General features: G+C 38.7%; 123 protein-coding genes, 1 tRNA gene, 2 pseudogenes and 1 riboswitch (2 of these 127 running past the window's edge). Of the genes and pseudogenes, 88 read left to right on the plus strand and 38 right to left on the minus strand.

Annotated elements, in window-relative coordinates:
• Window positions 1-1,676, minus strand: the 5' portion of a protein-coding gene (locus tag NSQ11_RS05885) for an ATP-dependent helicase (protein ID WP_342501295.1). 634 nt of this gene lie to the left of the window's left edge; 1,676 of the gene's 2,310 nt are visible here — the first part of the coding sequence; the start codon lies at window positions 1,674-1,676; its stop codon lies off the left edge, out of view.
• A gap of 126 nt (window positions 1,677-1,802) precedes the next feature.
• Here NSQ11_RS05885 and NSQ11_RS05890 point away from each other — a divergent pair, with 126 nt between their 5' ends.
• Window positions 1,803-2,060, plus strand: a complete 258-nt coding sequence (locus NSQ11_RS05890) for a hypothetical protein (RefSeq protein WP_008348414.1) — start codon at window positions 1,803-1,805, stop codon at window positions 2,058-2,060.
• Window positions 2,061-2,143: 83 nt separating this feature from the next.
• Here NSQ11_RS05890 and NSQ11_RS05895 read toward each other — a convergent pair whose 3' ends face one another.
• From NSQ11_RS05895 to NSQ11_RS05905, 3 genes are read right to left on the minus strand one after another with little or no spacing between them, the layout of a single operon-like run.
• Window positions 2,144-2,578 (minus strand): GNAT family N-acetyltransferase, encoded by a 435-nt coding sequence (locus tag NSQ11_RS05895; RefSeq protein ID WP_008348412.1) that lies wholly within the window; start codon window positions 2,576-2,578, stop codon window positions 2,144-2,146.
• 6 nt (window positions 2,579-2,584) lie between these two features.
• Window positions 2,585-3,100: a YjcG family protein gene (locus NSQ11_RS05900; protein WP_024720139.1), complete on the minus strand. Its 516-nt coding sequence runs from the start codon at window positions 3,098-3,100 to the stop codon at window positions 2,585-2,587.
• Between the two features lie 52 nt (window positions 3,101-3,152).
• Window positions 3,153-3,893, minus strand: a complete 741-nt coding sequence (locus tag NSQ11_RS05905) for an esterase family protein (protein ID WP_008348407.1) — start codon at window positions 3,891-3,893, stop codon at window positions 3,153-3,155.
• 220 nt (window positions 3,894-4,113) lie between these two features.
• Window positions 4,114-4,235: riboswitch (SAM riboswitch) on the plus strand.
• 79 nt (window positions 4,236-4,314) lie between these two features.
• On the opposite strand from NSQ11_RS05905, the gene NSQ11_RS05910 reads away from it, so the two are divergent.
• The 3 genes from NSQ11_RS05910 to NSQ11_RS05920 all read left to right on the plus strand — a co-directional run bounded on the left by NSQ11_RS05910 (window position 4,315) and on the right by NSQ11_RS05920 (window position 6,809).
• A complete protein-coding gene (locus tag NSQ11_RS05910) occupies window positions 4,315-5,433 on the plus strand; it encodes a methionine biosynthesis PLP-dependent protein (RefSeq protein WP_008348404.1) in 1,119 nt (372 codons plus the stop codon).
• Window positions 5,430-6,608 carry a cystathionine beta-lyase gene (metC, locus tag NSQ11_RS05915; protein WP_008348402.1) on the plus strand — a complete coding sequence of 393 codons (1,179 nt, stop codon included), beginning with the start codon at window positions 5,430-5,432 and terminating at the stop codon, window positions 6,606-6,608. The genes NSQ11_RS05910 and metC overlap by 4 nt, the downstream gene beginning before the upstream one ends.
• 128 nt (window positions 6,609-6,736) lie before the next feature.
• Window positions 6,737-6,809, plus strand: a tRNA-Val gene (locus NSQ11_RS05920).
• A 68-nt stretch (window positions 6,810-6,877) separates the two neighbouring features.
• Here NSQ11_RS05920 and NSQ11_RS05925 read toward each other — a convergent pair.
• Together NSQ11_RS05925 and NSQ11_RS05930 are read right to left on the minus strand one after the other, a co-directional pair.
• Entirely contained in the window at window positions 6,878-8,008 is a 1,131-nt protein-coding gene (locus tag NSQ11_RS05925) for a site-specific integrase (RefSeq protein WP_342501296.1), read from the minus strand.
• The gene (locus NSQ11_RS05930; protein ID WP_342501297.1) at window positions 7,995-8,537 is read right to left on the minus strand and encodes a helix-turn-helix transcriptional regulator; all 543 of its coding nucleotides are present in this window, start codon (window positions 8,535-8,537) and stop codon (window positions 7,995-7,997) included. Before NSQ11_RS05930 ends, NSQ11_RS05925 begins: the two co-directional genes overlap by 14 nt.
• Before the next feature lie 161 nt (window positions 8,538-8,698).
• Between NSQ11_RS05930 and NSQ11_RS05935 the strand changes: the two genes are divergently transcribed.
• From NSQ11_RS05935 to NSQ11_RS06005, 15 genes are all read left to right on the plus strand, one after another.
• Window positions 8,699-8,905 carry a helix-turn-helix domain-containing protein gene (locus NSQ11_RS05935; protein ID WP_254117491.1) on the plus strand — a complete coding sequence of 69 codons (207 nt, stop codon included), beginning with the start codon at window positions 8,699-8,701 and terminating at the stop codon, window positions 8,903-8,905.
• A gap of 184 nt (window positions 8,906-9,089) precedes the next feature.
• Window positions 9,090-9,344 carry a hypothetical protein gene (locus NSQ11_RS05940; protein WP_342501298.1) on the plus strand — a complete coding sequence of 85 codons (255 nt, stop codon included), beginning with the start codon at window positions 9,090-9,092 and terminating at the stop codon, window positions 9,342-9,344.
• Window positions 9,341-10,501 (plus strand): AimR family lysis-lysogeny pheromone receptor, encoded by a 1,161-nt coding sequence (locus NSQ11_RS05945; protein WP_342501299.1) that lies wholly within the window; start codon window positions 9,341-9,343, stop codon window positions 10,499-10,501. The genes NSQ11_RS05940 and NSQ11_RS05945 overlap by 4 nt, the downstream gene beginning before the upstream one ends.
• Before the next feature lie 35 nt (window positions 10,502-10,536).
• Window positions 10,537-10,659 carry a hypothetical protein gene (locus NSQ11_RS05950; RefSeq protein WP_270107755.1) on the plus strand — a complete coding sequence of 41 codons (123 nt, stop codon included), beginning with the start codon at window positions 10,537-10,539 and terminating at the stop codon, window positions 10,657-10,659.
• Between the two features lie 18 nt (window positions 10,660-10,677).
• On the plus strand, window positions 10,678-10,905 hold the full coding sequence (locus tag NSQ11_RS05955; protein ID WP_342501300.1) for a hypothetical protein: 228 nt from the start codon (window positions 10,678-10,680) through the stop codon (window positions 10,903-10,905).
• Window positions 10,906-10,973: 68 nt separating this feature from the next.
• Entirely contained in the window at window positions 10,974-11,477 is a 504-nt protein-coding gene (locus tag NSQ11_RS05960) for a hypothetical protein (protein ID WP_342501301.1), read from the plus strand.
• On the plus strand, window positions 11,467-11,781 hold the full coding sequence (locus NSQ11_RS05965) for a hypothetical protein (RefSeq protein ID WP_342501302.1): 315 nt from the start codon (window positions 11,467-11,469) through the stop codon (window positions 11,779-11,781). The genes NSQ11_RS05960 and NSQ11_RS05965 overlap by 11 nt, the downstream gene beginning before the upstream one ends.
• On the plus strand, window positions 11,756-12,817 hold the full coding sequence (locus tag NSQ11_RS05970; RefSeq protein WP_270107751.1) for a hypothetical protein: 1,062 nt from the start codon (window positions 11,756-11,758) through the stop codon (window positions 12,815-12,817). The genes NSQ11_RS05965 and NSQ11_RS05970 overlap by 26 nt, the downstream gene beginning before the upstream one ends.
• Before the next feature lie 329 nt (window positions 12,818-13,146).
• Window positions 13,147-16,203, plus strand: a complete 3,057-nt coding sequence (locus tag NSQ11_RS05975) for a hypothetical protein (RefSeq protein WP_342501303.1) — start codon at window positions 13,147-13,149, stop codon at window positions 16,201-16,203.
• Window positions 16,204-16,386: 183 nt separating this feature from the next.
• Window positions 16,387-16,587, plus strand: coding sequence for a helix-turn-helix transcriptional regulator (locus NSQ11_RS05980; protein WP_333482243.1), 201 nt, complete (start codon window positions 16,387-16,389; stop codon window positions 16,585-16,587).
• A gap of 480 nt (window positions 16,588-17,067) precedes the next feature.
• On the plus strand, window positions 17,068-17,535 hold the full coding sequence (locus NSQ11_RS05985; RefSeq protein WP_106065025.1) for a hypothetical protein: 468 nt from the start codon (window positions 17,068-17,070) through the stop codon (window positions 17,533-17,535).
• Window positions 17,532-18,245, plus strand: a complete 714-nt coding sequence (locus tag NSQ11_RS05990) for a hypothetical protein (RefSeq protein WP_270107749.1) — start codon at window positions 17,532-17,534, stop codon at window positions 18,243-18,245. The genes NSQ11_RS05985 and NSQ11_RS05990 overlap by 4 nt, the downstream gene beginning before the upstream one ends.
• A gap of 43 nt (window positions 18,246-18,288) precedes the next feature.
• Window positions 18,289-19,089 (plus strand): hypothetical protein, encoded by an 801-nt coding sequence (locus tag NSQ11_RS05995; RefSeq protein ID WP_342501304.1) that lies wholly within the window; start codon window positions 18,289-18,291, stop codon window positions 19,087-19,089.
• A gap of 66 nt (window positions 19,090-19,155) precedes the next feature.
• Window positions 19,156-19,620, plus strand: a complete 465-nt coding sequence (locus NSQ11_RS06000; protein ID WP_342501305.1) for a hypothetical protein — start codon at window positions 19,156-19,158, stop codon at window positions 19,618-19,620.
• A 48-nt stretch (window positions 19,621-19,668) separates the two neighbouring features.
• Complete coding sequence (locus tag NSQ11_RS06005) at window positions 19,669-20,187, plus strand: hypothetical protein (protein WP_270107746.1); 519 nt, start codon at window positions 19,669-19,671, stop codon at window positions 20,185-20,187.
• Here the strand turns inward: NSQ11_RS06005 and NSQ11_RS06010 are convergent.
• Together NSQ11_RS06010 and NSQ11_RS06015 are read right to left on the minus strand one after the other, a co-directional pair.
• On the minus strand, window positions 20,184-20,798 hold the full coding sequence (locus tag NSQ11_RS06010) for a hypothetical protein (RefSeq protein ID WP_270107745.1): 615 nt from the start codon (window positions 20,796-20,798) through the stop codon (window positions 20,184-20,186). The two genes, NSQ11_RS06005 and NSQ11_RS06010, sit on opposite strands and share 4 nt — an antisense overlap.
• A gap of 85 nt (window positions 20,799-20,883) precedes the next feature.
• A complete protein-coding gene (locus NSQ11_RS06015) occupies window positions 20,884-21,555 on the minus strand; it encodes a hypothetical protein (protein ID WP_270107744.1) in 672 nt (223 codons plus the stop codon).
• A gap of 83 nt (window positions 21,556-21,638) precedes the next feature.
• Between NSQ11_RS06015 and NSQ11_RS06020 the strand changes: the two genes are divergently transcribed.
• Entirely contained in the window at window positions 21,639-22,046 is a 408-nt protein-coding gene (locus tag NSQ11_RS06020; RefSeq protein ID WP_151020140.1) for a phBC6A51 family helix-turn-helix protein, read from the plus strand.
• A 15-nt stretch (window positions 22,047-22,061) separates the two neighbouring features.
• Here the strand turns inward: NSQ11_RS06020 and NSQ11_RS06025 are convergent, their stop codons facing one another.
• Window positions 22,062-22,637: a recombinase family protein gene (locus tag NSQ11_RS06025; protein WP_106065033.1), complete on the minus strand. Its 576-nt coding sequence runs from the start codon at window positions 22,635-22,637 to the stop codon at window positions 22,062-22,064.
• A gap of 434 nt (window positions 22,638-23,071) precedes the next feature.
• Here NSQ11_RS06025 and NSQ11_RS06030 point away from each other — a divergent pair, with 434 nt between their 5' ends.
• The 11 genes and pseudogenes from NSQ11_RS06030 to NSQ11_RS06080 all read left to right on the plus strand — a co-directional run bounded on the left by NSQ11_RS06030 (window position 23,072) and on the right by NSQ11_RS06080 (window position 37,959).
• On the plus strand, window positions 23,072-24,733 hold the full coding sequence (locus NSQ11_RS06030) for a hypothetical protein (protein ID WP_342501306.1): 1,662 nt from the start codon (window positions 23,072-23,074) through the stop codon (window positions 24,731-24,733).
• Window positions 24,734-24,741: 8 nt separating this feature from the next.
• The gene (locus tag NSQ11_RS06035; RefSeq protein ID WP_342501307.1) at window positions 24,742-26,067 is read left to right on the plus strand and encodes a phage portal protein; all 1,326 of its coding nucleotides are present in this window, start codon (window positions 24,742-24,744) and stop codon (window positions 26,065-26,067) included.
• Between the two features lie 123 nt (window positions 26,068-26,190).
• Window positions 26,191-26,784 carry a DUF4355 domain-containing protein gene (locus tag NSQ11_RS06040; RefSeq protein ID WP_008359190.1) on the plus strand — a complete coding sequence of 198 codons (594 nt, stop codon included), beginning with the start codon at window positions 26,191-26,193 and terminating at the stop codon, window positions 26,782-26,784.
• Window positions 26,785-26,814: 30 nt separating this feature from the next.
• Complete coding sequence (locus NSQ11_RS06045; RefSeq protein WP_008359188.1) at window positions 26,815-27,645, plus strand: hypothetical protein; 831 nt, start codon at window positions 26,815-26,817, stop codon at window positions 27,643-27,645.
• A gap of 60 nt (window positions 27,646-27,705) precedes the next feature.
• Window positions 27,706-27,876, plus strand: a complete 171-nt coding sequence (locus NSQ11_RS06050; protein WP_155887868.1) for a hypothetical protein — start codon at window positions 27,706-27,708, stop codon at window positions 27,874-27,876.
• Window positions 27,863-28,168, plus strand: coding sequence for a head-tail connector protein (locus NSQ11_RS06055; RefSeq protein ID WP_342501308.1), 306 nt, complete (start codon window positions 27,863-27,865; stop codon window positions 28,166-28,168). Before NSQ11_RS06050 ends, NSQ11_RS06055 begins: the two co-directional genes overlap by 14 nt.
• An 11-nt stretch (window positions 28,169-28,179) precedes the next feature.
• Window positions 28,180-28,500: a hypothetical protein gene (locus NSQ11_RS06060; RefSeq protein ID WP_342501309.1), complete on the plus strand. Its 321-nt coding sequence runs from the start codon at window positions 28,180-28,182 to the stop codon at window positions 28,498-28,500.
• A 78-nt stretch (window positions 28,501-28,578) separates the two neighbouring features.
• Window positions 28,579-32,775 (plus strand): phage tail tape measure protein, encoded by a 4,197-nt coding sequence (locus tag NSQ11_RS06065; RefSeq protein ID WP_342501310.1) that lies wholly within the window; start codon window positions 28,579-28,581, stop codon window positions 32,773-32,775.
• Between the two features lie 12 nt (window positions 32,776-32,787).
• A pseudogene (locus tag NSQ11_RS06070) lies at window positions 32,788-33,066 on the plus strand (lytic transglycosylase domain-containing protein); the annotation flags it as partial.
• A gap of 96 nt (window positions 33,067-33,162) precedes the next feature.
• On the plus strand, window positions 33,163-35,283 hold the full coding sequence (locus NSQ11_RS06075; protein ID WP_342501358.1) for a peptidoglycan DD-metalloendopeptidase family protein: 2,121 nt from the start codon (window positions 33,163-33,165) through the stop codon (window positions 35,281-35,283).
• Window positions 35,284-35,340: 57 nt separating this feature from the next.
• Window positions 35,341-37,959, plus strand: a complete 2,619-nt coding sequence (locus tag NSQ11_RS06080; RefSeq protein WP_342501311.1) for a hypothetical protein — start codon at window positions 35,341-35,343, stop codon at window positions 37,957-37,959.
• Window positions 37,960-38,382: 423 nt separating this feature from the next.
• Here the strand turns inward: NSQ11_RS06080 and NSQ11_RS06085 are convergent, their stop codons facing one another.
• The 6 genes from NSQ11_RS06085 to NSQ11_RS06110 all read right to left on the minus strand — a co-directional run bounded on the left by NSQ11_RS06085 (window position 38,383) and on the right by NSQ11_RS06110 (window position 40,622).
• Window positions 38,383-38,664 carry a hypothetical protein gene (locus NSQ11_RS06085; RefSeq protein ID WP_342501312.1) on the minus strand — a complete coding sequence of 94 codons (282 nt, stop codon included), beginning with the start codon at window positions 38,662-38,664 and terminating at the stop codon, window positions 38,383-38,385.
• Window positions 38,642-38,863, minus strand: a complete 222-nt coding sequence (locus tag NSQ11_RS06090) for a hypothetical protein (protein ID WP_331832755.1) — start codon at window positions 38,861-38,863, stop codon at window positions 38,642-38,644. The genes NSQ11_RS06085 and NSQ11_RS06090 overlap by 23 nt, the downstream gene beginning before the upstream one ends.
• A gap of 104 nt (window positions 38,864-38,967) precedes the next feature.
• On the minus strand, window positions 38,968-39,285 hold the full coding sequence (locus tag NSQ11_RS06095; protein ID WP_331832757.1) for a hypothetical protein: 318 nt from the start codon (window positions 39,283-39,285) through the stop codon (window positions 38,968-38,970).
• Between the two features lie 19 nt (window positions 39,286-39,304).
• Window positions 39,305-39,847: a hypothetical protein gene (locus tag NSQ11_RS06100; protein ID WP_265153873.1), complete on the minus strand. Its 543-nt coding sequence runs from the start codon at window positions 39,845-39,847 to the stop codon at window positions 39,305-39,307.
• Between the two features lie 176 nt (window positions 39,848-40,023).
• Window positions 40,024-40,185, minus strand: a complete 162-nt coding sequence (locus NSQ11_RS06105; protein WP_330546940.1) for a hypothetical protein — start codon at window positions 40,183-40,185, stop codon at window positions 40,024-40,026.
• A 209-nt stretch (window positions 40,186-40,394) separates the two neighbouring features.
• Complete coding sequence (locus tag NSQ11_RS06110) at window positions 40,395-40,622, minus strand: helix-turn-helix transcriptional regulator (RefSeq protein WP_268412847.1); 228 nt, start codon at window positions 40,620-40,622, stop codon at window positions 40,395-40,397.
• A 148-nt stretch (window positions 40,623-40,770) separates the two neighbouring features.
• On the opposite strand from NSQ11_RS06110, the gene NSQ11_RS06115 reads away from it, so the two are divergent.
• The 5 genes from NSQ11_RS06115 to NSQ11_RS06135 all read left to right on the plus strand — a co-directional run bounded on the left by NSQ11_RS06115 (window position 40,771) and on the right by NSQ11_RS06135 (window position 43,489).
• Entirely contained in the window at window positions 40,771-41,127 is a 357-nt protein-coding gene (locus tag NSQ11_RS06115) for a hypothetical protein (protein ID WP_058838749.1), read from the plus strand.
• On the plus strand, window positions 41,124-41,309 hold the full coding sequence (locus NSQ11_RS06120; protein ID WP_342501313.1) for a hypothetical protein: 186 nt from the start codon (window positions 41,124-41,126) through the stop codon (window positions 41,307-41,309). Before NSQ11_RS06115 ends, NSQ11_RS06120 begins: the two co-directional genes overlap by 4 nt.
• A gap of 857 nt (window positions 41,310-42,166) precedes the next feature.
• Window positions 42,167-42,481 carry a hypothetical protein gene (locus NSQ11_RS06125; RefSeq protein ID WP_342501314.1) on the plus strand — a complete coding sequence of 105 codons (315 nt, stop codon included), beginning with the start codon at window positions 42,167-42,169 and terminating at the stop codon, window positions 42,479-42,481.
• A gap of 310 nt (window positions 42,482-42,791) precedes the next feature.
• Window positions 42,792-43,259: a hypothetical protein gene (locus NSQ11_RS06130; protein ID WP_342501315.1), complete on the plus strand. Its 468-nt coding sequence runs from the start codon at window positions 42,792-42,794 to the stop codon at window positions 43,257-43,259.
• Window positions 43,260-43,309: 50 nt separating this feature from the next.
• Window positions 43,310-43,489, plus strand: a complete 180-nt coding sequence (locus tag NSQ11_RS06135; RefSeq protein ID WP_342501316.1) for a hypothetical protein — start codon at window positions 43,310-43,312, stop codon at window positions 43,487-43,489.
• 385 nt (window positions 43,490-43,874) lie between these two features.
• Here the strand turns inward: NSQ11_RS06135 and NSQ11_RS06140 are convergent, their stop codons facing one another.
• Window positions 43,875-44,819, minus strand: coding sequence for an acetyl-CoA carboxylase carboxyltransferase subunit alpha (locus NSQ11_RS06140; protein WP_050827167.1), 945 nt, complete (start codon window positions 44,817-44,819; stop codon window positions 43,875-43,877).
• Window positions 44,820-44,851: 32 nt separating this feature from the next.
• Window positions 44,852-45,298: a MarR family transcriptional regulator gene (locus tag NSQ11_RS06145; protein ID WP_008348375.1), complete on the minus strand. Its 447-nt coding sequence runs from the start codon at window positions 45,296-45,298 to the stop codon at window positions 44,852-44,854.
• A 249-nt stretch (window positions 45,299-45,547) separates the two neighbouring features.
• On the opposite strand from NSQ11_RS06145, the gene NSQ11_RS06150 reads away from it, so the two are divergent.
• From NSQ11_RS06150 to catA, 7 genes and pseudogenes are all read left to right on the plus strand, one after another.
• Window positions 45,548-46,378, plus strand: coding sequence for a sialate O-acetylesterase (locus NSQ11_RS06150; protein ID WP_342501317.1), 831 nt, complete (start codon window positions 45,548-45,550; stop codon window positions 46,376-46,378).
• 127 nt (window positions 46,379-46,505) lie between these two features.
• Window positions 46,506-46,643, plus strand: a pseudogene (locus tag NSQ11_RS06155) (CatA-like O-acetyltransferase); the annotation flags it as partial.
• Between the two features lie 226 nt (window positions 46,644-46,869).
• Window positions 46,870-47,988, plus strand: coding sequence for a tetratricopeptide repeat protein (locus NSQ11_RS06160; protein ID WP_008348370.1), 1,119 nt, complete (start codon window positions 46,870-46,872; stop codon window positions 47,986-47,988).
• A complete protein-coding gene (locus tag NSQ11_RS06165) occupies window positions 47,978-48,178 on the plus strand; it encodes a hypothetical protein (RefSeq protein ID WP_048003227.1) in 201 nt (66 codons plus the stop codon). Before NSQ11_RS06160 ends, NSQ11_RS06165 begins: the two co-directional genes overlap by 11 nt.
• Before the next feature lie 479 nt (window positions 48,179-48,657).
• The gene (locus tag NSQ11_RS06170) at window positions 48,658-49,110 is read left to right on the plus strand and encodes a GNAT family N-acetyltransferase (protein WP_046343304.1); all 453 of its coding nucleotides are present in this window, start codon (window positions 48,658-48,660) and stop codon (window positions 49,108-49,110) included.
• Window positions 49,103-49,705 (plus strand): hypothetical protein, encoded by a 603-nt coding sequence (locus NSQ11_RS06175; RefSeq protein ID WP_007498941.1) that lies wholly within the window; start codon window positions 49,103-49,105, stop codon window positions 49,703-49,705. The genes NSQ11_RS06170 and NSQ11_RS06175 overlap by 8 nt, the downstream gene beginning before the upstream one ends.
• A 308-nt stretch (window positions 49,706-50,013) precedes the next feature.
• On the plus strand, window positions 50,014-50,673 hold the full coding sequence (gene catA, locus NSQ11_RS06180) for a type A chloramphenicol O-acetyltransferase (RefSeq protein WP_008348362.1): 660 nt from the start codon (window positions 50,014-50,016) through the stop codon (window positions 50,671-50,673).
• A 747-nt stretch (window positions 50,674-51,420) separates the two neighbouring features.
• Here catA and NSQ11_RS06185 read toward each other — a convergent pair.
• Window positions 51,421-52,077, minus strand: a complete 657-nt coding sequence (locus tag NSQ11_RS06185) for a TetR/AcrR family transcriptional regulator (protein WP_060832251.1) — start codon at window positions 52,075-52,077, stop codon at window positions 51,421-51,423.
• Window positions 52,078-52,149: 72 nt separating this feature from the next.
• The gene (locus tag NSQ11_RS06190; RefSeq protein ID WP_008348355.1) at window positions 52,150-52,968 is read right to left on the minus strand and encodes an oxidoreductase; all 819 of its coding nucleotides are present in this window, start codon (window positions 52,966-52,968) and stop codon (window positions 52,150-52,152) included.
• Between the two features lie 265 nt (window positions 52,969-53,233).
• Between NSQ11_RS06190 and NSQ11_RS06195 the strand changes: the two genes are divergently transcribed.
• On the plus strand, window positions 53,234-54,064 hold the full coding sequence (locus NSQ11_RS06195; RefSeq protein WP_342501359.1) for an SMI1/KNR4 family protein: 831 nt from the start codon (window positions 53,234-53,236) through the stop codon (window positions 54,062-54,064).
• A 41-nt stretch (window positions 54,065-54,105) separates the two neighbouring features.
• Here the strand turns inward: NSQ11_RS06195 and NSQ11_RS06200 are convergent, their stop codons facing one another.
• Window positions 54,106-54,354 (minus strand): DUF2651 family protein, encoded by a 249-nt coding sequence (locus NSQ11_RS06200; protein WP_035392368.1) that lies wholly within the window; start codon window positions 54,352-54,354, stop codon window positions 54,106-54,108.
• 593 nt (window positions 54,355-54,947) lie between these two features.
• Here NSQ11_RS06200 and NSQ11_RS06205 point away from each other — a divergent pair.
• Window positions 54,948-55,844, plus strand: a complete 897-nt coding sequence (locus NSQ11_RS06205) for a macrolide 2'-phosphotransferase (RefSeq protein ID WP_046343313.1) — start codon at window positions 54,948-54,950, stop codon at window positions 55,842-55,844.
• Window positions 55,845-55,888: 44 nt separating this feature from the next.
• On the opposite strand, the gene NSQ11_RS06210 is transcribed toward NSQ11_RS06205, so the two are convergent.
• Together NSQ11_RS06210 and NSQ11_RS06215 are read right to left on the minus strand one after the other, a co-directional pair.
• On the minus strand, window positions 55,889-56,764 hold the full coding sequence (locus tag NSQ11_RS06210) for a LysR family transcriptional regulator (RefSeq protein WP_046343315.1): 876 nt from the start codon (window positions 56,762-56,764) through the stop codon (window positions 55,889-55,891).
• 23 nt (window positions 56,765-56,787) lie between these two features.
• Complete coding sequence (locus NSQ11_RS06215; RefSeq protein ID WP_035392360.1) at window positions 56,788-57,486, minus strand: amino acid racemase; 699 nt, start codon at window positions 57,484-57,486, stop codon at window positions 56,788-56,790.
• A 192-nt stretch (window positions 57,487-57,678) separates the two neighbouring features.
• Between NSQ11_RS06215 and NSQ11_RS06220 the strand changes: the two genes are divergently transcribed.
• Window positions 57,679-58,203, plus strand: a complete 525-nt coding sequence (locus tag NSQ11_RS06220; RefSeq protein WP_050827176.1) for a DinB family protein — start codon at window positions 57,679-57,681, stop codon at window positions 58,201-58,203.
• A 4-nt stretch (window positions 58,204-58,207) separates the two neighbouring features.
• Here the strand turns inward: NSQ11_RS06220 and NSQ11_RS06225 are convergent, their stop codons facing one another.
• Together NSQ11_RS06225 and NSQ11_RS06230 are read right to left on the minus strand one after the other, a co-directional pair.
• Complete coding sequence (locus tag NSQ11_RS06225) at window positions 58,208-58,771, minus strand: GNAT family protein (RefSeq protein WP_007498922.1); 564 nt, start codon at window positions 58,769-58,771, stop codon at window positions 58,208-58,210.
• Between the two features lie 16 nt (window positions 58,772-58,787).
• Window positions 58,788-59,693, minus strand: coding sequence for a LysR family transcriptional regulator (locus NSQ11_RS06230; RefSeq protein WP_076821847.1), 906 nt, complete (start codon window positions 59,691-59,693; stop codon window positions 58,788-58,790).
• Between the two features lie 112 nt (window positions 59,694-59,805).
• Between NSQ11_RS06230 and NSQ11_RS06235 the strand changes: the two genes are divergently transcribed.
• Window positions 59,806-60,963 carry an MFS transporter gene (locus NSQ11_RS06235; protein WP_129548445.1) on the plus strand — a complete coding sequence of 386 codons (1,158 nt, stop codon included), beginning with the start codon at window positions 59,806-59,808 and terminating at the stop codon, window positions 60,961-60,963.
• A 117-nt stretch (window positions 60,964-61,080) separates the two neighbouring features.
• Here the strand turns inward: NSQ11_RS06235 and lpdA (NSQ11_RS06240) are convergent, their stop codons facing one another.
• Window positions 61,081-62,475: a dihydrolipoyl dehydrogenase gene (lpdA, locus tag NSQ11_RS06240; protein WP_342501318.1), complete on the minus strand. Its 1,395-nt coding sequence runs from the start codon at window positions 62,473-62,475 to the stop codon at window positions 61,081-61,083.
• A 184-nt stretch (window positions 62,476-62,659) separates the two neighbouring features.
• Between lpdA (NSQ11_RS06240) and NSQ11_RS06245 the strand changes: the two genes are divergently transcribed.
• Window positions 62,660-63,229: a TetR/AcrR family transcriptional regulator gene (locus tag NSQ11_RS06245; RefSeq protein WP_342501319.1), complete on the plus strand. Its 570-nt coding sequence runs from the start codon at window positions 62,660-62,662 to the stop codon at window positions 63,227-63,229.
• A gap of 20 nt (window positions 63,230-63,249) precedes the next feature.
• Window positions 63,250-63,669: a GNAT family N-acetyltransferase gene (locus tag NSQ11_RS06250; protein ID WP_129548240.1), complete on the plus strand. Its 420-nt coding sequence runs from the start codon at window positions 63,250-63,252 to the stop codon at window positions 63,667-63,669.
• Window positions 63,670-63,761: 92 nt separating this feature from the next.
• Here the strand turns inward: NSQ11_RS06250 and NSQ11_RS06255 are convergent, their stop codons facing one another.
• Complete coding sequence (locus NSQ11_RS06255) at window positions 63,762-64,133, minus strand: hypothetical protein (protein ID WP_008348328.1); 372 nt, start codon at window positions 64,131-64,133, stop codon at window positions 63,762-63,764.
• Between the two features lie 650 nt (window positions 64,134-64,783).
• Between NSQ11_RS06255 and alr the strand changes: the two genes are divergently transcribed.
• Window positions 64,784-65,965 carry an alanine racemase gene (gene alr / locus NSQ11_RS06260; RefSeq protein WP_046343326.1) on the plus strand — a complete coding sequence of 394 codons (1,182 nt, stop codon included), beginning with the start codon at window positions 64,784-64,786 and terminating at the stop codon, window positions 65,963-65,965.
• A 138-nt stretch (window positions 65,966-66,103) separates the two neighbouring features.
• Here the strand turns inward: alr and NSQ11_RS06265 are convergent, their stop codons facing one another.
• A complete protein-coding gene (locus NSQ11_RS06265; RefSeq protein ID WP_007498906.1) occupies window positions 66,104-67,216 on the minus strand; it encodes an NAD(P)-dependent alcohol dehydrogenase in 1,113 nt (370 codons plus the stop codon).
• A 215-nt stretch (window positions 67,217-67,431) separates the two neighbouring features.
• Here NSQ11_RS06265 and NSQ11_RS06270 point away from each other — a divergent pair, with 215 nt between their 5' ends.
• The 6 genes from NSQ11_RS06270 (at window position 67,432) to hag (NSQ11_RS06295) (ending at window position 74,197) form a co-directional block, all read left to right on the plus strand.
• On the plus strand, window positions 67,432-68,046 hold the full coding sequence (locus tag NSQ11_RS06270) for a TetR/AcrR family transcriptional regulator (RefSeq protein WP_046343327.1): 615 nt from the start codon (window positions 67,432-67,434) through the stop codon (window positions 68,044-68,046).
• A gap of 145 nt (window positions 68,047-68,191) precedes the next feature.
• The gene (locus NSQ11_RS06275; RefSeq protein WP_046343328.1) at window positions 68,192-69,673 is read left to right on the plus strand and encodes a kelch repeat-containing protein; all 1,482 of its coding nucleotides are present in this window, start codon (window positions 68,192-68,194) and stop codon (window positions 69,671-69,673) included.
• Between the two features lie 230 nt (window positions 69,674-69,903).
• Entirely contained in the window at window positions 69,904-70,806 is a 903-nt protein-coding gene (gene hag / locus NSQ11_RS06280) for a flagellin Hag (RefSeq protein ID WP_017367065.1), read from the plus strand.
• A 274-nt stretch (window positions 70,807-71,080) separates the two neighbouring features.
• Window positions 71,081-72,001, plus strand: a complete 921-nt coding sequence (gene hag / locus NSQ11_RS06285; protein WP_008346310.1) for a flagellin Hag — start codon at window positions 71,081-71,083, stop codon at window positions 71,999-72,001.
• A gap of 213 nt (window positions 72,002-72,214) precedes the next feature.
• Complete coding sequence (gene hag, locus NSQ11_RS06290; RefSeq protein ID WP_008346308.1) at window positions 72,215-73,087, plus strand: flagellin Hag; 873 nt, start codon at window positions 72,215-72,217, stop codon at window positions 73,085-73,087.
• A gap of 288 nt (window positions 73,088-73,375) precedes the next feature.
• Entirely contained in the window at window positions 73,376-74,197 is an 822-nt protein-coding gene (gene hag, locus NSQ11_RS06295) for a flagellin Hag (protein WP_008346306.1), read from the plus strand.
• 27 nt (window positions 74,198-74,224) lie between these two features.
• Here hag (NSQ11_RS06295) and NSQ11_RS06300 read toward each other — a convergent pair whose 3' ends face one another.
• Window positions 74,225-75,694, minus strand: a complete 1,470-nt coding sequence (locus tag NSQ11_RS06300; RefSeq protein ID WP_008346304.1) for an FAD-dependent monooxygenase — start codon at window positions 75,692-75,694, stop codon at window positions 74,225-74,227.
• Between the two features lie 221 nt (window positions 75,695-75,915).
• Here NSQ11_RS06300 and NSQ11_RS06305 point away from each other — a divergent pair, with 221 nt between their 5' ends.
• The gene (locus tag NSQ11_RS06305; RefSeq protein WP_046527519.1) at window positions 75,916-76,740 is read left to right on the plus strand and encodes a methyl-accepting chemotaxis protein; all 825 of its coding nucleotides are present in this window, start codon (window positions 75,916-75,918) and stop codon (window positions 76,738-76,740) included.
• A gap of 39 nt (window positions 76,741-76,779) precedes the next feature.
• Here the strand turns inward: NSQ11_RS06305 and NSQ11_RS06310 are convergent, their stop codons facing one another.
• Window positions 76,780-77,151, minus strand: a complete 372-nt coding sequence (locus NSQ11_RS06310) for a DUF5412 domain-containing protein (protein ID WP_046527518.1) — start codon at window positions 77,149-77,151, stop codon at window positions 76,780-76,782.
• A gap of 244 nt (window positions 77,152-77,395) precedes the next feature.
• Here NSQ11_RS06310 and NSQ11_RS06315 point away from each other — a divergent pair, with 244 nt between their 5' ends.
• Window positions 77,396-78,019, plus strand: a complete 624-nt coding sequence (locus tag NSQ11_RS06315; RefSeq protein WP_116306750.1) for a poly-gamma-glutamate hydrolase family protein — start codon at window positions 77,396-77,398, stop codon at window positions 78,017-78,019.
• On the opposite strand, the gene NSQ11_RS06320 is transcribed toward NSQ11_RS06315, so the two are convergent.
• On the minus strand, window positions 78,010-78,594 hold the full coding sequence (locus tag NSQ11_RS06320) for an ImmA/IrrE family metallo-endopeptidase (RefSeq protein WP_017359603.1): 585 nt from the start codon (window positions 78,592-78,594) through the stop codon (window positions 78,010-78,012). The genes NSQ11_RS06315 and NSQ11_RS06320 overlap by 10 nt on opposite strands.
• A gap of 303 nt (window positions 78,595-78,897) precedes the next feature.
• On the opposite strand from NSQ11_RS06320, the gene NSQ11_RS06325 reads away from it, so the two are divergent.
• Window positions 78,898-79,797, plus strand: a complete 900-nt coding sequence (locus NSQ11_RS06325) for an N-acetylmuramoyl-L-alanine amidase (RefSeq protein ID WP_035700416.1) — start codon at window positions 78,898-78,900, stop codon at window positions 79,795-79,797.
• On the opposite strand, the gene NSQ11_RS06330 is transcribed toward NSQ11_RS06325, so the two are convergent.
• The 6 genes from NSQ11_RS06330 to NSQ11_RS06355 all read right to left on the minus strand — a co-directional run bounded on the left by NSQ11_RS06330 (window position 79,786) and on the right by NSQ11_RS06355 (window position 83,375).
• Window positions 79,786-79,917, minus strand: coding sequence for a hypothetical protein (locus NSQ11_RS06330; protein ID WP_255201815.1), 132 nt, complete (start codon window positions 79,915-79,917; stop codon window positions 79,786-79,788). The genes NSQ11_RS06325 and NSQ11_RS06330 overlap by 12 nt on opposite strands.
• A 99-nt stretch (window positions 79,918-80,016) precedes the next feature.
• Entirely contained in the window at window positions 80,017-80,193 is a 177-nt protein-coding gene (locus NSQ11_RS06335) for a type II toxin-antitoxin system SpoIISB family antitoxin (protein WP_008346289.1), read from the minus strand.
• Entirely contained in the window at window positions 80,162-80,932 is a 771-nt protein-coding gene (locus NSQ11_RS06340; RefSeq protein ID WP_048001649.1) for a type II toxin-antitoxin system SpoIISA family toxin, read from the minus strand. The genes NSQ11_RS06335 and NSQ11_RS06340 overlap by 32 nt, the downstream gene beginning before the upstream one ends.
• A 146-nt stretch (window positions 80,933-81,078) precedes the next feature.
• On the minus strand, window positions 81,079-82,077 hold the full coding sequence (locus NSQ11_RS06345) for an inorganic phosphate transporter (RefSeq protein WP_017359158.1): 999 nt from the start codon (window positions 82,075-82,077) through the stop codon (window positions 81,079-81,081).
• A gap of 15 nt (window positions 82,078-82,092) precedes the next feature.
• The gene (locus tag NSQ11_RS06350; protein WP_017359157.1) at window positions 82,093-82,710 is read right to left on the minus strand and encodes a DUF47 domain-containing protein; all 618 of its coding nucleotides are present in this window, start codon (window positions 82,708-82,710) and stop codon (window positions 82,093-82,095) included.
• 206 nt (window positions 82,711-82,916) lie between these two features.
• Window positions 82,917-83,375 carry an ASCH domain-containing protein gene (locus tag NSQ11_RS06355; protein WP_048001648.1) on the minus strand — a complete coding sequence of 153 codons (459 nt, stop codon included), beginning with the start codon at window positions 83,373-83,375 and terminating at the stop codon, window positions 82,917-82,919.
• 227 nt (window positions 83,376-83,602) lie between these two features.
• Here NSQ11_RS06355 and ggt point away from each other — a divergent pair, with 227 nt between their 5' ends.
• The 18 genes from ggt to NSQ11_RS06445 all read left to right on the plus strand — a co-directional run bounded on the left by ggt (window position 83,603) and on the right by NSQ11_RS06445 (window position 100,936).
• A complete protein-coding gene (ggt, locus tag NSQ11_RS06360; protein ID WP_144610173.1) occupies window positions 83,603-85,357 on the plus strand; it encodes a gamma-glutamyltransferase in 1,755 nt (584 codons plus the stop codon).
• A 257-nt stretch (window positions 85,358-85,614) separates the two neighbouring features.
• Window positions 85,615-86,646, plus strand: coding sequence for a sulfate ABC transporter substrate-binding protein (locus tag NSQ11_RS06365; protein WP_144610172.1), 1,032 nt, complete (start codon window positions 85,615-85,617; stop codon window positions 86,644-86,646).
• Window positions 86,647-86,657: 11 nt separating this feature from the next.
• Window positions 86,658-87,503, plus strand: a complete 846-nt coding sequence (gene cysT, locus NSQ11_RS06370) for a sulfate ABC transporter permease subunit CysT (protein ID WP_019743464.1) — start codon at window positions 86,658-86,660, stop codon at window positions 87,501-87,503.
• Between the two features lie 5 nt (window positions 87,504-87,508).
• Window positions 87,509-88,378 (plus strand): sulfate ABC transporter permease subunit CysW, encoded by an 870-nt coding sequence (gene cysW / locus NSQ11_RS06375; protein WP_052320227.1) that lies wholly within the window; start codon window positions 87,509-87,511, stop codon window positions 88,376-88,378.
• Between the two features lie 15 nt (window positions 88,379-88,393).
• Window positions 88,394-89,125: a sulfate ABC transporter ATP-binding protein gene (gene cysA, locus NSQ11_RS06380; RefSeq protein WP_186365190.1), complete on the plus strand. Its 732-nt coding sequence runs from the start codon at window positions 88,394-88,396 to the stop codon at window positions 89,123-89,125.
• Window positions 89,126-89,365: 240 nt separating this feature from the next.
• Complete coding sequence (locus NSQ11_RS06385; RefSeq protein WP_017359150.1) at window positions 89,366-89,833, plus strand: PTS sugar transporter subunit IIA; 468 nt, start codon at window positions 89,366-89,368, stop codon at window positions 89,831-89,833.
• Window positions 89,834-89,883: 50 nt separating this feature from the next.
• Entirely contained in the window at window positions 89,884-91,257 is a 1,374-nt protein-coding gene (locus NSQ11_RS06390) for a PTS transporter subunit IIC (RefSeq protein ID WP_007498866.1), read from the plus strand.
• Between the two features lie 19 nt (window positions 91,258-91,276).
• Window positions 91,277-91,555, plus strand: a complete 279-nt coding sequence (locus tag NSQ11_RS06395) for a PTS sugar transporter subunit IIB (protein ID WP_008346262.1) — start codon at window positions 91,277-91,279, stop codon at window positions 91,553-91,555.
• 62 nt (window positions 91,556-91,617) lie between these two features.
• The gene (locus NSQ11_RS06400) at window positions 91,618-92,064 is read left to right on the plus strand and encodes a hypothetical protein (RefSeq protein ID WP_008346260.1); all 447 of its coding nucleotides are present in this window, start codon (window positions 91,618-91,620) and stop codon (window positions 92,062-92,064) included.
• Complete coding sequence (locus NSQ11_RS06405) at window positions 92,061-93,092, plus strand: alcohol dehydrogenase catalytic domain-containing protein (protein ID WP_017367078.1); 1,032 nt, start codon at window positions 92,061-92,063, stop codon at window positions 93,090-93,092. The genes NSQ11_RS06400 and NSQ11_RS06405 overlap by 4 nt, the downstream gene beginning before the upstream one ends.
• Before the next feature lie 180 nt (window positions 93,093-93,272).
• The gene (gene pdhA / locus NSQ11_RS06410) at window positions 93,273-94,256 is read left to right on the plus strand and encodes a pyruvate dehydrogenase (acetyl-transferring) E1 component subunit alpha (protein ID WP_041092295.1); all 984 of its coding nucleotides are present in this window, start codon (window positions 93,273-93,275) and stop codon (window positions 94,254-94,256) included.
• Between the two features lie 31 nt (window positions 94,257-94,287).
• Window positions 94,288-95,268 (plus strand): alpha-ketoacid dehydrogenase subunit beta, encoded by a 981-nt coding sequence (locus NSQ11_RS06415; RefSeq protein WP_026050078.1) that lies wholly within the window; start codon window positions 94,288-94,290, stop codon window positions 95,266-95,268.
• 18 nt (window positions 95,269-95,286) lie between these two features.
• A complete protein-coding gene (locus NSQ11_RS06420; RefSeq protein WP_041092297.1) occupies window positions 95,287-96,609 on the plus strand; it encodes a dihydrolipoamide acetyltransferase family protein in 1,323 nt (440 codons plus the stop codon).
• Between the two features lie 12 nt (window positions 96,610-96,621).
• Window positions 96,622-98,004, plus strand: a complete 1,383-nt coding sequence (lpdA, locus tag NSQ11_RS06425) for a dihydrolipoyl dehydrogenase (protein WP_060832266.1) — start codon at window positions 96,622-96,624, stop codon at window positions 98,002-98,004.
• Window positions 98,005-98,035: 31 nt separating this feature from the next.
• A complete protein-coding gene (locus NSQ11_RS06430) occupies window positions 98,036-98,731 on the plus strand; it encodes an SDR family NAD(P)-dependent oxidoreductase (RefSeq protein WP_024719603.1) in 696 nt (231 codons plus the stop codon).
• A complete protein-coding gene (locus NSQ11_RS06435; protein ID WP_024719604.1) occupies window positions 98,709-99,494 on the plus strand; it encodes an SDR family oxidoreductase in 786 nt (261 codons plus the stop codon). Before NSQ11_RS06430 ends, NSQ11_RS06435 begins: the two co-directional genes overlap by 23 nt.
• 92 nt (window positions 99,495-99,586) lie before the next feature.
• The gene (locus tag NSQ11_RS06440) at window positions 99,587-100,543 is read left to right on the plus strand and encodes a sugar-binding transcriptional regulator (RefSeq protein ID WP_017359143.1); all 957 of its coding nucleotides are present in this window, start codon (window positions 99,587-99,589) and stop codon (window positions 100,541-100,543) included.
• Between the two features lie 63 nt (window positions 100,544-100,606).
• Window positions 100,607-100,936: a hypothetical protein gene (locus NSQ11_RS06445; protein ID WP_008358910.1), complete on the plus strand. Its 330-nt coding sequence runs from the start codon at window positions 100,607-100,609 to the stop codon at window positions 100,934-100,936.
• A 13-nt stretch (window positions 100,937-100,949) separates the two neighbouring features.
• Here NSQ11_RS06445 and NSQ11_RS06450 read toward each other — a convergent pair whose 3' ends face one another.
• Window positions 100,950-102,275, minus strand: a complete 1,326-nt coding sequence (locus tag NSQ11_RS06450; RefSeq protein ID WP_035392321.1) for an amino acid permease — start codon at window positions 102,273-102,275, stop codon at window positions 100,950-100,952.
• A 329-nt stretch (window positions 102,276-102,604) separates the two neighbouring features.
• Here NSQ11_RS06450 and NSQ11_RS06455 point away from each other — a divergent pair, with 329 nt between their 5' ends.
• A complete protein-coding gene (locus NSQ11_RS06455) occupies window positions 102,605-103,555 on the plus strand; it encodes a ring-cleaving dioxygenase (protein WP_025207212.1) in 951 nt (316 codons plus the stop codon).
• Between the two features lie 42 nt (window positions 103,556-103,597).
• Here the strand turns inward: NSQ11_RS06455 and NSQ11_RS06460 are convergent, their stop codons facing one another.
• Window positions 103,598-104,917 (minus strand): trypsin-like peptidase domain-containing protein, encoded by a 1,320-nt coding sequence (locus NSQ11_RS06460; RefSeq protein WP_025207213.1) that lies wholly within the window; start codon window positions 104,915-104,917, stop codon window positions 103,598-103,600.
• A gap of 169 nt (window positions 104,918-105,086) precedes the next feature.
• Here NSQ11_RS06460 and proG point away from each other — a divergent pair, with 169 nt between their 5' ends.
• The 10 genes from proG to NSQ11_RS06510 all read left to right on the plus strand — a co-directional run.
• Window positions 105,087-105,911 (plus strand): pyrroline-5-carboxylate reductase ProG, encoded by an 825-nt coding sequence (gene proG, locus NSQ11_RS06465; RefSeq protein WP_025207214.1) that lies wholly within the window; start codon window positions 105,087-105,089, stop codon window positions 105,909-105,911.
• 189 nt (window positions 105,912-106,100) lie between these two features.
• Entirely contained in the window at window positions 106,101-106,925 is an 825-nt protein-coding gene (locus NSQ11_RS06470; protein ID WP_342501320.1) for a M55 family metallopeptidase, read from the plus strand.
• Between the two features lie 18 nt (window positions 106,926-106,943).
• The gene (locus NSQ11_RS06475; protein ID WP_008346233.1) at window positions 106,944-107,879 is read left to right on the plus strand and encodes an ABC transporter permease; all 936 of its coding nucleotides are present in this window, start codon (window positions 106,944-106,946) and stop codon (window positions 107,877-107,879) included.
• The gene (locus NSQ11_RS06480) at window positions 107,876-108,838 is read left to right on the plus strand and encodes an ABC transporter permease (protein ID WP_017359137.1); all 963 of its coding nucleotides are present in this window, start codon (window positions 107,876-107,878) and stop codon (window positions 108,836-108,838) included. The genes NSQ11_RS06475 and NSQ11_RS06480 overlap by 4 nt, the downstream gene beginning before the upstream one ends.
• A 7-nt stretch (window positions 108,839-108,845) precedes the next feature.
• The gene (locus tag NSQ11_RS06485) at window positions 108,846-109,859 is read left to right on the plus strand and encodes an ABC transporter ATP-binding protein (protein ID WP_007498841.1); all 1,014 of its coding nucleotides are present in this window, start codon (window positions 108,846-108,848) and stop codon (window positions 109,857-109,859) included.
• Window positions 109,856-111,475, plus strand: coding sequence for a peptide ABC transporter substrate-binding protein (locus tag NSQ11_RS06490; RefSeq protein WP_035700454.1), 1,620 nt, complete (start codon window positions 109,856-109,858; stop codon window positions 111,473-111,475). The genes NSQ11_RS06485 and NSQ11_RS06490 overlap by 4 nt, the downstream gene beginning before the upstream one ends.
• A 313-nt stretch (window positions 111,476-111,788) precedes the next feature.
• Window positions 111,789-112,730, plus strand: coding sequence for an LD-carboxypeptidase (locus NSQ11_RS06495; RefSeq protein ID WP_007498837.1), 942 nt, complete (start codon window positions 111,789-111,791; stop codon window positions 112,728-112,730).
• Window positions 112,727-113,806, plus strand: coding sequence for a dipeptide epimerase (locus NSQ11_RS06500; protein WP_050827191.1), 1,080 nt, complete (start codon window positions 112,727-112,729; stop codon window positions 113,804-113,806). The genes NSQ11_RS06495 and NSQ11_RS06500 overlap by 4 nt, the downstream gene beginning before the upstream one ends.
• Entirely contained in the window at window positions 113,806-114,723 is a 918-nt protein-coding gene (locus tag NSQ11_RS06505) for an NlpC/P60 family protein (RefSeq protein ID WP_342501321.1), read from the plus strand. Before NSQ11_RS06500 ends, NSQ11_RS06505 begins: the two co-directional genes overlap by 1 nt.
• A protein-coding gene (locus NSQ11_RS06510; protein WP_008346217.1) for an oligopeptide/dipeptide ABC transporter ATP-binding protein crosses the window boundary here: on the plus strand, window positions 114,713-115,343 show its 5' portion. The gene runs 338 nt beyond the window's last position; the window shows 631 of its 969 coding nt (coding positions 1-631); it begins with the start codon at window positions 114,713-114,715; its stop codon lies off the right edge, out of view. Before NSQ11_RS06505 ends, NSQ11_RS06510 begins: the two co-directional genes overlap by 11 nt.

A 115,343-nucleotide genomic window follows, 5' to 3' on the forward strand; every position in this document is an offset into this window, starting at 1 on the left:
AGCGCCTTCATGGTATTCAGTGTTTGCTGCTTTAAAAAGAAAACGGGCAGCAGCAGCTTCATTGCGGCGACATCATCTGCATCCTGACTGAGCGAAAGAAAAGCGAGCAGCACCCGAACAATTCTTCTGCTATAAAAGGCTTTTACGCCAGCATCGGTTTGATACGGAATCGCCGATTGATGAAGACGTTCATAAATCGCGCGGCCTCCTGTATTCGTTCTAAACAGCACGCAAAAGTCATTCGGTTTTGCACCGTTTTTAATTTTCTCCTGAATATCTGCTACGATCATGGTCGCTTCCTCTTCCTCGTCATATGGATAAAAAAGAGTCGGCGGAATTTTCTCCACGCGAACGGCTTTTAACGTTTTCTCGTAACGATGCTGGTTCTTCTTAATAATGGCGTCAGCACTTGCGACAATCGTATGATGAGAGCGGTAATTTGCATGTAAATGGACGATCTCGGCCGAAGGATAGTCCTGTTTGAAGTCAAGAATAAAAGCAGGATTGCTTCCTCTAAATGCATAGATGGCTTGATCATCATCGCCTACACAAAATAACTGCTCGGATTCTCCAGCTAAAAGCTGGATTAATTGATATTGTACGGGATTAATATCTTGAAATTCATCTACTAAAATATACTTGAATCGTTCTTGATATTGTTTGAGCAATTCAGGCTGCTTAGTCAGCATGTGTAAACAGGCAATCGCCATGTCATCAAAGTCAAATTGTTGATTTTCACGCTTTTGCTGTTCGTATGACTGATAGATTGTCCACATTTGCTTTTCCTTTTCATCTTTCAGCTCAGGAAGTTCGTTTGGTAAAAAAGCATTTTTCCAATAGCCGATTGATTGCAGCACTTGATCGGTTGGATAGTCTTTTTCATCAAGTCCTTCATGCATGATCGCTTTGCGAATATACTGCTCTTTTTGCCAGTCGAATTTAATCAAATGCTGTCCGTTCCATTTGCCCCGATCATCGTGAAGCAACATTTTATAAAATAGACTGTGGAATGTGCCTGTCACAACTTGGCTCGCCTGTGAAGGATGAAGCTGATACTGCATACGTAGTCTTTCTTTCATTTCACTGCTTGCTTTTGTGGTGAAGGTCACGAGCAGGATATGGTGAGCAGGGATTTGATGGTGCGACATCAGATAAGCAGCTCTTGCTGTCAGTACCCTTGTTTTCCCGCTGCCGGCGCCAGCCAGCACAAGCATCGGACCGTCTTTGTGTGTGACAGCTTGGAGTTGCGGTGCGCTAAAGGTGATGTGTGGAAAGAGGTCAATGGTATGCACTTCTTCATTCTTTTCTAAATGAAAGGTTTCGCCAAATTGAATGGATCGTGGTTCCTGCCAGTCATCCGATTCTTCTGTTTGTGAGATGATCTGTTTGCCGGTTGGAAAGCGAAAGCCGCCAAGTTCTTTGTAGGATGCCTCTTCCTCTCGTTCAGCCGGTTTCTTTTCCTCTTGTTGTTCTCTTTTTTCGCAAATCTCTTGCTGAGATATTTGCTTATGGATAAAGGCAGGTTCTTCATGTATATTTAATCTGAAAAAGACGGGTTGTCCGCAATATGGGCAAGATAAATGCCCTTTTTTGCCCTCATCATGGAGGAATTGATAGTGTTCTCTCGAATATGTATGTAATGAGATCGTTCGATCATGTCGTCGTGCGCATTTCAAAGCTAGTCCTCCAATAGTCAATCAATCTTAAAAAGAAACACATCTAATCATATCAAATGAGGCGTGTTTCAAACAGTCATAATTAGGGAATAGTAGAGTAGAAGAGAAGCAAAGGAGGCGTTCTTGATGGGATATATAGCCCCGATTCAGCCGGATCTGTATTTTCAATATATCAATCGTCCTGCTCCTCAGGATAAAGAAGACTATGCGAAAGTGACGAAGGTCACCCGCACCTTTCATGACAAGGTATACAGAGAGCTGGAGAAAAAAGAGGACTTAGTGACAGAAGCGGAAACGAAAGTACAGCAAAAAAAGCGGGAACGCTTTGTACGAGATATGTTTATGGAAGAAGGTAAGGGCGTTCATATCAATACTTACGTCTAAATGACTGCGCTTTCTTCCTGAGCGAACGAGATGGAATCAATAAAAAGCCAGAGCATCCATGATGCCCTGGCTTTTTATTGTCGTTAAACGGATAGTGTTTTTGTCATTTTGACATGTGTAATTCCTGCTTCTTCAAACGGTTCTGAAACGGCTTTGTAGCCTTTCTTTTCGTAGAAAGGAAGAGCTTGTACTTGTGCATGCATGACAGCTTCTTTCGCTCCGTTTGCCATCGCTTCAGACTCAAGTGCTTCTAAAAGCTGGTGGCCAAGACCGAAAGAGCGCGCCTCTTTTAATACACAAATTCGTTCAAGCTTTGCCTTATGACCTTCAATTATGCGCAGTCTAGCAGCAGCTTGTGGTTTGTTGTCATCATTATAAATGACAAAGTGAATGGCTTCGTCCTCAAGTTCATCAATTTCGATCTCTAACGGGACTTCTTGTTCTTTTACGAAAACTTCTTTTCGAACATAATAAGCATCTTCTCGTTGTGTTTGTTCTTTTACGATGACTGTATTCAAATGTCTTTAACCCTCTTCTCCTAAGATAAATGTTTCATAAACGGTCCAAGAACCGTTCTCTAATTGATATAAAAGATGGAAGCGGTCAACCGTTTCCTCGTGGTCAATTTTTCTCAGCTTCAATGTGCCTAGAACGTCTGAATGCTCATCGTCTGATAACTTTTGAGCCACTGTCACATGCGGAACAAATGCATATTCAGGTGTACCAGCAAGCGGATCAGTGTACAACTTCTCATTGAGAGTCATTAATTCTTCGTTCGGTTCTACTTTCATATAAATCACGTTGTTTACAGGAGCGAATGAACTGAATTTTTTAATACGTAACGTAATAGGAGAAGCATTTTTTGCGTACTCTCGCAAGGTGGAGACGACCTCAGCTGCTTCTAGATCCGTTAATTCAAAAGGTGTTCTTAATGTTAAATGAGGTGGTATGAGTGCATAGTTCGGATCATAACGTTTCCGATAAGAGTTCGCAATGTCTTGCAATTTTTTTGATGGAAATAAAACAACTCCGTATTTCATCATGTTCCCTCCTGATTAAGAAAGTATTTATTATTTTTTATTATAACAAAATTCAGTTGATTAACGAATATGGGAGCATTCTTTTTAACGAAGGCGAAATGAGCGGCTGCCAAAACGTCCATTTATGATCGCCTTCGAATGTCTCAAATAAATAATCCGCACCGGACTTCTCCAAAAGGACCTTTAATTCTTCGTTCGGCTGAATAAAGTCTAGCACTTGCCCATCTGTCGTTTTCACAGCTGTTTCTTCTAACCCGATTTGATGGATAATGGCATAATGAGCAAGGGATGATGACTGTTTGACTGCTTGCAGAACCGACTCATCCACGTAAGGAGACTGCAAAATCAGTCCGCCAAATAACGAAGGATAATCAACGGCTGTCATAAGTGAGATCGTAGCACCTAATGAATCACCAATAAATGTACGACCTGATCCAACTTGATACGTTGGATAGTGTTCATCAATATAGGGAACTAGTTCATTTGCCAAAAAGCGTTTATACGCCTCGAACTTTGGTCCGTCTGGATGATACGTATTTCGCCTTTCAGTCACATTTTCATATGGGACACCAATGATAATCGAGCGTTCCATTTCTTTGTTTTGCATTAATTCTTCCGCTTGTCTGCCTATTTTACCTAAGCGGAAATAATCATGACCATCTTGTGCAATGATGACATGATATGTATAAAGGGGGGAGTAATTGACTGGTAAATAAATTAAAATGGTCATATCTGCCCCAAGTTCTTTTGACTGTAAGGTTTCTTCTTGAATGATGCCTGTTTTCTTCACCATAATCCATTCCTCCAGCTAACCAAATTCATCATAAGTGAAACGTTTCCATTCATTGTAACACGAAAAACAGCGTTGTTCCTATATGCTAACATGCAATCAAATTGGCTGACATCCAATCTGCTGCAAAATACAGAAAATTTTAATTAATCGTTACATTTCCCCTTGAAAAATGAGGTTTAATGCGTTACAGTATTAAGAATTAGAACAGACAGACAACACATTCTTATCGTGAGAGGTGGAGGGACTGGCCCTTTGAAACCTCAGCAACCGGTATGCATCACTTCATGTGATGTACCAAGGTGCTAAATCCAGCAAGCAGCTTTTTTGCTTGGAAGATAAGAGGAAGCGATTAAACCCCTTCTTCTTATGAAGAAGGGGTTTTTCTGTTTTGAAATTAGATTTTTACTTAGGATGGTGTCAAATGACAGAACATGTGGAAACGAAGTTAGCGCAAATTGGAAACCGCAGCGAAGAGGTGACTGGTACTGTCAGTCCTCCCGTTTATCTTTCAACAGCTTACAGACATAGAGGCATTGGGGAATCAACAGGATTTGATTATATTCGGACGAAAAACCCAACAAGGCAGCTTGTAGAAGATGCGATTGCTTCACTCGAAGAAGGAACGGCCGGTTTTGCCTTCAGTTCGGGAATGGCTGCTATCCAAACGATCATGGCGCTGTTTGAGAGCGGGGATGAACTCATTGTTTCATCAGATTTATATGGTGGTACATACCGTCTATTTGAAAACGAATGGAAAAAGTACGGACTGCGCTTTGTTTATGATGATTTTTCAGATGAAGACTGTTTACGCTCTAAAATGACGCCAAATACAAAAGCCGTCTTTATTGAAACGCCAACAAACCCACTCATGCAGGAAGCGGATATTCAAAAGGTTGCGAAAATCGCTAAAGAGTATGGTGCATTGGTCATTGTGGATAACACCTTTTATACGCCCGTCTTGCAAAAACCGATTACACTCGGAGCGGACATTGTCATTCATAGTGCAACCAAATATTTAGGCGGACATAACGATGTTCTTGCCGGACTTGTCGTCACAAAAGGGGAGCAGCTATCGGAAGACATGTTCCAGCATCAAAACGCCATCGGAGCGGTTTTATCTCCATTTGACTCATGGCTTTTAATGAGAGGAATGAAAACATTGGCGCTGAGAATGCGCCAGCACGAAGCTAATGCGAAGGAATTAGCTGACTTTCTAAAGCAGCAGCCGGAAATTCAAGATGTGCTTTACCCAGGAAAGGGAGGCATGCTGTCATTCCGAGTAGCCAAAGAGGACTGGGTCAATCCATTTTTGAAGCAGCTGAAAACGATTTGTTTTGCTGAAAGCCTTGGCGGAGTCGAAAGCTTCATTACGTATCCTGCAACGCAAACCCATATGGACATCCCAGAAGAGATTCGTATTGCAAACGGTGTGTGTAACAAATTGCTCCGTTTCTCAGTCGGGATTGAGCATGTGGAGGACCTAAAAGCAGACCTGAAACAGGCACTATCAAATGTGAAAGAGGAGGTACACACGAAATGACCACACACGATTGGACACTAGAAACACAACTCGTTCATAATGCGTTTAAAACAGACCGTTCAACAGGTGCAGTCAGTGTACCGATTCAACATGCATCGACGTTTCACCAAAGCAGCTTCGATGACTTTGGTCAATATGACTACTCCAGATCAGGCACCCCTACACGTCAGGCATTGGAGGATACCATTGCAGCGCTAGAAGGAGGAACGAGAGGGCTTGCCTTTGCGTCAGGTATGGCAGCCATTTCAACCGCTTTTCTTCTATTATCAAAAGGAGATCATGTCCTTGTCACAAGAGATGTGTACGGAGGGACTTTCCGAATGATCACCCAAGTTCTTTCAAGATTTGGGATTGAGCATACCTTTGTGGACATGACCAATTTGAATGAAGTGAAACAAGGCATTCAATCAAATACAAAAGTCATTTACATGGAAACACCGTCAAACCCTACACTCGGTATTACGGATATTGAAGGTGTCGTACAGATTGCGAAAGAACATGACTGTCTGACTTTCTTAGATAATACGTTTTTAACGCCTGCGCTTCAGCGTCCGCTGGACCTTGGTGTAGACGTTGTGCTGCACAGTGCAACGAAATTTTTAAGCGGCCACAGTGATGTACTGTCAGGCTTAGCCGTGGTGAAAGATGAGAAGCTAGGAGACGAACTTTATTCGCTGCAAAACTCCTTCGGGGCGGTGCTTGGCGTACAGGATTGCTGGCTTGTGCTCAGAGGATTAAAGACCCTTCAAGTCAGATTAGAAAAAGCCAGTCAAACCGCATTAGAACTGGCTACATTTCTAAAAGAACATCCTGCGGTCAAAAAAATATATTACCCAGGATTAGATGATCACCCAGGGGCAGACATTCAGCGGAAGCAGGCGAGCGGTGCAGGTGCTGTTCTTTCATTTGAACTAGAAAACCAAGCGGCTGTCAAAGAATTGGTCGATGGCGTCACATTACCTGTATTCGCCGTAAGCCTCGGAGCAGTCGAATCCATTCTTTCCTATCCGGCCAAAATGTCCCATGCCGCTATGCCAAAAGAAGAAAGAGAAAAAAGAGGCATCACGGATGGTTTACTTCGATTAAGTGTGGGCGTAGAAAACGGAGAAGACCTCAAAAGGGACTTCAAACAAGCACTAGATCAACTAAAGCCAGTTCTTGTGAACCAATCATAAAAGTCAGTAAAAAGCCGGTATGGATACCGGCTTTGTGCCTTTTTTGAACAAAACCATTGACGACTGACGATGATGGTTATATAATAGAGACTGTCAGTAACAGAAATCCCAGAACTGATACATAACCCGATTCCGTAGCTCAGCTGGGAGAGCGCTACCTTGACAGGGTAGAGGTCGCTGGTTCGAGCCCAGTCGGAATCATCAAGGGTTTCAGCGTGTTGAACACATTCTTGTGTCACGTTGGAGTCACAAAAAAGAGGAGTCACATTTTATTGTGATTCCTCTTTTTGTTTGCCTTGTAACATGTCGCTGATAAACGTGGAAGCGTCCCTTTGCATGTTTGGCATTAAATGTGAGTAGGTGTTAAGTGTAATCTGTATATCTTTATGGCCTAGTCTTTCTTGAACAACTTTATGATGAAACTTAGTTAATAACAAAGAAGCATGTGAATGTCTGAGATTGTGGAAGGGGATATCAGGTAATTCTAATTGTTTTAAGTATGCTTTGAATTGTCTCAATAAATTCCTAGGATTAATCGGGTTTCCTGTTTCTGTGCATACAACTAAGTCTCTATTTGTATAAAGTTTTCCGCTTAATTTCTGTTCTTTTCGTACTCTTTCTTTTTGTTTTGTTAAGATGTGGATATCGTGGTCTGACAAATCAATCGACCTTATACTTGATGATGATTTCCCCCCATATTTCAATTGACCGCCTGAATGTTCTAACGTCTGAACAATCCTTAATACTCCATTATTAAAATCAATATCTTTAAATCTGAGTCCCAAAATTTCGCCTTGTCTTAAGCCGAATGAAATAGCAAGCCAAAACGCAATGTAATATCGACTATTTCTAGTGTGATCAAGAAACAAAGACATTTGTTCAGGTGTCCACACCTCTACTTCTTTTCGTTTTACAGACGGCTTGCGAACCTTTTCGACAGGATTTTTATTAATTAGTTCATCTTCAACAGCCGTCCTCATTATGTTGTTAATCATATGGTATATCTTTTTAACAGTTGCAGCTGATAAGCCTGATTTAACTAATCTATTGATGAAAAGCTGAACGGTCTGAGTGGTTACATCTGCCAACTTGATACTCCCGAGTGCAGGGAGTATGTGATTTTTTAAATTATAATGGTACACTTTCAAAGTTTGATTACTCACATCAGGAGTTTTTATATTTAACCATCGATTGACGACCTCAGAAAAAACGATATTTTTTGAATTGTTTAAATCACCAGCATGAAACATTTGAATATCATTTCTAAGTGCCTCTTCTGCGTCTTTCTTTAATTTAAAGCCACCACGTTTTCTTTGTTTTCTTTTTCCATTTTCATCTTTTCCCATGTCGAAAACATAATACCAATTACCGTTGCGTTTATCTTTTTTAACGCTCGCCATTATTTTTTTCCTCCTGATACTGTTTGTACAACTTTGCCCCTCTTTCCTGTAATTTTCGCATTATTATCTGTTTGATTTCTTCCTTGTGGTCATCTATAAAATTTAAATAAGTAGATATAATGATATCACTTTCAAAGTAATGGCTTTGTTTGCGTAATTCTACAGCATCCTCATCTTCTTTATTTAATCCTGTACTGTTTAAGAAGGTTTCTGCCGTTATTTTTAAAAAAGTGTTTTTTGTAACAGGTATATGAGTGTGTCCGCCAGCTTTATACGCAGTGCTTTCTTTGAAATTATCTCCATCCGCATTAATTCCTATATATTCTGCAACATCATCTGACACAGGCATTCCAACAGCAAGAATGACTTTTCTGATAGTCTCAAGACTATTTTTTCTTTTGCCGAATTTTCCGTTCTCAATATTTGAGATTGTCCCTTGTGAAACGCCTGCCCTTTCAGCTAACTCTGCAGAGCTTATGTTCTCAAATGTTCTGTAAGATTTAAATAATGCAGCTATTTTTTCATTCATATCATAAAACCTCCAAATTTCTTCTCCTTATTATAACATAATTAAATAACAGGTAATCAAATAAAAATATTAAATAACTATTGATTTATTAATTATTTAATTATATGATTGGTTCATGCCTACAAAATAGGGTGAATCAGAAAACTGAAGGAGGTGAATGTATGACTCAAGAAGAACTAAACACGCTTTTAGAGAAAGTTGCGCTTGATGTGCAAGATATTAGACGTATCACAGGAGCTGGACGAGACACTGCATATGCACTATGCAAAAGTGGAAAGTTTCATGTGGTAAGAGTGGGTAAAAATAGAATAAAAGTACCTACAGAAAGTTTTAAAAGATGGTGGTATGGCGAAGGTAACTTTGCTTAATAAACGAATACATAAGCAACACCCTATTACATAATCGGAGTGATCCAAATGAACAGTTTCTACATATCTAATAGAAAAATAGACTGGCACTACTCCAACTCAACCTAGATCAACTCACGTTCTTTGACAACCGAATAACCCACAATTAAAAATTTACATCTAATTGGAAGAGAGGTGAATTATAATGAGAGATATGCAAAACTTCTCATCTTGGCAACTAGCACAAAACATAATGATGCATGAGTTCATAGCGCAGAATGACGATCTAATAGACCGATTTCCATTATGGCTTCAGCACAACAGGCATATCAGAGAATTTGACTTGCTACCAAAGAGTGAAATCAACAAGATGATCAAGCTATTTGATCCTGCAGCTGATGTTGAGATAGATAAAACATTGCAATTCATTATAGAGGAAACTAGGGGGATATTGGATTGAGCAAATTAAAAGCATTCTTCAAAAGCAAGTGTGAAGACGATTCTTCATTGGCTATGAAATTGGCAAAGTTAGCAGGGTATACAGATAGGAGTGGTTTTTACCGATTTCTAAACGAACCTAGTAAGGAAACATCTGATATTCAAAGCATCATAGATATTGTTAAAGAAATTGATCCAGGCAGAGAAATGGAAATGATGAGTGAATACATACCAACGCTCGATCCAGGAAAGCAATGCTCAAGACAAGCGTTAGAATACTTTTCTGTTAACGCTGAAATTGAAAAGCTTGATGCCCATATTGAGTTTATTTTAAATAACACAGCTAACGTTAAAAGTGTAGAGTGGGCAAAAACGTATAAGTTACAAAGAGATGCAGAAAAGGGTCTTTTGAATTTTGAAAATTTAATCAAATCACTAGGGAGCTTAAACTTAAAGACTGAGGAAATGAAGGTTTACAGTATGATCATTCCAATGTATCCAGCATTATGGAACAACTACTTCAATAGACTTGAATCATTATCCGAAAATGTTTTCATTGATAAACTAGATGACTCATTTGTTAAACAATCATTCCATAGTCGATTGATGTTACTTCTGGCTAACTGTGCATTAAACCAAAATCAGCTTGATAAGGTTCATTACTACACAAGCTACGGCATCCTTAATTCCAATGTAAGAAGAATCACAGCCTATTCATATTTAGCCCAAGGAAACTCTTTAATGTTTACTGACTACTCAACAAGCAAACGTTGCTTCTTGTCGGCTTTAGAACATTCAACTGAAAACAGAGAGAGAGCAATTCAAGCGTTAAGAAGCTTGTGCTTCCTTGAAAACTTATGGGGGAAAGAAAATAAGTGGTTGAATTACGATTCAGATGAAATTACTGATAGACAAGAAGTGGCTCACGCTTATATTCGCAAGGGGGAACTAGAACTTGCCAAATCGATTTTAGATAGCCTAGAAGCTGAGGAACATGATGATAATCAGTTAGGTATGCATATGTACCTCAAAGGTCTGTTACATCGCTCAAAGGACTATTTCTATAAGTCTATTAGACACTTCAAATTAAGTGGTGACAAATTCTCTGTTAGCTTGCCATTACTTGAACTTGAAAAATTAGGTGCAGATAAACTCGTTTTAGAAGTATTGGCAATTTAACATTCAAAACTTGTCACTTGAAAGGAGGTGAGTAAATGAAAAAAGTATTCGCAATTACTATTGTAGCAGCTGCAATTTTCTTCGGAGGTGTAGCTACAGGTACACAAATTGATACTGCTTCTGATTACAGCACAGCAGGATTTGGACGTGGCGCTTAATAAAATGGAGGTGGAAAAATGTCTAATCACAATAATTTTGATAATCTATTGGTTCCAAATGAAGATTCCCCAAACGGTGTTAATAATCATCTAAAAGTACGGAAATTATTTGGGAAATTTTTTGCAACAGGAGACGGAGACTTCGAAGCCTTTAAAGAATTTATTGAAAAACAAGACATAGAAGATCATGATACTAAAGAGTGGTTGAAGGCCTTTTATGAAGACGTAGAGTCTAATGTATTTTAACAAATTATAATTTTTGACTTGTTCAATTCTGGACAAGTCTGTTCCTGTATAAAGGAAGGCGGAAGCGATTGGGTAAATTCAGAAGCATGGCTATCGCAAGCATGGCAGAGGATCTTGGATTCACAACTGAATTAAAAAACAACGGTACATATTATAACCCTGAATTGAATGCGCTGCTGATCACTAATGGATTTGTAGCTGATTTAGTGAAATTAAACTATTTCGAGTCAGCGATCATCAAAATGCCTTATAGGATGAATAAAGGTGTGTGTAAAAAAATTCTCTATCGAGAGTCAACGACTAATCTAAGAAAAGACATAGGTGTAATGATCAGAAGTATGAACTCATTCACTTCTGACGGTTATCACAGAATGAACATAATTAAATGGAATGAAGAAGGTGACTCATTAATCGTTGCAAGTGAATACTGTCCTGAAGCGACCATACATATTGATTTAATTGAAAGCGGCAAGTTGAAATACATAAGGGAATTAGAAGTAGGTAAAACAACTCTTTTATGCAAATTGGATTGTGATGAAGAAAGGAGAGTTGTTGTCCTACATGCAAAATAATAACCACTATTACACTGATCAAGTATTTGAGGACGAGAAGGACGCTGAGATACAGTTTCTTCAGAATAATCAATATGCGCTGGAAATTGGTTTGGACAACACTAACAAAGCGTTAAAACACTTTGAGAATCAAATAGCAATGCTTACGGATTTTATAGCGGAGCTAGGGTTAGATGAGGAATACATAAAGTACATGTATGAGATCGCAACAGATGAACATAGCGATAGCAGCTGCAGAGAGACAGCGAGATATTACATAGATATTATTACTGAAAAACATGGGAGCGATAATTATAAAAATTGAAATTTTAAAACCAGGAAAACAATTCAAAAATTATAAAGTTATGTGCCAAGAATTAGGGATTGAAGTGAAAAAATCATCAGATACGAAGAAAGCGCAGTTTAGAGAGTTGGAAAGGTACTGTACATATAACAAAGTTGGACATCTAATTACCATTGATCAAGTTTATGAAACTCCACTTGAAAAGAGGAAGCGGAAAGGAAATAACACTGTTTATGGCGACATCATGCAAATTTTAATTCTTGATCTGTTAGCTCAGAAAAGGAATAGTGAAAACCTGATAATCAGCAAAAGTAAATTTCTAAGGGAACTCAATCTAGTGAATCTAAACTACAGCCATTGTTTTAAAAGAAAAAAAGCTTTATCTATATTTTGTAAAGTAGATAGGCAAGTGGTAAGTGACTTTTACTATACTACAAATGACTCTTTTAAAAGAGCGATTGAGTTGGCTTTAAAAACCCTTCAAAATAAAAGGCTGATTATTTGTAATACTGTAACAAAGGTAAGTAAAAATGGGATGCATAGTTTAGCTTCGCCTGACGAAAAGCGTCTAATTTTATTTTCTGAGAGAAGCACGATGCTCTCGCTCGGTTATACAAACCTCAAAAGTCTTAGAATCTCAAAAGACTGGAAGGAGTTTTGTGAAAAGTCAAAAAAACTCTTAAAAGAACTTGGAGGTATTGATTTTTATTATTCTGCATATGAAATCACACCGAACGATAAATATTTGAAAGAAGAGTCTGATAAACTATTGGATTTTCTGTTGAACAAATCAGACAGGCAACGACATCAAAATGAGCTTAATGAAAAAGCCTGTAAAAAATTAGCTATCAACGGTTCTAAAAGACACGAAACTGAAAGTGAATTGCCACAACAAAAGGAATTTAGACTTGAACAGTCATATTCTGAAGATATTAAGAAGTTAATAGATATTGTGATTAAAGATAATGCAAAGATTATCTCTCAAGAAATTTTGGAACTTGAAGAAATAGATGAGTTGGATTTTGAGATTGAATATAGCTTGCCTGACGGACTATAAAATTGACGGTTTAGACTTCCTATAGAAGTATAAGAGCAAAACGTTTCAATCCGTTATTTTTTCCACTTTACATATTAGAGAAAAACATTCTTTAAAAGAAAAAACAAAATCCCAATCACAGTCTGAAGGGGGTATGGGGGATGGTTGGCTGCATGATAGATAATTTGGAACGTAGTGGAAAATTGTCTATCTAAAGCATCCCCCCATGTATTACATAAACACTCACATACAAAAGAGCAGTTGCACAAAGCAAGCTTTGTACACCTTCTCATCATGATTAACAAGTTAATCATTCTTCGTGATAGAAATAACAATTTGGAGGAGATTCGTTGAAATCAAACTTATCAAAGCAAGTATACATTTACTCATTAGACACATCAGCATTTTTTACACCAGAGGAACAGATCATCAATAATGAAAATATTAGCTTGACTTACTTCGTTGAATTTTTGAAAGAAGTCAAAAGTAGCAATACTAGTCTAAGCGCAAGGGATACAATTGAACTAACAGAGAAGCAAGAAGGAGAAATGAAAAAACATCGGCCTGCCAAAAATATAATTACTCATTATGTTGATTCCTTGAAGATAGTTGCCAAAAAGGAGCTGGAAGGTACAGAAGAAAAGCAGCTGAAGAATATAGAAGTGTTGAAGGATGAAGGTCTTACTAGAAGAAAGATTGTTAAATTGTGTGGGATTGCTAATCTTATTAAAAACCAGAATAAGAAGAAAATGAAAGAATTGATGTCTGACTTTAAAAGGACAAGGGAACTCAATCTCGATGCAATCAGATACAAGAATACTGGAGATATCAATATTAACAAGGTTATTGGAATTTTTGAATCAACCTTAACTAGAACATTAGGGATTGAAACAGAAAACGAACAACCTTCAGATGAAATTATTATTGTTGAAAGTTTTTATGAAGAAGTTTTCGGCAGTCTGATCAAAAAAGGATTTAAGTTCAATAAAAAGCAGTACGACTATTATGCCTCATCTGCTGGTCAGATTCGTGATAAGAAAGGTGTATTCATCAAGAGGTCATCGCTAAATAAGCACAAAACAACCTTAATGTGCGGACTCGATGAAAAGTTGATCAACTCTAAAGGCGGCATGAATATCAATAAATGGAATGCTTATCTCGCCCTAAGTAATAGTGCTAGTTCTGTATGGGAAGGCTTCGATATTGATAAAGCTATAGTTGTTCCAGATTTTGAGAATGAAATTGAAGGAAGCTTTGACTATATTGATCGTAATACATATGAAATAACTCGGAAGAAGATGACTATCCCAGTCGATCAGACTGATGGCTGCGGAATGATATTGCCAACTGTTGCAGATAAACCATTTCAATTCAGAGCACCATTTATGAAGGGGATGCTAGTACCTTTCGATTTCAAACAGTTTGCAAAAGAGCATGGTAAATCAATTATAAAAGACATTGATGGTCGTGAATGGGATGTGCTGGTAGACGATATTCACATGATCCTTACAAAGTCTCAATTTAAAATGTGGAGCTATTATGGCAACGAAAGTGAAAGTAAGTGGGATCACTACAAACGCTGTTTCAAGGAATATAATTGTGAAGCATCCAAACTAAATGAGGAAGAGGAGAACTTAAAGACAAGTAAGCTTAATTATCAAATGCTTCAAACCTTAACGGACATCACAGACAGCGAAATGACAAGATTAACAAAACTTACGATTAATGAGATCAAAACACTTTATCAGAGCACTGATGCCATGTTAGGTGTTATGGGAGCCGTTGAAGAAAATGAGAAAAGAAGCAATCTCCAGGAAGCTCTATTTGTATATCCTAGTTTATTAAAAGATAATCATGTGAAAGAAACGATCAAGGAAATTAAAGCGAGGATGATCAAGGAAGCTAAAGCAGGAAAAATAAAGTTAAAAGGATCACATCATACTTTCTTAATACCCGACCTGTACGCAGCTTGTGAATTTTGGTTCAATGGCGAGAAAAATCCAAACGGATTAATTGAAGATGGAGAGGTTAGCTGTAATTTATATGAAGACAGCTTAGAAATTGATGTGCTTCGTTCTCCTCACCTTTATAGAGAGCATGGCATCAGATCCAATGTGATAAACGAAAAAACGAAGAAATGGTTCTTCACAAAAGGAATCTATACATCAAACAAAGACTCTCTATTTAGGTTACTGCAGTTTGATTTTGATGGTGATAAGGCTCTTGTTGTAAGCGATAAGGAATTTGTCAGTATTGCTAAAAGAAATATGAAGGTTGGCCAACATGATGAAATTCTTCCTCTTTATTATGAAATGGAATCTGCTCAGAAAGATATCATTGAAAACGGCAAAATATATGACAATCTGAGAAGTTCTTTCAAGGTCAACATCGGAGAGTTTTCTAATAACATATCAAAAGTTTGGAATAGCAATGATGTAAATCTTGATGTAATCAAATGGTTAACGATGGAGAATAACTTTGGAATAGACTATGCAAAAACGCTATACCAGCCAACGAGGGCTACACATGCTAGCAATGAAATTGAAAAGTTTTTGAAAATTGAAGAAGGTTATAAAACAAGAAGGCGAAAGCTGCCATATTTCTTCAAATATGCGAAAGACAAGGATGAGAAGAACGTTGAAATGCCTAATGGTGCTATGACTGTTGATAAGATAGGTATAATTATGCCGACTGCAAGAGAAACGAAAAGAAGTTTTGATAAGGCGTTGGATCCATTAGAGTTTAATTACAGACTTTTCTTGAGTCCGAAATTACATAAGAAAAAATCATTAACAAAAGAAAATATTGATAAATTAGACCAACTCCTTAAAGAGTATAAAGAATTATACAAAGCGAAATATTATGAGAGTTTAAGCGCACCTGATCGTAGCCCTAGATTGCTAGAAAGAATTAGAAGATTAAACGAATGTGTAATGCGTGAATTGAAGATAAATCTTGGGGATTCAGATTTATTAAAGATGGTTGAAGTGATCAAAGTGTACAAAATGATGGATACGAATAAATACAGATTAAGCAATCAAGAGAAAAAGGAAGAAAAGAGATCTGATAAAAAATGGTTTGTGTATAAGGTGTTCACTAACGAACTATTGAATCTAAATGTGACAAAAACTGAAGTACTTGATATCTTAGTTGAATATCTATTCTTCATTAAGAAGACAAAATTCAAGGATACATTATGGGGATGCTTTGGGAATGATCTCCTATGGAATCTGAAGACAAATTTAAATGTGATTGCTGAATGTAAAAACCATCATTGTGAAAACAAGTTGAGTGATCTGAATGCCAGACGACATTACTTATGCGAGGATTGTTATAAAGATCATCGTAAACAGTTGGATGCGGATAGAAAAGCGATTGCGAGAAAAAGTAGAAAAATGTCCGCTTGAATTTGATAACAGATTAATGGATACACGAAGAACCCTTGATACAACAAGGGTTTTTTATGTTCATATGAATTTCTATAACCGTATACTAGGGAATAAATAATTTCCCATTTAAAACATAACATAAAAATGAATGATAACGCAATGATTAAATAAATCTTGCGAAAGGAGTCGGGACTAGAATAAATGAATATCGAACGATTTGAACTAAGACAAGCTATGCAAAAAAGAAGAATAACCCAAGTGGAAGCAGCCAAGCATTGCGGTTGTACCCAGTCTCATTTAAGTAAATACTTCACTTTCGAGTGCGAAATTTCAAGAGAAAAATTAAATCGACTTGTCGAATTTGTTTATTCTCGCCCTGAGCTCGTATGGAAGAAAAAGTAGCAATTTTTTTGGTCGTCACTACAATACCGTTTGTTGCGGAAACAGCGAATAAGGGTTGTACCTAGCAATTTCAGCGACCTTACCAAAAACAAATGAATTTGCGTTCACGTTTTGTAGTTTTGTAATCATTTCATTTCGCCTCCAGAAAAACGAATGATTAGGTGAGGTTTGTAAGATACAGCCCACTGCCCCCGAAAGTTACAAACATTTTTATTTCTCCTTTTTGTATGAGTGTTGGGGCGCTATATGCGCTCCTGTATTCGTACAACTAAAAAAATTCAAACGATAATATTTCATATAAATGGATGGTGTAAGCCATGTTTAAACCAAAATGGGGAAACCCAAATCCCAATACAGATTTTCAAAAAATCTATAGCAAAATTGATCCTGTCATACTGGAACGAGTTGAACAGAATATAAAGAAAGAGATTTCTATGACAAGTTTAGTCCCTCATTGGATAAAGGAGGTGACACGTTTAAATGAGTAACATTGAGAAAAACTTTTTGGATATTTACAGGCTGATTTCATCTAATGAAAAGAATAATAGGTTCTTATTCTATAAAGAATCCCCACTATCTTCAGATCATCCAGATGTAACAAATGATGATCAAATCCCCTTGTTAATCTACAGATCCCCCAAAACAGATGATCTGGAAGATGAAAAACCAATTGCTAGAATGTGTATGTACTTAGCAAATGGTACTCCCACAAATAACCTACAAATTCAATCCCAAGATATCATGATTGACATCTATACCAGTATTGATGAAGTGGAACAAATTGAATTAAGAAACTTAAAGATTCAAGACAATCTTGCACAGCTACTTTTTGATAGCAGAGCAACTGGCTTCGGAAAAATTGTGAATTATAAGCGATTGCTAATCCCAAATTCTCCGAAAGGCTATATCGGTTATAAGCTTGTTTTTACTTTTGGTGCAAGTAAATGAAATCAAATGATTTTATGCAGCTTTTCGGCACTGGTCAGCCTGTAAAAACACCTATAGGGGATTGTCACTTCATCAAGATTAAAGAGTATGTTGATTTCTCAAGTGATCTTCAATTGATGGCAGACAACAAAGATAAAATATCTGAATCTATGCGACAGGTCTTGAAAGATAAGCTTGATGCACAGGACATTGAAGAGCTGGTTAGTGGTCGTAGTTTATTTCAACTAATTTTGATGCATCCGCTGTATTTAGAAGCTTATCAATCTATATTTATCAAGATTTTCAATGATAAAGAGATCATGTTAAAGGTATCGAATGAAAACTTCATGGAGTTGAGAAGTCTTGTTTTGAAGATGCATCTAATTAACGAGGACAAGAAATCACCAAATTCAGAGATAGAAGAGCTTAATCAGATTTCTAAGGAATTAAAATCAAGTGATAATGGTGCTGATCTATCAGACATGATTAGTGTGGTTGTAGTAATGACAGGCATAGACTATTCCGCTATTAATGAGTGGTCACTTTACCAGCTTTATCTTACATATCACCGCATACTTAAAAAAGAAAATCATGATGCGTCTGTTATTTTTGCTACTGTCAGTTCAGAAGTGAAGGTTAATGGATGGGATGATCATATTAATCTATACGCTGAGGAGAAACATCACTTGTCACAAAAAGATTCAGATTCAATACAAAAATTACTAGGCTGATAAATTCAGTCTTTTTATTATTTAAGGAGTTGTTTATTTAGAAATGGCAAAGCAGACAGTTATTCACGAAGTCGCTAAAGTGACAATGAAACAAATTAGTACAGGGAAAGTGATTGGATCGGCCGTAACACAATTAACATCCCTCGCACAGCAAGTTCAGCAGGACTTTTTAAAAGGCGGCTGGGGAAACAAAGATTTATATGTAATTAACTCAAGCAAAGAGGTTTCAGGTAACGTCAGAAACGCATTCTTTGATCTTGATTTCATGGCAATGCAGCAAGGAGTTTCCATTGAGAATGAAACTATTTCTGTTTACGAAGACGAAGTTCTAACAGTTAGTGATTCAAACGGTGTTACCTTGACAAAAACACCTTTAGAAGATTCAGAAGTTACATTCACAAATAAAGCCAATGGTGAAGTCTATCAGACTGCCGTTTCTGGAACGAGTTATACATTATCCAATACTTTTGCTAAAAAAGGTGAACAAGTTACAGTTCATTACTTAATTGAAGTTGATGCTGAAACTGTTGAAATCAATGGTAATAAATTCTCGGAGAACTATTACCTAGAACTTCATACGCTTGAGTATGATCCAATCACTAACAAAACTTATAGTGATCTTTATATCCAATTGCCTAAAGTTAACTTCTCAGGAGAGTTTGATATGTCTTTGGAAGCTGGACAACCATTTACTCCAGAATTGGGGTACAGAGCGCTTGCTGATGACGATGGGAAAATCGGACGTTTTGCAAGAGTTAAACGTAATGGAGATGGCTCAAAAGGAGCAGCACCTTCTACACCTGGCAACTCAACGCCTGACGATGGTGGAGACTTAGGAGATTAATTTACTTGGGTGTGCGATTAAAGGTTGCACACCCCTTAATAATTCACACAAAAAGGAGAATGAAAAATGACAACAAAAGCAGTGAATTTAACGACATTAGGTGAACTCACTAAGAAATATGATGAGAAGAAGAAGGTTCAACTGAATGATGAGTTCCACCTTTATATTTATCCAGAGTTTGCACCCAGTAAAATTGCGGAAGTCTTAAAAGAGTTAAATATCGATTACTTCAACGGAGATAAAAAAGGCTTGAAGATTGATGAAGTTGCTATGACTGATTGGTTGTATTTCTTGATCATCAAAAAATTTACAAACCTTAAAATCCCAAACAACCTGAAATCTAAAATGAGTACGCATATCAACTTGGTGGATAGTGGGTTGATGGGACAGATTATGATGTCGTTTCCCGAAGAAAGCATTCAGAAGGTGTTAGATCATATCAAGAGTGTCGAGGATGCTGTAGATCAGCTCGTTGACAGCGAATTGGATAATAAGACGGAGCAAGTTATTAAAGCGTTAGAAGAGCTGTAAGACACGTAAAACAGAATGGAATTAAAATTAGAGAGGGTTGATTATAGAATGGAAAAGAAATATAACTTTGCTGTTCAGCAGATTGCAGACGGTATCATTGGTAAGATTAGAAGTACAGCAGGTGATATTCGGCTTTTAGACAAAGAAAGAAAAAAATTGCTTGATGAAGTGGAAAAAGAAATGTCTACTTTAAAATCATTGGGTGAATTTCATCATATTTTAGTAGCTGCTAATACTTGGGAGAAGGGAAATGCAGATAGTATTTCAATGGATGAATTTATTGAGGGTGTAAATAAGGAACTTATTATTGGCGTACCACCGGGAAATATTATTGAAGTAAACAACACACAAATGTTTGATATTGATGGATTCAAAAGAGTTACCAAAGAAATGCTAGATCATATTGCCAAGCTAGAGTTTGAGAATGATCAATTGGCCAATCATAGATTAGACCCTTTTTACGAACCAAGTGAAGAAGTAAAGGAAACTGTTAACAATATCATTGATGAATTTAATGATGAATTGTTAACAGTTGTTTTAAAGACTAGAGTGACAGAAAATGATTAATCATAAAATTTAGACCTAAAACCCTCTATGGTAATTAAGAAATTGTCGACAAAATCCTCTTCGAGAATAAATGTATCAGGGCTGTTATTATATTCAATTTTTTCAAATCCTTTTAAGTTGACATCTTTATTTAATTCCCCGTTTTCATGGGCAATGGCATTTCTAACCTTATTATAATCTTTTATCAGTTTCCATTCATTTGTCTGGAAAGGTTTTTCAATAGAGCAAATTTTACTTAGATAGAGATGAGCTCTTGTAATACCATTACCATGCATTTCTTTATAGTTTACTTTATGATTTTGTTTTTCTTTAAATACTATGCATAGTTCATTTAGGTAGTATTCAAAAATAAAAAAAGCTTGAATAAATAGTGCTTGCCTAGTCAATTGCGGAAACCAAATGTTATATTTATTATACGAATCTACATCGAAATGATCTTCATAATATTTCAACTCTTCTTCTTCTGTTAATGATGAAGTGTCTTCTTTTAAAAGTTCATCATTCTTTAAAGACATTTTAGAAAGATTACGCTCTAACTCTTCATAAAATTTTTCAATCTTTTCTAATTCCAATGTAAATCTAATTTCTGTTGCATTTTTAAGTTGATGCATTCTATCACCTTTGAGTATTATTTAGAGTTTAAGTGTTGATAGTTAGTATTTAAACTTGATTAAAATAAACAGTTATTGCATATGGTTATTTTAATAAATCTACAAAATCTCTTACTGTTTTTAAACAGGATGGAACGAAATTTTCATCTAAAGTGAAGGAAAAATTCTCTGAATTTTTGTGTGTAACAATCAATCCAGGTAAGTTTTTTATTCCAAATTTCTTGTTTTTACCTTCCTTATTTTCACCTTCCTTATTTTCAACTGTGGAATTTGCATGAACTATGGCATTTCTTACTTTACCGTAAAGTTTAATATCCCTCCATAGATGGCTACTGAAAGGGGCTGTGATTTGACCATGCTCTGTTAAATATTCTTTCGCTCTTTTAATTCCTTTACCCGGCACATCTTTTAAACCTATATCTATATCAAGAATCTCTTGGCAAAGCTCGCATTTTTTATTCAAATAGTTTTCAAATAAAGAATATATTTCAAGAAAAGTATTCTTTCTCAATAATTTAGCGTGTGTTTTTTTGTAATACTCTCCTTTAGCATAAATTTCTGCAATGTACTCATCTAGTTCTTCATCCGCTAATCCATCTTCACTAGCTTTTAAAGCGTTTATAAGTTGTTCACTGTATTTATTTTGTGAATTTTGGCTGTGTTTTTCCATTTCATAGTAGTAATCTGATACTTCAATTAGTTGAACATCTTTAAAAATCATATTGTTAAGGATATGATGAAATGAGTGTTTAGACATAATTAGTCACCCTATTCTATTTAATAGGTAAACTATAACGAAAAAACAAAAATTTGTAAATAAAAAGGAGTGTAAAGTAAAATATGTTAGATGAAAGAAAGATAAAATCGATCTCATTACTAGCTGAAGGAAGGATGACAGTGCAAGCTATTGCTGATGAAATTGGAGTCAGTCGTAATGCATTATACTTGTGGAGAAAAGATAAGGAATATTCACTGGAGCTGGACAATGAGATACAAAACTTCAAACTTTTAGCACAGCAAGAAAGAAGCGCAAGAGCTAAAAATTGGTTTAAAAAATTGGAGAATATCGGCATGGATGATAGTCAAAAGACTAAGGATCAGCTAGACGCACTCAAAACGCTGCTGGCATATTCAGAAGGAACTCCAACATCTAAGGTTGAAATCACTGAAACAAAGTCTAATGAAGTAGATAAAGAAACAATCGAAGATGAAATTAAAAAGTGGAAGAAATCTAAGGAAGAACAATAAAAACCCTCATCTATATTATACCATAGAGAGGGTTTGCTGTTTCTTTTTAGCTCTAATTAGTGTGCTCTTGCTTATGCCTGTTATTTCTTCAACTTGCTTATACGAATGATCATTTAATAGCTCAAGAGCGTGCTGAATTTGCTTCTTTGAGAACTTATTCGGTCTCCCTTCTCTAAAGTCCTCGCTTTGCTTCGCACGTGCTTTTCCTTCTTGTGTACGTTCTACAATCATATCCCTTTCAAACTGAGCAAAAGAGCTCAAGATATTAAATATCAAGCGGCCTGTAGGCGTATCCTCAACGAGTCCCATATTCAAAACGTGAACTTTAATTCCTTTATCAAACAAATCTTCAATTACATCAATTGCATCTTTAGCTGATCTTGCAAACCGATCAAGTTTAGTTACTACTAAGGTGTCTCCTTTGTGTAATTGTGATAGTAAGGCATTAAATTGCGGGCGTTCAATTTCCTTTTGGCGTGTCCCTGTGAATTTCTCCTGATAAATCTTTTCGCAACCTTCCTCTTTCAATTGTTCGATTTGACCTGTTAAGTCTTGACCTTGTGTACTTACACGAGCATAACCATATTTCATATTGAGCACCCCTTTTTAAGTATGTATTTATGACACTAAGTTATGACACCTTTTGATGCCTTAATTATACTGGGTGTCTCAAGTGGTGTCAATACTTAAAAGTTATGACACCGATATTACTTGAATTCATTATGGAATCACATAATTGTAGGCAGATTATAAGAGTGTTTAAAGCTCGATATAGAAGCGATAAAACAGTTGATACAAATATATATCGAAGTAGATAACGTGGCTTAGGAAGGAAGCTAACAGGCTTTAACCCCCACCTTTCTGTTTTAGAAAATGCCCTTTTAAACGATAGCAGGGTACAAATTTTTTGCAGTATTTTTCAAAGTTTCGAGGTGATAAAAATAACCAAATCAATCAACATAAACACATCTGAAAATAGGATGTTTTTATATGAATATTTAGTCAAACAGGCAATCAGAGAGAATATGACTGAAACAGAAGCAGAAGACTTCGCATCTCATATGATGGTGAAACGTTCAGAAGATTTATTCACTTATCATGGATTGGCTTGGGAATTAGGTCAGAAAAATCTTGAATTCTTCTGTTTATTTTTCCTGCAAGATACATTTAGAGCACCTGATACGTCTGAAATAGCTCCTATTCATAGAGAGATATGGGAAGACATTGAAGGAATGCTTTTGCGTAATACACATGATAAGCAATCGTATATTCTTCCAAGAGGAACAGGTAAAAGTGCCTTCGCAAACTTACCAGCTGTTTCTTTTTCTGTTGCAAATAAGCTTAGAATTTTCACATTAGTATGCTCATCGACTGGTGACCTTGCTGAAAAGTTTATTAAGCAAATTAAAGAAGTTTTTGTAGGCAACGTTTATATTGAGTCGTGCTATGGCAAGCTTTTAGATCCCACAAACAAAAAATATATCTGTAATTCTTCGCAACTTGAGTTTACAAATGGAACGATGGTTGAAAGTATCAGCAGTAAAACAGATATGAGGGGTAGGAAGTATGGAAACACTCGAATTGAGTTGGCCATTTTAGATGATTACCAAAACAATGACGACTGTGCTACGGATGCAAACAGAGAGAAAAAATGGAGTCGTTTTTCTTCAGATGTTAACTTTGCGTTCCAAAAACCACAATTTGATGAAAATGGGAAAATGGTTAGACAAGGTGGCATTATGATTGGATGTGGAACAATTCAGCATCCAGAGTGTTTCTACAGTAGGCTTCAAAAGTTAGCAACTTGGAAGGTTCGCAAAGAAAAAGGGATTCTTATAGATGATATTGATGAATTGTTTAATTCTGGTCTATGGGCTGAATTTAAAGACATTCTTTCAGATTCTAAAAACGAGAACAGGCTGCAACATGCAAAAGAGTTTTATTATCAAAATGAAAAGGAAATGAGATTTCCGATTCTGTGGGAAAGTTACTGGAACCCATTAGAAATGGCTCTTGCTTATTATGAAAACCCAGTTGCATATAACCAGGAAGTCCAAGGTGTTATCACCTCTACTGGACAAAAGAAATTCAAAACTATTATTACTGAATCTGCTGAGAAAATTGAAAGTCATGACTTTGTTAAAACCATGCTTTCTATTGATCCAGCAGGAACACGAAACAAACAAAAGAAGAAAAAAGACTATTACGCTTTTGTTGTAGGTAGTATATCAGATATGAATATCAAATACGTTCGTAAAGGTACTGTCTTTAAGGGTGAATATGAGGATTATATGGCTTGCACATTAAAGCTACTCAAACAATATCCTGACATTACTTTTGTCAACATTGAGAAAAACGTATATAACGGAGCGGATGTAATTCAGCTTCAAGAATTAGTTAAAAATGATCCTGAATTATCTGGCAGAAATATCGAGTGGTTGAATAATGCTGTTACTAAAAACAAGGATGACAGAATCAACACTATTGTCGGTGATGTAAATATGGGGAGAATCATTTTTAATGAAGACGATGAAGATGCTATCCAACAACTCAAAGATTTCGCTGGAGCGGATTTCTCTGCTTATGACGACTTTCCTGATGCAGTTGCAGAATGGTCTAAAAGAATAAATGAAGTAGAAGACATAGGATATGTTCAATCAATACCCAAGAACTGGCTCTTCTTATAAAGAGGTGTATGAGTATTTTTGATAAAGAAGAAATTATAAATAAGCTGCTCGATGAATTGAAATTGACTAAACCCAATTACGATAAAAAGTGGCGTTACTATAGTGGGGATCATGACATTCTTCATAAACGTATTGCAAATGACCCGATGAAAAATGATATGAGGGTTTACTTTAACTATTGCAGGAAAATGGTTCAAAACAGTGTAGGATACTTGCTAGGTAAACCAGTAAGTTACAATTCTAAAACAGACAACAAAGAGTTTTTAAGTTTGATTGATTACAACTTTAATACATGGGAACACAACCATAATATTAAATTGAAAATTATATCTTCGATCAATGGTCATGCATATGAGGTTAGCTTCATTAATAGCGAAGGGGATTTTCAGTGTGCTGTATATCATCCGTCTGAAATGATTGTGCTTCACGATAATTCTGTTGAAAATAGGATTACTTTAGCTGTTCGTAAATATAAAGTTAAATTTGATAAAAGTGAGTATATTGATGTTTGGGATGATACCCATTTCCGAAATTATAAAATTAATGGTGGAACTTTTGAACTTTTAGATGAGAAAAAGCATAGATTTTCTCGATGTCCAGTTAGAGAACTTAGAAACAATGATTCTAAGAAATCAACCTTTGAGGACATTATGAGGATTGTAGACATTTACAATTCTATTCATTCCGCAAATGCTCAAGAGATCATGGATCACCGCAATGCTTATCTTGTACTTCAAAACTGTAAAATTGATCTGAAAGAAGCTAAAAAGATGAGAGATAACGGTATCCTCATGTTACCTAATCCTCAGGCTAAGGCATACTGGCTGACAAAGGACATTAATGCTAATTTTGTTAAAGACGAGCTTCAAATGCTTCAGGATGAAATTTATGCTCAAAGTCATCAAGTTAACTTAAACGAGAATTTCCAAAGTAATACTTCAGGAGTAACAATTCGTTTAAAGCTCCAAGAACTTGAAAACCAATCAGCTATCAGTGAATCAGATTTTGATCAGTTGTTGAAATCGAGGCTTAAGCTTTTCTGTGAATATTTAAAAGTGTCCGAAAACAAAGAGTTTGATTATAAAGATATTGCTATCTCCTTCACACGAAATGTACCAGTTGATGATGTTGCCAACGCTCAAATGGTAGCTGCATTGAATGGAATAGTTCCACATGAAGATCTCCTCGGAAAGCTATCTTTTATCTCAAATCCTTCAGCAGCGTTAGAAAAGCTCCAAAAACAATTAGAAAACAGCAAAGATACGACATCTGGTAAATCAGATGTTTTAGTAATACCAGCACATGAAGACCCTGTTGATCCGACAGGGTTTTAATTATGCTTTAAAATCGGGAATCCTGTGAGCGGTTAGGGCAGGAATGTATGAATGTGGGTTAGACATACAACAAAACGGACTTTGTGGCGAGTACATAAAGGCAAATTAGATGGAGTGATACATATGAATTTAGAAGAAGTAAAGCAGTTTCTAGAACAACAAAAAGAAACGCCAGAAGTGAAATCATATTTAAATGAGCTTTCTGCTTTATCAGAGGATAAAGTCAGACAGTTTTTAGACACTGATGGTGGAAAAAAGGTTCTTCAACCACGTTTAGATCAACATTTTACAAAAGGGTTAGAAACGTGGAAAGCTAATAATTTGGATAAGCTAGTTGATCAAAAGGTTAAAGAGCTCAATCCAACTAAAAATCCACTTGAAATCAAAGTTGAAAAATTAGAAAAAACTCTCAAGATGAAGGAGATCAAAGAAAAAGCTTTAGTGAAGGCTCACCAAGATGGTCTACCGACTCAATTAATTGACTTTTTTCTATCTGATGATTCTGAGAAAACAGAAGCTAATCTCAACACTTTCAAAGATGTTTTCGATCAACATTTGCAAAATAAGACAAAAGAAAGACTTAAAGAAGATGGCATTGATCCAAAAGGTAGTCTACAACAACCAAAAACATTTACTAGAGAACAACTTCAAGGATTGACTCAAGAACAATATAAAGCTAATGAGGAAGCTATTGATAAGCTTCTTTCATTAGATTAAAAACTATAAAAGGTTAAGGTGAATTAAATAATGGCGTATGAAAATTTTATTCCTGTTGTATGGTCAACTAAATTAAACGAAGCTTATAAAAAATCCCTGGTTTTTGGCAACCTAGTCAATACAGATTATCAAGGTGATGTTAAACATGGCAATACGGTTAAAATCAATAGTTTTGGTAGTGTAACTATTGGCGATTACGATGAAAATGGTGTAGGTGAACCAGAGCAAATTGTTGGAAGCCAAACTGAACTTAAAATAGATCAAGCTAAATACTTTAATTTTAAAGTTGATGATATCGATGCAGCTCAAGCTAATATCAATCTTCTAAGTGGGCAATTAAAAGAGGTTTCATACCAGCTTGCTGATGTGGCTGATCAATTTATCGCAAATTTATACACTGGTGTTGATCCTAAAAACACTATGGGAACAGATGAAGATCCTATGAGAATTGATTCTCAAAATCTATATAATAGACTGGTTAGTCTTAATGTGAAACTTTCTGAAGCTAACGTCCCTAAACAAGGCAGATGGGTTGTTCTTCCTGAAGCTGGTCATGGACTGTTACAAAAAGATCCCCGCTTTACTAAATTCCCTGAAGTTTTATATGACGGTTATATTGGCAATGTGGGTTCGTTAAAAGTTTTCACTTCTAATAACTGTCCTACAGTAGGGGATAATTATAAAATTATCGCTGGTCATAGTTCAGCAATCTCATTTGCTTCTCAAATTGACAAACTTGAAGCTTTTCGTCCTGAAAAGTTTTTTGCGGATGCAATTAAAGGTCTGCAAGTTTATGGAGGCAAGCTTGTTAAACCTAAGGGTATTGCTGTTTTGACAGCTTTATTTATGGATGAACTATAAGAAACTTAGGAGGGGGATTTCCCCTCCTTTTTTAATTAAAAATAAAGGAGTATGAATTATTTGTGGATTAAAAATAAAGTTACAGGTTTAGTTTGGAATGTAACTGAAGATCATTACAATTATTTGATTAAGCAGTCTGATTACGAACAATACATTGCAAAGAAGAACAAGAAAACCAAAACCAAAGTCGAAGACAATGAAACGGCAGGTGGAGACAATGAATCAACTTAAAGATTTTAAGAGTTTAATTGATGAAGAAGTTGATGATGCTGTTTTACAGCTCTATATTAATGATGCAGAAAGCTTCATCCTAAATCATTGTAATTTAGATGAGATTCCTAATCGTTTATATTCAGCCCTTCTAAATATCGCAGTTTTCAAATTTAGACTGAGAGGATACGAAGGAGTCAAAAGAGAATCAACGGGAGCTGTCAACGAAACGTTTCATGAAACGATTCCTGCCTATATTATTAAAGAGTTGGATGACTATAATAATAACAATCAAACAGTTAAGTTTCTGTAAAAGGCCAAACCATGAATCTTAAAAAAACCTTCTACAAAATAGAAATTGAGGCTGTCCCAACTGGAAAGATTAATGAGATTACTGGGAAACCAATCATGGAAAAGGTAGAGAAACTTATTCCATACAAATGTGAATTCCAGCCTTTAGATGAAAAGATGTATCAGTCTGCTTTAGGTAGATTTCCAGATGTCACAGACTTGTTGATTTGTAGACCTTTAAAGTTTTTACAAACAGGCGCAGAGATAGTGTACAAAGACATTAAATATGAAGTTCTTTACCGTCCCAGGGACTGGGGAAAGCATATTGAGGTATTTGTGAAACCGAAAAAATAATGAAAAGAAACGCTTCGACTTTATTTTCGAGGTGTTTCTTTTTTTTATTTTTGTTTTATTTCAAAAGGAGATGTAAAAGTGAGTGAGCAATTAAAAATTATTGTTACACCAATGGCTGACACCTCGAAAAAATCAGTCGATCAAATAAACAGTCAAATTAAACAGTTACAAGGCAAAGTAAATGGTCTTAAATTAGACATCAATCTTGGTAAAGATGTCTTGAAGAGTCTTGAAAATATTTCAAAGCGTTTTTCAGAGAATCAACGTAGCTTAAGAGATTTCAATTCAACAATTAAAGAGTTCGAGACTGTTTTCAAAAATGCAGATGGATCAATTAAAACAGTCAATCAGAAAATAAAGCAAAATGGAGAAATCCACGAAAAAACCCGAAAAGTCATTGATAATACAACAAAGAGTTTAAGAGAAGAAGCTAAAGAAGTAGCGAAGCTTACTCAACTTACGGAGCGGCTTGGTCAGAGACAAAAAGAAGTAAACAAAACTGACGGCTCTGGGAGAAGAACAGGAAAAGTCGAAAAGTACAAAAACGGCTTTGATGATGTTACATACGCTTCTGATAAAAATGGTTTAAAATCTGTAAAAACAGTAACTAATTACGACCAGCAACGAAAAGCTGTTGATACGTTACATGATGCATTGGAGAAATTACGCCAAAAAGGAATAGTATCAGATGTTACTTTGACATCTTTAGGTAAGAAACTAAACCTTGCTCAAAGTGCAAATGAGATTGAAGCACTTCGAGGGAAAATAAAGCTTCTAGATGATAAGTCAGCAGCAGTAGCCAAGACTCAAGAAATACAGCGTCAAATTCAGTTATATCAACGACTTGCTGCAGTTAGAGCTAGTAAATTAACATCCCAATATGGCTCATCAATAAGTGATACAAACTCACAAGCAATTCAGCAATATCTCTCATCAGTTAATGCGTTAACCAGTCGAACACCAAAGCTTCAAAGTCAGATGCAGAGCTTAAATGTTCAGTTCAGAGAGCTTTCAGCAAATGTAACTAATTCGGCTCAGAACATTAATACATTTGGCGGCAGGTTAGGCGAAGCATTTGCAAGGATGCCAGCTTATTTAATTACTGGATCGATATTCTTTGGGGCAGTTAGTGGTCTAAAAGCTATGGTCGATAATGCTATCATGCTTGACTCGAAAATGACTGAAATCCGAAGAGTAATGGATGCTCCTGATTATAAGTTTAATGAGTTGTTGCAGCGTTCAATTGATCTAAGTAATGAACTGTCTAACAAAGTCGCTGATGTCCTTACAATGACATCTGAATTCGCCAGACAAGGTTATAAAGGTGACGAACTCCTCTACCTAACTAAAACCTCTCAAGTCCTTCAAAACATTTCACAACTTCAACCCGAAGATACCGTTAAGGCTCTTACATCAGCAATGGTCAACTTCGGTATAGCTTCAAAAGATTCCCTCAAAATTTCTGATGCTCTAAACGAAGTCGATAATAACTTCCAAACATCTTCATTAGATTTAGCTCAGTCAATGCGTAAATCCGCAGCTGCAGCAAAAGTTTATGGTGTAAGTATGGAACAGTTACTTGGCTATACAGCAAGTATTCAATCAAGTACAAAAGAGTCGGGTAACGTTACAGGGAACGCACTAAAAACCATTTTTGCTAGAATTCAAACGAACAAACAAGCAGTTTCAGCTTTAGAAGGAATAGGCATAGCTGTTAAAGATGCAGGTGGAGAAGCTATACCTGTTGCGGATATCTTAGAGAAATTAGCAGGAAGATGGAAAACGCTGTCTCAAGCTCAGAAGCAACAATTGGGTATCACAATCGCTTCTCAATTCCAAAATACAAGATTCTTAGCATTAATGGAGAACTGGGAAACAGCTACTAAAGCAACTTCAATGGCCATAAACAGTCAAGGTAGCTCGATGAGGGAGCAAGAGAAATACTCTCAGTCATTAGAAGCTAGGCTAAACAATCTATCTAATAAGTTTGTAGAGCTTTCTGAAGCTGCAAGCAGGGCTTTTATTAGTGATGGATTAATTGCTGCTACTGATGTATTAGGCGACTTGTTAGCTGTAATATCAGGAGTAGTCAATTCCATTGGTTTTCTCCCTACGGCTTTCCTAACAGCTAATGCAGCGGTATTTGCGTTTAGTAAGACGGCTAGGGCAATGCAGACGGCCTTAGTGTTTGGCGTAGGTGCTTTGAGCGCAAGTCAAAAAGCTTTACTAGGCGTTGAAGCAGGGATGTCTAGAGCGGCACTAGCTACAAAGGCTATGACTGTAGCATGGAGAGGATTGATGTCTGCAACAGTAGTTGGAGCAGGTTTAATTTTGATTGGAGTAGCCCTAGAAAAGATTGTAGGAGCTTACTCAGACGCTAAAAAAGCTAGAGAAGAATTTGAACAAACTCAAAATACAAATATTGAAGCACTTACAGTCAATAAAGATCAAACAGAAGAATTAATTAAGAGATATAAGGAATTAGATAAATCTAGACGTGATGGCGGTCTCACAACAACAAATGAGCAAGAATATCTTAAGATAACCCAAGAGTTAGCTAATCTGTTTCCTGCTCTGGTGGAAGGTGTAGATTCAACAGGAAGAGCACACTTAGTTTCTGCTGAACGAATTGATAAAGAGACTGAAGCCGTTAGAAATTTAATCAAAGCAAAAAAAGAAGAAACTAAAGTTCAAGCTTCTGACACTGCTCGAGATTCGATTAACAAAATCAAAGATTTAAATAAAGAATTAGAGAAGAAACAAAAAGACTTAGACAATCCATTTGTATCTGATAATCCCTTCATTAATGCAAAAGCACCTATATCTAAGACAGATGTTGATAAAGCTAAAATCAAAACGGAAATGGAGTCCATTCGTCAGCAAGTAGTAAGCGCTTCTTATGAAATGAAAGATAAGATCATTGAAACTGCAGAAGCGTTTAGCAAATTAACAATTAGTACAAGTTTAAAAGACCAAATTAAGCAGGTTGTTGATGCGCTTAATCTTGATGAATTGACTGATCCTAAAGATGTTGAGGAATTTGAGAGGAATTTAGGTAGGATCCAAGATGCATTACAAAGAGCGTTAGATGATAGTGATTCAGGTGGGTTTGAAAAAGCTAAAGAAGAATTAGATGCATACCTGTCTAAATACCAGGTATCAGATTCAAGCATTGATATCATGAGTATCAGCATGGACAAGTTAAAGGGGATAGTTAATGACACTGCTGTTACCTATGACGAATTTGGGGATGCAGTTGACGAAACAGGCAATAAAGTAGCTGATTTAAGCAGTCGCCTTAAAGAAGTTAAAGGCGATATTGAAGCTACGGCTGATGTGCTGAATCAATTAATTAAATCTGGTCAAACAACAGCAGCAATGGAAGCTTTGCAAGGTGAAGTATATGATGACTTAGCAGACCAAATGTCTCCTCTCAATGATCTGTTAGAGAAAATGGCTGAAGGTAAAGCTATATCAGCCTCTGAAGCAATGAAGCTTATTCAGAAAGAAAAAGGTTTATCAGAAGCTATCTCCGTTGAAAATGGTGTAGTGAAAATAAATCGTGATGCAGTTGTAAAATTAAGAAACGTTAAACTTAAAGCATACAATGACATGCAACAATCAGTTAAACAAGACCTACTTAATCAAGCTAATGCAACTGCTAAAAAGATTAAAAACTATGGTTTAGAAGTAAAAACAATTCAAACTGTGGCTGATGCCCAATCTAATTTAGCTGCATTAAAGAAAAAGATTGATGATGGTGGAGCTAGAAATCCTACTGAACTGTTAGAGATGGATAAGGAATATGGTGAAATGTCAGATATCACAAGTCAGCTCGAAGACTTGGATAAGATGTCTGAGTTGGTAAACTCCTCATTAACCGAAGTTGGCACATCCTATGAAACAATGTCGGATTCAGCTGACAAAGCTTCAAAATCAACGAAAGATTCAATTTACGTTGCAGACAAATATAAAGAAGCATTAGAGCGGGTCAATAAGCAGATTGAGGAACAAAATAGAAAGACCAACGACTACCCTAAATGGAGTCAGAAATATCGTGATTCAATTAAGAAGGAAATCAAGGCGTTAGAAAGAAAAGAAAAACTTCTTAAGAGTCAGATTAAGCTACTTAAAGAACAAATTAAATCTGGATACATTGCTCAAACGGGCATAGTTGATTCTTCTTCATCCTACTCCCCTTCTAGCTCTTCGTATTCTGCTTCAGGTGGTTCTTACTCAGGGAAATACTCAAACATTATTAATCAAGCTGCATAGAAATACAATGTTCCAGCTGCGTTAATCGCTGCGGTTATTAAGCAAGAATCTAACTTTAACCCTAATGCTCGTTCATCGGTTGGAGCAACTGGTTTAATGCAACTTATGCCTGCTACAGCAAGAGGTCTAGGAGTTAAGAATTCTAGGGATCCTTATCAAAACGTAATGGGTGGTACCAAATATCTCAAGCAAATGCTTGATAAGTTTGGATCGATTGAAAAAGCGTTAGCTGCATACAATGCGGGGCCTGGTAATGTAACTAAGTATGGTGGCATTCCTCCATTTAAGGAAACGCAGAATTACGTTAAGAAAGTAAACAATTACTTTAAACAAATGGGTGGTTCACTATCCTCTAGTGGTGGATCAGCTGCTGGTTATTATGACTCCATGAGAAGAACATCTCATTTCGGTCAGCAAGAAAAAGGTTTACGCTCTGCTCCTCATAAAGGTTTAGATTTAGCTGCTAAATCTGGTACTCCTATCAAGTCTCTAAAATCAGGTAAAGTCCTTACTGCAGCATACTCTAAATCTGCTGGATATTGGGTTGTTGTTCAACAAGATGATGGCACCGTAGCGAAGTATATGCATATGCAAAAAGGTCTCAATGTTAAGACTGGCCAAAAGGTTCAAGCTGGTCAAACTCTCGGCAAGATGGGAAGCACTGGTCGTTCTACTGGCACTCATCTTCATATGCAGATTGAGAAAAACGGTAAAGCGATTGATCCAGAAGCATATATGCAACAAATCGGTTCAGACTTGTCTAGTTCTGAAGCTGAACGCCAACAAGCTATTTCACAAGCTAAATCTGACTTACTTGGACTTGAAGGTGACCTATCTTCTGTCAAAGACCAAATTCAAGATCTACAATATGAAATCGTTCAGTCAAAACTTGATGAATTTGAAAAACGTAAGTCTGATTTAGAGTTGAAAGTTGCTCAAAACCAATCTAAAGCCAGTCGCTATCTCAATGATAGTGCTCAGTTTAGAAAATATACAAATGAGCAACGTAAAGCAGTTGAAGCACAACAAAAGATTCAGAGTCAAAAAGTAAGTTGGATTAACAAAGAGTTAAAGCAAAATAAGCAATTAAACGCTGCTCAACGTGATCAATTACGTGAAGAATTAAAGCAAGCTAAACTTGACCTCATCAGCATCAAAGATCAGGTTTATGAGTTACAGGCTACTATTGTTCAATCTAAAACCGATCAAATTCTTAATAACATTGATAAGTCTGTCAAAAAGACTGAATCAAAGCTTAAGAACGTCGATATCAAGATCCAGACAACCGAAGAAGACAAAGATAAAGTTAAGTACTATAGTCAGCAAATCAAGCTGATTCAACAGCAACAAAAAGAAGCTGCTAAATACATAACACAGCTTGAAAAACAGAAAAAAGCAGCTAAGGGATTCCCTGAAATCCAGAAACAAATATCTGATGAAATTTCTTCTTGGAAAGATAAGCAAAAGGATTTCAACTTAGAGCTATATCAAACCAAGAAAAGTATTAAAGATATTTACAAATCGCTTGCTGATGAAGTCGTCTCCATTTATAAAGAAATGTACGAAAAAATGCGTGATATCGAACTTGAAGCTCATCGTAAAGCTACTCAAGACATCATTGATGGCATCGATAAGGAAGATGATGATGCTAAGTTCCAAAAGGATTTAAAAGATCGTCAGGAAAGCATTCAAAAGCTTTTAGATCAGATAAATCAATATGCGTTAGATGATTCAGAATTTGGTAAGTCAAAGGTTAAAGAGCTTACCGAACAGATGCAAAAAGAACAGCTTGATTTAGATCAATTCCTAAAAGATCGCGAAAACTCAAAACGTAAAGAAGCGCTACAAGATCAACTGGAAAAAGATGAGAAATCAATCAACACAAAATATGATGATCTTGTAAACGATGAGCGTGGGTTTAAGGATTTAGAAGGAAAATTGATGAACGGTAAGATTAGTGATATCAATAAACAACTTTCTGAGTTCACTAAATTCATCAATTCAAATATGGAGTCAATTGGTAAGTCTATCTCTAACAATTTGATTGATAAGCTTAAAGAGGCTTCAAATGCTCTCGGTGTTGTCGTTAAGGGAAATACAACTGGACAGAAGATCGCTCGTTTTAAGACTGGTGGATCGGTTGGTAAAGTACCAGCCCAAGGCGCTTTAGCTGTAGTAGATGATGGAGAAATTGTCCTCAATAAACAAGACTCAGTTAACATGCTTAAAGCTGTCGAGTTGCTTAGAGAAACAAAGATAGAAGATCGAAGTATGGGAGCAATAGCAAAGAGCTACGAGTCAATACGAAGTATGTTTAACAACGTTGCTTCTTCAGTAGCTATCCCTAAACTTTCTGTTCCAGGGTTTGAAGTGTTAGAGTCGAAGAATGTTACCAACAATTATTCAGTGAATATGCACATTGATAAAATGGTCGCTGATGAAAAAGGGGCTAATAATGCACTGCAAACAATTAGAAAAGGATTAAAGCAAATGAAAGGTAAGGTATAGGAGTCTGAAAATCAGGCTCTTTTTTTTACAATCTAAAGGAGTTGTAATAAATAAAAGATGAATCTAGGAGAATTCACTTTCAAGCCAGGTACGCTTAAATTAGAACTATGTAGAACAAATAAAAAGAAGATCGCAAATATTGTTGATTTCTCGAATGCTTCAGCCAACCTAAATCATGCTACGATCAATGATCTAACATTTAATGTCCCTCTAAAAGCTAGATATGGTGATGAAATTAAACCAAACCATGTTGCTCAACTTATCAGGGAATGGTACTTGATTAAGGCCACTTTCTTAAATCGAACTGAATATTATGTAATAGATAGTATTACTGATTCGACAACTCAAGAAAAATCTGAGATACAGGTTAATTGTCAGCTCACTCCGTATATGCTAAACAAACCAAAAATCAGGCAATATGAAGGTATATCAAAGAACCTCCAAGAAATCGGTGAAGTTTGCCTTAAAGGAACTGGTTGGACTATTGGAGAAATTGAAAGTACGCTTAATGAAAAAAGACGATCATTCTCCATCGGATCAATTACATCAAGGTTTGATTTTCTAAGGAATATCTGTGAAACATTTGACGCTGTGCCTATATATGACACTATCAATGATAGAATATCCTTCTTTGAAAAAGGCGGTATATCTAAATACAAAGGTGTTAAGATATCATCTAACAACTTCATGATTGATATGACGGACACACGAAGCATGGATGAAGTCGTGACAAGGCTTCATGTAAATGGAAAAGACGGTATTGTTATCAATTCTATAAATCCAACAGGGCAAGGGTATCTTGATGATTTCAGTTTCTTTTTATCTCCTTTTCAACGTGACGATAAAAGAAATGTATTGAAGAAAAGTGCTTATATGAGCATTGAGCTTTGTCATGCTTTGCTAGACTACAATGAACTTGTCGACAAAGAATCAAAAAAGTTTAAAACAATGTTGGATAACAAAAAGAAAATCGAAGCCAAAAAGACTGCTCAAGAGAATGAGCTATTCGTTCTTAAGAACCTTGAACTGCAGCAAATCTTAGATCGAATTGAAGTGGTTAAAGAGACTGAGGGAGACACTAAAGATCTAATAAAGCAAAGAGATGCGAAGCAAAAAGAAGTTGATACAAAAAAGAATGAAATCGATAAAACCATTTCTGAGATTTCCACGTTAAACAGTCAAATTGAGCAGCTTAGAAAACGACTGGATATGAGCAACTTTCTTGGCGAAGATATGTCCAATGAGCTGTCCAAATTTATACTTGAAGATGAGTGGACTAACGATAACATTTTTGATGAAACAGAGCTGTATGAAAAAAGCTATGAAGAGTTAGAGAAACGGAAATCACCTCCTATCGACATTAAGACAAATATAGTGAACCTATATAATGCAGTAAGTGAAAAAGATTATTGGGATAGGATTTCATTAGGTGACATAATTAGAATTCAAAACAAAGAATTCGGCACTGAGTATAGAGCTACTTTAGCTGGGATGAGCTTGAATTTTGATGATTCCACTATATCAGTTACTATTACGAACGGAAAAAAGGCTAAAGAAGAAGATGACTTCATTCAATTGTTTTATAAGGCTGATAAAGCATCTACTGAATTCAACACTCGGAAAATCGATTATGATACGCTTGCTACCAATTACAACGCACGTAATGACCGCATTTCAATTCCTCCCTCTCCTCCTACAATCGGAGTGAAATCCGTATCAAACAAAGTAAATGAAAATGGTTCCGTTGATATAACAGTGTCGTGGAATTATCCAACCTCTGATGAGGATAAATATAATATAGATGGTTTCATCGTACATTGCTATCCTGATACATCTTCAGACACTTACTTATTCGGTGCTTCACTAGCTAAAGAACAACGAATTTCTGTTAGATATGATAAACGTATAGCTACCTTTACTTCACAAGTTCCAACAAAATATTTCACCTTTGGAGTACAAGCATACAGAAATGTTGAAACTTCTATTAGTTCAAATGGTGTTTTGTTATCTGATATAGTTCAACCACAAACTCCAAGTGAGAATCCTTATAGGCCATCTACTACCGTTGAAATCAAAGGTAAAGTAAATGGAATACACCAGATTTCCACGCCTGAAAAACCTTCTAGTCCCGATGCTAATACTCTTTGGATTGATCCCAAAACTAATAGATCTGAATTATATGATGGCGAAAAGTGGATTGTTCAATCTGCAGGAAGTGCAGACTCCTTAAATGGAATTACCCCTGCCTTACATGAGGAACCTAATACTATACCTGTCAGAGATGACAACGGTGTGATTTCGGCATCTATTTCAGGTAATGCAATGAAGCTTGGTGGCTTAGAAGCAGCTGAATATGCGTTAAAAAGCGATGTTTTAAACAAAGTTAATTACATGAGTGGAGAATACATAGGAGATGGAACAATAGCGAGACAGATTAATTTAAGTTTTACTCCTAAAACGGTTAAAATCTATTCGACTTCAATAGAGGATAGTAGCTTACATATAACTTTGAATTCATTCGGGTATATAAACCAATTAACAAATGGAAAATTAATTCTGACGGGTGGGACTGATGCATATGGAAGTATTGGGATAAACCTGTTTAAAACGGGAAGTGATCAGGCTTTAAATGGGAATAAACCAAATGTGAAGTATTTATGGGAAGCAATAGGTTAATATATAATCATATTGCCCTATATGTCTATAAAAGGATATAATTGCATGAATATATCAACATACATATAGGGAAAGAGGTATTCATGTGATAGCACTCATCATACCGGTTATAATTGGATTAGTCTTTTGTATTGCCTACTTTTTTGAAACAGGATCGAAAAGCCACCTTTTTTCAGGCTGTGTCTTATTTTTAGTTGTAATCGCTGCAATTTTCGCTGCTTTAATTATGTTTATTGGCTCTTGAATTTATAAGTAAATAAATAGTCCTCTTGAATTGATCGAGAGGACTGGTTTGTTTATTAGACTAGATTATATTTAAACATAATGCTTTCGAATACTTTATAGAATTCTTCTGACTTCATTATTTCATCTACGTGTTCTTCAATTTCTTCTTCAGTTAAGTCTATAACAATCTTATAGTTTTCAATCGATTCTTTTTTCTTCTTTGGTTTGTTTTCGTGTTGTTCGTTCATGCTCATCACCCTCTTTAAACTCATATTCCATACGTGCTTCTTCAATTATTATGCCTGCAATTTCTTTATAGAATTCTTCTTTTGAAACAGCATTTCCGTATACTTGAGGAAATATTGCTATAGAATATGGTTTGTCAGGGGGCGAAATTATTCTGCTGATATTTTGTTGAGAATGTTCAAACACTTCTCTCCAATTTTCTTTGGTCAATTCAAGCATTTTGATCACTTTCATTTGCAGGACATTTCATACGTGCTTCTTTTATAATAATATTTGCTAATTCTTGATAGAATTGCTCTTCTGTCAGTGTTCCATAAACTTGAGGGAAGACTGCTATTGAGTAGGGTTTTCCAGGGAAGGTTAATATCTCTGTCGTATTCTTCTTGGTATGTTCAAAGATTTCCTGCCAATTTCCTCTATTAGTTTTGACCACAATAAAACTCCTCTAATTGAATTTCTAAAATTAATAATAAGAAGAATAGAGGAGAGGGTCTATATGTAAATGATGGTAATAAAAAGACCTTCAAACGAAGGCCATTAATTGAATTTCTTTTTTAATCCATCCATCATATCTGCGGCATAAAAAGATTGTAAAAGTTCATCTACATTTATCTTTTTGTCCTTCTTGCTTAGAAATTGATCGATGATGTTTTCATATTCTTCTCTAGTGTTTCCTTCAATTTCTGAAAGGTTTAATTCTTCACCGAAGTGTCTAAGGAAGGCAACCTTTCCGATTTCACTAGCTCTGTCATTTTCAAAATCACAAAAAGCTCCACTCAGTGTAATTAGAAATAATTCATCATCACTGTCTAAATTATTTTTCTTCTGAAATTCAACGAATTTATTTTCTGCCATAGTATACGTCCTTTCACAATTATAATAATAAAGCGTCACCAACAATAATGATGTATTCAACAACATGAGCTATACCCTGTGCTAACCCAGCATCCATATGTTTTTTCAATTCTGCATAAACAAGCTTATTAGCTCTTTTAGCTGCTCTGTAAGGTGTATCAACAATGTGTTCGATCTGTTTGATAATCTTGTTTACATTCTTTACTGTGCCTTTTACTGCTTGTTTACCAAACATACTAGATAGCATCCATTGAGCAAAATCATTGTTAGCTAATCCTTTAAGAATTTTTATAGCTGCTTTAATTCCAGTACCTTTGGGGCCGTTTGTAGAAGCTAATGGTTCGTCTGTGTGATTAATAATGTCGATTGCGTTGATTAAAATTTTTTGCTGTTCCTTTGGTACATCTCTTAGAACAAGTTGTTTCTGAAGTTCAGTAGGTTTGTAAGTTACAACCAAATCTTCTTTCTGTTCGATCTTCTCTGCTGCATATGTAGCTGTAGTTGGAATAAATACTGCTGCTGATATGAGAACTAGCAACATCTTAACAAAAAACTTTTTCATTGGAATACTTCCTTTCTAATCATTTTTCAATAGTGAGGATATCACAGAAAGGAATTAATTTTACATAAATTAGAAGAAATAGTCTTTAGATCACATACTATTTGTCATTATTCCATTCGATGTGTTACTAATTTCTTACATCTTGAAAAGGACATATTTACGCATGAAAAAACCACCTACACATTCATGTAAGTGGCTATTTGTCTATCTAATTTTTTATTTATTTGATTGAATTCATTCTTTACTTCATCACTGAATTCAACAATATTGCATTCAATTTCTTTTAGATGTATTGAAAGTTCTTGTATAGCTTTTAGAATTTGTTCGGCTTCAGCCATATAGCTTCACCTCTGAGCTTTTTCTTCCAGCTTGGTGACTGTGGTTTTAATTTCTTTCACATCTTGTTTAATGGTTGATACTTCCGCAGCCAATTGTTCAATAAATTTGAATAATTTTTCTTCCATTTTGCTTACCTCTAATTTATTTGTAACACCATTGCAATTGTTTTGTTTAACGAAATGCAAAAAATAAAAAGCAATACTTTTGCTTAAGAGTCATTAGAATCATCTTCTGTAATGTAAAGTAAATCCTCAATTTTTATATCTAAGGCTTCGCAAATCTTGCCCAATGTCTCACGTTGGTATTGTTTAGCAGTGTTATTGTAAAACCTTCTAACGGTTTCAAATCTTAGGTCGTTTCCGAAGGCGAAACCCCTAATTGATAAGCCTCGTTCATCTAATATTTCTTTCAATCTTGTTTTAACAATTTTAGTCAACAGTTTCACCTCCTTTTTGATTATAACAAAAAACAGAATCTAAAAGTGGATTTTCTTTAAAAAAGACCACAAAAAGGTGTTGACACCTTTTAGGTGTTGATTTATGATTAAGTCAACAACAAAAACGTGTCAGAGAAGGGGTGATTAAATGAACCATATCACAATCGTTCAAACGGAATTCAACACACAAGAAATAAACAATCTTTACTCAGCAATCATCGTTAAAGAAGGTTATGCGGTAGGGGAGTGTGATGGCCAGATTGTTTTAGCTGAAATCACTCAACGAACTGACGGTAACTATGATGAGGGAACGATCTGGTATATAGGAAGAAACGTTCCATATGCAGACTTAGAAACGCTTGCTGAGGTCGTTACACATCTATTGAAACAGATAACACTGTGGGAAGTCTTAACCGATTTGAGGATATTAGAACCGAAGAATCAAGAAACGGAATTTGATTGCATTATCCTTGATCCAACTAAACCAATTACAAAGGGGAAATGAACATGTTAAACAATGTGAATCCAAACTGGAAGCTATCTGTAGGACAAAGAGTACAAACGTTATATGGACTAGGAACAATTGAAGAAGTACATAGCAATGATCAATATGGAGTCGCTGATGATGAATGCAACATGCTTGATATTTATAGTCGTGATGAGTTAGCTGTAGTGGGGTTAAATTAATGGGGAAGCTATTTAGAAGGTTCATAGATGAGTTGCTATTTGTAACAATCATGAGCACATTAGGGCTATTCCTATTGCTCATGATCGTCATTTCTAGCTGATTAGAAAAGTGTTGGCGCACTATCTAATCTGATGGGTTGGTACAAATCCCATGATACCAGCCCATTCTAACTTATTTTTAATCTATATTCAATAGGTCGTACCCAAAACATATACGACCTCATTTAAACATAGGTCGTTCATTTTGTGAGGTTCATCATGAACCTTACAGCTCTAGTTCAAGGTGAACCATACTTAACTAAATAGAATCAGTCTATACTCCTGGATCAAGGTGTTGTCTTTAGTGATGCCTATTTTAAGGGTAAGACTGTCGTGGAATGCGCTAACACACGTTAAACTTGAAAGGGTAGTGACTCAGCCGATGCAAAAAATGAGGATAGGATACCACTGTGCTCCCCTATTTGCACATGTATCTGAAAGGCGAAAGCTGCCATTAAGTGCTGTACGAAGGATGGGTGTATCGTTTCTGACGATGCAGGACAAGCCACAAGTATACTAAACGTAATTTTGCGTTCAGTGGAAACTGTTAGGGACACTTGACACAGTAGGCTTGTTTGGGGAATAACCAACGGCAAATAGGGTGACACATACGGATACCATAAGCTTGATACACTATCAAGAAGATCAGTCGCCTGTCTGAGTTTGTTTATTTTTTTACAAGCAAATTCAGGCAGACAACTTGTCCAGCCGTTGTCCATTGCTTTCAACCTATCAAGCCAAAAAGCAAACGACAAGTCAAGACTAATAGTGAAAATAAATGTGCAGATGTCTGCACGTATCAAACAGGAGGAAACAAAATGGATTACTTAGGTTTACTGTTACTATTTGTGGTATTAGCATACCTCACTACATCATATACAGCATATAGAGAAATTAGAGAGAAGAATCTAAAGGTAAGATTTACTTTTAACAATGTGATCTTCTTTTTAATGATCCCGATTAAAGTTAGCAGCATCAACTTGAAAATGGCATATCGCTTTTATAGAGAAGGACGGAACAGTAAGGCAAGACTTCTTTTAGGTTTAGCTACCTACAAAATATCTTCGGGTGTAGCAATCTATTTAGAGGTATTGGTTCACTCATCTATAGTAAGAGAAAATGAAATGATTTAACGAACCCATATTTGGGGTGGTTGATTAGAGAACCCAAATATGGGTTTACCTCAAACTTAAGTTTTATGTCTGTCAATTTGACAGGTATTAAAGGGAGTAGATTTAAACGACAACCTATCTGTATGATAGGAACACTATGCCGGTCACCACTATCATTTAAAATGAGGGTATTAAGCAGATGCCTAAATTGAACTTAGGAATTAAATGAATTCATTATCAAATAAAGTCTGTAGTGGGAGTGCCCCTATGTTAAATGTTACGCTTAAACCATTTTCTCCCTTGGACGATATATTAGACGAGGTGATCTATTATGAAAAACAAAAAAAATAACGAGATGGATTTTAACAAAAGTACCCTCAAAGAAAACTTAACAAATAAGTCAACACGGAAACTAATCAAGTTCCTAAAAAAATCATTTCCTAGTCAACAAAAGTCTTCAGATGTTGAAGATAAGATTAAGACTATAAGGAGTTTAAAAAAAGATCTTATTTTATATGCAATAGCCAGATTGGAGAAGATTTGTCAAATAAGTGATCTTAGGCAATCAATAATAGTAGTGGCATTTTTCGTAACTACTATTTCAGTAATATTTAGGGAATCAGGGGTCTTTAAACGATTGTTTCAGTTAAATTTAGATTACAGGTGGATGTTTGTCATATTTGTTTTATTGCTATCGTTTTTAATATTCATGGCGTATAAAGATAGAGAAAGATACTTTGTATCACTTCATTTTAAAGAGTTACTAATTCAAATAAAAGAAGATATGAAAAAGAAATAAACTCATCTCACCAAATACCATCCACAGGTGAAACAAAAACTGTAGATGAAATGACTGTACGTGAGTTGCGTGAAGTAAAGAAAGCTTTAAAAGAAGCTGAACGAGATAAGAAGCGATTAGAACGTGAGTTAGATGAAGCTAAGAATATGGATCATGATGAATTGATTGAAGATTTGAGTCACGGCGGTGTCACAAGAAATGTTTTTACTATTAAGAATCACTCAGTATAAGTTAGTAAACTAAATCGAATGAACCTTTATGTACCAAGGGTTGGGACGATTATTTAGAATGTGTTAGAATCAGTCAGAAAACGTGTCTCGTCCTTGACAGGGTAGAGGTCGCTGGTTCGAGCCCAGTCGGAATCATCGTTTAAACCCTTGCCTAGCAAGGGTTTTTTGATTGTCGGTAACAAATATTTGTTCTGTTTCTTTTGGTTGGGGACGAACTTTATCCACCAGATTGTTTCTCAGTATTTTTAGAATCAAAAAATTCCTTTTCCATACCAATCACACATTTTTTAATAGTATCAGCATATCCAGTTTAAGAGGTTACTTACAAAATATTTAGAACTTTTTAGTAAGAATCCTCAGAAATGTAATACGGTTTTAAGTATTTTCATTTATAATTCTCTATTTGTCTATACTTTTCATATCGCTGTTGTATAAGCTCTTCCGAGGATAATCGTATCAATTTTTTAAGAGATGATTCGATTGCAGATTCAATCAATTTTGCCTGTGATTTGATATCATTTTGTGCTCCACCTTTCATTTCAGGAATGATTTCATCAATAATTCCTAAATGCTTTAAATCTTTTGCTGAAATTTTCATGTGTTTAGCAGCTTCTGGAGCATACTTAGCATCCTTCCATAGGATAGATGCTGCTCCTTCTGGTGAAATGACCGAGTACCATGAATACTCTAACATATGGATATGGTTACCGACACTAATGCCAAGAGCTCCACCACTTGATGCCTCTCCAATTACAATACAAACAATTGGCACTTTAAGTGTTGCCATTTCCAATAGATTTCGAGCTATTGCTTCAGAAATTCCACGTTCTTCAGACCCTTTCCCTGGATAGGCGCCAATTGTATCAATAAATGTAATAATAGGGCGATTAAATTTATCAGCTTGTTTCATCAGTCTTAGCGCTTTTCTATATCCTTCTGGATGTGACATTCCAAAATTTCTTTCTATATTTTCCTTTGTACTTCTCCCTCTTTGATGACCAATAACCGTAACGGGCATCCCTTTAAATTTTGCAATACCACCTATCATTGCTTGATCATCACCATATAATCGATCACCATGAAGTTCGAAAAAGTTTGTAAACAATAAAGGTATATAATCCAATGTCGTGGGCCGGTTACGTAGCCTTGCAATTTGAACTCGTTGAAAAGGTGTAAGATTAGAATAAATTTCATCTTGCATTTTATTTAAACGTTTTTCTAATTCTTGAATTTCTGTTGATAAATCTACATTATGTTCTTTCATCATTTTCTTTAATTCATCAAATTTCTCTTTTAGTTCAATAATAGGACGTTCAAAATCCAAACTCATTTTATCCTCCAAAGGGTATGATTTACCTCACTCTAATCAAAAGACTTAGAAATAGAATCAATAAATAATTCAAAACCATCCACAACTATTTTTTGTTCTGATTCTGATAAATTATTGAGGATACGTTGATAAAATGTAAGGGATTGTTCTCTTAAGCGATTAACAGTAATGTGACCTTTTTCTGTGAGGTGCAGAAAAAGTTCTCTTCTGTTTTTTTCATTTACTTCACGATAAACAAGTCCCTTTTTTACTAACTTATCTACCAATCTACTTACAGTTGAAGTCTCTAATCTAAGTTTATTGGATAGTTGCCAAACAGTTAATTTTTCCATCTCTATTTCCTCTAACGCCATCATTTGAGAAGTTGGTAGAGGTTTTTCAAATGGTCCATTGGGCAAATTTTGAGATTCAAAAACCCCAGTTATTATAATCATTTTCTTAATATCTGATCTTAGTTTTAAGGCATCTTCTCTTTTCAAAAAGGTCACCCTCCTAAAATTCATGTAGTATACATCAATTGTATTATACATGAATATGTTTTTTTCACAAGTTTAACGTCAGCCCATATGACAACATGGACAAGAGATTTCTTCTTGTTAAAATGGTTTAAGTGGATTGATCATAGTCGATCCACCTGATTGATAGATGCATCAGGATCTTACCCTAAGTAATTACTGTTTACTGTTCTTTCAACAAAATATGAAAAATGAAGAGAGGGGGAGAAAAATATGAAGTCATTTTTACTAATTGGACAATCAAATATGGCGGGGCGAGGCTTCAAGCATGAAGTGCCACCAATTTATAATGAAAGAATCATGATGTTGCGAAATGGTAGATGGCAAATGATGACTGAACCCATCCATTTTGATAGACCGGTAGCTGGCGTAGGACTAGCGGCTTCTTTTGCGGAGGCTTGGTGTAAAGAGCATGAGAGAGAGAAGATTGGTCTTATTCCATGTGCCGAAGGTGGCAGTTCCATTGATGAGTGGTCACGAGATGGGGCATTATTTCGTCATGCAATAAATGAAGCTACATTTGCAAAGGAAGATAGCGAATTGGCCGGGATATTATGGCATCAAGGAGAAAGTGACAGCCAAGATGGGAAATACAAAGAATACGATGAAAAAATACGAAGATTATTTCATGAACTGAGAACGGAATTATCTGTCCCTAACATTCCGCTTGTGATAGGTGGTTTGGGCGATTTCTTAGGAAAGACAGCATTTGGCGCAGGATGTGTGGAATATCAACTGATCAATGAGGAACTACAAAAATATGCACATGATCATGAAAATTGTTATTATGTTACTGCGAAAGGTCTTATACCTAACCCGGATGGAATTCACTTCAATGCGATGTCCCAGAGAATATTTGGTATAAGATACTATGAAGCATGTCGAAAAAAAGAACATTTACATGGACCATTACCAAATGAACATGAGTTAGTGAATGAATGTCATAATAGAATGAACACTTCAGCGGAGAAAACATATATAGCACTAGAAAAATTCACGTTGGGCAAGATGACTTATGAAGAGTTGCTGGAGGCTTTAACGTAGGCAAAGCTCATAGTAGTCTTTGAATAAACAGAAACATGATATATCTTGTGAAAGGATGATTGTGGTGGTAAAAACAGATAAAGCTTCCTCCTGAATACAAGCAATTACATTCAGGAGGAGATAAAAAATGTTTAAACAAATAGATGAAAATTATCCGAGAAAAGAGCACTTTCATCATTATATGACGGTAACCCGATGCACATATAGTCTGGTGATCGATCTAGACATCACGAAATTGTATGCAATATTAAAAGAAAAAAGGCTAGATTCAATGCAAATTACCTGAAGACAAAAGGTATTCTCATGGAAATCTAGAAGATGAAGGCAGACTGAAATGAGTTTGCCTTTTTGTTTTGTGAGGATAAACACATGTGCCAAAGGTTTATTGATGTACAATGGTTCTTTTTGCGGTTTCTTTTCGGTGCCTTGTAAATTTCTGTATGTCATAATAAATGTAATATAAGGAAATATTGTAGAAGGGGAGTAAGGGGATGGAGAAAGTTCTTTCTTCACATGTTGGTGTGAAAATAAATGAATGGTATAAAATGATTCGTCAATTTAGTGTGCCAGATGCAGAGATTTTGAAAGCTGAGGTAGAACAAGAAATTGAACGAATGGAAGAAGACCAGGATTTACTGATTTACTATCAATTGATGTGCTTTCGTCATCAGCTTATGCTTGATTATATTAAACCCTCAGAGCAGCGCTCTTTATCCATAGCAGACTTAGTAGATAAAATAGAAAACTCCAACCATAAATTGTCCGGCATGCTGCAGTATTACAACGCGTTTTTTCGTGGAATGTATGAGTTCAGTATAAAAGAATATGTACAGGCCATTCAATATTACAAGATCGCTGAGCGGCAGCTCGCACTGGTTGTCGATGATATTGAGCAAGCGGAGTTTCACTTCAAGGTGGCTGAAGCCTACTATATTATGAAACAAACTCATGTTTCTATGCATCACATCATAAAGGCGCTTGAAATATACGATCAGTATGAGTTATACAAGATTAGAAAAGTTCAATGCTTATTTGTAATAGCAGGAAATTATGATGATTTTAAGCAGTATGAAAAATCATTAATACATCTGAATAAAGCCTATTCCATCGCTGAAGAAATAGCGGATAAAAGGTTGATTGCCAAGGCACTTTTAAATATAGGAAACAATTATGAAAAAAAACAAGATTATGCAAAGGCTATCCAATATTATCAAGAGTCTCTTGAAATATCAGAAGATGGTGTGGACGATGTAAAATCGGTCATATATGTTAATCTCTGTTGGGCACTATATAAGACAGGAGAAAATGATGAAGCATCCAAATTAGTGGATAAAGCTTTGGAACTTGTCTCTCATAAAGAGAACCCGCACGAAATTTTATTAATACGTTCTATAAGAACAACATATGAAAGTAATGATGAGGAAGAGATTCAAGCTATGCTACAGGCATTTGAAGAAAAGCAGTTGTTTGTTTTCGTAGAAGAATTCACTAAAAACCTTGCAGTGATTCATGAAAAAAGAGGAAAGTTTGAGAAAGCAACAGAATATTACAGGAAGGCATTTCAAGCCCAACATAATATTCAAAAAGGAGAGTGTCTTTATGAGTGTTAAAAAAATGATTGTTATAAGCTCTATTATCCTTCTAGGTGCAGGTTTATATGAAGCATCTAGCTTGATTAAACCAGCATCAAATCGGAATACAACAATGGAGGAGTCGAATAGAAATACGACTTTCATTCCACAAAAAATCGATCGAAACACGACAATGATCAATCGAAATACAATTTCTCAAAACGTATAGGCAAAATTAAAACAGACCATGCAGGGTCTGTTTTTTTATGGGGACAGATTGGGGATGAACCTTTTCAGTTTTCTTCAGAAATGCACATTTTTTATCAGAAAGGCTCATCATAGAACCTTATTAAATCAGTCTTTTTCAGGGAAGAACAAAGTAAAACCCCTGACTTTTATGGCTAGGGGATTTTTTCTGAGAACTTTCTTCAAATGTTAATCACAAAAAAATAAAGGCACCAAAAGTGAGAAGTGTAACGCCAAGAGATACCAAACTGATAAGTGGCGCAATAGTTCGCATTAATTCCGCTTCGACATTCACTACTAAAACCAGCTTTCTCAATTTCTTTCTCTTGCAAAATGCCCACTATCTTAAAAAAACCTGCATTTTTGTTGTAATTGCAATAAAAATATTTTATTCTTACTAGTATAAGACCTTATAAATGCTTCACCTGGTTCAGACTAATATCAGAAAAGGATTGATAAACAATGCATATAAAAAAAATAACAACTGAAAATGACTTACAAGTTGCTCTTAATATTAGAAAGTCGGTCTTTATTGATGAACAGCAAGTACCTGAGTCTGAAGAATTTGATCAATTTGACACTCTTCAGGAACAATGTCAGCATGTCTTGGTATGCCATGACAATGAACCTGTCGGCACAGGTCGGGTGCGTATTGTGGATGGTACAGGTAAATTGGAACGAATTTGCATCCTAAAACCTTATCGTAAGTACGGTTTAGGCAAAGTGATTATCAGAGAACTGGAAAAAATCATGCAAGAAAAAGGAATTACAAAGATAAAGCTGCATGGACAAACACAAGCAGAAGGTTTTTATAAAAAACTTGGTTTTCAAACTGCTTCAGATGAATTTATGGAAGACGGGATTCTGCACGTTTTAATGATAAAAGAATTATCTTTAAGTAGAGATCATGTCTAATAAAAAAAAGTATGTTTCTTACGGTTTAGGTGTACTCGTATTAAGTTTAGGAATTTCATTAACAATACAATCAGGACTAGGTGCTTCCCCATTTGATGCCCTTTTAGTTGGCCTTTCCAAAGAATTTGGTCTTACCGTAGGGAGCTGGGAGGTCTTGATTTCTATCATCATCTTAATTTGCAATTCTATATTAGTGAGAAAAAAACCTGTTTTTTTAGGTTTGATTACAGCGTTCGTGACTGGAATCGGTATTGATCTGTGGTTACTCCTCATCAAATATGTCATTGATACAAGCACGTGGTTTAGCAAACTGACTTGCTTTGGAGCTGGTTTGATATTCATTGGTCTTGGAACAGCCGTATATCTTCAAACAAAATTCGCATCAACACCAATTGATCATTTAACACTCATTCTTCGAGATATTTCAAAAAGAACCATCGCATTTTCGAGAACAATATTATATGCATTTTTCTTCATATTAGCTTTTATATGCAAAGGACCTATCGGTGTTGGAACCATATTAACTATTTGTTTCGGAGGCATCATTCTTCACTTTTTCATGCCTATTGTTAACCGTCGGTTATTATCAAATTGATGATTTGGCTGGGTACGATAAAACAATGGAAAAGCTTCAGCAGCAGTAAGGGTAGAAGTGAATAGAGGATAGCACTCAAAATGACAAATTCTATATTGACAGTGGAGAAATATATATGGCACTAGAACCCTTCACGTTAGGGAAGATTACTTACGAAGAGTTGCTGGAGGCTTTATCATAAACAAAGCTCATGGTAGACTTTGAATGGACAGAAACATGACATAACTCTTGAAAGGATGATTGTGGTGGTGAAAACAGATAAAGTCTCCTCCTGAATACATGAAATAACATTCAGGAGGAGATAAAAAATGTTTAAACAAATAGATGAAAATTATCCGAGAAAAGAGCACTTTCATCATTATATGACGGTAACCCGATGCTCATATAGTCTGGTGATCGATCTAGACATCACAAAATTGTATGCAATATTAAAAGAAAAAAGGCTAAAAGTATATCCTGTGCAAATTTATTTGTTAGCAAGAGCTGTGCAAAAATTACCGGAATTTCGGATGGATCAAGTGAACGATGAACTTGGTTACTGGGAGATTCTCCATCCTAGTTATACGATTTTAAATAAAGAAACAAAGACGTTTTCAAGTATTTGGACGCCTTATGATGAAAACTTTGCTCGGTTTTATAAAAGCTGTGTAGCGGACATGGACACTTACAGCAAAAGCAGCAGCCTATTTCCGAAACCTCATATGCCAGAAAACATGTTCAATATTTCAAGCCTGCCGTGGATTGATTTTACTTCTTTTAACCTTAATGTATCTACAGATATAACTTATTTACTGCCAATATTTACGATAGGCAAGTTTAAGGTGGAAGAAGGAAAAATCATTCTGCCCGTTGCGATTCAAGTACATCATGCTGTTTGTGATGGCTATCATGTCGGTCAATATGTTGAATATTTGAGATGGCTTATAGAACATTGTGAAGAGTGGTTAGATTCATTGGATATGTCCTGAATGTCAGGAGTGATTTGCAAGAGGTGTTCCCGTGGAATTTAAAAGATAGCTTAAAGCAGACTTAAATGAGTCTGCTTTTTTGTTTTTTGATGAAAATTTAAACGTGACAAGTAGCTATTAATGGCAATAAAGATTTGTTTCTCATTTATTTTTGCGGTTTCTTTTCGGTGTTTTGTAAATTCTATCATGTGATAATAAATGGAATATAAGGGAACTTAATGAATTGTGAGTAGGGGATGTAGAAAATTTCAGCTTGAAACTGTTTTCAAGAGTAGGCCTGAAAAGTGATTTGTGATGATTCTGAGTATATTTAAGCTTCTAAGTCAATTAAAGATAGGTGATAAACTACGTAGTAATGGAATATAGAACGTTAATTCAACCATAGCAATTCATTATGCTGCTAGGGTTTACAGGAAATATGGTTTCGATTTTGATAAATATTAAACAAGTTATGGTTTATGACAACGTAAAAAAGATTAACAAATTAAATAACAGCCCAACAAAAGGTTAAATAAAATTTTGAAATTATTAAAACAAAATCAATGCGGAATACAACAATCAAAGAACAACAAAAAACATGTCGAAACACGACGATGATTGCTCGACGCACAGCATCTCAAAATGTATAAAACATATGAAAACAGACCTTAAGGAGGTCTGTTTTCATATTGGCTTCAGTCAAAATCATCATGAACATGAGGAAGATGTAAGTGTTGTATGCACTTTTGTCGTGCACAACATTTTATGTCAAGCCTCAAGGTTGTGTAAATAACCATCAAGATAAAAAGACATTGTATTCATCACATCTGTTTTAAAATCTCGTTTAAATTCATGCAAATTATGATTTTCAATAATAGTAATGACTTCATCTGGTAAAGTGGCAGTGAGTTTGCATCCAGTGATAATCGCTGCTTCAGCTTGAAAAATATCCATCACTTGCGCCTCATTGATCACATCATTTGAACAAAGTAAGTCTGTCATTTCCGTTAGCTTTTGAAATAATAACAGTTTTGATTGAAGCATGGTATCAGAGTCGATGTTTCTTTCCAAAACAGACGTGCGAATGGCTTCTAATCTAATGTACATAGGATTTTTATCAATGATTTCTTCCAATTCTTTCAGAAAAAGTTGTTTGATATCCTGAAGGTTTTTGATCTGTGTTTCAGAAATAATTTCAATGAAGCGTTCTAGTCTCTTTACATATTCCCGGCATAATAGTTGGAAGAAAAGAGCTTCTTTTGTTTTGAAATAAACAAATAGTATGCCCTTTGATAGCTTCGTTTCTTTGGCGATATCTGACATTTTGATTTGGTTATATTCATGTGTCTCAAAAAGCGCTGCTGCTTTATCTAAAATCGCTTGAGCTCTTAGAGCCTTCGCTTCATCTGTCATCGCTCGTTTCATTATTTTCAACCTCCATTTCAAAGGTAATTTTGATTTGGAGTCAGACAAAGAGATATTTAGGGGAGCAAGTGATTAGCTGAATCTTTTAATGATTTTGTCAAACGTACGATCACCCAGGAGATTTTTCATAAACACCATAGGTTTAGCACCAAACCCAACCAAATAGCGCGTTTTAGGTTTCGTTACAGTGACAGCTTTCACAATTGTATTTGCAATGACATCTGGTTTTGTTAAATTACTTCCTGAATACGTTTTTACCATATTATCTGCTGATTTGTTGGCAGCTTCTTTATAAGCTCCTTTTGCTGAAGCAGTTTTAAGTTTTTCTGCTGCAATGACGCCCCAATCGGTTGCGATCCCGCCAGGTTCCACAACAATCACATCAATACCAAATGGTTCAACTTCTAACCGTAAGCAATCAGAAAAACCTTCTACTGCAAATTTTGTAGCGTGATACCATGCGCCAAATGATGTCCACACTTTACCACCCATAGAAGAAATATTGACGATCTTTCCATAGTTGTTTTGTCTCATATTAGGCAGAACAAGCTGCGTCATTCTGGCCAGTCCAAACAGGTTGACTTCTACTTGTCTTCGAGCTTCTTCCATAGATACATCCTCCACCGCACCATATGAGCCATAGCCCGCATTATTGACAAGCACGTCGATTCTTCCTTCTTTGTCCAAAATCTCACGTACACAGTTTACCATAGACTCTTCATCAGTGACATCAAGTGAAATGGTGTGAATTCCTTGAGAGATGAGATCCTCCATCATTTCTTTTCGACGAGCAGCACCATAAACAATAAAACCTTTCTTATTTAATTCAATTGCTGTGGACTTTCCAATACCTGCTGATGCACCTGTGATAAGAGCAACTTTTTTACTCATTCGTTCTTCCTCCTTTTGATGACCTTTGGTCAATTATATTTGACTTAGGGTCAATTATAAATGACTGACGGTCAACTGTAAAGGGGAATATGAAGATGTTTTATCATTTGTTTTAATGGTCGAATTTATGACCATGAAACGCTTTAAGAGTACAAAAAAGGTGTTTAATACTTTGACCGCCAATGGCCGGAGGATCTGGTGGTCATTTTAAAAATATGAATGATATACTTATCTCAATAAATACTGGGAGGCATCCATTTTGAATTTGAAATCATTCTGGGAGAAAGATGAAGAGAGTCCTTTTACGTTAGAAAAGATAGATGAGGAACAAATTCGTGAAGCAGAGGGAACACTTGGAGTCATTTTACCCGATACATACAAAAAACTCATTTTAGAATGGAATGGTGGTTTTACAGTTCGTAATGCTTTTCCAACCGAACGGCCGAATTCATGGGCAGAGGATCATGTTCAATTCGATCATCTAAGAGGAATCGCTAAAGATGATGGAATTATGAATAGTGTTCAGTTAAGTGATGAATTGGAGCTACCAGAGGGATTTGTTTTCATCAGCGGGGAAGAAGATACATGGATTGCCATGGATTATCGAGAAACGAAGGAACATCCTCCTATTCACTATTTCGATTTAGAGCTGGAAGTAGATTTTAAGCTGGCAGATAGTTTCGATGAATTTGTTAAGCGGTTATATACAGCTGGCGACGCCATGGTTGAAGTAATAGAGATTGAGGAGGAAGCTTCGGATTTATATATCAGTAAAGAAGAGCTTGAACACATTTTTGAGAGAGGAGACCTTCGTCAGCAGAATCTCTTCAAAATGGCACATTATCCGATGGAAGACATTGAAGAGATCGCATGGTTTTTCTTGCGCATGAAACAGTGCATCAAACAGATAAAAGATCAACATGTCTTGTATGAAACAGCTACTGCTATTCACTCCAACCTTCTGTTAAACCCAGATATGCCAAGGAATGACCGTATTAATCAAGAGCTGCAAGAAATTGCTGAATTTCTAGAAAATAGTGAAGATCCGAATACCGCCTTTTTGGGAGAGGACATTCATCCAGTGAAAAAACGATAGTGAAAGATGAAAAGCCCTTTCTAGGGCTTTTCGAAAGTAGTTTATGATCTCTTTTTATTTAAAATTTTCATAATGAATAATGCTATATATGAAGCAATGAATGAGCCTAAAGTGTAAACAACAGCCCAGCCAAAGAAAGAGACATTGAAAAGTGTAAATGTCAGAATGAGCAAAATGATAAAGCTCACAATTGGCATGAAATAAACCTTTTGTACAAACAATGTGACGATAAAAGAAGCGATGATCATACTGACTGGAAGCAAGCCGAATGCGAATTCTAAATGAGTCATATCCATTCTCCTTTTAAATGACTTAGCTACATTTGATTTGTTCTCATTGTCTCTCTTACACTCAAAATTCATAGTACATCGGGTTTTTGAGTTTAATAAATTATATTAGACAGAAGAATCAATAACCATATCATAACACATAAAAATGAAATTATTTCATTTTATGTAATTTAAAGGGTTTTTGATGATTTTAAATCTTTCTTTTTGTCATCTTATTGAAAGTCATATTTAAATAAAGTATAGTAAATTTATATGATATAGAGGAGGATGGTTAAAAATGATGCATGCAGGAAGATTACGCCAGAAAACTTTGAATCAGTAATTTCATATGTTCAAAGGCTCTGTTTTCATCAAACGGAGTAAACGGGGTAGTCTGCACATTTTTAATGATCTTCAGCGGGAAAGTATGCAATTTCACTAGAAAAGAGGCAGCTAATCGGTCTGTCTTTTTTTGTATGTTTTTTATGATGCAAAGAAAGGCATATGTCTAGCTTTGTTTACTCTGACCACATAAAGTAGCCTGTTTGTGGGTTTTGTGATGATATTCTTGATGCCTATTGATCATGACTAAATGAACAATTGGAGGATTGGATATGAATAGACTGGAATTAAAGCAGTTAGTCAAACATCACGGATTAGAGATTTTAGAGAATACCATCAAAATAAATGAATCAGGTGTGGATTTCCGTGTCGCTCACGTCGAAGATTTACATGGTGATCAATGGATAATAAGAATGCCTCGCAGACCTGAATCAATGAAACATACCTTACAAGAAAAAAAGACATTAGATTACATTAGTAATCAGGTTCACTTTCAGGTTCCTAAGTGGTCTATCTTTACAGAAAGTCTGATTGCTTATAAACAATTAGAGGGGGTACCGGCGGCTAGTATTGATGTGGAACAGCAATCTTATGAGTGGAGATTTGACCAAACGAATGTACCGCAAGCTTATTATGAATCATTAGGAAGAGTTTTAGCGAATGTACATTCCTTAGATCAACAGCCTTTTAAAACGATCGGTGTGGACATGCTCAGTGCTCATGAATTAAGAGGATCAATGAAACAGCGAATGGAACGTGTCAAATCGCAATACACCATTAACAGCGGTTTATGGGAGCGCTGGCAAGAATGGCTAGCTAAAGATTCTTTATGGCCGCCTTTTGTAGGAGTGAAGCATGGAGATTTGCATCCTGGTCACATTCTGATTGATGAAAATCAATGTGTTACCGGTGTGATTGATTGGTCTGAAGTGGGGGTTGGTGATGTATCTGCAGACTTTTTGTCGCATCAACTTCTCTTTGGGAAAGAAGGATTAACGAAACTTATCCATGCGTATGAAAAAGCAGGCGGGAGAACTTGGTCAGGAATGGATGAACATATAATAGAACTTCTGACGACAAGTGCGATCACTGTGGCCGAGTACGCACAGAGATCAGGATTGAAAGATATGTATGAAACGGCAGCATACATGTTGGCAAACGAAAGCTAATCAATCAGAACAAATCCAAAAAAAGCCCCTAAAAAGGGCTTTTTTTAATCTAATTCATGAAAAAACTGTTTGAGTTGATCAATGAAAACGGATTTGGATTTTCCTTTTTTATAAATGAACTCAATATTGATGTTGAAATTGATAGATGGCTCAATTGAAATTTGTTTTAGTGTTCCTTGTTCTACTTCATTTCTAACACAATGATGAGGAAGAAACGATAGTCCCATTCCTTGTAGCACTAAATTTTTTGCAGTTTCCATATGATCAACCTCAATGGAAATGTTCGGTGTGATGTTGTTTTTTTGAAATAATCGGTGGAGCATCAACCAATCAAATGACCCATAGTCAAAGAAAATAAAAGGTTGTTCTTCTAGTTCATTCATATTGATGTTGCCTAGGCTGGCAAGCGGGTGATGAGTTGGGACGAACAGCCCGATTGGATCGCTGAAAATCGGGATTGATTCAATTTGAGGATGTGTTTCAGTCCTGACAATGCCAAAGTCTACTTGGTTGTTAATCACTTTTTGGACAACATCCTTTGAATGTCCTGTTACAATTTTCACTTTCAGATTTTCGTATTTTTCTTTTAGGGCGGGCAATATGTTAGGCAATAGATTATTGGAAATAGAGGATGCGCATCCAATCGTCAATTCATAAGGGAGCATCGTTTGTTTGAGACTATGCTTTGCTTCTTGATAAGAATGGAGAATCTTTTTGGCATGCGGGTAAAACTGTTCACCTTTTTCCGTCAGAGATAGTTTATTTCTCTGTCTATCAAATAATTTCAGGTCTAATTCTTTTTCTAACGATTGAATACGTGCCGATACAGAAGGCTGGGTTAAATACAATGCTTCTGCAGCTTTATTGATACTGCCTAGCTGGCATACATAAATAAACGCTTCTATATTCTCAATATTCATGTTATCCCCTTATATGACGTTCTTTAAATGTTTAGTTTTTCAAGCTCATACACTAATTTTACAGCTTCTTTCGCCAAAATGACAGTAGGGTCAATCACTTTCACAGCTTTGGTTGACCTTAGAACTAAAGGAATTTCTGTACAGCCGGCAATGATGGCTTCTGCTCCTTGATTGATTAAAATTTCTGCAGCTAACGCCAGTTCACTTTCGCCTTTACTCAATTTCCCTGCTTTCACGGCATAAATCCCATTCATCACACTTTTCTGAAGATTTTCACTAGGAGTCATGACATCAATCTTGTGATGGGCACAAGCTTTTTGATAGAGCTGGGTTTTTAATGTGCCATCAGTACATAGTAAGCCCACAGACGTATAGTGATGTTTGTTCAGGTGCTTTGCGGTTTCTAATGGCATATTCATGATAGGGATATGAGTGGATTGTTGTACGTTTTCTAAAAAGAAGTGAGCGGTATTGCATGCAATCAGAATAAAGTCCGCTCCTGCGCGCTCTAATCTTTTAGCTGATGCAATCATATATTCTGTAGGATCTTCGCCTTTCCCAAATATGGCATTGGTTCTATCAGGGATTTGCGGATCATTATCAGCAATCACATGGAGATGATCCTGATCTTTTATCGCTGGTGTATGAGAAATGATTTTTTTCATCAGATCAATCGTCGCTAAAGGGCCCATACCACCCATAATACCAATTGTTGTAGACATGCATATCACCACATTTCATTTTTTTCTATTATAAAAAAAGAAAGGATGGTGAGTGTTATAGAAAAGTTCTATTTGTATATAGAAGGTTGATTAAAAGCACCTTTTATTTTCTTCTTTATCTGTTTTACGGTATGAGTTGCAATCTAATCAAAAAACATTAGAATAAAGAAAAATTGATAAAGGAGCTACCATATGAATTTCAATTTGGATGAAGCTTTAGATATGTTGAGTCGAACTCCTCGTACATTAGAAAGTCTTTTGTCAGGTTTATCGAAGGATTGGCTTTACAGTCGTGAAGGGGAGGGAACGTGGAATCCCGTTGAAGTCATTGAACATTTGATTGAAGCAGAGAAATTCAACTGGATTCCCCGATTAAATGTCATTCTTGCTGATGGAGAGAATACCCCATTTCCTGCATTTGACCGCTACGCCCATTTGAATCAAACTGAAAGACAGATAGAACAGGCACTAGCGGAGTTTCATCATGTGCGGATGGAGAATGTGGCATACATTCAGCGTATGACACATTCAAATCTTGATCTAGAGAAAAAGGGCGTCCATCCAGAATTCGGCGTCGTGCAAGTGAGCGAATTACTTTCTGCGTGGGTTGTCCATGATTTCACCCATATCTCCCAAATTGTTCGAGTCATGGCGGAACGATATCGAACCGATGTGGGTCCATGGAGCGCTTATTTAGGGATTTTGAATAGGAAATAAATGATTAATGACGCTTCGCGGCCCACTCGGATTGAAGAATGGCATATTGATACTCATCGACCCAATGTCCCTTCGACATATAATTTTGCAGCAAATGTCCTTCGCGTCTCATGTCTAAACGTTCCAGCACTCGAATGGATTTTTCGTTGCGTACATCTGTAAAGGCAATGATTTTATGCTTGTTCAGTGTAGTGAAAATATATTCGATCATTGAATTCAAGGCTTCATGAATATAGCCCTTTCCTTGAAATTCAGGCGCGAGTGTAAATCCTATTTCAACGATTCTAGGCTCGCTGCCGAGTGTATGAATGGCGCAATCTCCTATCAACTGATTGGATTCAGATAAGGCAATCGCGTATTGAAACCACGTCCCTGGTTGATTAGGTTGTTGCGTCATTTGGTGTTGTACAAATGATTCAGCGTCTTCGTACGTGTAGTTTTCCCAGGATTGAAATGTGGCAATAGAGGGATTTGATCGGTATTGATAAAATGCTTCAATATCCTGCTGATCAAACTGACGAATCACGACCCGGTTTGTTCTTGTAAATATGCTGTTTGCATTCTTCATGTGTTACCCTCACTTTTTAGTTTGTTCTTGATTTGAAAAAGTCTATTAGCCATTCAGATAGCTGTTTTTGCGCTTTGGTCACAAATCGATCGGCATAATACGTTAATTCAAGATGCCGAACAGGAGCAGGGGCAGAAATAGGAATAGAGACAATATTAGGCCATGCTGAATGTTGCTTTAACAGCCCTCTTGGCTGGATGGTGGCGCCGATCCCGGCTTCAACCAGCTGCAATAATGAAGTGGCAGACCCAACATCCATGACCGTGTCCAATTCAAAACCGTGTTCTTTACATACGTCATCGACCAAATCTCTTCCTAGATAGCCTTTTGGATACATGACCAGTGCATGCTTTGTCAGCTCTTTTAGCGTCACTTCACGCCTTTTTGCCAGTTCACTGTCTGAATGAACAAACAATTCGTAGGGCTCATCGCCAAGTGGAATTTGAATCAGTCGTTTATCCGCAGGCCCGCGCAGCCCAATTCCGATATCGACTTTATGTGAGAGCACCTCGTCACGAACAAAGATGGTCGAAAAAGCCTTTAGGTTGATCTCTGGATACAGCGTTTTAAATTCTACAAAAAGCGGAACAAGCTGAAAGTCAAGATCAGAGGGAAGGACGGCAAGCCGAACGGTACCCCGCTGTTCAGATAACAGTTCTTTCATAGCATTTTTGGCATCTCGTTCAGCCTGAAGCATTTTTATGCCATATTGATAAAGAAGCGTACCAGCTTCGGTAGCAACGACTTTTTTGCCGATTCGATCAAAGAGCGGCATCCCAACTTCTGCTTCAAGCAGTCGAATCTGTTGGCTTAATGTAGGCTGTGATATACCTAGTTGCTCTGCAGCCTTTGTGAAATGTAAATGATCGAATACAGCCATAAAATAGGTAATGTGACGAGTATCCATATGCCATCCTTTCATTAATGATAGTATTTTCCTATCATCATAATACGAATTATTGTATTGATCAATGAATGAAGCGGATTTATACTCATAGTAACCTCAACAAGATGAGAGAGGAAGAAGAGTATTGATAAAAAAAATATTTTATTTAGCTGCTTTATTTTTAGCTGCCTTAAACTTGCGCCCAATCATTACATCCGTAGCTTCTATGATGAGCATGATTCAATCAGACCTTGGCGTTAGTGCACTCACGGCAAGTCTTTTAACCACTTTGCCGGTCTTGTGCATGGGAGTGTTTGCCCCTGTAGCAACGAAACTAAGCCGGCGGTTTGGATTAGAGAGAACCCTTTTTTTCTCAATTTTTCTTATCACAATTGCGACTGGACTGCGTGGTACAAGTCAAACGGTTACCATCCTTCTTACGACTGCTTTTGCAGGAGGAGTTGGAATTAGTTTTGCCGGACCATTGTTGTCTAGTTTTATTAAAAAGTATTTCCCGAAAAGTCCTGGGATTGTCAGTGTGTACTCTATATCGATGACAGTTGGAGCTGCACTTGCTTCGGGCTTGACCATTCCGATTTACCTTCGCAGTGAGCATAACCTTCCACTTGCGTTATCTTGCTGGGCGGTTTTAGGCGTTATTGCACTGATTTTATGGCTCGGTCTAGCTCGTCAAAACCAACAAGCGGATCTTGCAGACGTGCCGCTGAGATTACCGCTGCGAAACAAAAAAGCCATTCAATTCACCTTGTTCTTTGGCTTTATGTCTAGCATGTTCTATTCGTTAACAGCGTGGATTTCACCCATTGCGCTTGATTTTGGGAATAGTCCGCAGTATGCCGCCATGCTGCTTACGATATTTACGCTCATTCAGATTCCGGTGGCATTACTCGTTCCAAACATCGTCAATCGTCTAGGAAAGCCGAAATTATTTCTGATCTTATGCAGTTTGTCAGAGCTGATTGGCCTCATATTCCTTCTATTGCCAATGCCGATCCTGCCAGCTGTTATTTTTCTAGGGATTGGAGCAGGTGGATTATTTCCTTTGGCGCTTATGTTGCCTATTATTGAAACGCGTACGCCAGAAGAAGCCGGTACATGGTCAGCGATGTCACAGATGGGCGGGTACATCATGGGAGGATTTGGTCCATTTTTAATCGGTTTGATTTTCGATATCAGCGGACATTTTCAAGCTGCTATTGTCGCAATGCTCGCCATCGTGATGCTGATGATTGGCGTGCAGTTATCGATGAAGTTAGGGAAAAAACGTGATGAGGTATCCAATTAAAGATCAATATACCGCTGCTTTTATATCATGACTCAATTGAAATCGCCATAGCCTATTCCTAAGTAGGCTATGACGATTCTTTTGCTCAATCGAACCAGATGCACCTGAATGAATGAATTATCGTGCCAGATTTTTTTCAACTTTACGAGTGGCCATTTCTGCAGCCTCCATGATCATTTCACCTAATGTTGGGTGAGGATGAATCGTCATGGCTAAATCTTCTACTGTAGCACCAATTTCGATAGAGAGAGAAAGTTCTGATATAAGAGTAGATGCCTCTGCACCTACGATCTGTGCTCCTAAAATAAGGCCAGATTCAGCATGGGCCACAATCTTCACAAATCCTTCTGGTTCTTTTAATGCCAGTGCTCGACCATTAATAGAGAACATTGTTTTTCCAGTAACAGTCGGAATGGATTGCTGCTTGCAATCCGTTTCGCTCAGTCCAACACTCGTCAATTCTGGGCTGGAAAACACAACGAGAGGGATCGCTTTATAATCGATCATCGAAGGCTTCCCGGCGATTGCCTCTGCTGCCACCTTCGCTTCATAGGAAGCTTTATGAGCCAGAGCAGAACCCTCGGTGATATCACCAATTGCATAAATGTGCGGAATGGAAGTTCTGCATTGTTCATCAATTTTAACTAGTCCGTTAGGGGTAATGGACAAACCGATAGAATGGAGACCTAATGTTCCATCTGTATTCGGTTTTCTTCCGACAGTAATCAGTGCATAATCTGCTTTCAACGTGTAACTTTCTTTCTGTTTCTCATAATGAAGATCAATTCCGCTCATACGCTGCTCGGCACCTATGACGTTTGCTCCTGTAATCACGGTGATGTCATCTTCTTTCAATTGTCGAACAACAGGAGAGACAAGTTCACTTTCAAAGCCAGGCAATACTTGATTGCCGCCTTCCAGAATGGTGACTTTTGATCCAAACCTTGCAAACATCTGTCCGAGTTCAACACCAATATATCCACCCCCAACTACGACAAGGCTTTTAGGGATTTCGGGAAGGGATAGTGCTTCAGTGGAAGACAATATACGACCTCCGAAAGGGAGTGATTTAATTTCAATTGGACGAGAGCCGGTTGCTAATATAAGGTGTTTGAAGTTGATTCGTTTTTCACCTTTTTCGGCATGTTGAATCACCGCTGTATGCTGATCGAACAAGCTTGCCTCGCCTTCCAAAATGGTAACTCCCGCTGACTTCAACAAAAATTGGACGCCTCCAGCTTGTTTTTCCACAACAGCTTTTTTGAACGCTTGAGCTTCATTGAAAGAACCGCCTTCTTGAAAACCACCCCATTGTGTGCGGAGTTTGAACCGCTCTGCTTCTGCTATTAGCGCTTTAGAAGGGATACAGCCTACATGGGTGCATACGCCACCTAACTGATCACGTTCTACAATCGCTGTCTTCATGCCGAGATGAGCTGAACGTAACGCCGCCACGTAGCCTCCCGGACCTGATCCAATCACTAATGTATCTACTGTTTCTAAATGAATCATTTCTTGAACCTCCAATTTCAAAATATGATGATCATAATATATTATAGTCATCATATTTTGGCGAAGTCAATCCCATCTGAGTGAGGAAAGATAGATTTCAGTCAATTGACACATGATAATATGATGAATATAATATTTTGATAAATATACTTAGACGAGTTAAAAGGAAGGAGGGGGAAAGAGGATGCCTTATCCGAAAGGTCATAAGTCAAAAGTGAGAGAGCAGATCATCGCTAGTGCTGCACGAGCATTTCGAACAAATGGCGTCCGTAGTATCAGTTTGCCATACATTATGAAAGGGGCAGGTCTAACTCATGGAGGGTTTTACGCTCACTTTAAGAACAAGGATCAGTTGGTAATAGAGACTTTTCATTTTGCTATTACTGATACGATCAAGCTGCTGCAAAGTGTTGCAGACAAGAAGGCAGATCTGCCTCGAATTCAGACGATCATTGACTTTTATTTAAGTTCCGTTCACCGTGATCAGACGGAGATCGGCTGTATATTGCCTGCACTGGCAGGGGAGATTGCTCAATTATCACAAGAGGTACGTAAAGCCTATACAGATGAATTGAAACGGTTTATGGCGTTTATAGCTGATACGGGAAACATAGATCTCTCTACCAGTTACGCACTAGTAAGCAGCATGATTGGTACAATTGCTCTTGCACGAGCTGTCAATGATTCGCAGTTCAGTGATCAATTGTTAATGGCAGGTAGAACACAGGCAAAACACATTTTAAATTCAAATTAAAAAACATAGGGGATGTTGCGATGTTGATTAGAGAAGCAAGCATAGAAGATTATCCACAATTAAGACAAATCTATTTAGAATCCCGACGTCAGAGCTTTCACTGGCTCAATACAGAAGAAATCAAACTGCAAGATTTTGATCAAGATACGAAGGAAGAGCAAATTTTCTTAGCTGAGGAGAGCAATAAAATCCTTGGATTCATCTCATTATATGTACCAGATCGTTTTATTCATCTCTTGTTTGTACATCCAGAAGCTGCTGGTCAAGGGGTTGGCGATTTGTTGCTGAAACATGCGATCAAAGTGCTCGGAACACCAGTCACCCTCAAATGTGTATCCGAAAATCACAAAGCTTTGTCTTTTTATCAAAAAAGAGGATGGAAGGCTGTTGTAGAGGAAGGGGAACCTGGGGCGAAGTACTGGGTGCTTGCTTATGAATAAGGATAAAATTGTAAAATAATCTAATGTGACTCACACGTTAGGTATTGGTGATCCTGCTTAAAAAAAAGCCTCCATAATAGAGGCTTTTTAATTTACTTTCTAACCGTTATATAAAGAGCGCCTAATAGAGCGCCATTTGATTTATACATCCATACTTCTACTTGGTTACTACCTGAATCTTTTAACCCTTTAATATCTCTACCGGATACAGAGACATACTGTGATCCTTTCACAACAACAGCATATGAGGCAATGTCATCAATAGGATAACTAGATCCTACGTTAATTGTGATATTTCTTGCATTTGTTTTAATTGGAGCATCCGCGGATAAAGATTTTAGCGTAATAGGCATAGATGAAAGATGATTAGTTTGAACGGATTCTTGAGCAGAAGCAACCCCTCCAATAGTAAAAGTCAATGCAGAAACAGCAATAAGAGAATACATAGATTTCTTCATTTTCATTCTAAAGCACTCCTTTTAAATTAGTTTACAAGTCATTAATTCGATATTAAATCGAGATATTCCTGTTAAAAAGTGTTAATTAATTGTGAAAATTTTCCTTTCGGGATGAATTGAAATTTTCTGTGAAGAAAACGACTTAATATCTATCTATTAAAAATTTAAAACATTATTTTTTAGTAAGAATATTGCTCATTACTCGTATTGCTAAAGCTCCTTCTCGATTTGAATATCTACCTATTTTAAGAAATTTCCTCAGAGAATTGTGAAGAGGAAAAGTCTAATCTTTTCCCATGGATGATATTGAAAAAAATCTAGCCATTTCCTAATTCTATCTTCATTCATTCGCCGCTTAAAAGATCATTTACAACTAAAGAAGTGACACGGCATTGACCGTTTGCGGGACTCTATTTTGAACTAGATTGTGAAAGCCAAGCTTTATCAAGAGCATCATAATTATTTCAGTTTTGTAAGGTCCTATCATTAATGTCATTTCAGTGTGAATGTAAGTATTCAAGTCTATATAGGCTTTTTCAAGAATTAACAGGTCTTGGTTCTTATTGAATGTTTTTTGTATAAATGAATAAAGATAGACTATATGTTAAAACGAACACAAATTACAGAAGAAACTTATGTTAAAAGGAGGAACGATTATGAAAAAACTTTGCCGGGAAGTCTGGATCGAAGTTAATCTTGATGCAATTAAAAGAAATATCGAAGCCATTCAAGCGCATATTCCAAAGAAGAGTAAGATCATGGCTGTCGTGAAGGCGAATGCTTATGGACACGGTTCAGTGGAGGTAGCGCGGCAGGCACTAGAAAGCGGTGCGACGGAGCTCGCAGTTGCTAGCTTAGAAGAAGGGATTGTATTGCGAAGAGCAAAAATAGAAGCACCTATTCTTGTGCTTGGATTTACACCGCTCGATTGTGTGAAAAGGGCCGCAGCCTGGAGAATTGATCTCTCCGGCCTTCGAGAAGACTGGATTGCTCAAGCAAATGAGATCTTAGCGGAAGAAGAAAGCAAGCGACGGCTTGGGATTCATGTCAATGTTGACACGGGGATGGGGCGATTAGGTGTACGGACAAAGGAAGAGCTGTTAGCGGTGGTGAAGGCGCTTGAAAAGAGTGAAAACCTGAGGTGGGATGGAATATTTACGCATTTCTCCACTGCGGATGAGCCTGACCCTGATTTCACGTTGCTGCAGCACAGCATCTTCATTGATTTTCTTCGGTTTTTGAAAGAAGAAGGGATCAAACTGCCGACCGTACATATGAACAATACAGCTGCTTCGATTGCGTTTCCTGAATTTAGTGCCGATATGATCCGGCTTGGTATCGGACTTTATGGATTGTATCCCTCGCAATACATTGAAAGCTTAGACGCTGTTCAGCTAGAGCCCGCTCTCAGTTTAAAAGCAAGAATTGCGTTCGTGAAGAAAATGGTGACAAAGCCAAGAACCGTCAGCTATGGGGCAACCTATGTGGCAAAGCCTGACGAAGTCATTGCAACCATACCGATTGGTTATGCAGATGGGTACTCACGTGCTTTATCCAATCGAGGGTTTATGCTTTTCCGCGGAGAAAGAATGCCGATTGCTGGCCGAGTCACAATGGATATGACGATGATCAGCTTAGGAGAGATGAAAGCAAAGCAAGGCGAGGAAGTCGTCATTTATGGCCGTCAAAAGGGCGGAGAAATTTCTGTTGATGAAATTGCTGAAATGCTCAATACGATTAACTATGAAGTCATTGCAACATTAAGCCGCCGTGTTCCAAGGTTTTATCGTCGAGGCGGGAAGATTATTAAAATATCGACGCCGGTGATGTATGTGTGAAAGTAAGGACAGCATGAAATTGCAAAAATCCCCCTTTATAAAGGGGGATTCAGATTGTAGAGAAACTCATATTTTTCTACAATCTTTTTTATTTTCATCGTAATGATGATGGATTTGAGTTTCACGTCTTATTTCGGCTTAAGCTCGATACTCTTTATCTAAAATAAGAATGGGTTTAATCGTAGATCCATTTTTAGAATCTTCAAAAGCTTGTTCAATCTCTTCTAATTCGTAGAATTTTGCTAGTTTCTCAACTGGGAATTGTCCATTTTTAAAGAACTTGACTAGTTTAGGAATGAATAGTTGAGGAACGGCATCGCCTTCTATCACACCTTTTAACGTGAGCGCATTGAGCATGAGATCATTGGTCACATTAAACGTTAAATCGCGCTTTCCTACTGCTACTGTTGCACAAGTTCCTTTGACACGCAGGCAGTGAAGGGCAGCTAGCGTGACTTCTGGTACTCCAGTTGTTTCAAATGAGTAATGTGCTCCTTTTCCTTCTGTGATTTCCTTCACTTTTTCAGCTGGATTCTCATGTTTACTGTTGATGACATGTGTTGCACCTAATTCTTTTGCTAGCTCAAGGCGGCTATCATGGATATCAACGGCAATAATCGGATCACAGCCTGCAATTTTTGCTGCCATTAACCCACTTAAACCAACAGCACCTGTACCGAACACAACAAAGCTTGTACCTGGAGCTGGAGCAAGTGAATTTAAGACAGTACCGCTCCCAGTCATTAAGCCGCAACCGAATGGTCCTAAATAACGTAAATCAGTTTCTTTGTCTACTTTCACCACATTTTTCTCATCAACCGTTGCATATGTACCAAATGACGATTGACCAAAAAATTGTGATACATCTTGATGATCATGTGTATGGATAGGCGTTTCATTATGTTTATTACGACCAGAAAAATTCAGTGGAATCATGTTTTCGCATCCACCAGCGTTCCCGTCAAGACAATTATGGCAATGACCGCAATAAGCGAAACCAAGTACAACGTGGTCTCCTTCTTGAACGGTTGTGACATTAGAACCTGCTTTTACGACAATGCCAGAGCCTTCATGTCCTAATAAAGCAGGACGTGGGACAGGGAGCGTGCCATCTAATACAGTGGCATCCGTATGACAAACGCCAGATGCAACGATTTTGACAAGCACTTCATCTGCTTTTGGATCATCTAGTAATAGTGTTTGTTTCTCGAAATCTTTTTCATTTGTTGTGACCATCGCTTGAATTTCCATATCATGTGCCCTCACTTTTTGTATAGTATGATATTCTGAAGAAAGGTTAGATCAAATGTCACAAAAAATTCATTTCTTTATGACTAAGTTGATTGTAGGACGAAAGATTTTCCGTTTCAATCAGCAAAAAATCTTTTTTGTATAGGTTTTCAACACAAATGAATTTATGTATCTCTAATCAACATTTTTTAAAAAGTGTCTAAAGGAGGGGCCCCATGATCAAAAAAGAGGATCGCCGTGTTGAGCGAACAAAAGAAACACTTCGTCAAACATTCAAAATACTAGTAAAAGAAAAAGGATATTCGCACGTAAAAGTGAAGGATATTGTGGAAAAGGCAAACTATAATCGGACCACGTTTTATGTGCATTATGAAAGTAAAGATGAATTAGCAGCAGATGTTATTCACCGGGAAATGGTCAATTTCGAATATGAATTTTGTAAGCCGACTCGTGAAAATCCACTGTTGGATTTAACTCGCATGAAACCAGAGGGCACCGATGTATTTCAATATATCGTTGAAAATCGCGACTATTATGATTTATTAGTGATGGAAGACCGAATTCCCCACATACAAGAAAAATTGCTTAAAAAAATACAATATATTTTCCAAAATAGAATGTCGTTTGTGAGTGATCAGTATGCAGAAATCAACGACAGTTATTTTGTCCAGTATCGTTCATACGGCATCTTTGGTTTTATCATTGAATGGATCAGAAATGACTACAATGCATCTCCCTCAGAAATGGCACGACGTATTATCAATTTATTATATATTCAATCCTCACTCATGATTCAGTTGAAAAATGAAGAAGCGATTATGAAAAGGTAATGTCATATAAAAGTGATATATGTAGAAAGATATTAATAGAAATAAGAGCGTCCTAAATTTATGACAGGCACAACGGTAAAAATTAAATTTTATTACAAATATGTCGATAAAAGGAGGGAAATTTAAGAGATGGAGGAAAGAAACGATGAAAAAAGGATTATTTTTAGTGCTTTTGACCATTTTTATGATGGTCACAATTCATCCGTTAAAAGCTCATGCAGCTGAGACAAATGGTTGGACGAAGCGAGCGGACTTACCGGAAGAGCGTATCGGAGCAAGTGTAGGTGTAGTTGACGGAAAAATATATGTATTCGGTGGAGCTAGCCAGCAGTCTAAGTTCAATGATTCAACATATATGTATGATCCTAAAACTAATTCGTGGACAGAAAAATCAGCGATGCCTAGGTCAAGAACAGGAGCTGCTTATGCGACAGTAGATAAAAAAATCTATGTCATTGGCGGTCTCTATGAAACGACTAAAACAGTTCATAGAACTATGGATGTTTATGATACAGAACTTGACCAATGGACAGAAGAACCGATTAAGATGCCTGATAAATTTATATATACATCCTATACAACAGGTGCCTTACGAGCTGTTACAGTTGGAGAAAAGATTTATATCGTATCCTCTTTATCATCCTATAAAGAAAATTTTTATTCCTATGATACGGTAAGTGGAGAGTGGGAATCTTTAGATAGTTCCCTATTAGTGAATCACCAAGGTAGAAGTATTTCAGAAATAAATGGGAAAATATATATTGCTGGTGGTGAGGCTAATGTTAGCCGAGGGAAAGATAAAGACATTTTAGAATATGATAGGTCGCTAGGGAAGTGGCAACGCTTAAAGGATGTGCAATTAAATTCTTTTGCCTATGAAGCTGCATTTGCGACATATAATCATAAACTATTTATCATTGGTGGACAGCAAATTGGAGATAGATCTAGCAAATTATTAAAACAAGTTCAAATATTTGATCCAAAAACTAGTCAAGTTAAAGATTCTTTATATGAAATCCCTGAAGGTAGAGTTGGATCTGTGGCAGTTATTGCTGATGATCAATTATATGTTATTGGTGGAAGAGACTATGCTGAATCAATTGGTAGTCATTCTGTCAAAAACAATTTTAAATCTGTTATCTCTATTCCATTAAAAGATCTGCAAAAAGTGTCAACGGATCAGGAGGAAACAAAGCCAGGTGATGATACAACCGAAGAGCCGAAAGATCAGGACGGGACAAAGCCAGGTGATGATACAACCGAAGAACCGAAAGATCAGGACGGAACAAAGCCAGGTGATGGTACAACAGAAGAGCCAAAAGATCAGGACGGAACAAAACCTGGTGATGGATCAACCGAAGAACCGAAAGATCAGGATGGAACAAAGCCAGGGAAAGAATCAACAAAAGGTATACTTTCAATTACTATGATAAACGGACTGCAAAAGGATTATCTGCTCTCAATGAAAGAAATCAACAATTTTCTTAACTGGTACAAAGAAAGAAGCTTTGGAATTGGGATGAACTTCTATGAAATCAATGATGAGCATAATAAAGGGCCTTTTACAAGTAAGAAGGATTATGTGGTGTACCAAAATATCCTAATGTTTGATATCAAACAATACTGATATTCATATAATGGAAAAACTGCTGGTGAAAGATCAGTAGTTTTTGTTTTTGTGAAATTGTTAAAATTAGGACTAATGTCATTAAAAATGCGTTATTTTTTAAAAAATCTGTTAAACATCCTATAACCATATCCGATATTAAAATTGTCAGGGTTGATAAGCCCTAGAACGAAGGACTTTTTTCAGACAAGGACGTCTGTCAGGTCCCACATACATGGAGGTAATAGGAAATGAGAATTAACCACAATATCGCAGCACTTAACACATTAAACCGTTTATCTGCAAACAACGGTGCGAGCCAAAAGAACATGGAGAAACTTTCTTCTGGTCTTAAAATCAACCGTGCAGGAGATGACGCAGCAGGTCTAGCGATTTCTGAAAAAATGCGTGGACAAATCCGCGGATTAGAAATGGCTTCAAAAAACGCACAAGATGGTATCTCACTTATCCAAACAGCTGAAGGTGCATTGACTGAAACTCATTCAATCCTTCAACGTGTACGTGAGCTTGTTGTTCAAGCTGGAAACACGGGTACACAAGACGATACAGATCTTGGTGCAATTCAAGAAGAAATCAAGAACCTTGTCCAAGAAATTGGTAATGGTTCTGAGAAAAATGGTATCTCTGATCGTACTGAGTTCAACGGTAAAAAATTGTTGAATGGTGCTTTCGCTAATGGTACAGCTACTTTAACTTTCCAAATCGGTGCAAATAAAGCACAAAAATTAGATGTAAATATCGAAGCAATGTCTTCTGATAAAATTGGTGCTACTCAACCAGATGGAACTCTTGTAACTGGTCAAGCGGTCTCTAACATTGATGTTACACAATTCGCTGCTGCTACACCAACACTTACATTTGATCAGCAACTAGACATCGTAGATGGTGCAATCAAACAAGTTTCAAATCAACGTTCTAAACTAGGTGCGGTTCAAAACCGTCTAGAGCACACGATCAACAACCTTGGTGCTTCTGGTGAAAACTTAACAGCTGCTGAGTCTCGTATTCGCGACGTTGATATGGCGAAAGAAATGAGTGAGTTCACAAAGAACAACATTCTTTCTCAAGCTTCACAAGCAATGCTTGCACAAGCGAACCAACAGCCACAAAACGTACTTCAATTACTTCGTTAATGACAGGCCCCTTTATGGGGCTTTTTTGTTTTGTTCCTATTCAATTTAATACAGGTTATGTGCTCATCACTTGAACGAATAGCATAATAGAAATCTATTTAAAACTAAATGGTGAATAAAGATATGTAAAATTGATCAATATATATTAAAAAATGTTAAACTTCCTATGAAATAAGCCGATAAAAGAATTGTCAGGGTTGATAAGCCCTAGAATAAAGGACTTTTTTCAGACAAGGATGTCTGTCAGGTCCCACATACATGGAGGTAATAGGAAATGAGAATTAACCACAATATCGCAGCACTTAACACACTGAACCGTTTATCTGCAAACAACGGTGCGAGCCAAAAGAACATGGAGAAACTTTCTTCTGGTCTTAAAATCAACCGTGCAGGAGATGACGCAGCAGGTCTAGCAATCTCTGAGAAAATGCGTGGGCAAATCCGCGGATTAGAAATGGCTACTAAGAACGCACAAGACGGTATCTCTCTTATCCAAACGGCTGAGGGTGCATTGACTGAAACTCACTCAATCCTTCAACGTGTTCGTGAACTAGTGGTTCAAGCTGGAAACACGGGTACACAAGACGATACAGATCTTGGTGCAATTCAAGAGGAAATCAAGAACCTTGTCCAAGAAATTGGAAATGGTACTGATAAAAACGGTATCTCTGATCGTACAGAATTTAACGGAAAGAAATTACTTGACGGTACGTTCAGCGCAGCTGGTGCTACACCAAAATCATTAACTTTCCAAATTGGTGCAAATAAAGCACAAAAATTAGAAGTTAATATTGAAGCAATGTCTTCTACAGCACTTGGTGCGGTTGATCCCGGTACTGGTGCTCTTATTGCAGACCACGCAGTAGCTGACATCGATGTAACACAATTTGCTGATCCAGCTGCTGCTGGCGCACTTTCTTTTGATGATCAATTAGATATCGTTGATGGGGCGATCAAACAAGTATCTGACCAACGTTCTAAACTCGGTGCAGTTCAAAACCGTCTAGAGCACACAATCAACAACCTTGGTGCTTCTGGTGAAAACTTAACAGCTGCTGAGTCTCGTATCCGTGACGTTGACATGGCGAAAGAAATGAGTGAGTTCACAAAGAACAACATTCTTTCTCAAGCTTCACAAGCAATGCTTGCACAAGCAAACCAACAACCACAAAACGTACTTCAATTACTACGTTAATGAAGAGCCCTATATGGGGCTTTTTTTGTTTCCTAACTTCATACAGTTCATAAAACTGAATATGTTAAAATGCGATAAAAAATATTAAAGAATGTTAAACTTCCTATAAAATAAACCGATAATACACTTGTCAGGGTATATAGACCCTAGAAAAAAGGGCTTTTTTCAGACAAGGACGTCTGTCAGGTCCCGCATACATGGAGGTAATAGGAAATGAGAATTAACCACAATATCGCAGCACTTAACACATTAAACCGTTTGTCTGCAAACAACGGTGCAAGCCAAAAGAACATGGAGAAACTTTCTTCTGGTCTTAAAATTAACCGTGCAGGAGATGACGCAGCAGGTCTAGCAATCTCTGAAAAAATGCGTGGACAAATCCGCGGACTAGAAATGGCTTCTAAAAACGCACAAGACGGTATCTCTCTTATCCAAACAGCTGAAGGTGCATTGACTGAAACTCACTCAATCCTTCAACGTGTTCGTGAACTAGTGGTTCAAGCTGGAAACACGGGTACACAAGACGATACAGATCTTGGTGCAATTCAAGAGGAAATCAACAACCTTATCAAAGAAATCGGTGGCGGAACGGATGGAAATGGAATTTCTGATCGTACTGAATTCAACGGTAAAAAATTGTTGAATGGCGACTTTGAAACAGATACATTAACATTCCAAATTGGTGCAAACAAAGCTCAAAAATTAGATGTGAACATCAAAGCGATGTCTGCTGATAAAATTGGAACAGATCCAACTGACGCTACTAAAACAGTATCTGCTATTAAAGTAACTGATTTTGCAACAACTAGTTTCGATGATCAACTAGATATCGTTGACAATGCAATTAAACAAGTTTCAGATCAACGTTCTAAACTTGGTGCAGTTCAAAACCGTCTAGAGCACACAATCAACAACCTTGGTGCTTCTGGTGAAAACTTAACAGCTGCTGAGTCTCGTATCCGTGACGTTGATATGGCGAAAGAAATGAGTGAGTTCACTAAGAACAACATTCTTTCTCAAGCGTCTCAAGCTATGCTTGCACAAGCGAACCAACAGCCACAAAACGTACTTCAATTACTACGTTAATGAAAGGCCCCTTGATGGGGCTTTTTTTAATGCCGTTTTTTCTTCGTTTTTTCTCCTTAATTATGATTCTTAAATCCCTCTGATAAATCATGAAAAATGACCTTTAAATTTGGCATACTCTAGCGAAACAATCATAATGAATAAGACTTTTTCCTTATTTATTCCTTTTTTGTTAAACATATTCCATTAAAGTTCGATAAATGGATTGTAAGGCTTACAAAAAAATTCTAATTTAGAACTTTTGGACATGGATGTCTAATTGGTTCAAACACATGGAGGTCATTTAATATGAGAATTAACCACAATATCGCAGCACTTAACACACTGAACCGTTTGTCTGCAAATAATGGAGCAGGGCAAAAGAACATGGAGAAGCTTTCTTCTGGTCTTCGTATCAACCGTGCAGGAGATGACGCAGCAGGTCTTGCGATTTCTGAAAAAATGCGTGGACAAATCCGGGGGTTAGAAATGGCGTCTAAAAACGCACAAGATGGTATTTCCCTTATTCAAACAGCTGAAGGTGCATTAACTGAAACACATGCGATTCTTCAACGTATGCGTGAGTTGACAGTTCAAGCGGGTAACGTAGGTACACAGCAGACTGAGGATTTAACGGCGATTCAAGATGAGATTAAAGCACTTGTTGAAGAGATTGATGGTATCTCAAGCCGCACAGCATTTAACGGAAAGAACCTTTTAAATGGAGATGTTACAGACGGATTCCAATTCCAAATTGGTGCGAACAAGGAACAACATATTATTGTTGAAATTGGTAAAATGGATGCAGAAACATTAACAGTTAAAGATATTGATGTAAGTGTTGATGGCTTCAATTTCGATACTGAAATTGAAAAAATTGATGCGGCAATCGGCGCTGTATCTAAACAACGTTCATCACTTGGTGCGGTCCAAAACCGTCTAGAGCACACTATTAACAACCTTGGTGCTTCTGCTGAAAACTTAACAGCTGCTGAGTCTCGTATTCGTGACGTTGATATGGCGAAAGAAATGAGTGAGTTCACTAAGAACAACATTCTTTCTCAAGCGTCTCAAGCAATGCTTGCACAAGCGAACCAACAGCCACAAAACGTACTTCAATTATTACGTTAATTAAAAGCCCCCGTTGAGGGGCTTTTTTTATGTTGATTTTAGCAACAGATGTAATTGAAAGTCAGGAACAGCTTCGTAAAAGAAAGCTCGATTTAATTCATCATTCTTTTGATCCCACCTCTGCCACCAGTGGCTGACATCACCAGTGGAGTCAGCTTGAATCATGTCTTGCAGCTGCTCTAGGTTGATGATGTTTCTCGGTTCCATTAAGAATGAATGCATACGATGATATGCCTCAAGGTATTTAGTTTGTTTTGTTTGAACGGCATATTGTACATAATAATTGAAAAATTCTTGTACAAATGTCAGATGGGGAATGGGGGTTCCTTTTAACTCGACGCCTTCCCATGCCATATCCGCAATTGCACAAAGCCACCAGCCAAGTTCATTGGCGTGCTGCATTTGTTGTAAGGTATGTCGTTCGAAAGAAATAAGCTCATTTTCTTGTGCTTGTTTGAGCATACGCTCAAGTGTCTGTGCCTCAAGAGCTGCCTTTGTCATTCCCTGACCATGTATTGGATCTAATGTGCATAAGGCATCACCCATGACCAATAAGCCGCTTGGCCAATCTTCCATTTGTTCATAGTGGTTTCTGACACAAGCCGGAACTCTAAATCCTTTTGGTTTCGTATAGGGAATTAAATGAGTGATGGCTTCTGCTATCGAGGGATTGGTCAGCCTAGCGGTCTCTGCATCAAACTGATCAGCGTCTGTTGTTGGATAATGAGAACCGCCAGCTGCTGAGAGAAGAACCGCTACTAAATCATGATCTACTCGTTCAAACAGTCCTGTTGGAATTTTCTTCTTTGGCTGTCCAACGATGACCATTGGTTCCAGATTCGGTGCCTCAGGTGGTATTTGGTAGTATCTTGTGCTATAGCCAAGAGACACGATTAGCTCATCTGTCTGCGGCAAGGTTCGCCCTGCGCTTTTCAGCCATTTTGGCAATTTAGACATTCTTCCAGACGTATCAATGACTATGTCCGCACTCATTTTGTTGATGATTCCAGGCTTTATCCTCCGATCTTTGACCTGTAATCCACTCACTTTAGTCGTTTCTTCTTCAAAAAGAAGAGCGATCGCTTCATGTTTTTCTAAAAATTGAACACGTTCCTCACGTAACATTCTTTGCATCAGCACCCACTCTAGCATGGCACGTCGTGTGACAGCTGTTTCTTCAGTATCCGTGAGTACTAACTCGCCATCTTTTGTCAAAAATCGAGATGTCTGATGCCATGTGTTGTACCCGCCCATTTCGAGTAATTCTTTTGTATAACCAGGAAATAGACGTTCCACTATTTGTTTGCCTAGTGGCAGCATTCTATGTGGATGAAAAGCTTGAGGCGTGCCAAGACGATTCTCAGGAGAGTCTGGCAATTCGTCCTTTTCAATAATCAATACTTCAAGGTAAAAACTTGATAAAACCTTTGCAGCGAGCATTCCCGTTATTCCGCCTCCGATGACGATCGCCCGCTCATACTTCATGGGTTGTGTCACAACATGCGCCTCCAGTGAATATATAAAATGGTTACATGACCATTTCATCATATGTTGATTTTCTAAGTATAGCAAATTCTTGTTTTTTTGAATATAGAAAGGAATTGGCATACTTTTTACTCGTAAATATGAAAAAAACTTCAATCTTGATCATTATTTTTAAAAAATAATGATCAAATTTAAGAGGAATGACCGATAAATATATTAAGGGGGTAGAGAGAATGGATATACTACAGAGTATTGTAACCGCAGCACCTTATATGATGAAGATTTTAAAAGATGAAGTGACGATGGGTGTCATTGATCGAGAAAAATTCTTGTTGTATTTGCCATCAAAAGATGTGGATTTTCAAATACGGACAGGAGATCCCATTAAACCAGATGATCAGAATATGAAAAATGCGCTTAGAGGAGAAACATCAAGTACATTCGTACCTGAATCGGTGTATGGGACGCCTTTAAATGCAATGGGATTGCCGATTTTCGATGAAAATCATCAAGTCATTGGTGCAATCGCTTTAGGTTTTCCGCTTAAAAATCAAATAGAACTCGAGGCGTATATGGAGTCATTGAACGACATCATTCAAAGTATTCAAGAAAAAGTACATGTGGTGGCGGCTCATTCAGAAGAGCTCTCTGCGACAAGTGAGGAAATGACATTCCAAACACAGCAAACACTTGAAAGCTCGAAAAAAACTTCAGATATTACTAAAATGATCAAAGGTATCTCTAAACAAACGAGTTTGCTAGGATTGAATGCTTCAATTGAAGCAGCCAGGGCAGGGAAAGAGGGAGCGGGTTTTAGTGTGGTAGCGAGCGAGGTTCAAAAGCTCTCAAGCGAAACCTCACGTGCAACAGAAAACATAGAAAGCTCATTGCAAGGGATTTCCTCTAATATACATACATTACTTGAGAGTATGGGCCATATGAAAGGGTCATCTTCAGAACAAGCTTTATTAGTGACGGAGTTTAGTGAAATTGTAGATAGGTTGACGATGGTTAGTAAAGAAATGAAAGAATTTATGCAAAAGGCGATGTTAACGTAAAAAACGAATCCAAAAAGGGTTCGTTTTTTTGTTGGCTCGTTATTTTCTGTTTTTCTGATCAAAGCGATAATCGTATGTTTCACCTTTGACCACATTTAAAAACTCATGTCCAATTTGAACGAGCTGTGCATTTTCCCATTTAATCAGAGGATCTTTATCAGGGTACTTCCAGTAGATTGTTTTTTTGTGATGGGTGAGTTTGTTTTCAATTTCTGCTCTGACCGCATTCTCTTTTAGCTTTCCTCCGCTATGTCGATATGTGTTAATGGTATAGGCTCCATCAGGTGATGATATCGAGCGGATGAATGTGCCGTGAGACACGCCTTGAAGAGAGAAGCATTTCCAGTAAATAATTCCGGCGAAGCTAAGACATAAGATGGTAAGGGTGATGGTGGTTTTCTTTTTAAACATGAATTCCTCCAGGTGTAGATCGCAATATTCTAATATATGAGAGAGATTACAAAAAGATTCATATAGTCCAAAAGTTCTATTCATTTCAATTATCGGTCATTTTTTCTCAACATTCAACAGTTAGCCCGTAAAGATAAGGAAAATTTAAGGATGCATTCAGATCACACTGGTCATTCGAAAACACTTTACAAAAGAATTTGCGATCAGTAGACTTATGCTCATATAGAGAAATGGGGCAGATGGAATGAATCAAATCATAGATACGTATCAAAATTATGAAGAGCTTTCCGCTCATGAAAGAAAAGGGATCGACTATCAAATTCTTCATCAGCGGAAAGGGGATCAGCTTCTCGTCCTGTCACCTCATGCGGGCGGAATTGAATCTGGCGTGAGCGAGCTGGTCCATGAAGTAGCAACCGATTATTCTATGTATTTATTCGAGGGCCTTAAAGTGAAAGGCAATCATGTTCTTCATATTACGAGCACACGTTTTGATGAGCCGATTTGTCTTTCTCAAGTGCATACACATCATTATACATTTGCACTCCACGGCTATGGAGAAACAGAGGTCCTACAAACTTTAGTTGGCGGTACCGACAGGGAAAAAGCTGCTGAAACAGTGAAGTGTCTCACACAAAATGGCTTCCATGCCTTGCTTTTATCTGAATCGGATCAATTTGCTGGAACACATCCTCAAAATATTAATAATCAATGCCTCACAGGAAAAAGTGTTCAAATTGAAATTAGCCAAGCTCAGAGAAGAGCTTTCTTTCAAGACTTTAGGCGGAGCCGTAGGCGTGATACACAAACCGAACAATTTTATCAATACACAAATGCGCTGAAACAAGTGTTAAGCCTTTATGAATAAACTTCTGACGTCACGTGTGCTGACGCTTTTGTTTGATATGTAGCTTCATTTTCTGCGACCTTGCTGGCTCTCATTAAATAAGAAGTAAATTCTTTTTGAAATTGAATGCCGGCTCTTCGCTGTTCAAATAGAGCAAGCCGTTTTTCAGCAAAAGCCCGAGTGACATGAAATGTTTGAGCAATATGCAAAATGGCTTGCTGCCTAAGGTTTGGGAGCGTCATTTGCAGCAGCATAAAAGTCGGAACACAAAAGTGATACATGAATTGTTTTGCTTGAAACTCTTGCAGTTCTCGAAAGAGCTTGTGCATGTTAAAGTGGTTGCCTGTATGCTTCAGCACATGACAAAGCTCGTGGGCGAAATCCTGCCACTGTTCTTCTGACGATAAGGCTCTGTTTAAAATAATACTGTAAAGACCTTGATGTTTGATCATCATGCTGCCAGTATCCTCGTAGTGTACCCATACATGAAATTCAGCTGCGATCCTATGCATGTCTACATAGGCAGGGCCGCTTATTTGCAGTTGAGTGTATAACCGTTTAATATCTTCTTCTAAATGGGTTAAAAAATAAGTCATGTCAAAACCTCCATACAAACGTATGTTCTATTTTTGCCGTAAAAGAAAAGTCCATATAGGACTAAATGGCTAATAAAGCTATCGCTTACTTTTTATATCGGCTTGTTTTTAACAATTTTAACATAAAATCAAAGAAAATTGGAAGTTTTTCCTGTTTTTATTCTGTTTTTTTATAAAGATAAAATGGCGATTGAATTCAAATTTTACCATAGTCTTATGACGAAAACAAACAAATTTGTCTTACGTTTGCCACCGATTGATGAGCAAGATCAAACATCAATTTAGCAAAAAGGAGTGCAAAACATGGTACAAATTTATCAAGATTTTATTCCAGTTGGAAACGGAAATCGGCCAGGATATGCTATGACGCCGCTTTATGTAACTGTGCATAACACAGCCAATACATCTAAGGGAGCTGACGCAAAAAGTCATGCGGCATATGTCAAACGCTCAACAACAGAGGTAAGCTGGCACTTCACAGTGGATGACAGAGAAATTTTTCAGCATCTCCCTTTAAATGAAAATGGGTGGCATGCTGGGGATGGACATGGAGATGGCAACCGAAAATCGATTGGCATTGAAATTTGTGAAAACGAAGATGGAAACTTTCAACAAGCTGTCAAACATGCCCAGTGGCTTATTCAAAAGCTTTTAAAAGAACATGGCATTCCATTAGCAAATGTGGTGACGCATCAGCATTGGTCAGGAAAAACATGTCCACGTCTGCTGCTAGCTACATGGGATGAATTTAAAAGAGGAATTGAGACTGCAGGTGATCCGGAAACGGTGATCACATATGTGGTGAAAAGCGGGGATACGCTAACGAGTATTGCCAAAGCCCATGGTGTCACAGTGAGTGATTTACAGACATGGAATCAGATTAGTGACCCGAACATGATTCGAGTTGGACAAGTTCTCAAGATTTATCATGCAGAAGAAAAGCTCAGTTATGAACTGCCGGATGGGGTGTTAAAGGTGACATCACCTCTGACAAAAGGGGAGCATGTACGTCTCGTCCAAAAAGCGCTTGCTGCTGTGTATTTTTATCCTGACAAAACAGCTGCAGATAAGGGCATTGATGGCGTTTATGGGGAAAAAACAGCCAATGCCGTCGCGCGATTTCAACTGATGAATGGTCTAACAAGTGATGGAGTATACGGTCCTAAAACAAAAGTGAAGTTGCTTCAACTATTAAATCAGTGAGTCTTTCTTTTTGGCCGCTTGAATGACGGCTTCACTTTTTTCATGTAATCGGCAGATATAAGGGGATGGCTTAAATTCAGCAAACTGAACATACCTCAATTGTTTAAGTTTCTTTTTCATATTGGCACCTCAATCGTTGCAGCAGTTGGTTTTATTGTATGCAAGTAGATGTGAAAACGGAAGTAGGACGCGGATGATGTTCCGCGTCCTTTAGTGTAATCAAGCTTTTTTATTTTTATACTCATCTAGGAGCTGTTCATTCTTTTTGAAAATACGCTCCGTATGGGGACTTACTTTGTAATCAGCCATACTAATATGGCGCTTTTTCTTTAAAATCTTAAATGGGTTTTTCTTGCGATTGTTATTATCCCCTTGAAGTGCGTGTTCCATCTTCATCACCTTCCTCTTCGTCAGGCAAGATTAGGTCATAAATCGTTGTAAGTGAAGTCATTAATAAATAGTCGAATTCAGTGACAATATCCTCAGAGGTCAGCTTAATCACAAAGTGTGCATCCGCTACTGAAAACGGGATGAGAACCAATTTGCCGTAATCATCGTAATACACTTCCTGCCTGTCAAGCTTTGCTTGAATGAGCGCTCTCTGATCAAGTGTCCGCAGCAGGTCATCTTTTTGCTCCTGCGTATCATAAGGACAAAGAACTGCTTGAATATTCATTTTTTCTGCAAAAGAATAGATCAGTCGTTCAATTCCCTCTATATAAGCTTCTATACTTCCATAATATACATGGATCGGTTCGTTTTTCAATAGGTATTGGTACGTTTTTAGTTTATTGAGGTAAGAATGAAGCAGGTCGTTATTTTGTTCTAGGAGTTGATGGGTGTCGGTTTCAAGTTCATGATTACCGAGTTTTTTAATATAGGAGCTGAGGAAAATAAAGGCATCAGTTAATGCGAAAAAAACAGCAATAATCAGGTAGTGCATCCAATCGGTGAAGATTGAAGCAGGGTCATATGTCCAGTACACAACAGCACCCGCTACATAAATCCAATACCACGTTTTACGAATCGCAAACATCTTTTCTTTTACTTTTTGTTCAAAGCGCCATACCGCAAATACATATACAGCAAGAGCACCTAGCAATAACCAAACAGTCAATTGAAAAAATAATAGCATGTTCTTCTCTCCCATAGACAGATGGATACTTATTTATTTCTATGGATATGATTGGAAACCCTGCTTCATGAAAAAATGGCTTGCAGAAAAAGAGCATTTAAGAATGCAAACAAATAAAAAAAGACCTGTTAGACAGGTCTTTGATATTAGAGAATCGCATTTAACACAAAGTATATAAGTGCCCCTAGAGTTCCCGAAATCGGTAATGTGATCACCCAAGTGACAAGCATACGTTTTGCCGTACCCCAGTTGACTCCTTTTACTCTATGTGCAGAACCTACACCTAGAATAGAAGATGAGATCACGTGAGTGGTACTAACCGGTAAGTGAATAAATGTTGCACCGAAGATAATAGCTGCACCCGTTAAGTCTGCAGATACTCCGTTTACTGGACGAATCTTCATGATTTTACCGCCGACTGTTTTAATAATCTTCCAGCCGCCAATAGACGTACCAAGTCCCATTGCAAGCGCACAAGAGAATTGTACCCAGAAAGGAATGTCGTCTGTTGTATGCAAATTACCTGCAATTAAAGCCATCGTAATAATTCCCATCGCTTTTTGCGCATCGTTTGTTCCGTGGGTATACGATTGCAGTGCAGCCGTTAAAATTTGAACACGTCGGAATTGTTTATTTGTTTTTGCGAGATTGTTATTTCGGAATATAATTTTGATAATGGTATACACGATATATCCCAAAACAAAAGCCAGGATAGGTGAAAGCAAAAGTGCTTGAATGATTTTAATGAATCCCGAATAGTTTAAAGCGCCAAAACCAGCAGAGGCAATAACAGCTCCTGCAATTGATCCGATCAGTGCGTGTGAAGAACTACTCGGAATCCCGTAATACCAAGTAAGCAAGTTCCAAGTTATCGCTGCAATTAAAGCAGCCAAAATGACGACAGATCCGTTTTGAAGTGTAAAAGGATCTGCGATGTCTTTTGTAATGGACTTTGCCACACCTGTAAATGTCATTGCTCCTAAGAAGTTCATAAACGCTGCCATAATAATAGCATGTCTAGGCTTTAACGCCTTTGTTGAAACAGAAGTAGCAATGGCATTTGCTGTATCGTGGAATCCGTTAATGAAATCAAAAGCAAGTGCACAAATGACAATAAGTATGGTAAGGATGAGTAATGTATCCATGTTTAACTAACCCCGTTACGCATTCTTCATAATGATTGTTTCTAGATTGTTGGCAACACTTTGACAGGAATCTGCGATTTCTTCAAGTGTTTCGTAAATTTCTTTGTATTGAATGACCTTAATTGGATCTGTTTCTTTTCCAAACAAGTTCTTTAGTGATTTGCGGTGAAGATTGTCACAATTATGCTCAATCTCTTTAATTTTGATTGCGTGCGGATGAATATCTTTCAAGCGATTATCAGCCAGTAATTCAATAGTCGTTAAAATTTCTTTCGCACATTCTCTGATGTAGTGGCTGAATTTGTCGATATGTTCGTCAGAGCTTGTAATTGAATAAATTTCTAAAGTTGCTGAAAAATGCTCAATGCCGTCTAAAACATCGTCGAGGCTATTCGTCAATTGAAGAATGTCTTCACGTTCAATCGGTGTAATAAAGGCTTTGTTCAGCTCTTTAATCATGGTATGAACATGATTATCACCTTTTGTCTCATATTCCTTCAATGTGTCAGAAAATTCTTTCAGAGTGGTTTGATTTGTTACTTTATAGCTAACAAAATACTCAGCAGTTTCATCTAAATTTTTAGCAATTTCCGTTAACAAGACGGAAAACTTGTCTTTTTTCCTTTTTAACATGTAAAAACCCTCCATTGTATAAATGAGACAATGCACACATCAAATAATTATATATTCTTTTGTCGAAAAAAAACAGGTGTAGTCGAAAATTTCTTCACTTTTTCTATTTGATCTTATTCTGACCTAAAGATGTGATCTCAACTCACCTTTTTCAGAAAGGGGAAAAGAAAGCAAAAAAGCGGACCATTTTTGGCACCGCTTAAACGTTAAGAAGCTGAATAAACAAGCTTAAACCGCTCACAAACAAGAAGCATATCTTCCTTAAATGTTAATCCGTACGGCTTCAGGGCTTCTGTGAAAAATTCTTCATGTTCTTTGTACCAATAGTCATATGAAAGATCGCCTTCACCTTCTGCTTTTGCAAATGATTCAGGAACCTCATTCATTGGCATGATATCTACTTGTGTGATCTCTATGATGGCTTTTGGTTCCTCCCTGCTGTCCAAAATGACCGCATATTGACCGGGTTTTGGAAGCGGCTCTTGTTCTTTTTCGTAAAAAAGGTATCCAGAACAAGTGGCTGTTTTTTTTCCTTGTTGTACAAGGTCAAGCAAGTGATCTGGATCTGCGCCAAATGCCCAAGCAGAAACAGAGGCGTGATCAGGAGTTTTTCCTGATTTTTCTTCCCAATAAGATTCCCAAAATAAAGTGCTTTTGTGGTTCATCCTTTTTCCCCCTTTGTTATGAGTTTATTATATCGTGAAGTTTCAAACTTGGAAATCGTATGTCTTTATTACTACGAACTGTGCATGTCATATGTTTTGAAAACATGTGTTTTGTTTGGCAGATATAGGATGATAGAATGAAAAATTTTGAAATTTTAGAATAATCTATTGTATTCTGGTCAAGAAGTCGGTAAGGTCAAAGTAAGAATATGGAAGGGGTGTTGTTCATGAAACGCATTTCTCTAACTGTTTTGTCCATATGTCTGTTTGTTTTCTCGTTTTTCCTGCCGGTCAGCCAAGTCACTGCAAACGAAACTCATGGGAATAAAGTAGCTGTTGGCAAAGATGGGATGGTGGCTACTGCACATCCGCTTGCATCGGAGATTGGTGCTGATGTATTGAAAAAAGGTGGGAACGCAGTGGATGCTGCTGTTGCCATTCAATACGCACTTAACGTAACAGAGCCAATGATGTCTGGAATTGGCGGTGGCGGATTTATGATGGTTTATGATGGGAAGACAAAGGAAACATCCATCATCAATAGCAGAGAGCGAGCACCACAGGGCGCAACACCTGACATGTTTTTAACAGATGATGGAAAAGTGATTCCATTTACTGAGCGATCTACACATGGAAATGCGGTAGGTGTTCCAGGGACTGTAAAAGGTCTTGAAGCTGCATTAGATAAGTGGGGTACTCGTTCTATGAAGGAATTGATTGAGCCCTCCATTCAACTTGCAGAAGATGGTTTTGAAATTGACTCTGTCTTGGCAAAAGCGATTGATGATCATCAAGGAAAATTGAAAAAAACGGCCGCAGCGCCAATTTTTCTTCCAAATGATCAGCCGCTCGAAGAAGGAGATCTGCTTGTCCAGCCAGGTCTTGCAAAAACATTTAAACTCATTGCGAAAAAAGGAAGCAAAGCGTTTTATGAAGGAAAAGTAGCAAAGGCACTTGCAAATACAGTTCAAGATTTTGGCGGGACGATGACTTCAAAAGATATCAAACGTTATGAAGTCAAGACTGACAAGCCAATCTGGGGAGACTATAAAGGATATCAGCTTGCAAGCATGCCTCCACCAAGCTCAGGCGGGGTGTTTATGCTACAAATTCTCAAAATACTTGACCATTTTAACCTGTCTCAGTATGACCCCAAATCATTCGAAAAATATCAGCTGCTTGCTGAAACAATGCACCTCTCCTATGCTGACAGAGCCGCATATGCCGGCGACCCCGAATTCGTAGATGTTCCACTAAAAGGACTACTAGACGATGATTACATTTCAGAAAGAGCCTCTCTCATTCAACTAGATCAAATGAATCGCAGCCCGAAAGAAGGAGATCCTTGGGCATATGAGGATGAAAAAAATCCATCCCCAATTGTTCCTCAGCCAGAAGATAAAACCATTGGTGAGACGACCCATTTTACTGTTGCAGATCAGTGGGGAAATGTTGTGTCATTTACAACAACCATTGAACAATTATTTGGTACAGGGATACTTGTTCCAGAGTATGGATTTTTCTTAAATAATGAACTGACTGATTTTGATGCAAGACCTGGCGGGGCAAATGAAGTCCAGCCCAATAAACGTCCGTTATCAAGCATGACTCCGACAATCATTTTTAAAGATGGAGAGCCTGTTATGACTGTTGGGTCTCCTGGCGGAACGACGATCATTGCTTCTGTCTCACAGACGATTCTCAATTTACTTGAATATGACATGGAGCTTCAGGATGCGGTAGAAGAGCCAAGAATCTACACAAACAGCTTAACTTCGTATCGTTATGAAGTAGGTGTCCCTCTAGATGTAAGAACAAAGTTAAATGATATGGGTCACCAGTTTGGCAGTTCACCTATTGATATAGGGAATGTGCAAGCTTTACTGATTGATCGAAAAGCAGGGACATTTACTGGAGTAGCTGATTCAACGAGAAATGGAACTGCTGTTGGTGTCAATCTAAAGGTAGCTGCAGATCAATAGCATTTCCCGGGAAAAGAAGCGCCTCATCAAGAAGGCGTTTCTTTTTTCATTAAAATAAAAACACAGTTGACACCTGTGAATAGTTTGAATAATATATAGACTAACATCAATCATACATAGCTGATCGGACAACCGAAGGCTCTTGGCATTGACGTACAGGACTTTTTTGTACTTCAATCGCTGAGGGCCTTTTTTGCGTATAGAACTGAAAACGGCAAGGTTGGTGTCACTATTCAATGTGAAAGGGAGCGGATAACGTGAAAAAATGGATATGGATTTCTATTGCGATCACACTTTTCATCATCACAAGTGCTGCATGCTCAAATGCGAATGAAGCCTCAAATCAAAAGGGAAAGGTTGAGCTGTTGAATGTGTCATACGATCCTACACGTGAATTGTATCAGGAATACAATCAAGCCTTCCAGACTTATTGGAAAGACAAAACCGGTGAAGATGTGACGATACAGCAGTCTCATGGAGGGTCGGGTAAGCAGGGGAGATCGATTATTGATGGACTCGAAGCAGACGTGGCTACACTTGCTCTTGGATACGACATTGATGCCATTGCAGATCGAGGGCTACTTTCAAAGGATTGGCAAAAAGAATTTCCAAATCAGTCCACACCTTATACGTCTACTATTGTGTTTCTTGTGAAGAAAGGGAACCCCAAAAATATTAAAGACTGGGATGACTTGCTTCAGCCAGGTGTATCTATCATCACACCAAATCCAAAAACGTCAGGCGGTGCAAGATGGAATTATTTAGCCGCATGGGCATATGCCGATAAAACCTTTCATGGGGATGAAGAAAAAACGAAGGATTTTGTGAAAAAGTTATATGAACATGTCGAGGTGCTCGATTCAGGTGCTCGCGGCGCCACAACAACTTTTGTCGAGCGCGGTCTTGGTGACGTGTTAATTGCTTGGGAAAATGAAGCCTATTTGACACTGCATGAATTAGGTAAAGACAAATTTGAGATTGTCAGTCCCTCCATTAGTATTCTAGCAGAGCCGCCCGTTGCCGTTGTCGACCAAAATGTGAAACGAAAAGGAACAGAGAAAGTGGCAAAGGCTTATTTAGATTATTTGTATTCTAAAAAAGGACAGGAAATTGCGGCGAAAAACTATTATCGACCAAGAAATCAAGAAGTGCTAAACAAATATAAAGATCAATTTAAAGAGATTGATATGGTGACCATTGATCAGGCATTTGGCGGATGGCGAAAGGCGCAGAAAAGATTTTTTGATGATGGCGGATTATTTGATCAAATATATAGCGGACAAAAATAGGGGGCGACGTGATGAAGAAAGGCTATGCTGCCGCCAATAAAAGAAAACGTGTATTGCCTGGATTCGGGCTGAGCCTCGGAGTGACACTTGTTTATGTCAGTGCGATTGTCGTGATTCCTTTATCTATGGTATTTATTTGGACGGCTTCATTAGGAGCAGAAGGAATTTGGAATGTCTTTAGTGATGCGCGGGTGCTAAAGTCGCTGCAGCTTACGGTTACGACTTCTTTTGCAGCTGCACTCATCAATGCAGGTTTCGGTGTACTGATCGCATGGGTTCTCACGCGGTACTCGTTTCCAGGAAAGAACATCCTGGATGCCCTCATCGATTTGCCGTTTGCTCTTCCAACGGCAGTGGCTGGCATCGCTTTGACGACTCTTTATTCTCCGAATGGGTGGATTGGGCAATTTTTGCATGTGAAGGTGGCATACACCCCGCTCGGGATTATTTTGGCACTGATTTTTATTGGCATTCCATTTGTCATAAGAACGGTTCAACCGGTCATTGAGGGGCTTGAGCAGGAAGTGGAAGAGGCCGCAGCCATACTTGGTGCTACAAGAAAACAGACCTTTTTTCATGTACTGCTGCCTGCCTTGTTTCCAGCGGTAATGACTGGATTTTCTCTGGCATTTGCAAGAGCACTCGGTGAATATGGCTCCGTTGTGTTTATAGCGGGAAATATTCCGTTTAAAACAGAGATTACACCACTGATGATCATGTCTAAGCTTGAGCAGTATGATTATCAAGGTGCCGCAGCCATTGCCTGTTTCATGCTGCTCTTATCATTTGTCATTTTGTTATTGATTCACGGATTGCAGTGGTTTGTCGAGCGGAAAAAACAAGTGGAAGTGAGGTGAGACGATTGGAAAGGGAGCTTCTTAAAGAGCACCGCATCAAGTACAGGAGTCCTGTGACGGAATCAAAAGCGGTGAAGCGTATGTTGATTAGTGTGGTGTATGCTTTTTTGATTTTGTTTTTACTCATGCCGTTGATTGCTGTGTTTTCAAAGGCTTTTGAGAAAGGATGGAGTTCTTATCTTCTTGCCATCTCACATCCAGACACGCTTGCGGCAATTAAATTGACTGTTTTCATTGTGATGATCACATTGCCGCTTCAAATGATTTTTGGGATCAGTGCTGCTTGGCTCATCACAAAATTTCATTTCCCGGGAAAACGTTTGTTAACAACTGTCATTGATCTTCCGTTTGCGGTGTCACCTGTCATTGCAGGACTTGTATTTGTACTTTTATTTGGTTCAAATGGACTTTTAGGACCGTGGCTATTAGCAAATGGATGGAAAGTGATTTACTCTGTACCGGGGATGATTCTTGCGACCATCTTTGTGACATTTCCTTTTGTTGCGAGAGAATTAATTCCGTTTATGCAAAATGAAGGCATTCATGAGGAAGAAGCATCGCTTACGCTTGGTGCCAGTGGGTGGAAGACCTTTTTCCTTGTGACACTTCCAAATATAAAATGGGCCCTTTTTTACGGCGCCATTTTAGCAGGGGCTAGGGCAATTGGTGAATTTGGTGCAGTGTCGGTTGTATCTGGTCATATACGCGGAATGACGAATACGATGCCGCTTCATATAGAAATTCTATACAACGAGTATCAATTCCAAGCGGCTTTTGCTGTGGCCTCTCTCATGGCGTTTGTAGCGGTCATTACATTAATCATCAAGCAGATCATTCAGCAGAGAGATCACAGGCTTGGCAAGCGTTCAAAATGAATGGAGGGATCAGCCTTGGGGATTACAGCGAAACAAATATCAAAGCAATTTGGGCAGACGAAGGTTTTGCAAAACGTGGATTTGACGATCGAAAATGGGGAATTGATTTCCTTACTTGGACCGTCTGGGTCAGGTAAGACGACTTTATTAAGAATTATTGCAGGGCTTGATGATGCGAATACAGGGCAGATCTTATTTGGAGAACAGGATTATACTTATATTCCAGTGCGAAAACGGCAAATTGGTTTTGTCTTTCAGCAATATGCGCTTTTTCAAAATATGACGGTATTTGATAATGTGGCTTTTGGATTGAAGATGAAACCTAGAGGAGAAAGGCTGCCTAAAAAAGACATTAAAGAGCGGGTGCATGAGCTGCTGAAAGTCGTTCAATTAACGCAGTATGCACACCGTTATCCAGAGCAGCTGTCAGGTGGACAAAAGCAGCGTGTAGCACTTGCGCGTGCTCTAGCCGTTAAACCGAAAGCTCTTCTCTTAGATGAGCCTTTTGGTGCACTAGATTCAAAGGTGAGAAAAGAATTAAGACATTGGCTGAAAAAAGTTCATCAAGAATTTCAAATGACGACCATCTTTGTGACGCATGATCAAGAAGAAGCGTTTGATATCGCTGATCGTGTTGTGGTGATGAATGAGGGCAGAATCGAAAAAATCGGCACAAAAAAAGAAATGACAGAGCAGACAGACAACCTTTTTGTAGCTGAATTTTTAGATATAGGAAGCCATATTTAACAAGAAGTTGATGTGATGTAATGAAAGAGATGCGGCAAAAAGCTGCATCTTTTTTTATAAAAATTTTCCTAGGAACATTGACTTATAATTTTGAATATTATAATATCTTTACAAAGGTAACAGTATTGAACATTTTATAAAACATCTATTTGTAAGCGCTTTACAAAAGGTTCTATTTTAAAATGTTCATTCTTTTTGTTACATGTGTTCATATTTATACCAAATGAAAGGGGTGGTTGTTTGAACAGTTTGTTTGAGTTAGATCAACAGCTGATTGAGCTGCAATACGAAGCATCTTCAAGTGAGGAGGTGACTGCCTATTTAGCAGAAAGGTTAGAAACTGGAGGATATATTAAATCGAGCTTTTTACCAGCAGTGCTTGAAAGAGAAAAAACATATCCGACCGGTCTTCCTCTTGCGACCTTTGGGGTGGCCATTCCCCATACAGATCCTGAACATGTAAACAAACCGGCGATCAGTGTAGCGACATTAAAGGAACCTGTTATTTTTCATAAGATGGGAAGCCCTCATGAGACAGTTCAAGCCAAAATTGTGTTCGTTCTGGCAATCTCTGAACCTAGTAAGCAGCTCGTGATGTTAGAGAAACTGATGACGCTTTTCAGAAAAGAAGAAGTAATGACAAGTTTATCTCAGATGACATCGTATGAAGAAGCCGTTGATGTACTTCAAAAAGAATTAAACCAATAGTTATTCACGACATAATGTAAGCGCTTTATCTAAAATCAGGAGGTGGATGTATGATCAAGCAAGCCGTCGATTTCATCTTAGACTTAGGGCCAACAATTATGCTCCCAATTATTATGACGTTATTCGGTATGATTTTAAGGCAAGGATTTAAAAAATCCTTCCGTGCAGGTATTACGATCGGAATTGGATTTGTCGGGGTCAATCTTGTCATTAATTTACTCGTAAGCGGTCTTGGACCAGCAGCCAAAGCCATGGTCAATTCTCTTGGATTAAAGCTTGATATTTTAGATGTCGGCTGGCCGATTGGAGCCGCTATTTCATTTGGTACACCTGTTGCCCCTTTAATGATTCCTCTTGTGCTCTTGTTAAATGTTATTTTGCTGTCTGTTAACTTTACGAAAACATTGAATGTGGATATTTGGAATTTCTGGCATTTGATTTTCGCTGCTTCTGTTACTTACTACGCTTATCATAATATGTTCTTAGCCCTTGCCGTTGGTTTAATCGTTTCTGCGATTACACTAAAACTCGCCGATTGGACGGCACCGACGATTGAACACCATTTCGGATTAAAAGGCGTATCGATGGCTCATGCTGAAACGGTCAACTTCGCTCCGCTGATGTATGCGTCAAACCGCGTGATTGATAAAATCCCTGGTTTAAACAAAATTCATGCGGATCCAGAAACTTTGAAAAAACGTTTTGGCATCTTTGGTGAACCGCTTGTGATGGGTCTTATACTTGGTATCATTATTGGTCTTCTTGGCGGCTATGATGCAAAAGGTGTCATGACCCTTGGAATTCAAATGGCTGCAGTGCTTGTGTTAATGCCAAGAATGGTTGCTTTATTAATGGAAGGACTTATTCCAATCTCTGAGGGTGCTCGTTCTTATATTCAAAAGCGTTTCCCTGGAAAAAATGTCTATATTGGTTTGGATACAGCGATTGTCATTGGTCATCCAGCGAATATGGCTGTAGCCCTTTTGATGGTGCCAATCACCATTTTGCTCGCTGTCGTCCTTCCTTACAATGGCATGCTGCCGTTTGCAGACTTATCGGTTCTGCCATTTACAGTCGTATGGGCAGTAGCAGCCGCTCGTGGGAATATTATTCGCGGCCTCATTAACAGTATTTTTACCTTAATGATTGTTTTCTTCATTGCAACGAACCTTGCACCACTCGCCACAACAATGGGGAAAGCAGTTGGTTTCGACTTCCCAGAAGGGGCAAATATGATCTCTGGTATCGATCTTGGTTCACACGTCATTCCTTGGATCATGGTGAGACTTCTTGATCCGAGCAACCCTTACTTCATTGCAGCGATTGTCTGTGCACTGGCATATGCGCTTCTTTGGTACTGGGTGCGAAATGATATTAAAAAGCAGTATGCAAAAGAAATGGGCTTAGATCAGAAAGATCAATAAATGAGCTGGAGGGATTCTCATGGCAAAAAAAATATTAGTATCTTGCGGAACGGCAGTTGCTACGTCAACGGTTGTGGCAAAAAAGGTAGAAGAGACATTAAAGGAAAAAGGATACGATGTCATCGTTGAACAGTGTAAGGCATCTGAGGTTCCGCAGAAAGCGGAGGGTGCTGATTTAATTGTGACGACAACGCCTGTTAGTGATACAAAAGGAACGCCTGTGATTCAAACGTTATCTTTTTTAACGGGATTTGGCATTGAAGAAGATATTGAAAAAATTATCGATCATATTAAGTGAACGATGATTGCGTGGAGGAGCTGCGAAAGCTCCTTCCATGTCATTTGAAAGGAGGAGCTCTCATGCAGCAGCATGCTTATAGCCGAACGTCTGCCATGTTTTCTATTTTCCTTCCGGCCTTGTTAATATGTGTGTTTTTTCTCTGGTCTCTTTATACGTTGATGTCGGCAGGACCTGAGCCATTAGCTGTGTTAGGTGTCTATACGCTGCCTATCCTTATGCTTTCTAGCATCACTGGCCTGAATCAGCCAACGAATATCATGATTAGTGAAGATGAGCTGAAAATAGGTGCTTTTGGCAGGTGGCACACATATGCCGTGTCCGATATTAAAGGAAAGTTGTTTTTAAAACCATATCCTCATATCGGGAAAGTATATGTCAGAGTGGGACCTGCGCGAATATTTGGCGGACGCTACTGGATTTCAAGTGAGATGAGTGAGTACAAGCAGCTCGTTCAATCCTTGCAGAGTCTTGCGACATGTGATGAAAAGGAGGATGCGGCTAAATGAAATCAGCTGTCTTTTATTCTTCAGAGGACATTCGTTACGAGGAGCGGAAGCGGCCAGCCATTGGTGATGATGAAGTATTATTAAAAATGCGTGCCTGCGGGTTATGCGGGACGGATATTTATAAAGCGACACATGAGACGGTACCTCCTGGCACAGTGCTAGGGCATGAAATCGCTGGTGACATTATCGAAACAGGCCGTCACGTCACACATGTTCAAACGGGAGACAGGGTGTATGTAGCGCATCATGTCCCTTGTTTTACTTGTGACTTTTGTCAAAGAGGATTTTATACAATGTGCCCGCAATTTGCAGCCACAAATGTAGAGCCGGGCGGTTTTTCGGAATATATTCGTGTTCCTGCTTTACATGTGAAGCATACAATGGGCAAACTCCCACATGACGTCTCATATGAACAAGGAGCGATGGTCGAACCGGTTGCCTGCTGTCTTCACGGCTTTGAAAGGGCGCCCGTTCATCCTGGAGATTCGGTGTTGATTCTTGGAGCGGGGCAAATTGGCTGCATTCAATTACAGCTTGCCAAATATTATTTGGCTGGAAAAGTGATGATCACAGACGTAAATGAGAACAGGCTCCTTCAAGCAAGAAATCTTGGGGCGGACGTCGCTTTTCATCCAGCATCTGAGCCAGTAGAAAACCGCGTCATGAAAGAAACAGATGGAAAGGGAGCGGACCTTGTCATTATTTCTGTGGGGAGCAGTGCGCTTTTAAAAGAAGCATTTCAAGCTGTTGCAAGAGGCGGAACGATTTTGGTCTTTGCTCACTTTCCAAAAGGGGATGTCTCCATTCCAGCAGAACGTTTTTTCCATGATGAAGTGAAAGTAGTCGGAGCTTATTCCTCGCATCCATACCATTATCGTGAAGCGCTAGAGCTCTTAAAAGCAAAGGTCGTTCATACAGAAAAAATGGTGACGCATCGATATCCATTAAGTCAGCTTCGTCAGGCGATAGAATGCGCTAGGCATCCAGAAGGTGAAAGCGTCAAAATCATGATGTATCCAGATGAATGAGAATGTACGAGATGGAGAGAAAGAGAAGGTCTTTGGAAAAGGGCTTTGCCTTTCTCTTTTTTTCTGAAAAAAGATGAAAACGCTTAAAAAATAAACGGAAATACTTGACTTCAATGAGAGTTAAACGTATGATAATTACAAATGTAACATATAAGAACAAATGTAAAGGGGAGAGAAGAAATGCAAAAACAAATCACTTTGCCTGAACAGATTAGTCATGAGAAATTAGCAGATTTATATAAACAAATGTGGTTAGTAAGATATTTTGATGAAAAGGTCGATCAATTCTTTGCTAAAGGATTAATCCATGGAACGACCCATTTATGTGTTGGACAGGAAGCATCGGCTGTTGGGTCTATTGCTGTGTTAAAGGATGAAGATAAGATTGTCAGTACACACCGCGGACATGGTCACTGTATTGCAAAAGGTGCAGAGGTCAATAAAATGATGGCTGAACTATTCGGACGTGAAACAGGTTACTGCAAAGGAAAAGGCGGTTCCATGCATATTGCCGACTTAGAAAAAGGAAACCTTGGGGCAAATGGAATTGTTGGCGGCGGTATTCCGCTTGCAACTGGTGCGGCGCTCACGTCCAAGATGAAAAAGGAAGGCTTTGTGGTCCTTTGTTTCTTCGGAGACGGCGCTACAAATGAAGGCAGCTTCCATGAAGCGCTGAATCTTGCTTCCATTTGGGATTTACCTGTTGTGTTTATTTGTGAAAACAACCAATACGGCATGTCTGGTCCTGTGAAAGAAATGATCAACATTGAAGACATCTCAACAAGAGCCAAAAGCTACGGAATGCCAGGGAAAACAGTTGATGGAAATGACATGGTTGAAATCATGAATACAGTAGATGAAGCGGTAAGCCGTGCAAGAGCTGGAGAAGGGCCATCACTCATTGAAATGAAAACGTATCGCTGGAAGGGTCACTCAAAGAGTGATGCGAAAAAATACCGTACACGTGAAGAAGAGACAGAATGGAGACAAAAAGACGGAATTAAACGCTTTAAGTCACTCTTAATGGAGCTAGATGTTCTGACAGAAGAACAGGCTGCTCGTTTACAAGAAGAAGCGAAGCAAGAGATCGAGGCATCTGTTGAATTTGCGAAAAATAGTAAAGAACCATCAATTGACACACTATTAGAGGATGTATACGCCTAATTAGGAGGGGAATCACGTGACAAACACGACAGTGAGAGAGATTTCATATTTAGAAGCCGTTCGAGAAGCAATGAGTCAGGAAATGAGAAAAAATCAAGATGTCTTCATTTTAGGTGAAGATATCGGCGTATACGGTGGCGCATTTGGTGTCACGCGCGGGATGATCGAGGAATTCGGTCCAGAACGCGTCCGCAATACGCCGATTTCAGAGGCTGCCATCGCAGGAGGCGCAGTCGGAGCGGCTTTGACAGGGATGCGTCCGATTTTAGAACTACAATTCTCTGACTTTATTACAATTGCAATGGATCAGCTTGTAAACCAAGCAGCGAAAACACGTTACATGTTTGGCGGAAAAGGGAAAGTGCCGCTTGTTGTCAGAACACCAGCAGGTTCCGGGACAGGTGCCGCAGCGCAGCACTCCCAAAGCTTAGAAGCGTGGATGGCTCATATTCCTGGACTAAAGGTGGTTCAGCCTTCAACAGCTTATGATGCAAAAGGACTTTTAAAAGCAGCAATGGATGATGACAACCCTGTCATTTTCTATGAACACAAGCTTTTATATAAAACAATTGGTGAAGTACCAGAAGAGCAGTACTCGATTCCTTTAGGGAAAGCGGATGTGAAGAGAAGCGGAAAGGACGTCACAATTGTCGCAACAGCCATTATGGTGCACAAAGCGCTCGAAGCAGCGAAGGAACTAGAAGCGGAAGGAATCGATGTCGAGATCATTGATCCGAGAACGCTCGTCCCATTAGATGAAGAAACCATTATTGAATCTGTGAAAAAAACAGGCAAATGTATCGTTGTGCATGAGGCAGTGAAACGAGGCGGCTACGGCGGAGAGATTGCGAGTATGATAGCGGAAAGTGAAGCCTTCGACTATTTAGATGCACCTATTAAACGACTTGGCGGTCTTGCCGTTCCAATACCGTACAACCCAACGCTGGAAAAAGCAGTCATTCCACAAGTGCCAGATATTATTGAAGCAGCAAAAGAGCTCGTGCGCTCTTAAGTAAAGGGGGAGAAGATCATGCCAAAAGAGATATTTATGCCGAAGCTAAGCAGTACGATGGAGATCGGTACCTTGCTTCAATGGTTTAAAGAAGAAGGAGATTCGGTTGAAATCGGTGAGCCTCTATTTGAGATTATGACAGACAAAATCAATATCGAGGTTGAAGCCTATGATGATGGCGTTTTTCTAAAGAAATATTACGAAGCAGATGATCAGATTCCAGTCAATGCTGTCATTGGATATATCGGAGAGGCAAATGAGCAGGTACCGAGCGAGCCGCCAGCGCAGTCAGATGAAGCATCTTCTGAAGACAGCGGAACGTCATCACCATCTGAACCATCTGTTTCGACTGAAGTTGAACCAACGGTGGGTGAGAAAGTACGCGCAACACCTGCAGCGAGAAAAACGGCAAAAGATCACCAAGTAGCCATTCACGAAGTATCTGGTACAGGACCAAAAGGCAGAATTCAAAAACGGGATGTCGAAGCGTCCCTTCATACGAACGAGGAAGGCCAGCGCATATCACCACTTGCAGGAAAAGTGGCTGCTCGTGAAGGGATCGACTTAGCGAATGTTGCTGGTTCTGGCGTCCACGGAAAAATCATGAAGAGTGACGTAAAAGCAGCAGGCGCACAAAAGGCAGAGGCTGCTCCAGTGAGAACACAAAAACTAGCCGGGATGAGAAAAGTGATCGCAGATCGCATGTCACAAAGTGCCTTTACAGCACCGCACGTCACATTAACAAGTGAAATTGATATGACAAAAGCAAAAGAAGTGCGCAAACAGCTGCTACCAGCGATAGAAAAAGAGACAGGCTACAGATTGTCGTTTACAGAAATCATCATCCATGCTGTCAGCAGTGTCCTCACGCGCCATCCGCAAATCAATATGACGTTTGAACAAAATGAGCTCCATTTCCATGAGGATGTGCACATTGGTCTTGCGGTTGCTGTGAAAGACGGCTTAATGGTTCCGGTCATCTCTCATGCAAATCAAAAAGGGCTGAAACAGCTCACAAAAGAAGCAAAAGAAATTGGTCGAAATGCACGCGATCAAAAGCTGCTGCCAGACCAGTTGAAGGGGTCTACATTTACCATTAGTAACTTAGGGATGTATGCCATTGACACGTTTACCCCAATTATTAATCAGCCGGAAGTGGCGATTTTAGGTGTTGGACGCATTCAAGAAAAACCTGTAGTGATCGATGGAGAAATTCAGGTGCGGCCAATGATGGGTGTCAGCTTATCATTTGATCATCGAGTGGTAGATGGTGCACCAGCAGCAGCCTTTTTAACAGACCTTAAAAAAGTGCTTGAACAACCATTTGAATTGCTAATGTAGGAGATGAATCGGATGACAAAAACGTATGATCTGACAGTCATTGGCGGTGGGCCTGGCGGGTACACTGCCGCCCTTCAAGCCGCTGAACGTGGACACAAGGTTGCATTGATTGAAGACGATTTTCTAGGGGGGACTTGTTTAAATCGAGGCTGTATCCCTTCAAAGACACTGCTCAAACATGCAGAAGTCATTGAATCCATTGAGAAAGCAAAAAGCTGGGGAATCGAAACAGGTGAGATGGTTCTTTCCTTCGATAAAATGAGAAAACGTAAAGATGATGTCATCGAAAAACTCAGGGGTGGAATCGCCTTTTTATTAAAGCAAGGAAAGATTGATGTATATAACGGCAGAGGAACAGCTGTGACAAAAAATCGCATTGACATTGAAAAACAAGATGGGTCAGAAACGATTGAAACAAAAGAGCTGATCATTGCCACTGGCTCATCACCTGCTATTCCGCCTATTCCAGGGCTCAAAGAGATTCAATTTGACACAAGTGATACGATCTTTGACATCCCAGATATTCCTGCATCTGTCGTCATTATTGGCGGGGGTGTAATTGGTCTTGAGCTGGCATGCATCTTCCAGAGTCTCCAATCAAAAGTCACCATTATAGAAGCCGCTCCGTCGATTATTCCGCAGGAAGATGAAGAAGCTTCGAAATTACTAGAAAAAGAATTGAAGAAAAAAGGCATCCATATCGCAAAGAAAACGACGGTGACAGAGGTAACAGAAAGCGAAGGAGTCAAAGCGATTCATGCGACAGACGATAAAGGAGAGACGCACATCTTTACGGCTGAAAGACTGCTAGTTTGTGTCGGAAGAAGACCAAATGTCTCTGCTGTCAGTCAGCTGGAGCTTCAGCTAGATGGTCCTTTTATTAAAGTGAACGACGAGATGAAGACAAGTGCTGAAGGTGTATATGCAATTGGAGATGTAGCCGGCGGCTATCAGCTCGCTCATGCGGCGATGGCAGAGGCAGCCGTTGCGGTTAGCAATATATGCGGCGAGCCTGAAAGAATGAATCACGACATCGTTCCTAGATGTATTTATACATTGCCAGAAGTAGCGAGTGTGGGATTGACTGAGAAAGAGGCGAAAGCGAAAGGGCTGAATGTGCGGGCAGAGCGATTTGATTTAGCTGCAAGCGGAAAAGCGTTGGCAGCAGGTGTTCAAACCGGTTTTATTAAACTCGTGTACGATACCGTATATGGTGAAGTCATTGGCGCTACAATGGTTGGTCCGCACGTAACGGAGATGATATCAGAGGCTTCTTCATTTATGTATTTAGAAGGAACAGCTGAAGAGATGGCCAAAATGATTCATCCGCATCCAACCATCTCAGAAGGCTTTTATGAAGCAGCTCTTGATATTGTGAGTAAGCTGAGAAAATAAATGCCAAACAAGGGATAGGGAGGAGATCCGTGTGCACGTCCAGCTTCATCAGAAAGTGGCACTTGTGACAGATAGCACAGATGGATTTGGAGAAGCCATCTGCCTGGCTTTGGCCCAGGCAGGTGCACATGTTTTCATACACGCTTTTCGTGATGAATCAAAAGCAAAGTCGATAAGCGAAGACATTGAAAAATTAGGCGGCCAATCGACTGTTGTCATCAATCCGCTTGAGACACCGCGTGATGCTACGCTTATGCTAAGGCAAGTCATCGATACATGCGGCAAGCTTGATATTTTAGTCAATCAAGCCGAGCAAAAAGCAGATGAGGAGATTGATGACGTAAGTCCTGAGATATGGGTCGATGAAGTGGAAAGATCCGTAAATACAGTCTTTCTTTCCAGTCAAGCCGCTGTGTGGCATATGGTGGATCAGAAGCAGGGCTGCATCATTAATATTTCCTCATCAGGCAGCATAACAGGTGATGGCGGGATCTCACATGCTACATCTAATAGTATGTTGAATGCCATGACAAAAGGATTAGCGCGCGAATTTAAAGACAAAGGCATCCGGGTATTGGCACTACTTCCGCCGCCTCTCCATTTGCTTCCTGACAAAGAGCAAATCAAGGAGACGGTGGCTCATATGACGGTTTTCTTAAGTACATCGTACGGTGCATTTACAGATGGAGCAGCGATTATGCTTGATGGGGGTGAGAGCGCTGGCTAATCAACAAAAACCAGTTCTCATCGTAGGTGGCGCCCAAGGAATCGGCAAAGAAATTGCTCAGCGTTTTTTAAAAGAAGGGCATCGTGTAGCTGTGTCAGATATAGATGAACAAGGACTTTCGCTTTTAAAACAACAGCATCCTCAGCTGCTGACGTTCCAAGCTGACGTTTCATCGTGGGAAAGTGTTCAGCAAATGGCGTCAGCAGCTGAAAGGGAGTTGGGTGGCATTGGGCATCTTGTCTATTCAGCAGGAATGACGAAATCCCTTCCTTTTTTAGAGGTTGATTTTTCACTTTGGAAAAAGACACTGGCTGTGAATCTATATGGTCTTTTCTATTGCATCAAAGCATTAGCACCCTATCTATGTGAGCGGAAAGAAGGCAGCGTTGTCATTATTGGATCAGGATCTGCGATAACAGGCTCTGGCGGCGGCATCCAGTATTACGCGTCAAAAGCCGGGGCATTTGGTCTCATGCGTTCGCTTGTAAAGGAATTGGGTTCCCATCATGTCCGCATCAATGTCATTGCACCGCGCGTCATTGAATCTCAGATGCTTGATACGCTCTATCCGACTGAGCTTGAGAAAAGTCAGCTTCGATCACTTATTCCTATCGGGAGATTAGGAAAACCAGAAGATATTGCTGGAGTCACTTTATTTCTCGCAAGTGACGAGGGAAGCTATTTGCACGGACAGATACTCTTATTAGATGGCGGGAGAACGTATCAGCCTAAATATAGCGAGGGAAAAAGAGCGGAGAGTTAATCGCTCTTTTTTTATTTTCATAACAATTGTTCCAATTAGAAACGAATGTTTGGTATACTGGTAATCATAGTATATTAAAAGGATGATGTCACATGCTGAATTGGGAAGAAAGACGACAGCTCGTCAAAGTTGCTCATCTTTATTATACAGACGGGTGGACGCAGCAGGAGATTGCAAAAAAGCTCAATGTCTCAAGACCAGTCATTTCAAAGCTCTTACAAAAAGCAAAAGATGTGGGAATCGTTGAAGTGTACATTAAAGACGAAAGTATTCATACAGTGGAACTTGAAAAGCAGCTGGAAACAACTTTTCAATTAACGGATGCTGTCGTTGTCCCAAGTGTCGGGACAATGTCTGAGATGGTCAAACGGGCAGTCGGTCAAGCGGGCGCCTATTATCTTTCTAAAAACATGAAAGGCGCTGAGAAAATCGGTATTTCATGGGGAACCACACTTGCCGAGCTCGTGAAGGAATATCCATTTGAGCGAAGAAACGATGTCAAAGTCATTCCTTTAGAGGGCGGAATGGGCAGGCAGGCAGTCGACATTCACGCGAATCAGCTGGCATATGAGCTGGCAAAGAAGATGAATGGTACGTGTTCCTATTTATATGCACCTGCGATTTTAGAAACAGAAGAATTAAAAGAGCGGCTGATGGCGATGCAGGACATAGAAGCTGTGCTTGAAGAAGGCAGAAATGTTGATATTGCCCTGATCGGTATTGGAAATCCGCATAAAGGCTCTACATTGAAAACAGTCGGTTATTTAAAAGAAGAGGATTTGTCTGGGTTGAGACAATCAGGGGCTGTTGGTGATATTGGTTTTCGTTTCTTTGATGGTGAAGGGAAACCAGTCCAAGATGAGCTGAACCAAAAGGTGATTGGATTATCGTTAGAACAATTAAAGAACGTGAAAAAAGTCATCGCAGTTGTGGAAGGAACCCATAAAGCTGAAAGTATTTTAGGGGCCTTAAACGGCGGCTTTATTCAGGTGCTCGTCACCGACGAATTAACTGCGGCAGCTATTTTAAAGGAAGCATCTGTCCAATAAACAGCTGACAGCTATCGTATTGTATAAAAAGAGCTACATCAAACGAGAAAGGAGCTGTGTATCTTGAAGAAAACCGAAATGGAAGCAAACCTACACTGTACTCGGTGCCAAGAAGAGACCCTCCACAGCATCGTTTATGTGAATGATCAGATGAAAAGCGTTGAGTGTACAGAGTGTCATCAGAAGATCAGTGTGCAAGTCGACATCATGAAGGAATTTTACAAAGAAGTATATGAAAAAATTGCGACAAAGCCGAAGCGGATGACGCAGGAGTATAAGGCGAATCTGAATGGATTTATTTCAAGACTCCCCATCCGGGTTTTAAGTAAGCCATACCGGCTGATGAGATATTTAAACGAATCTTATAAGGTCATTAAGCAATATAAAAAATAAAGCAGAGGCTGTCTTAGCGCTCTGCTTTATTTTGTGTTTTTTTCATGTAGTAATAAATCGGCAGTCCGGCAATGCCGATCAGCATGGAGATCAGGCAGCTTTGCCAATCGGTGATCATGGTGCTGATTAAGACAAAGAAAGAGCCGATAATCGCAATGATCGGTGTGAGCGGGTAAAGTGGTACGCTATAAGTGCGCTTCATTCCCTTGTTTTGTTTTCTTAGCTTAAAGACAGCGAAAAAGGCCATCACATAGAAGATGTAAATCATGAAAATCGAAACCTCTGACAGCTTCTCAGGATTACTGACGATCATAAACACAATGGCAATCAAAATCTGTACAAATACAGCGATCCAAGGTGTTTGAAAAGTAGGATGAATGCGTGAAATGGCTTTGGCAAACGGAATTTGTTTTCGTTCTGCCATTGCAAAAATGACACGCGGGAACGAAAGAACCTTTCCATTCAAACAGCCAAAGATACTAATGATGATTCCGATACTAATAATTTTACCGCCAATGGGACCAAAGAGCATTGTAGCAGCTGTGCTTGTGGCATTTTCACCTAGTTGAACGATTTGATCAGCTGGTAACACATGCAAAAGGGCGATGTTAATAAAGAGATAACATGCTGTGACAATTAAAATACCTCCTGCCATCGCGCGAGGAAGCAGTTTCTCTGGATTTTTCATTTCACCACCAAGCGCTGCAAGCAAAATCCAGCCATCATAGGCGAATAATGTTGCCAAAATTGCTGCACCGAAGTTCATCTGAGCGATACTCTCATTGACGGCTGTGAAAATATGTTCATTTCCTTTCCATAAGCCAAACACAATAATTGCTGCAATTGGAACAAGCTTTCCGATCGTGGTCAGTCCTTGGACAAAACCACCGTATTTCGTTCCCATGATGTTGATCACACATAAAAAAAGAACGGTGATAATGCCAATGGTTGTAGCCCATATAGATGAAAGAGAAAATAAATTAGCTAATAATGAACCAAAATAAAGACCAAGAGCACCAATAATCGCTGGTCCGTAAATAATAATTTGCACCCAGCCACATAAGTAGCCCCAAAATTCACCGTATACTTCTTCAAGATAGGCATATAAACCGCCAGTACGCGGGATTTGTGTACCAATTTCAGCGACTGTGAGTCCGCCTGCAAGGGTTAAGATCCCGCCTAACAGCCATGCGAATAAGGCGATGCCTGAGCTTCCTGAATAAGAAAGGACGTTGCCAGGCTTCATAAAAACGCCAGATCCAATAATTGTTCCGATGACAAGAGATAGGGCAAAAAATAAGCCGATGTCTTGTTTTAACGCTGGTTGTTCTTTGTTCATTACACACGACCTCCTGCATCACTTTCGTACGTTACTGTGACATGTATTTTGTTCATTGTAATACGATTTTAGGAAAACAAGAATTAAAAAAATTTTCTGATTTTCGTATTTGTATTTAAAAGTGTTCGTTTATTGGAGATATTAGGATGAATGTTATCTTAAAAACGAACAATATAATAATATTTTCGATTTAATGTTAATTTAATAGGTGAAAGCCGAACATCCAATAAAGATGCAGCCGAATGGTTGACTTTTCTTCTAAAATGACCTATTTTATTCATAAGGATATTATCTTGAATTCGAGATATTTTATAATAGGAGTGAACACAATGAAAATAAATGGGATTCACCACGTATCAGCACTAACAGCAAATGCTCAGAAAAACGTTGATTTCTACCGCCAAATCCTTGGCTTAAAACTGGTGAAAAAAACAGTCAATCAAGATGATCCATCGATGTATCATCTATTTTATGGAGATGAGGTCGCCTCACCTGGTACAGAGCTGACGTTTTTTGAAATACCGATGCTCGCCCGCCGGCTGGACGGAACAAATGCGATCTCACGCACAGGTTTGATTGTCACTTCAGAGGAGGCACTCACCTTTTGGGAAAAGCGCTTTGAAGAAAAAGGTGTAAAGAAAGAAACAGCTTCTTTAAGAGGCGGCAGACCTGCCTTGAAATTTACAGATCCAGAAGGACAGCAGCTGTTTTTGACTGTAGAACCAAGCGTGCAAGATGGAGCGAAGCCGCCAGTGCATGATGAGATTCCTGCTGATTTTGCGATCAGAGGTTTGGGACCAGTAGAATTAACAGTCGCAGAAGCAGATAAAACGATCAGTGTGTTAACGAGCATCCTTGGTTTCACAGAAAAAGCACGTGAACAATCAAATGATGGGGAAATCGTGACGATTTTTGAATCAGGACAGGGCGGAGCTGGAACAGAGATTCATGTCATTGAAAAAGCAGAAGGACCTGCTGAGCGATCTGGCAGAGGGAGTGTTCATCACGTAGCCTTTCGTGTAGCGGACGCAGAAGAGCTTGAAAAATGGCATGATAAAATAGCCAAAGCCGGTTTCACCAACTCTGGTGTTGTAGAACGTTTTTATTTTAAAGCCCTATATTTTAGAGAGCCAAACGGCATTTTGTTTGAAATCTCAACAGACGGTCCGGGATTTACAGTGGATGAAAGCGTGGATGAGCTTGGTGATCAATTAGCACTTCCACCATTTTTAGAGCACAAACGAGCAGAAATTGAACAAAGATTAGTCCCAATCAAGTGAACATGAAAAAAGCAGCTCATAAAAATTGAGCTGCTTTTTTCGTTAAGAGCTGACTTGCTTTGATTCAGATTGTGTTAATGTCACTTGTTTTGTTTCTTCTGTTCCATTACGAACGAGTGTGATGCTGACGGTATCTCCTACTTTTGCATTCGTGTAAAGCTCGTGACGTAATTCACTGCCGGTTGTCACTTTTTTACCATTGATGGCGGTGATGACATCCTCTGTCTTTAATCCAGCTTTGGCAGCAGGTGAGCCAGCAGCGATTTCTTTTACGTACACGCCTTTATCCAGCTGACTGCTTGTCAGTCCAAGCGTTTCCTGCTGATAAGCATCTGGTACTTGTTCGAGATCCAGCATGCTGATACCGATATAAGGTCGTTCGATTTTTCCTTTTGTGAGAAGCTGCTCTGCAATTGGTTTGACATCATTGATTGGGAGCGCAAACCCGATACCTTCCACACCTGTTTCAGAAATTTTCATACTGGTGATCCCCACAACCTTTCCGTCTGTTGTTAAAAGCGGCCCGCCGCTGTTGCCGGGGTTAATGGCGGCATCTGTTTGAATGACATTAATACTGCTTTCGCCAGCTGATGTATCCATAGACACTGTTCGATCGACACCGCTGACAATTCCTTGTGTCACTGTTCTTGATAAATCTTCACCAAGCGGATTTCCGATTGCAATGACGGTTTCTCCTGCACGAAGGGATGAGGAGTCTCCAAGTTCAGCGACTTTTGTAACGCCGTTGCTGCTAATTTCGACGACAGCAAGATCAGTCAGCGGGTCAGAACCGACCACTTTTCCTTCCACCGTCTTGCCATTATGCAAGGAGACTGTTAATTTATTTGCTCCTTCAATCACATGGTTGTTTGTTAATACATAGGCTTTACTGCCCGATTTTTTGAAAATAACCCCTGATCCGGTACCGCTTTCTTGCTCTTGACTGCTGCTGTTTTGATTTTGCTGTGATCCATCAAAAGGTGAGTTCATATCACCAAAATCTGTGGTTGTTTGACTTTGTGTTTGATAGTTTGTAATGCCGACGATGGCTGGTGATACGTTTTCGACCATACTGGAAATACTGCTGGTCGAATTGGATGTTTGTGACGCTGTTGTTTTTGACGAATTTGTACTTGTATCATTTGTCGATACAGCGGCTGTTTTCGTTGACGAATCAGTTGAATGATTTTCTGAATGCTGAGCATATGGAGTTAGAACGTAAACACCTAACGCTAACGTACCGCCCACAATCCCGCTGACAAATGGCTTCAGCCAGCCACTTGGCTTCTTCTGTGTTTTTTTCGGCTGTTCAATCGTTTGTAATTCATAAGAAGTGTGTTTTTCATCTTTGTGTTGTGTCATTAAGATCACTCTCTTTCATCGATTTTTACATGTATGTGTTCAAGATGTTTGACCGTATGTGGTGGATACTGACTTTATCGTAAGAAAAAAGTGTGGGATAAAAATGAAAACATTGTGGGAAATTGTTAAAATAAGTAGTGAATCTAAGCAAAATAGAGGAGATTAAACTGTGGAGACTATTGGAATCATTGGATATGGAAGCATGGCAGATATGATGGTACAAAAATGGCTGGATAAAGGAGTACTTCATGCCAGTCAGTTTATGATCCATACACGAAGTGAAACGGAGCGTCTGCAACAGCTGAAAGAGAAGAACCAGCATGTCAACATTTGCTCTTTAGATGACATCTCTGCATCATGTGATGTCGTGTTTGTTTGTGTACCACCGCTTGCTGTACTTGATGTCTTAGATCAACTGAGCCTCGCAAAGACATCTCTTCATATCGTATCAGTGGCAGCGGCTGTCACGTTAGACAAATTAATGCAACATACGAATCAGCCGGTGTCTAGATACATTCCCACTTTGACATCAGCCGTAGGGACGGGTGTATCCCTTGTGGCGCATGGTGAAACCGCTGGGCAGGAGGCGCAAGAACGGCTCCACCGCCTGCTTTCAGCTTTTAGTATCGTCAGGGAAGTGGAAGAGGACCGCTTTGATGCGGCGAGTAATTTGACAAGCTCTTCTCCGGGCTTTATTGCAGCAATCTTTGAAGAAATGGCGAGAGCCGCTGTTCGGAATAGTGAGCTTTCTTTAGAAGAAGCCTATGAATTTTTAACATATGCGCTGCTCGGTACAGGACAAGTTCTTGTTGAACACGGACTGACATTTGCTGAAACGGTGAACAGGGTCGCAACAAAAGGCGGGATTACAGGAGAAGGCGCTGCAGTCATCCAGCAGCAGGCACCGCAAATGTTCGATGACTTGTTTACACAAACGATGAAAAAATATGCGCAACTAAAATCGCAAATCGATGAAGCAGACAAACACCACTAAAGACATAGCTAGTGGTGTTTTTTCTGTAAATTAAATCCTTTATCATCAATGCTTTTGACCTGTATTACCTGAGTCTAATTTCCTTATTTTCAGACATTGTATTGAAAAATCAATCAAGTTCTCATATAATTTTTTAGAAAATTTAGAAAAATATACACAAATTTTAAGTTTAATTAAAGGGGGATGGGGATGAAGCTCTATTTATCAGTCGATATGGAGGGAATTACTGGTCTAGCTGATCATACATTTGTTGATAGCCGCCAGCACAATTATGAGCGCGGGAGAAAAATCATGACAGGTGAAGTGAACGCCTGTGTAGAAGCTCTTCTTACACATGGGGCGACCGATATTTTAGTGAATGATAGCCATTCTAAAATGAATAATCTGTTGATTGAAGATTTGCATGAGGAAGCATCTCTCATATCAGGTGATGTAAAGCCTTATTCAATGGTCCAAGGATTAGATCAAACGTATGATGCCGCTGTTTTTTTAGGCTATCATGCAAGGGCATCAATGAAAGGTGTGATGTCTCACAGTATGATTTTTGGTGTCAGACATTTTTACATAAATGATCATCCGATTGGTGAAATGGGCTTTAATGCGTATGTCGCAGGCTATTATGGTGTTCCGGTCATTCTTGTATGCGGAGACGATCAAGCAGCACTTGAAGCTGAAAAGTTAATGCCTGGCGTGAAAACAGTGGCGGTGAAAGAAACCATTTCAAGATCTGCTGTGAAATGCTTAACACCAGCGAAAGTGAGCACCCTCATCTCGCAGCAAGTGGAATTTGCCATGAAACAAATTCATCAAATGAAGCCGCTCACGCCTCCTGAGCAGCCAGTGCTGAAAATCGAGTTTGCCAATTATGGACAAGCCGAATGGGCGAATTTAATGCCGGGTACGGCCATCATCGAAGGGACAACAACGGTGACGTACCAAGCAGAGAATATATTAGAAGCCTACCAAGCGATGCTTGTCATGACAGAGCTTGCCGCACGTACAACATTTTGTTAAGCGAGGGGGAGACAGCAGATGGCCAGCTTTTTGCTCAAGCGTTTGATTGCCATGATTGCCACGATTTTAACCATCACAACTTTAACGTTTATTTTAATGAAGGTCATCCCAGGATCGCCCTTCAATGAAGAACGAAATACAAACGAAACTGTCCAGCGAAACCTCGAAAGCTACTATCACTTAGACGAGCCACTCTATGTTCAATATATGATCTATTTAAAATCCATCGTTACTTTTGATTTTGGTCCTTCCATTAAAAAGCCTTCTGAAAGTGTCAATGATTTATTGGCGAGAGGTTTTCCAGTCTCATTAGAACTTGGTCTTATCTCTATTTTGATTGCTGTCATCTCCGGCATCTTGCTCGGAATCATGGCTGCCCTCCGGCATAATGGCTTGATTGATTATATCGCCATGACGATTGCTGTTTTCGGTATATCCATACCCAACTTTATCTTTGCTACCTTATTAATTCAGCAGCTTGCTGTGAATGTAAAACTCTTTCCTACAGCGATGTGGACAAGTCCAATGCATATGGTGCTTCCTACCATTGCACTGGCGGTAGGTCCAATGGCGATCATTGCCCGGTTAACGAGATCGAGCATGATTGAAGTGCTGTCGCAGGACTATATTCGAACTGCAAAAGCGAAAGGACTTTCCCCTTATAAAATTGTGTTTAAACATGCCCTGCGGAATGCACTTTTACCTGTTGTCACGATCCTTGGCACACTTGTCGCAAGTATTTTAACAGGCAGCTTTGTCATTGAAAAAATCTTTGCGATCCCTGGAATGGGAAAATACTTTGTCGAGAGTATTAACAACCGTGACTATCCTGTCATCATGGGAACTACTGTTTTTTACAGCATCATCTTAATTACCCTTCTTTTCATTGTAGATGTGACATATCGTCTGCTTGATCCAAGGATCCAGCTGCATCAGAAAGGAGGAAAGGCATGAGCATACACCTTCAGCATGATCAAACGAATCAAGCGCATGAAGTGCCAGATGAATGGTTTGCTCCTAAAGAACAAAAGACATCTGAAGTCCATGCCATTAAAAGACCCTCACTTTCGTATTGGGCAGATACTTGGCGACGGTTAAAACAAAATAAACTCGCTATGTTTAGTTTATCGGTGCTGATTTTTCTTTTCCTCATGGCTGTATTAGGTCCACTTCTTGCGCCGAATAGTGTGACAGAACAGCGGCTTTCTATGCAAAACTTGCCACCGTCAGCTGCTCACTGGTTTGGAACAGATGAGCTTGGACGTGATGTGTTTACACGTACTTGGTACGGCGCACGCATTTCATTATTTGTGGGCGTGATGGCCGCTCTCATTGATTTTGCAATCGGTGTCATCTATGGCGGTATTGCAGGCTATAAAGGCGGGAAGTATGACCATGTCATGATGCGGATCGTCGAGGTGCTTTACGGTCTGCCGTATTTACTCGTCGTCATTTTATTGATGGTCCTGATGGGGCCTGGGCTTGTCACTATTATTGTGGCGCTCACTGTCACAGGCTGGATCGGGATGGCAAGAATCGTGAGAGGTCAAGTCCTTCAGCTGAAAAGCCAAGAATATGTCCTTGCCTCGAAAACCTTTGGCGCAAAAAGCTTGCGCATCATCCGCAGAAATTTACTGCCGAATACGATGGGACCGATTATTGTCCAGATGACGCTAACTGTACCGACAGCGATTTTTGCTGAAGCATTCTTAAGTTTTCTCGGTTTAGGGATTCAAGCCCCGTTTGCAAGCTGGGGTGTGATGGCCAATGACGCCTTGCCGACAGTGCTGTCAGATAATGGCCACTGGTGGCGTTTATTCTTTCCGGCATTTTTTATTTCGCTGACGATGTTTTGCTTTAATAATTTAGGTGATGGCTTGCAAGATGCGCTTGATCCGAAGATGAAGAGGTGATGGCGTGATGAAAAAAATGCTTCGGATTATCGATCTGCATGTTAGCTTTCGGACATATGGCGGTTCTGTTCAAGCGGTACGCGGGGTGAATGTGGATGTGTATGAAAAAGAAACCCTCGCCATTGTAGGAGAATCAGGCTGCGGAAAAAGTGTGACGTCTCAAAGTATCATGCGGCTTCTCCCTGCATACAGCGCACAAGTCGATCAAGGGGAAATTTGGTTTCGTGATCGCAACTTGCTGTCATTATCTGAAAAAGACATGCGCAGCATCCGTGGTGTCGATATCTCCATGATTTTTCAAGATCCTATGACGGCACTCAACCCGACGCTAACAATTGGGGATCAGCTGATGGAAGCTGCAAAAGTGCATCAGAAGCTGACAAAAAAAGAAGTGAAAGAAGAGGCGCTTCGTATGCTTGACTTGGTGGGGATACCGCAGCCGAAAGAGAGACTGAAGCAATATCCGCATCAATTCAGCGGTGGCATGAGGCAGCGGCTCATGATTGCAATGGCTCTTATTTGTGAGCCGAAGGTGCTGATTGCAGATGAACCGACAACTGCACTAGATGTCACCATACAGGCGCAGATTTTAGAACTATTTAAGGAGATTCAGAAAAAAACAGGCGTGACGATTATTTTAATCACACATGACCTAGGGGTCGTAGCACAAGTCGCTGATCGAGTGGCCGTCATGTACGGGGGGAAAATCGTTGAAGTTGGGACAAGGCGAGATATCTTTTACAGTCCGCAGCATCCCTATACAAAAGGGCTACTGCAATCCGTTCCAAGGCTGGATATGAAAGATGAACTCATTCCTATTGAAGGAAGCCCGCCTGATTTATTTGCCCCGCCAAAAGGATGTCCATATACCGATCGATGCCCGTCTGCGATGAAAGTGTGTGATCATATCATGCCGCATGAAACGCAGCGTTCACCTACACATGCAGTACATTGCTGGCTTCAAGATGAACGAGCGAAGCAAACGGTTTTATCTTCAACACAAAGGGGGAGTTTTTCATGAGAAAAACAGGTTGGATTCTCAGTATGTGCTTTATCGCAGTGATGCTGCTTGCAGGATGTACAGCCAATGAGCAAGCAGGCAAAGGATCTTCAAGCAAGGGCGAAGAGAAAGTTTTAACATTAAATAATGAAAACGAACCGACATCATTTGATCCGCCCATTGGTTTTAATAATGTGTCCTGGCAAGGGCTCAATAACTTAATGGAAGGATTAACGAGACTGAATGAAAAGCACGAACCATCTGCTGCCATGGCGGAAAAATGGGACATCTCAAAGGACGGAAAAACGTACACGTTCCATTTAAGGGATGGGATTAAGTGGTCAAATGGTGATCCAGTCAAAGCAAGTGACTTTGAATATGCGTGGAAGCGGCTGCTAGATCCAAAGACGGGCTCTTCTGCGGCATTCTTAGCTTATATGATTGAAGGGGGCGAAGCGTTTAACAGCGGAAAAGGGAAGAAAGAAGATGTAAAAGTCAAGGCTGTTAATGATCAAACGCTAGAGGTCAAGCTAGCATACCCGCAGAAATCTTTCTTAAATATGACCGCAAACCCTGCCTTTTTCCCGGTGAATGAGAAGGTAGCGGAGAAGGACCCGAACTGGGCCAAGGATGCGAAAACCTTTGTCGGTAATGGACCGTTTAAGCTGACAGAGTGGAAGCATGATGAAAGCTTTACAATGGAAAAAAGTGACACGTATTGGGACAAACAAACGGTCAAGCTAGATCAAGTGAAATGGCTCATGATTAGTGACCGAAACACAGATTACCAAATGTATCAATCAGGAGATTTAGATACGGCCTTCGTTCCGGCAGAACAAAGTGAAGACCTGTTAAAAAGCAAAGATGTGCAAATTGAAGATCAAGCAGGGCTGTTTTTTTATCGCCTAAATGTCAACATGGAGCCTTTTCAAAATAAGAACATTCGCAAAGCCTTTCAAATGGCGATCAATCCTCAGGATATTGTAGAGTACGTGACGAAAAATGAAGAGAAGCCAGCACGTGCCTTCGTTTCACCAGGAATTTTAGATTCAAAGGGTGAAGATTTCAGAGAAGCTGGCGGCGATCTTGTCAAACATGATACGAGTGAAGCTGTAAAACTATTAGAAAAAGGGTTGAAAGAAGAAAACTATTCAAAGCTGCCGCCCGTCACATTAACATATAGTACAAAGCCTGAAAATAAGAAAAAAGCAGAAGCCATTCAGCAACAATTAAAAGAAGCGCTAGGGGTAGATGTGAAGCTTGCAAACATGGAAGCAAATGTGTTTGCAGAAGATCAAAAGGCACTCAAATTCCAATTCTCGCAAAGTTCATTTCTAGCTGACTATGCAGACCCAATCAATTTCTTAGAGAGCTTCCAAACAGGAAATGCGATGAACCGGACAGGTTGGTCAAATGATACGTATGACCAGCTGATCAAAAAGGCGAGTCAAGAAGCAGATGAACAAAAGAGAAATCGTATGCTGCATGATGCCGAGGCACTTCTGATGGAAGAAGCACCGATCATTCCCATTCATTTTTATAACCAAGTCTATTTACAAAAAGAAGGCGTAAAGGGCATTGTCCGTCATCCTGTTGGTTACATTGATTTGAAATGGGCACAGGTAGATGGAGAGTAAATGAAAAGAATGAGAGAACGGGACGCTTTGAAAAAAGCGTCTCAGCGTGTAGACAAACCCTCGCATTCGTTGTCAGTCCTGCCTGCTGGTACTCACGAATGTCAAATTCGCTCCGCGCCGATGCTCGTCCTTCCTAGGGCTGCAAAGGTTTTCTATCACGCTGAAAAGAAGACAAAGGGTTAAAATAAAGTTCATTTTAACCCTTTGTCAACAATCTGGGACGCTTTGAAAAAAGCGTCTGTTCCTTTATTCGTTCATGTTATGAAGAAGATGCCCATAGATTGAAAGAAACGAAGAGAAAGAGGGGATTGGCATGAACCATCTGCCAGTGGCACTTCAAACAGGAGATACAGTGGGAATCATTGCACCAGCAAGCCCGCCTGATGAGCTGAAATTAGCAAGAGGTATTTCTTTTTTAGAAAGCTTAGGGCTAAAGGTGAAAAAGGGGAAGTATATCGACTCCCGGTATGGTTATTTAGCAGGTCATGATCATGAACGAGTGGAAGATATTCATCACATGTTTCAAGATCCAGACGTGAAGGCAGTGATTTGTGCTTGCGGAGGATACGGAACAGGAAGAATTGCAGAAGCCATTGACTATGATCTCATTCGCCGGAACCCAAAAATCTTTTGGGGATACAGTGATATTACGTTTTTACATACAGCGATTCAGCAGCAGACGGGTCTTGTGACCTTTCATGGTCCAATGCTCTCCTCTGATGTGGGACTTGAAGGGGTTCACCCGTATACAAAGGATACCTTTTTACAGCTATTCACTCCGAAAGCCTTTTCGTATACGAACCACCTGTCACCTCTTCATACTTTTTATCATGGCACGGCTTCAGGCGAAATCACCGGAGGAAATCTTGCCCTTATTGTCACGACACTTGGTACACCTTTTGAAATTGATACAAAGGGGAAGCTTTTATTGATAGAAGATATTGACGAAGAACCATATAAAATCGATCGAATGATGCAGCACCTAGCCTCTGCAGGAAAATTACGTGATGCGGCTGGATTTATCATTGGTGATTTTCATCAATGTGAGCCGAAAAAGAAAGAGCAGTCGTTAACGCTCGATCAGTTATGGGAGACGTATATTGTTCCGCAACAGAAACCTGCACTTGGTGGTTTTCGGATCGGTCATTCATCTCCAAACTTCGCCATTCCAATCGGCGTGCACGCAACATTAGATGCTACAGGGAAAAAACTGCATATTTCCCCAGGTGTTGCAGCGAAAGAGGCGATCAAATGAAAATCGTAGATGTTCGCACATGCAGAACGAATGTACCGCTAAAGAAGCCTTTCAAAACAGCATTAAGAACGGTGTATGACGCCGCATCTCTTATTGTGATCATCACCTATGATCAAGGTGATGTCAGCTATGGAGAGGCAGTGCCGACATCGGTCATTACAGGTGAAACACTGGAAAGCATCGACTATGCTATTTGCGCTGTGATGAGGCCGATCTTGATTGGGGCCTCATTGTCACAATATGAACAAATCTTTTCAGCGATCTACCGTGTACTTGTAGGAAACACGAGTGCAAAGGCTGCAATAGATATGGCGATATACGATGGTTTAGCGAAGCAGGCTGGCCTGCCGCTTTATCAATATCTTGGTGGTTATCGTGATCAGCTGGAAACGGATTATACGGTCAGTGTCAACCGTCCGCTAGAAATGGCAGAGGATGCGAAGCAATATGCAGCTGAAGGCTTTCGTACCTTAAAGATCAAAGTGGGAAAAGATGATATAGAGACGGATATTCAGCGGATCAAACGGATTCGAGAAAAAGTCGGGCCGGATATTCAAATCAGGCTTGACGCCAACCAAGGCTGGACATGGAAGGAAGCGGTTGTGGCCATTCGAAAAATGGAGGCATTCGATATTGAACTAGTCGAGCAGCCAGTGCCTAAAGAAGACATCGAGGGTCTGCGCCGGGTGACGGAAGCAACAGACACATTGATTATGGCAGATGAAAGTATTTTTAGCCTCCATGATGCCATCAAGGTGTTAGAAACGAGAAGCTGTGATCTCATCAACTTAAAATTAATGAAAACAGGCGGTATCAAAAAAGCGCTGAAAATCAATAGTTTAGCAGAAGCATACGGCGTCAAGTGCATGGTTGGCAGTATGATCGAATCAAAACTAGGGATTACCGCAGCCGCTCATCTTGCTGCAAGCCAGCCGAATATTACCCGTTATGATTTTGATGCGCCGCTTATGCTCAAAGAGGACTTAATAGACGGAGGAATTGTCTATCAAGGAAAAGATATTCTCTTTCCACCGCATCATGGATTAGGCATTCAAGGAGTGAAAGGGGTCTTATGATGTTATATGAATCAAAGGTTCCAGTCGCAAATATATGGACAGCACCGCAGTCGCCGAGAGATATGGATCGACACGTTCTTCAAAGTTCCGTCCAGATCAAAGAATGGATTGATGAGCAAACATATGAACAGAAATTGGCCTTATGTGAAGAAAACCTTATTCAAACCCAAGTACTGCTTGGCGAACGAGTCATTGGGCTGGAGGAAACAGATGGCTGGATGAAAGTTGTCATCCCGCAGCAGGCAAGCCGGAAACACCCGCAAGGCTACCCAGGTTATATCCCTGTAAAGCAATTAAATGAAGTATCAGAGAGTGAACCACCTGCTAGTCCCTTGATTGTTTGTCAGAAAAAAGCGGTTTTATATCAAAACGGAACACCGGATATGGAGGTTAGTTTTTTAACAGAACTAGCACCTGTTGAAGAAATGAGCGATTCCTTTGATGTTCTAACTCCAGTAGGAAGAAGAGAAATCAAAAAAGAAGATGTGCGCCACGCTTCATCACCTTCTTCTATGAGCGGTAAGGATGCCTTAGCCATAGGAAAACAATTTATTGGACTGTCATATTTGTGGGGCGGCATGAGCAGCTATGGCTACGACTGTTCGGGTTTTGTTTACAGTATGTACAAAGCGTGTGGATGTTTATTACCGAGAGACGCAAGTGACCAAGCAGTTCAAGGAACTCCAGTCGCATCAAACCATTTGGCGCCAGGTGATCTCATGTTTTTTGCCAATGACAATGGGAAGGGAGCAGTTCGCCATGTAGGGATGTATGCTGGAGATGGCATGATGCTTCACTCGCCTAAAACGGGCAGACAGATTGAACTCCTTTCTCTTTCTGGTACTTCATATGAACAGGAATGGGCAGGAACAAGGCGGTATTTGAAAGCTGAGAGGGGGAGATGTGATGGGAAGTGAACCACTTCTGCAAGTCAACAACTTAAAAAAGCATTTTCATCTATCGAAAGGAAGAACGTTAAAAGCATTAGATGGTGTCACCTTTCAGCTGAAACAAGGCGAAACCTTTGGTCTTGTTGGTGAGTCAGGCTGCGGGAAATCTACACTTGGAAAAGTGCTCATGCGGCTTTATGACCCGACAGAAGGGGAAGCTTTGTATGAAGGGAAAAGTCTCCATCACTTATCGAACCGAGAATCATTTGATTTCAATAGGCAAATTCAAATGGTGTTTCAAGATCCGTATTCTTCTTTAAATCCTAGGCTCTCTGTAAAAGATATTATGCTAGAACCGATGGAGATCCACCAATTGTATGGCAGTCAAAAGAAAAGGCTCGAGCGCGTGAAGGAACTGCTTGAAGCGGTGGGGCTAAGTCATGATTTTGCTACACGCTATCCTCACGAATTCAGCGGAGGTCAGAGGCAAAGAATAGGGATTGCTAGAGCACTCGCCTTATCGCCAAAGTTTATCGTGGCAGATGAGCCGATTTCTGCACTAGATGTATCCGTTCAAGCTCAGGTCGTGAATTTGCTGAAAAAACTGCAAAAAGAAGAAGGATTGACGTTTTTATTTATTGCCCATG

It is taken from the genome of Bacillus sp. FSL W7-1582, from assembly GCF_038593325.1.
Classification (GTDB): domain Bacteria; phylum Bacillota; class Bacilli; order Bacillales; family Bacillaceae; genus Bacillus; species Bacillus altitudinis.

Coding starts and splice junctions, on each gene's coding strand:
- NSQ11_RS06305 (WP_046527519.1), top strand. CDS start 75,916: ATGGATATACTACAGAGTATTGTAACCGCAGCACCTTATATGATGAAG.
- NSQ11_RS06505 (WP_342501321.1), top strand. CDS start 113,806: ATGTTATATGAATCAAAGGTTCCAGTCGCAAATATATGGACAGCACCG.
- NSQ11_RS05930 (WP_342501297.1), bottom strand. CDS start 8,537: ATGAATGAAAAAATAGCTGCATTATTTAAATCTTACAGAACATTTGAG.
- NSQ11_RS06315 (WP_116306750.1), top strand. CDS start 77,396: ATGAATCAAATCATAGATACGTATCAAAATTATGAAGAGCTTTCCGCT.
- NSQ11_RS06495 (WP_007498837.1), top strand. CDS start 111,789: ATGAACCATCTGCCAGTGGCACTTCAAACAGGAGATACAGTGGGAATC.
- NSQ11_RS06120 (WP_342501313.1), top strand. CDS start 41,124: ATGAACATGTTAAACAATGTGAATCCAAACTGGAAGCTATCTGTAGGA.
- pdhA (WP_041092295.1), top strand. CDS start 93,273: ATGCAAAAACAAATCACTTTGCCTGAACAGATTAGTCATGAGAAATTA.
- lpdA (WP_342501318.1), bottom strand. CDS start 62,475: ATGATTCATTTAGAAACAGTAGATACATTAGTGATTGGATCAGGTCCG.
- NSQ11_RS06165 (WP_048003227.1), top strand. CDS start 47,978: ATGAGTGTTAAAAAAATGATTGTTATAAGCTCTATTATCCTTCTAGGT.
- NSQ11_RS06400 (WP_008346260.1), top strand. CDS start 91,618: ATGCAGCAGCATGCTTATAGCCGAACGTCTGCCATGTTTTCTATTTTC.
- NSQ11_RS06255 (WP_008348328.1), bottom strand. CDS start 64,133: ATGAAAATGAAGAAATCTATGTATTCTCTTATTGCTGTTTCTGCATTG.
- NSQ11_RS06390 (WP_007498866.1), top strand. CDS start 89,884: ATGATCAAGCAAGCCGTCGATTTCATCTTAGACTTAGGGCCAACAATT.
- NSQ11_RS06325 (WP_035700416.1), top strand. CDS start 78,898: ATGGTACAAATTTATCAAGATTTTATTCCAGTTGGAAACGGAAATCGG.
- NSQ11_RS06500 (WP_050827191.1), top strand. CDS start 112,727: ATGAAAATCGTAGATGTTCGCACATGCAGAACGAATGTACCGCTAAAG.
- catA (WP_008348362.1), top strand. CDS start 50,014: ATGTTTAAACAAATAGATGAAAATTATCCGAGAAAAGAGCACTTTCAT.
- NSQ11_RS06190 (WP_008348355.1), bottom strand. CDS start 52,968: ATGAGTAAAAAAGTTGCTCTTATCACAGGTGCATCAGCAGGTATTGGA.
- NSQ11_RS06245 (WP_342501319.1), top strand. CDS start 62,660: ATGCCTTATCCGAAAGGTCATAAGTCAAAAGTGAGAGAGCAGATCATC.
- NSQ11_RS06135 (WP_342501316.1), top strand. CDS start 43,310: ATGACTGTACGTGAGTTGCGTGAAGTAAAGAAAGCTTTAAAAGAAGCT.
- NSQ11_RS06200 (WP_035392368.1), bottom strand. CDS start 54,354: ATGACTCATTTAGAATTCGCATTCGGCTTGCTTCCAGTCAGTATGATC.
- NSQ11_RS06225 (WP_007498922.1), bottom strand. CDS start 58,771: ATGAAGAATGCAAACAGCATATTTACAAGAACAAACCGGGTCGTGATT.
- NSQ11_RS06250 (WP_129548240.1), top strand. CDS start 63,250: ATGTTGATTAGAGAAGCAAGCATAGAAGATTATCCACAATTAAGACAA.
- metC (WP_008348402.1), top strand. CDS start 5,430: ATGACCACACACGATTGGACACTAGAAACACAACTCGTTCATAATGCG.
- NSQ11_RS05985 (WP_106065025.1), top strand. CDS start 17,068: ATGAGTAACATTGAGAAAAACTTTTTGGATATTTACAGGCTGATTTCA.
- hag (WP_008346308.1), top strand. CDS start 72,215: ATGAGAATTAACCACAATATCGCAGCACTTAACACATTAAACCGTTTG.
- NSQ11_RS06150 (WP_342501317.1), top strand. CDS start 45,548: ATGAAGTCATTTTTACTAATTGGACAATCAAATATGGCGGGGCGAGGC.
- NSQ11_RS06320 (WP_017359603.1), bottom strand. CDS start 78,594: ATGACTTATTTTTTAACCCATTTAGAAGAAGATATTAAACGGTTATAC.
- NSQ11_RS06095 (WP_331832757.1), bottom strand. CDS start 39,285: ATGGCAGAAAATAAATTCGTTGAATTTCAGAAGAAAAATAATTTAGAC.
- NSQ11_RS06000 (WP_342501305.1), top strand. CDS start 19,156: ATGACAACAAAAGCAGTGAATTTAACGACATTAGGTGAACTCACTAAG.
- lpdA (WP_060832266.1), top strand. CDS start 96,622: ATGACAAAAACGTATGATCTGACAGTCATTGGCGGTGGGCCTGGCGGG.
- NSQ11_RS06005 (WP_270107746.1), top strand. CDS start 19,669: ATGGAAAAGAAATATAACTTTGCTGTTCAGCAGATTGCAGACGGTATC.
- NSQ11_RS06185 (WP_060832251.1), bottom strand. CDS start 52,077: ATGAAACGAGCGATGACAGATGAAGCGAAGGCTCTAAGAGCTCAAGCG.
- hag (WP_008346310.1), top strand. CDS start 71,081: ATGAGAATTAACCACAATATCGCAGCACTTAACACACTGAACCGTTTA.
- NSQ11_RS05970 (WP_270107751.1), top strand. CDS start 11,756: ATGGGAGCGATAATTATAAAAATTGAAATTTTAAAACCAGGAAAACAA.
- NSQ11_RS06130 (WP_342501315.1), top strand. CDS start 42,792: ATGAAAAACAAAAAAAATAACGAGATGGATTTTAACAAAAGTACCCTC.
- NSQ11_RS06025 (WP_106065033.1), bottom strand. CDS start 22,637: ATGAAATATGGTTATGCTCGTGTAAGTACACAAGGTCAAGACTTAACA.
- NSQ11_RS06230 (WP_076821847.1), bottom strand. CDS start 59,693: ATGAAAGGATGGCATATGGATACTCGTCACATTACCTATTTTATGGCT.
- NSQ11_RS06160 (WP_008348370.1), top strand. CDS start 46,870: ATGGAGAAAGTTCTTTCTTCACATGTTGGTGTGAAAATAAATGAATGG.
- NSQ11_RS06480 (WP_017359137.1), top strand. CDS start 107,876: ATGAGCATACACCTTCAGCATGATCAAACGAATCAAGCGCATGAAGTG.
- NSQ11_RS06045 (WP_008359188.1), top strand. CDS start 26,815: ATGGCGTATGAAAATTTTATTCCTGTTGTATGGTCAACTAAATTAAAC.
- NSQ11_RS06275 (WP_046343328.1), top strand. CDS start 68,192: ATGAAAAAAGGATTATTTTTAGTGCTTTTGACCATTTTTATGATGGTC.
- alr (WP_046343326.1), top strand. CDS start 64,784: ATGAAAAAACTTTGCCGGGAAGTCTGGATCGAAGTTAATCTTGATGCA.
- NSQ11_RS06435 (WP_024719604.1), top strand. CDS start 98,709: ATGGGGGTGAGAGCGCTGGCTAATCAACAAAAACCAGTTCTCATCGTA.
- NSQ11_RS06395 (WP_008346262.1), top strand. CDS start 91,277: ATGGCAAAAAAAATATTAGTATCTTGCGGAACGGCAGTTGCTACGTCA.
- NSQ11_RS06335 (WP_008346289.1), bottom strand. CDS start 80,193: ATGAAGATGGAACACGCACTTCAAGGGGATAATAACAATCGCAAGAAA.
- NSQ11_RS06140 (WP_050827167.1), bottom strand. CDS start 44,819: ATGAGTTTGGATTTTGAACGTCCTATTATTGAACTAAAAGAGAAATTT.
- NSQ11_RS06490 (WP_035700454.1), top strand. CDS start 109,856: ATGAGAAAAACAGGTTGGATTCTCAGTATGTGCTTTATCGCAGTGATG.
- NSQ11_RS06340 (WP_048001649.1), bottom strand. CDS start 80,932: ATGCTATTATTTTTTCAATTGACTGTTTGGTTATTGCTAGGTGCTCTT.
- NSQ11_RS06440 (WP_017359143.1), top strand. CDS start 99,587: ATGCTGAATTGGGAAGAAAGACGACAGCTCGTCAAAGTTGCTCATCTT.
- NSQ11_RS06210 (WP_046343315.1), bottom strand. CDS start 56,764: ATGAATATTGAGAATATAGAAGCGTTTATTTATGTATGCCAGCTAGGC.
- NSQ11_RS06080 (WP_342501311.1), top strand. CDS start 35,341: ATGAATCTAGGAGAATTCACTTTCAAGCCAGGTACGCTTAAATTAGAA.
- NSQ11_RS06115 (WP_058838749.1), top strand. CDS start 40,771: ATGAACCATATCACAATCGTTCAAACGGAATTCAACACACAAGAAATA.
- hag (WP_017367065.1), top strand. CDS start 69,904: ATGAGAATTAACCACAATATCGCAGCACTTAACACATTAAACCGTTTA.
- NSQ11_RS06170 (WP_046343304.1), top strand. CDS start 48,658: ATGCATATAAAAAAAATAACAACTGAAAATGACTTACAAGTTGCTCTT.
- NSQ11_RS05900 (WP_024720139.1), bottom strand. CDS start 3,100: ATGAAATACGGAGTTGTTTTATTTCCATCAAAAAAATTGCAAGACATT.
- NSQ11_RS05925 (WP_342501296.1), bottom strand. CDS start 8,008: ATGGCGAGCGTTAAAAAAGATAAACGCAACGGTAATTGGTATTATGTT.
- NSQ11_RS06310 (WP_046527518.1), bottom strand. CDS start 77,151: ATGTTTAAAAAGAAAACCACCATCACCCTTACCATCTTATGTCTTAGC.
- NSQ11_RS06355 (WP_048001648.1), bottom strand. CDS start 83,375: ATGAACCACAAAAGCACTTTATTTTGGGAATCTTATTGGGAAGAAAAA.
- NSQ11_RS06055 (WP_342501308.1), top strand. CDS start 27,863: ATGAATCAACTTAAAGATTTTAAGAGTTTAATTGATGAAGAAGTTGAT.
- cysT (WP_019743464.1), top strand. CDS start 86,658: ATGAAGAAAGGCTATGCTGCCGCCAATAAAAGAAAACGTGTATTGCCT.
- NSQ11_RS06470 (WP_342501320.1), top strand. CDS start 106,101: ATGAAGCTCTATTTATCAGTCGATATGGAGGGAATTACTGGTCTAGCT.
- NSQ11_RS06175 (WP_007498941.1), top strand. CDS start 49,103: ATGTCTAATAAAAAAAAGTATGTTTCTTACGGTTTAGGTGTACTCGTA.
- NSQ11_RS06085 (WP_342501312.1), bottom strand. CDS start 38,664: ATGAAAGTGATCAAAATGCTTGAATTGACCAAAGAAAATTGGAGAGAA.
- NSQ11_RS06215 (WP_035392360.1), bottom strand. CDS start 57,486: ATGTCTACAACAATTGGTATTATGGGTGGTATGGGCCCTTTAGCGACG.
- NSQ11_RS06205 (WP_046343313.1), top strand. CDS start 54,948: ATGAATAGACTGGAATTAAAGCAGTTAGTCAAACATCACGGATTAGAG.
- NSQ11_RS05890 (WP_008348414.1), top strand. CDS start 1,803: ATGGGATATATAGCCCCGATTCAGCCGGATCTGTATTTTCAATATATC.
- NSQ11_RS05950 (WP_270107755.1), top strand. CDS start 10,537: ATGAAAAAAGTATTCGCAATTACTATTGTAGCAGCTGCAATTTTCTTC.
- NSQ11_RS06350 (WP_017359157.1), bottom strand. CDS start 82,710: ATGTTAAAAAGGAAAAAAGACAAGTTTTCCGTCTTGTTAACGGAAATT.
- NSQ11_RS06010 (WP_270107745.1), bottom strand. CDS start 20,798: ATGCATCAACTTAAAAATGCAACAGAAATTAGATTTACATTGGAATTA.
- NSQ11_RS05910 (WP_008348404.1), top strand. CDS start 4,315: ATGACAGAACATGTGGAAACGAAGTTAGCGCAAATTGGAAACCGCAGC.
- hag (WP_008346306.1), top strand. CDS start 73,376: ATGAGAATTAACCACAATATCGCAGCACTTAACACACTGAACCGTTTG.
- NSQ11_RS06015 (WP_270107744.1), bottom strand. CDS start 21,555: ATGTCTAAACACTCATTTCATCATATCCTTAACAATATGATTTTTAAA.
- NSQ11_RS06420 (WP_041092297.1), top strand. CDS start 95,287: ATGCCAAAAGAGATATTTATGCCGAAGCTAAGCAGTACGATGGAGATC.
- NSQ11_RS06455 (WP_025207212.1), top strand. CDS start 102,605: ATGAAAATAAATGGGATTCACCACGTATCAGCACTAACAGCAAATGCT.
- NSQ11_RS06405 (WP_017367078.1), top strand. CDS start 92,061: ATGAAATCAGCTGTCTTTTATTCTTCAGAGGACATTCGTTACGAGGAG.
- NSQ11_RS06030 (WP_342501306.1), top strand. CDS start 23,072: ATGACTGAAACAGAAGCAGAAGACTTCGCATCTCATATGATGGTGAAA.
- NSQ11_RS06075 (WP_342501358.1), top strand. CDS start 33,163: ATGAGAAGAACATCTCATTTCGGTCAGCAAGAAAAAGGTTTACGCTCT.
- NSQ11_RS06020 (WP_151020140.1), top strand. CDS start 21,639: ATGTTAGATGAAAGAAAGATAAAATCGATCTCATTACTAGCTGAAGGA.
- NSQ11_RS06475 (WP_008346233.1), top strand. CDS start 106,944: ATGGCCAGCTTTTTGCTCAAGCGTTTGATTGCCATGATTGCCACGATT.
- NSQ11_RS06460 (WP_025207213.1), bottom strand. CDS start 104,917: ATGACACAACACAAAGATGAAAAACACACTTCTTATGAATTACAAACG.
- NSQ11_RS06035 (WP_342501307.1), top strand. CDS start 24,742: ATGAGTATTTTTGATAAAGAAGAAATTATAAATAAGCTGCTCGATGAA.
- NSQ11_RS05990 (WP_270107749.1), top strand. CDS start 17,532: ATGAAATCAAATGATTTTATGCAGCTTTTCGGCACTGGTCAGCCTGTA.
- NSQ11_RS06270 (WP_046343327.1), top strand. CDS start 67,432: ATGATCAAAAAAGAGGATCGCCGTGTTGAGCGAACAAAAGAAACACTT.
- ggt (WP_144610173.1), top strand. CDS start 83,603: ATGAAACGCATTTCTCTAACTGTTTTGTCCATATGTCTGTTTGTTTTC.
- NSQ11_RS05995 (WP_342501304.1), top strand. CDS start 18,289: ATGGCAAAGCAGACAGTTATTCACGAAGTCGCTAAAGTGACAATGAAA.
- NSQ11_RS06345 (WP_017359158.1), bottom strand. CDS start 82,077: ATGGATACATTACTCATCCTTACCATACTTATTGTCATTTGTGCACTT.
- NSQ11_RS06105 (WP_330546940.1), bottom strand. CDS start 40,185: ATGGCTGAAGCCGAACAAATTCTAAAAGCTATACAAGAACTTTCAATA.
- NSQ11_RS06040 (WP_008359190.1), top strand. CDS start 26,191: ATGAATTTAGAAGAAGTAAAGCAGTTTCTAGAACAACAAAAAGAAACG.
- NSQ11_RS06485 (WP_007498841.1), top strand. CDS start 108,846: ATGAAAAAAATGCTTCGGATTATCGATCTGCATGTTAGCTTTCGGACA.
- NSQ11_RS05980 (WP_333482243.1), top strand. CDS start 16,387: ATGAATATCGAACGATTTGAACTAAGACAAGCTATGCAAAAAAGAAGA.
- NSQ11_RS06265 (WP_007498906.1), bottom strand. CDS start 67,216: ATGGAAATTCAAGCGATGGTCACAACAAATGAAAAAGATTTCGAGAAA.
- NSQ11_RS06220 (WP_050827176.1), top strand. CDS start 57,679: ATGAATTTCAATTTGGATGAAGCTTTAGATATGTTGAGTCGAACTCCT.
- NSQ11_RS05955 (WP_342501300.1), top strand. CDS start 10,678: ATGTCTAATCACAATAATTTTGATAATCTATTGGTTCCAAATGAAGAT.
- NSQ11_RS05935 (WP_254117491.1), top strand. CDS start 8,699: ATGACTCAAGAAGAACTAAACACGCTTTTAGAGAAAGTTGCGCTTGAT.
- NSQ11_RS05965 (WP_342501302.1), top strand. CDS start 11,467: ATGCAAAATAATAACCACTATTACACTGATCAAGTATTTGAGGACGAG.
- NSQ11_RS06100 (WP_265153873.1), bottom strand. CDS start 39,847: ATGAAAAAGTTTTTTGTTAAGATGTTGCTAGTTCTCATATCAGCAGCA.
- NSQ11_RS06330 (WP_255201815.1), bottom strand. CDS start 79,917: ATGAAAAAGAAACTTAAACAATTGAGGTATGTTCAGTTTGCTGAATTT.
- NSQ11_RS06125 (WP_342501314.1), top strand. CDS start 42,167: ATGGATTACTTAGGTTTACTGTTACTATTTGTGGTATTAGCATACCTC.
- NSQ11_RS06060 (WP_342501309.1), top strand. CDS start 28,180: ATGAATCTTAAAAAAACCTTCTACAAAATAGAAATTGAGGCTGTCCCA.
- NSQ11_RS05905 (WP_008348407.1), bottom strand. CDS start 3,893: ATGGTGAAGAAAACAGGCATCATTCAAGAAGAAACCTTACAGTCAAAA.
- NSQ11_RS05940 (WP_342501298.1), top strand. CDS start 9,090: ATGAGAGATATGCAAAACTTCTCATCTTGGCAACTAGCACAAAACATA.
- NSQ11_RS06450 (WP_035392321.1), bottom strand. CDS start 102,275: ATGAACAAAGAACAACCAGCGTTAAAACAAGACATCGGCTTATTTTTT.